At 59.1% G+C, this 115,343-nt stretch carries 96 protein-coding genes, 1 pseudogene and 1 riboswitch (1 of these 98 running past the window's edge); of the genes and pseudogenes, 61 read left to right on the forward strand and 36 right to left on the reverse strand.

Translation table 11 applies throughout. The features are described from left to right. Window positions 1-257: 257 nt before the first annotated feature. From ACTJKV_RS19205 to ACTJKV_RS19220, 4 genes are all read left to right on the forward strand, one after another. A complete protein-coding gene (locus tag ACTJKV_RS19205) occupies window positions 258-1,208 on the forward strand; it encodes an ornithine cyclodeaminase family protein (protein WP_274103605.1) in 951 nt (316 codons plus the stop codon). A gap of 4 nt (window positions 1,209-1,212) precedes the next feature. Next, on the forward strand, window positions 1,213-3,699 hold the full coding sequence (gene hrpB / locus ACTJKV_RS19210; RefSeq protein ID WP_274103604.1) for an ATP-dependent helicase HrpB: 2,487 nt from the start codon (window positions 1,213-1,215) through the stop codon (window positions 3,697-3,699). A gap of 18 nt (window positions 3,700-3,717) precedes the next feature. After that, window positions 3,718-5,025, forward strand: a complete 1,308-nt coding sequence (locus tag ACTJKV_RS19215; RefSeq protein ID WP_274103603.1) for an ActS/PrrB/RegB family redox-sensitive histidine kinase — start codon at window positions 3,718-3,720, stop codon at window positions 5,023-5,025. Between the two features lie 96 nt (window positions 5,026-5,121). After that, window positions 5,122-5,706, forward strand: coding sequence for an ActR/PrrA/RegA family redox response regulator transcription factor (locus tag ACTJKV_RS19220; protein ID WP_062444645.1), 585 nt, complete (start codon window positions 5,122-5,124; stop codon window positions 5,704-5,706). Between the two features lie 15 nt (window positions 5,707-5,721). On the opposite strand, the gene ACTJKV_RS19225 is transcribed toward ACTJKV_RS19220, so the two are convergent. Beyond that, on the reverse strand, window positions 5,722-6,207 hold the full coding sequence (locus ACTJKV_RS19225; protein WP_112359117.1) for an MmcB family DNA repair protein: 486 nt from the start codon (window positions 6,205-6,207) through the stop codon (window positions 5,722-5,724). A 182-nt stretch (window positions 6,208-6,389) separates the two neighbouring features. Here ACTJKV_RS19225 and ACTJKV_RS19230 point away from each other — a divergent pair, with 182 nt between their 5' ends. Beyond that, window positions 6,390-7,076: a L,D-transpeptidase gene (locus tag ACTJKV_RS19230; protein ID WP_062424793.1), complete on the forward strand. Its 687-nt coding sequence runs from the start codon at window positions 6,390-6,392 to the stop codon at window positions 7,074-7,076. 112 nt (window positions 7,077-7,188) lie between these two features. On the opposite strand, the gene ACTJKV_RS19235 is transcribed toward ACTJKV_RS19230, so the two are convergent. The 4 genes from ACTJKV_RS19235 to hslV form a co-directional block, all read right to left on the reverse strand. Next, complete coding sequence (locus ACTJKV_RS19235) at window positions 7,189-9,357, reverse strand: malate synthase G (protein WP_274103601.1); 2,169 nt, start codon at window positions 9,355-9,357, stop codon at window positions 7,189-7,191. Window positions 9,358-9,475: 118 nt separating this feature from the next. Next, window positions 9,476-10,429, reverse strand: a complete 954-nt coding sequence (locus ACTJKV_RS19240; protein ID WP_274103600.1) for a DUF1402 family protein — start codon at window positions 10,427-10,429, stop codon at window positions 9,476-9,478. Window positions 10,430-10,602: 173 nt separating this feature from the next. Then, window positions 10,603-11,910, reverse strand: a complete 1,308-nt coding sequence (gene hslU / locus ACTJKV_RS19245; RefSeq protein ID WP_062444636.1) for an ATP-dependent protease ATPase subunit HslU — start codon at window positions 11,908-11,910, stop codon at window positions 10,603-10,605. A 78-nt stretch (window positions 11,911-11,988) separates the two neighbouring features. After that, on the reverse strand, window positions 11,989-12,513 hold the full coding sequence (gene hslV, locus ACTJKV_RS19250) for an ATP-dependent protease subunit HslV (RefSeq protein ID WP_062444634.1): 525 nt from the start codon (window positions 12,511-12,513) through the stop codon (window positions 11,989-11,991). 213 nt (window positions 12,514-12,726) lie between these two features. Between hslV and hisB the strand changes: the two genes are divergently transcribed. From hisB to coaA, 7 genes are all read left to right on the forward strand, one after another. Further along, on the forward strand, window positions 12,727-13,323 hold the full coding sequence (hisB, locus tag ACTJKV_RS19255; RefSeq protein ID WP_274103597.1) for an imidazoleglycerol-phosphate dehydratase HisB: 597 nt from the start codon (window positions 12,727-12,729) through the stop codon (window positions 13,321-13,323). 61 nt (window positions 13,324-13,384) lie between these two features. Beyond that, window positions 13,385-13,873: a DUF2628 domain-containing protein gene (locus ACTJKV_RS19260; protein WP_111848748.1), complete on the forward strand. Its 489-nt coding sequence runs from the start codon at window positions 13,385-13,387 to the stop codon at window positions 13,871-13,873. 1 nt (window position 13,874) lies between these two features. Next, window positions 13,875-14,525 (forward strand): imidazole glycerol phosphate synthase subunit HisH, encoded by a 651-nt coding sequence (gene hisH / locus ACTJKV_RS19265; RefSeq protein ID WP_440599346.1) that lies wholly within the window; start codon window positions 13,875-13,877, stop codon window positions 14,523-14,525. 1 nt (window position 14,526) lies between these two features. Next, on the forward strand, window positions 14,527-15,261 hold the full coding sequence (hisA, locus tag ACTJKV_RS19270; protein ID WP_062424659.1) for a 1-(5-phosphoribosyl)-5-[(5-phosphoribosylamino)methylideneamino]imidazole-4-carboxamide isomerase: 735 nt from the start codon (window positions 14,527-14,529) through the stop codon (window positions 15,259-15,261). Further along, entirely contained in the window at window positions 15,258-16,034 is a 777-nt protein-coding gene (hisF, locus tag ACTJKV_RS19275) for an imidazole glycerol phosphate synthase subunit HisF (RefSeq protein ID WP_274103591.1), read from the forward strand. The genes hisA and hisF overlap by 4 nt, the downstream gene beginning before the upstream one ends. Before the next feature lie 20 nt (window positions 16,035-16,054). Next, window positions 16,055-16,378, forward strand: a complete 324-nt coding sequence (locus ACTJKV_RS19280; protein WP_274103590.1) for a phosphoribosyl-ATP diphosphatase — start codon at window positions 16,055-16,057, stop codon at window positions 16,376-16,378. A 5-nt stretch (window positions 16,379-16,383) separates the two neighbouring features. Next, the gene (gene coaA, locus ACTJKV_RS19285) at window positions 16,384-17,376 is read left to right on the forward strand and encodes a type I pantothenate kinase (protein WP_274103631.1); all 993 of its coding nucleotides are present in this window, start codon (window positions 16,384-16,386) and stop codon (window positions 17,374-17,376) included. Window positions 17,377-17,416: 40 nt separating this feature from the next. Here the strand turns inward: coaA and arfB are convergent, their stop codons facing one another. Together arfB and ACTJKV_RS19295 are read right to left on the reverse strand one after the other, a co-directional pair. Further along, a complete protein-coding gene (gene arfB, locus ACTJKV_RS19290; RefSeq protein WP_440599347.1) occupies window positions 17,417-17,851 on the reverse strand; it encodes an alternative ribosome rescue aminoacyl-tRNA hydrolase ArfB in 435 nt (144 codons plus the stop codon). A gap of 206 nt (window positions 17,852-18,057) precedes the next feature. Beyond that, entirely contained in the window at window positions 18,058-19,668 is a 1,611-nt protein-coding gene (locus ACTJKV_RS19295) for a phosphoenolpyruvate carboxykinase (protein WP_062444623.1), read from the reverse strand. Window positions 19,669-20,008: 340 nt separating this feature from the next. Here ACTJKV_RS19295 and chvI point away from each other — a divergent pair, with 340 nt between their 5' ends. From chvI to trxA, 12 genes are all read left to right on the forward strand, one after another. Continuing rightward, the gene (chvI, locus tag ACTJKV_RS19300; RefSeq protein WP_062444621.1) at window positions 20,009-20,734 is read left to right on the forward strand and encodes a two-component system response regulator ChvI; all 726 of its coding nucleotides are present in this window, start codon (window positions 20,009-20,011) and stop codon (window positions 20,732-20,734) included. Window positions 20,735-20,776: 42 nt separating this feature from the next. Continuing rightward, window positions 20,777-22,567, forward strand: coding sequence for a sensor histidine kinase (locus ACTJKV_RS19305; RefSeq protein WP_062444619.1), 1,791 nt, complete (start codon window positions 20,777-20,779; stop codon window positions 22,565-22,567). Further along, on the forward strand, window positions 22,557-23,021 hold the full coding sequence (locus ACTJKV_RS19310) for an HPr kinase/phosphorylase (RefSeq protein WP_274103579.1): 465 nt from the start codon (window positions 22,557-22,559) through the stop codon (window positions 23,019-23,021). The genes ACTJKV_RS19305 and ACTJKV_RS19310 overlap by 11 nt, the downstream gene beginning before the upstream one ends. Window positions 23,022-23,167: 146 nt before the next feature. Continuing rightward, complete coding sequence (locus ACTJKV_RS19315) at window positions 23,168-23,569, forward strand: PTS sugar transporter subunit IIA (RefSeq protein ID WP_062424667.1); 402 nt, start codon at window positions 23,168-23,170, stop codon at window positions 23,567-23,569. Window positions 23,570-23,583: 14 nt separating this feature from the next. Further along, window positions 23,584-23,859 carry an HPr family phosphocarrier protein gene (locus ACTJKV_RS19320; RefSeq protein WP_062424668.1) on the forward strand — a complete coding sequence of 92 codons (276 nt, stop codon included), beginning with the start codon at window positions 23,584-23,586 and terminating at the stop codon, window positions 23,857-23,859. A gap of 130 nt (window positions 23,860-23,989) precedes the next feature. Beyond that, window positions 23,990-25,390 carry an adenosylhomocysteinase gene (gene ahcY / locus ACTJKV_RS19325; RefSeq protein ID WP_112519304.1) on the forward strand — a complete coding sequence of 467 codons (1,401 nt, stop codon included), beginning with the start codon at window positions 23,990-23,992 and terminating at the stop codon, window positions 25,388-25,390. A gap of 309 nt (window positions 25,391-25,699) precedes the next feature. Beyond that, window positions 25,700-28,180, forward strand: coding sequence for a sensor histidine kinase (locus tag ACTJKV_RS19330; protein ID WP_274103630.1), 2,481 nt, complete (start codon window positions 25,700-25,702; stop codon window positions 28,178-28,180). Next, entirely contained in the window at window positions 28,177-29,694 is a 1,518-nt protein-coding gene (gene tsaE, locus ACTJKV_RS19335) for a tRNA (adenosine(37)-N6)-threonylcarbamoyltransferase complex ATPase subunit type 1 TsaE (protein ID WP_274103575.1), read from the forward strand. The genes ACTJKV_RS19330 and tsaE overlap by 4 nt, the downstream gene beginning before the upstream one ends. 10 nt (window positions 29,695-29,704) lie before the next feature. Beyond that, window positions 29,705-30,424, forward strand: coding sequence for a nucleotidyltransferase family protein (locus tag ACTJKV_RS19340; RefSeq protein WP_274103573.1), 720 nt, complete (start codon window positions 29,705-29,707; stop codon window positions 30,422-30,424). Between the two features lie 122 nt (window positions 30,425-30,546). Continuing rightward, window positions 30,547-33,726 (forward strand): double-strand break repair protein AddB, encoded by a 3,180-nt coding sequence (gene addB, locus ACTJKV_RS19345; protein WP_274103628.1) that lies wholly within the window; start codon window positions 30,547-30,549, stop codon window positions 33,724-33,726. Further along, a complete protein-coding gene (addA, locus tag ACTJKV_RS19350; protein ID WP_274103571.1) occupies window positions 33,716-37,294 on the forward strand; it encodes a double-strand break repair helicase AddA in 3,579 nt (1,192 codons plus the stop codon). Before addB ends, addA begins: the two co-directional genes overlap by 11 nt. Before the next feature lie 75 nt (window positions 37,295-37,369). After that, window positions 37,370-37,690, forward strand: coding sequence for a thioredoxin (gene trxA / locus ACTJKV_RS19355; RefSeq protein WP_062424674.1), 321 nt, complete (start codon window positions 37,370-37,372; stop codon window positions 37,688-37,690). An 82-nt stretch (window positions 37,691-37,772) separates the two neighbouring features. Here the strand turns inward: trxA and ACTJKV_RS19360 are convergent, their stop codons facing one another. The 8 genes from ACTJKV_RS19360 to ACTJKV_RS19395 form a co-directional block, all read right to left on the reverse strand. Continuing rightward, entirely contained in the window at window positions 37,773-39,116 is a 1,344-nt protein-coding gene (locus ACTJKV_RS19360; RefSeq protein WP_274103626.1) for a bifunctional folylpolyglutamate synthase/dihydrofolate synthase, read from the reverse strand. 37 nt (window positions 39,117-39,153) lie between these two features. Next, window positions 39,154-40,047 (reverse strand): acetyl-CoA carboxylase, carboxyltransferase subunit beta, encoded by an 894-nt coding sequence (gene accD, locus ACTJKV_RS19365; protein ID WP_274103568.1) that lies wholly within the window; start codon window positions 40,045-40,047, stop codon window positions 39,154-39,156. Between the two features lie 165 nt (window positions 40,048-40,212). Beyond that, a complete protein-coding gene (trpA, locus tag ACTJKV_RS19370) occupies window positions 40,213-41,040 on the reverse strand; it encodes a tryptophan synthase subunit alpha (RefSeq protein ID WP_274103566.1) in 828 nt (275 codons plus the stop codon). Between the two features lies 1 nt (window position 41,041). Next, window positions 41,042-42,262: a tryptophan synthase subunit beta gene (gene trpB, locus ACTJKV_RS19375; protein ID WP_130978436.1), complete on the reverse strand. Its 1,221-nt coding sequence runs from the start codon at window positions 42,260-42,262 to the stop codon at window positions 41,042-41,044. Window positions 42,263-42,273: 11 nt separating this feature from the next. Further along, entirely contained in the window at window positions 42,274-42,933 is a 660-nt protein-coding gene (locus ACTJKV_RS19380; protein ID WP_113178235.1) for a phosphoribosylanthranilate isomerase, read from the reverse strand. Window positions 42,934-43,035: 102 nt separating this feature from the next. Further along, the gene (locus ACTJKV_RS19385) at window positions 43,036-43,803 is read right to left on the reverse strand and encodes a M48 family metallopeptidase (RefSeq protein WP_113273208.1); all 768 of its coding nucleotides are present in this window, start codon (window positions 43,801-43,803) and stop codon (window positions 43,036-43,038) included. 44 nt (window positions 43,804-43,847) lie between these two features. Further along, window positions 43,848-45,083 (reverse strand): polyhydroxyalkanoate depolymerase, encoded by a 1,236-nt coding sequence (locus ACTJKV_RS19390; RefSeq protein WP_440599348.1) that lies wholly within the window; start codon window positions 45,081-45,083, stop codon window positions 43,848-43,850. 165 nt (window positions 45,084-45,248) lie between these two features. After that, a complete protein-coding gene (locus tag ACTJKV_RS19395) occupies window positions 45,249-46,091 on the reverse strand; it encodes a fumarylacetoacetate hydrolase family protein (protein WP_111848723.1) in 843 nt (280 codons plus the stop codon). A 132-nt stretch (window positions 46,092-46,223) separates the two neighbouring features. Here ACTJKV_RS19395 and ACTJKV_RS19400 point away from each other — a divergent pair, with 132 nt between their 5' ends. Further along, complete coding sequence (locus ACTJKV_RS19400; RefSeq protein WP_440599349.1) at window positions 46,224-46,823, forward strand: nitroreductase family protein; 600 nt, start codon at window positions 46,224-46,226, stop codon at window positions 46,821-46,823. A 24-nt stretch (window positions 46,824-46,847) separates the two neighbouring features. Here ACTJKV_RS19400 and ACTJKV_RS19405 read toward each other — a convergent pair. The 6 genes and pseudogenes from ACTJKV_RS19405 to ACTJKV_RS19430 form a co-directional block, all read right to left on the reverse strand. After that, window positions 46,848-46,886, reverse strand: a pseudogene (locus ACTJKV_RS19405) (hypothetical protein). Between the two features lie 215 nt (window positions 46,887-47,101). Further along, window positions 47,102-49,537 (reverse strand): DNA topoisomerase (ATP-hydrolyzing) subunit B, encoded by a 2,436-nt coding sequence (gyrB, locus tag ACTJKV_RS19410; protein ID WP_440599350.1) that lies wholly within the window; start codon window positions 49,535-49,537, stop codon window positions 47,102-47,104. Window positions 49,538-49,697: 160 nt separating this feature from the next. After that, window positions 49,698-50,063 carry a helix-turn-helix domain-containing protein gene (locus ACTJKV_RS19415; RefSeq protein WP_062424683.1) on the reverse strand — a complete coding sequence of 122 codons (366 nt, stop codon included), beginning with the start codon at window positions 50,061-50,063 and terminating at the stop codon, window positions 49,698-49,700. After that, the gene (locus ACTJKV_RS19420) at window positions 50,060-50,635 is read right to left on the reverse strand and encodes a Smr/MutS family protein (RefSeq protein ID WP_440599385.1); all 576 of its coding nucleotides are present in this window, start codon (window positions 50,633-50,635) and stop codon (window positions 50,060-50,062) included. The genes ACTJKV_RS19415 and ACTJKV_RS19420 overlap by 4 nt, the downstream gene beginning before the upstream one ends. Continuing rightward, window positions 50,635-51,750: a murein transglycosylase A gene (mltA, locus tag ACTJKV_RS19425; RefSeq protein ID WP_440599351.1), complete on the reverse strand. Its 1,116-nt coding sequence runs from the start codon at window positions 51,748-51,750 to the stop codon at window positions 50,635-50,637. The genes ACTJKV_RS19420 and mltA overlap by 1 nt, the downstream gene beginning before the upstream one ends. Next, window positions 51,747-52,439, reverse strand: a complete 693-nt coding sequence (locus ACTJKV_RS19430) for a Tim44/TimA family putative adaptor protein (protein ID WP_062424686.1) — start codon at window positions 52,437-52,439, stop codon at window positions 51,747-51,749. The genes mltA and ACTJKV_RS19430 overlap by 4 nt, the downstream gene beginning before the upstream one ends. Window positions 52,440-52,580: 141 nt before the next feature. On the opposite strand from ACTJKV_RS19430, the gene ACTJKV_RS19435 reads away from it, so the two are divergent. Both ACTJKV_RS19435 and secB read left to right on the forward strand, forming a co-directional pair. Then, window positions 52,581-53,090 carry an FxsA family protein gene (locus ACTJKV_RS19435; RefSeq protein ID WP_062424687.1) on the forward strand — a complete coding sequence of 170 codons (510 nt, stop codon included), beginning with the start codon at window positions 52,581-52,583 and terminating at the stop codon, window positions 53,088-53,090. Window positions 53,091-53,174: 84 nt separating this feature from the next. After that, complete coding sequence (gene secB / locus ACTJKV_RS19440; RefSeq protein WP_062424798.1) at window positions 53,175-53,657, forward strand: protein-export chaperone SecB; 483 nt, start codon at window positions 53,175-53,177, stop codon at window positions 53,655-53,657. Between the two features lie 82 nt (window positions 53,658-53,739). On the opposite strand, the gene dnaQ is transcribed toward secB, so the two are convergent. From dnaQ to ACTJKV_RS19465, 5 genes are all read right to left on the reverse strand, one after another. Next, window positions 53,740-54,444 (reverse strand): DNA polymerase III subunit epsilon, encoded by a 705-nt coding sequence (gene dnaQ, locus ACTJKV_RS19445; protein WP_062424688.1) that lies wholly within the window; start codon window positions 54,442-54,444, stop codon window positions 53,740-53,742. Window positions 54,445-54,507: 63 nt separating this feature from the next. Continuing rightward, on the reverse strand, window positions 54,508-55,098 hold the full coding sequence (gene coaE, locus ACTJKV_RS19450) for a dephospho-CoA kinase (protein ID WP_440599352.1): 591 nt from the start codon (window positions 55,096-55,098) through the stop codon (window positions 54,508-54,510). Continuing rightward, entirely contained in the window at window positions 55,095-55,955 is an 861-nt protein-coding gene (locus ACTJKV_RS19455) for a shikimate dehydrogenase (protein ID WP_440599353.1), read from the reverse strand. Before ACTJKV_RS19455 ends, coaE begins: the two co-directional genes overlap by 4 nt. Then, window positions 55,948-56,547, reverse strand: coding sequence for a Maf-like protein (locus ACTJKV_RS19460; RefSeq protein ID WP_440599354.1), 600 nt, complete (start codon window positions 56,545-56,547; stop codon window positions 55,948-55,950). The genes ACTJKV_RS19455 and ACTJKV_RS19460 overlap by 8 nt, the downstream gene beginning before the upstream one ends. A gap of 135 nt (window positions 56,548-56,682) precedes the next feature. Beyond that, a complete protein-coding gene (locus ACTJKV_RS19465) occupies window positions 56,683-57,504 on the reverse strand; it encodes a pyruvate, water dikinase regulatory protein (protein ID WP_062424692.1) in 822 nt (273 codons plus the stop codon). Between the two features lie 408 nt (window positions 57,505-57,912). Here ACTJKV_RS19465 and hemE point away from each other — a divergent pair, with 408 nt between their 5' ends. The 8 genes from hemE (at window position 57,913) to ACTJKV_RS19505 (ending at window position 66,824) form a co-directional block, all read left to right on the forward strand. Further along, window positions 57,913-58,947, forward strand: coding sequence for a uroporphyrinogen decarboxylase (gene hemE / locus ACTJKV_RS19470; RefSeq protein ID WP_440599355.1), 1,035 nt, complete (start codon window positions 57,913-57,915; stop codon window positions 58,945-58,947). After that, on the forward strand, window positions 58,944-59,489 hold the full coding sequence (gene hemJ / locus ACTJKV_RS19475; RefSeq protein WP_112359139.1) for a protoporphyrinogen oxidase HemJ: 546 nt from the start codon (window positions 58,944-58,946) through the stop codon (window positions 59,487-59,489). Before hemE ends, hemJ begins: the two co-directional genes overlap by 4 nt. A 184-nt stretch (window positions 59,490-59,673) precedes the next feature. Further along, on the forward strand, window positions 59,674-60,939 hold the full coding sequence (gene rho / locus ACTJKV_RS19480; RefSeq protein WP_111848702.1) for a transcription termination factor Rho: 1,266 nt from the start codon (window positions 59,674-59,676) through the stop codon (window positions 60,937-60,939). A 267-nt stretch (window positions 60,940-61,206) separates the two neighbouring features. Continuing rightward, a complete protein-coding gene (gene mnmE / locus ACTJKV_RS19485) occupies window positions 61,207-62,532 on the forward strand; it encodes a tRNA uridine-5-carboxymethylaminomethyl(34) synthesis GTPase MnmE (RefSeq protein ID WP_274103544.1) in 1,326 nt (441 codons plus the stop codon). A 50-nt stretch (window positions 62,533-62,582) separates the two neighbouring features. Further along, window positions 62,583-64,460, forward strand: a complete 1,878-nt coding sequence (gene mnmG, locus ACTJKV_RS19490; RefSeq protein WP_440599356.1) for a tRNA uridine-5-carboxymethylaminomethyl(34) synthesis enzyme MnmG — start codon at window positions 62,583-62,585, stop codon at window positions 64,458-64,460. Between the two features lie 11 nt (window positions 64,461-64,471). After that, window positions 64,472-65,089, forward strand: a complete 618-nt coding sequence (rsmG, locus tag ACTJKV_RS19495) for a 16S rRNA (guanine(527)-N(7))-methyltransferase RsmG (protein ID WP_274103542.1) — start codon at window positions 64,472-64,474, stop codon at window positions 65,087-65,089. Between the two features lie 24 nt (window positions 65,090-65,113). Next, window positions 65,114-65,905 (forward strand): ParA family protein, encoded by a 792-nt coding sequence (locus tag ACTJKV_RS19500; protein WP_274103541.1) that lies wholly within the window; start codon window positions 65,114-65,116, stop codon window positions 65,903-65,905. 37 nt (window positions 65,906-65,942) lie between these two features. Beyond that, on the forward strand, window positions 65,943-66,824 hold the full coding sequence (locus ACTJKV_RS19505) for a ParB/RepB/Spo0J family partition protein (RefSeq protein WP_062424700.1): 882 nt from the start codon (window positions 65,943-65,945) through the stop codon (window positions 66,822-66,824). 427 nt (window positions 66,825-67,251) lie between these two features. On the opposite strand, the gene ACTJKV_RS19510 is transcribed toward ACTJKV_RS19505, so the two are convergent. Next, window positions 67,252-67,452 (reverse strand): DUF1674 domain-containing protein, encoded by a 201-nt coding sequence (locus tag ACTJKV_RS19510; RefSeq protein ID WP_112519321.1) that lies wholly within the window; start codon window positions 67,450-67,452, stop codon window positions 67,252-67,254. 117 nt (window positions 67,453-67,569) lie between these two features. Between ACTJKV_RS19510 and htpX the strand changes: the two genes are divergently transcribed. The 4 genes from htpX (at window position 67,570) to purH (ending at window position 73,636) form a co-directional block, all read left to right on the forward strand. Further along, window positions 67,570-68,529 (forward strand): zinc metalloprotease HtpX, encoded by a 960-nt coding sequence (htpX, locus tag ACTJKV_RS19515; protein WP_274103540.1) that lies wholly within the window; start codon window positions 67,570-67,572, stop codon window positions 68,527-68,529. Then, window positions 68,526-69,911, forward strand: a complete 1,386-nt coding sequence (locus tag ACTJKV_RS19520; protein WP_274103539.1) for an RsmB/NOP family class I SAM-dependent RNA methyltransferase — start codon at window positions 68,526-68,528, stop codon at window positions 69,909-69,911. Before htpX ends, ACTJKV_RS19520 begins: the two co-directional genes overlap by 4 nt. A gap of 294 nt (window positions 69,912-70,205) precedes the next feature. After that, the gene (locus ACTJKV_RS19525; RefSeq protein WP_440599357.1) at window positions 70,206-71,885 is read left to right on the forward strand and encodes a heparinase II/III family protein; all 1,680 of its coding nucleotides are present in this window, start codon (window positions 70,206-70,208) and stop codon (window positions 71,883-71,885) included. Window positions 71,886-72,019: 134 nt separating this feature from the next. Then, window positions 72,020-73,636, forward strand: a complete 1,617-nt coding sequence (gene purH, locus ACTJKV_RS19530) for a bifunctional phosphoribosylaminoimidazolecarboxamide formyltransferase/IMP cyclohydrolase (protein ID WP_274103538.1) — start codon at window positions 72,020-72,022, stop codon at window positions 73,634-73,636. A 78-nt stretch (window positions 73,637-73,714) separates the two neighbouring features. Here purH and ACTJKV_RS19535 read toward each other — a convergent pair whose 3' ends face one another. Further along, window positions 73,715-75,247 carry a UxaA family hydrolase gene (locus tag ACTJKV_RS19535; protein ID WP_274103536.1) on the reverse strand — a complete coding sequence of 511 codons (1,533 nt, stop codon included), beginning with the start codon at window positions 75,245-75,247 and terminating at the stop codon, window positions 73,715-73,717. 45 nt (window positions 75,248-75,292) lie between these two features. Then, on the reverse strand, window positions 75,293-75,985 hold the full coding sequence (locus ACTJKV_RS19540; protein ID WP_062597465.1) for a FadR/GntR family transcriptional regulator: 693 nt from the start codon (window positions 75,983-75,985) through the stop codon (window positions 75,293-75,295). A gap of 258 nt (window positions 75,986-76,243) precedes the next feature. On the opposite strand from ACTJKV_RS19540, the gene ACTJKV_RS19545 reads away from it, so the two are divergent. From ACTJKV_RS19545 to ACTJKV_RS19575, 7 genes are all read left to right on the forward strand, one after another. Continuing rightward, window positions 76,244-77,809 (forward strand): sugar ABC transporter ATP-binding protein, encoded by a 1,566-nt coding sequence (locus ACTJKV_RS19545; protein WP_274103534.1) that lies wholly within the window; start codon window positions 76,244-76,246, stop codon window positions 77,807-77,809. Window positions 77,810-77,817: 8 nt separating this feature from the next. Further along, window positions 77,818-78,840, forward strand: a complete 1,023-nt coding sequence (locus tag ACTJKV_RS19550) for an ABC transporter permease (protein WP_062424708.1) — start codon at window positions 77,818-77,820, stop codon at window positions 78,838-78,840. A 99-nt stretch (window positions 78,841-78,939) separates the two neighbouring features. Next, entirely contained in the window at window positions 78,940-79,881 is a 942-nt protein-coding gene (locus ACTJKV_RS19555; protein ID WP_062424800.1) for an ABC transporter substrate-binding protein, read from the forward strand. A 125-nt stretch (window positions 79,882-80,006) separates the two neighbouring features. Further along, complete coding sequence (locus tag ACTJKV_RS19560; RefSeq protein ID WP_274103533.1) at window positions 80,007-81,020, forward strand: aldo/keto reductase; 1,014 nt, start codon at window positions 80,007-80,009, stop codon at window positions 81,018-81,020. Between the two features lie 4 nt (window positions 81,021-81,024). Continuing rightward, entirely contained in the window at window positions 81,025-81,846 is an 822-nt protein-coding gene (locus ACTJKV_RS19565) for an amidohydrolase family protein (RefSeq protein WP_274103532.1), read from the forward strand. Window positions 81,847-81,849: 3 nt separating this feature from the next. Continuing rightward, the gene (locus tag ACTJKV_RS19570; RefSeq protein WP_274103531.1) at window positions 81,850-82,860 is read left to right on the forward strand and encodes a zinc-binding alcohol dehydrogenase family protein; all 1,011 of its coding nucleotides are present in this window, start codon (window positions 81,850-81,852) and stop codon (window positions 82,858-82,860) included. Window positions 82,861-82,912: 52 nt separating this feature from the next. Continuing rightward, window positions 82,913-84,190 carry an L-fuconate dehydratase gene (locus tag ACTJKV_RS19575; protein ID WP_274103530.1) on the forward strand — a complete coding sequence of 426 codons (1,278 nt, stop codon included), beginning with the start codon at window positions 82,913-82,915 and terminating at the stop codon, window positions 84,188-84,190. 77 nt (window positions 84,191-84,267) lie between these two features. On the opposite strand, the gene cobD is transcribed toward ACTJKV_RS19575, so the two are convergent. Beyond that, window positions 84,268-85,296: a threonine-phosphate decarboxylase CobD gene (cobD, locus tag ACTJKV_RS19580; protein ID WP_274103529.1), complete on the reverse strand. Its 1,029-nt coding sequence runs from the start codon at window positions 85,294-85,296 to the stop codon at window positions 84,268-84,270. On the opposite strand from cobD, the gene cbiB reads away from it, so the two are divergent. After that, entirely contained in the window at window positions 85,295-86,260 is a 966-nt protein-coding gene (cbiB, locus tag ACTJKV_RS19585) for an adenosylcobinamide-phosphate synthase CbiB (RefSeq protein WP_274103528.1), read from the forward strand. The genes cobD and cbiB overlap by 2 nt on opposite strands. Here the strand turns inward: cbiB and ACTJKV_RS19590 are convergent. Together ACTJKV_RS19590 and cobO are read right to left on the reverse strand one after the other, a co-directional pair. Continuing rightward, a complete protein-coding gene (locus tag ACTJKV_RS19590) occupies window positions 86,247-87,704 on the reverse strand; it encodes a cobyric acid synthase (protein ID WP_274103526.1) in 1,458 nt (485 codons plus the stop codon). The two genes, cbiB and ACTJKV_RS19590, sit on opposite strands and share 14 nt — an antisense overlap. Before the next feature lie 3 nt (window positions 87,705-87,707). After that, the gene (cobO, locus tag ACTJKV_RS19595; protein ID WP_274103525.1) at window positions 87,708-88,325 is read right to left on the reverse strand and encodes a cob(I)yrinic acid a,c-diamide adenosyltransferase; all 618 of its coding nucleotides are present in this window, start codon (window positions 88,323-88,325) and stop codon (window positions 87,708-87,710) included. A 123-nt stretch (window positions 88,326-88,448) separates the two neighbouring features. Continuing rightward, a riboswitch (cobalamin riboswitch) is annotated at window positions 88,449-88,661 on the forward strand. Window positions 88,662-88,778: 117 nt separating this feature from the next. On the opposite strand from cobO, the gene ACTJKV_RS19600 reads away from it, so the two are divergent. From ACTJKV_RS19600 to ACTJKV_RS19630, 7 genes are read left to right on the forward strand one after another with little or no spacing between them, the layout of a single operon-like run. Beyond that, a complete protein-coding gene (locus ACTJKV_RS19600; protein WP_274103524.1) occupies window positions 88,779-89,204 on the forward strand; it encodes a DUF1636 family protein in 426 nt (141 codons plus the stop codon). After that, a complete protein-coding gene (gene cobW / locus ACTJKV_RS19605; protein ID WP_274103620.1) occupies window positions 89,198-90,235 on the forward strand; it encodes a cobalamin biosynthesis protein CobW in 1,038 nt (345 codons plus the stop codon). The genes ACTJKV_RS19600 and cobW overlap by 7 nt, the downstream gene beginning before the upstream one ends. A 6-nt stretch (window positions 90,236-90,241) precedes the next feature. Further along, window positions 90,242-93,601: a cobaltochelatase subunit CobN gene (cobN, locus tag ACTJKV_RS19610; RefSeq protein WP_274103522.1), complete on the forward strand. Its 3,360-nt coding sequence runs from the start codon at window positions 90,242-90,244 to the stop codon at window positions 93,599-93,601. Continuing rightward, window positions 93,598-94,971 (forward strand): precorrin-3B synthase, encoded by a 1,374-nt coding sequence (gene cobG / locus ACTJKV_RS19615; protein ID WP_274103521.1) that lies wholly within the window; start codon window positions 93,598-93,600, stop codon window positions 94,969-94,971. The genes cobN and cobG overlap by 4 nt, the downstream gene beginning before the upstream one ends. Next, on the forward strand, window positions 94,968-95,600 hold the full coding sequence (locus ACTJKV_RS19620; protein ID WP_440599358.1) for a precorrin-8X methylmutase: 633 nt from the start codon (window positions 94,968-94,970) through the stop codon (window positions 95,598-95,600). The genes cobG and ACTJKV_RS19620 overlap by 4 nt, the downstream gene beginning before the upstream one ends. Further along, on the forward strand, window positions 95,597-96,376 hold the full coding sequence (locus ACTJKV_RS19625; RefSeq protein WP_274103517.1) for a precorrin-2 C(20)-methyltransferase: 780 nt from the start codon (window positions 95,597-95,599) through the stop codon (window positions 96,374-96,376). The genes ACTJKV_RS19620 and ACTJKV_RS19625 overlap by 4 nt, the downstream gene beginning before the upstream one ends. Next, window positions 96,373-97,146 (forward strand): precorrin-3B C(17)-methyltransferase, encoded by a 774-nt coding sequence (locus ACTJKV_RS19630; RefSeq protein WP_274103515.1) that lies wholly within the window; start codon window positions 96,373-96,375, stop codon window positions 97,144-97,146. Before ACTJKV_RS19625 ends, ACTJKV_RS19630 begins: the two co-directional genes overlap by 4 nt. On the opposite strand, the gene ACTJKV_RS19635 is transcribed toward ACTJKV_RS19630, so the two are convergent. Further along, window positions 97,113-97,892, reverse strand: a complete 780-nt coding sequence (locus ACTJKV_RS19635; protein WP_274103513.1) for a cobalt-precorrin-6A reductase — start codon at window positions 97,890-97,892, stop codon at window positions 97,113-97,115. The two genes, ACTJKV_RS19630 and ACTJKV_RS19635, sit on opposite strands and share 34 nt — an antisense overlap. On the opposite strand from ACTJKV_RS19635, the gene cbiE reads away from it, so the two are divergent. Genes cbiE through cobM form a run of 3 tightly spaced genes read left to right on the forward strand, consistent with a single transcriptional unit; the run spans window position 97,891 to window position 100,291 of the window. Beyond that, window positions 97,891-99,156, forward strand: coding sequence for a precorrin-6y C5,15-methyltransferase (decarboxylating) subunit CbiE (gene cbiE / locus ACTJKV_RS19640; RefSeq protein ID WP_274103512.1), 1,266 nt, complete (start codon window positions 97,891-97,893; stop codon window positions 99,154-99,156). The two genes, ACTJKV_RS19635 and cbiE, sit on opposite strands and share 2 nt — an antisense overlap. Next, window positions 99,153-99,530 (forward strand): cobalamin biosynthesis protein, encoded by a 378-nt coding sequence (locus tag ACTJKV_RS19645; protein ID WP_274103511.1) that lies wholly within the window; start codon window positions 99,153-99,155, stop codon window positions 99,528-99,530. Before cbiE ends, ACTJKV_RS19645 begins: the two co-directional genes overlap by 4 nt. Next, the gene (gene cobM, locus ACTJKV_RS19650; protein WP_274103510.1) at window positions 99,527-100,291 is read left to right on the forward strand and encodes a precorrin-4 C(11)-methyltransferase; all 765 of its coding nucleotides are present in this window, start codon (window positions 99,527-99,529) and stop codon (window positions 100,289-100,291) included. The genes ACTJKV_RS19645 and cobM overlap by 4 nt, the downstream gene beginning before the upstream one ends. A 2-nt stretch (window positions 100,292-100,293) precedes the next feature. Here cobM and ACTJKV_RS19655 read toward each other — a convergent pair whose 3' ends face one another. Beyond that, on the reverse strand, window positions 100,294-101,433 hold the full coding sequence (locus ACTJKV_RS19655; RefSeq protein WP_113267566.1) for a M20 aminoacylase family protein: 1,140 nt from the start codon (window positions 101,431-101,433) through the stop codon (window positions 100,294-100,296). Window positions 101,434-102,025: 592 nt separating this feature from the next. On the opposite strand from ACTJKV_RS19655, the gene ACTJKV_RS19660 reads away from it, so the two are divergent. Then, window positions 102,026-110,518 carry a GH36-type glycosyl hydrolase domain-containing protein gene (locus ACTJKV_RS19660; protein ID WP_440599359.1) on the forward strand — a complete coding sequence of 2,831 codons (8,493 nt, stop codon included), beginning with the start codon at window positions 102,026-102,028 and terminating at the stop codon, window positions 110,516-110,518. A gap of 269 nt (window positions 110,519-110,787) precedes the next feature. On the opposite strand, the gene ACTJKV_RS19665 is transcribed toward ACTJKV_RS19660, so the two are convergent. After that, the gene (locus tag ACTJKV_RS19665) at window positions 110,788-110,973 is read right to left on the reverse strand and encodes a hypothetical protein (RefSeq protein WP_440599360.1); all 186 of its coding nucleotides are present in this window, start codon (window positions 110,971-110,973) and stop codon (window positions 110,788-110,790) included. Window positions 110,974-111,074: 101 nt separating this feature from the next. Next, the gene (locus ACTJKV_RS19670) at window positions 111,075-111,734 is read right to left on the reverse strand and encodes a YggS family pyridoxal phosphate-dependent enzyme (protein ID WP_274103507.1); all 660 of its coding nucleotides are present in this window, start codon (window positions 111,732-111,734) and stop codon (window positions 111,075-111,077) included. A 300-nt stretch (window positions 111,735-112,034) separates the two neighbouring features. On the opposite strand from ACTJKV_RS19670, the gene leuS reads away from it, so the two are divergent. The 3 genes in view from leuS to holA are tightly spaced (at most 9 nt apart) and all read left to right on the forward strand, a layout consistent with a single transcriptional unit that may run on beyond the window. Continuing rightward, a complete protein-coding gene (gene leuS / locus ACTJKV_RS19675) occupies window positions 112,035-114,665 on the forward strand; it encodes a leucine--tRNA ligase (RefSeq protein ID WP_274103506.1) in 2,631 nt (876 codons plus the stop codon). Further along, on the forward strand, window positions 114,658-115,203 hold the full coding sequence (locus tag ACTJKV_RS19680) for a hypothetical protein (protein WP_440599386.1): 546 nt from the start codon (window positions 114,658-114,660) through the stop codon (window positions 115,201-115,203). Before leuS ends, ACTJKV_RS19680 begins: the two co-directional genes overlap by 8 nt. A gap of 9 nt (window positions 115,204-115,212) precedes the next feature. Continuing rightward, window positions 115,213-115,343, forward strand: partial view of a DNA polymerase III subunit delta gene (gene holA, locus ACTJKV_RS19685; protein WP_274103503.1) — the 5' portion only. Its footprint extends 907 nt past the window's final position; the window shows 131 of its 1,038 coding nt (coding positions 1-131); its start codon is at window positions 115,213-115,215; its stop codon lies off the right edge, out of view.

A 115,343-nucleotide genomic window follows, 5' to 3' on the forward strand; every position in this document is an offset into this window, starting at 1 on the left:
GTCGCCAGCAGCGCCGCCGCCCTCGTCAGTGAGCGGACTTATAAGAGACACACCCCAAACAAGTCAACAGAGGTTTTTCATAAATCTGTCGTTTTCTCGTAAGTGACAGTAATTATTGGGTTTTTTTGAGGTCACACTTCTGGCAGCATCTCAGACCCTGACATCAAGCGTGTTTTACAGCTCTGCAAATCGCCCATCTCTTCAATGATGCGCTCACCATGCTAAGCTCGACGCATAAGAGAAGAAGGGAAAAGTCGATGCTGGTTCTGAATGAAGACGAAACGCGCAACGCACTGGCGTGGCCACAGCTTATCGAAGCGATCGAAACGATGTTTCGCACCGGTTGCGAGATGCCCGTTCGGCATCATCATGATGTCGCTGTGCCAGGTGAGAGGAATGCCACGCTTCTGATGATGCCCGCCTGGGTGCCTGGCTCCTATATGGGCGTGAAGATCCTTTCCGTCTTCCCGGATAACAGTACACGTGCCCTGCCTGCGATCTTTGGAACCTATCTTCTCTCTTCCGGCAAGACTGGGGAAATGCTGGCGGCAGTCGAAGGCGGCGAGTTAACGGCGCGCCGGACTGCGGCAACCTCCGCTGTCGCAGCAAAATACCTCGCGCGGCCTGATGCGTCGTCCATGCTGATGGTTGGCACCGGGCGCCTGTCGCTCAACCTGATGCAGGCCCATTCTACGGTGCGAAACATTTCCACCTTCCATATATGGGGGCGGAATATGGCTTCCGCGGAGAAGGCAGCCGCTGAAGCCCGGCAGATGGGGCTCAATGCTTTTGCCTGCGCCGATCTGGAAGTCGGCGCACGGGACGCCGATATCATTTCATGCGCCACGCTCTCCAACGAGCCATTGATCCGAGGCGCTTGGCTCAAGCCGGGCGCGCATCTCGATCTCGTTGGCGCCTTCAAGCCTTCCATGCGCGAGAGCGACGATGCGGCCGTGCAGTTGGCAAGCGTTTATGTCGACACCTTCGATGGCGCTCTTAAAGAAGGGGGCGATATCGTGCAGCCGCTTGAGGCCGGTCTGCTTCAGCGAGAGGATATCAAGGCAGAGCTTGCCGATCTCGTTTCAGGGCGTCAAAAGGGCCGAGACAACGATAACGAGATCACGCTGTTCAAATCGGTCGGTGCGGCGCTGGAAGATCTGGCTGGCGCAATCCTTGCCTATGAAAGCGTGACACGACGGACCAACTGACGTCATGACGAGTACGATCAAAACGGCAATCCAGGATTCAAGCAATCTCCCGGTCACGAATGTGCTGGCTGCGTTGGGCCAAGACCTTGCCCGCGCGAAGAAAGCCGTCCTCTGCGCCCCGCCAGGGGCTGGCAAGACGACCCTGGTGCCGCTTTATCTGCTCGACCAGGAGTGGCTGGGGGACGGCAAGATCATTCTTCTGGAGCCTCGACGACTGGCGGCGCGAGCGGCGGCAAGCCGCATGGCGTCACTCCTGAAAGAGGATGTCGGTGGCACCGTGGGTTATCGCATGCGTCTCGACAATCGCGTTTCTGCCAGAACGCGAATCGAAGTTGTGACCGAAGGCGTGTTCGCGCGGATGGTTCTGGATGATCCTGAGCTTCGCGGCGCGTCCGTCGTCATCTTCGACGAGTTTCACGAGCGCTCGCTTGATGGCGACTTTGGCCTCGCATTGGCGCTGGATGTGCAGGCAGGCCTTCGCGATGATCTGCATTTGCTGGTGATGTCCGCCACGCTGGATTCCGAACGGATCAGTGCACTGCTCGATCAGGCGCCTGTCATCACCAGTCTCGGCCGGAGCTTTCCGGTCGATATACGCTACGAAGACAGGGCCGGACAGGAGCGGGTCGAAGACAAGGTGGCGCGGGCGATCATCGAGGCGCATGCCGCAGAGGCCGGATCGATCCTTGCCTTTCTTCCGGGGCAAGCGGAGATCAAGCGCACCGCTGAGAGATTGGAGGGCCGATTCGATCCGAATACGCAGGTGATCCCGCTTTATGGAAACCTCTCGCAGAAAGAACAGGACGCAGCGATCAAGCCACCGGAAAGCGGTCGGCGCAAGATCGTGCTGGCAACCTCGATTGCGGAGACCTCGATCACCATCGACGGTGTGCGGATTGTCATCGATAGCGGGCTCCAACGCCTGCCCGTCTTCGAGCCCTCGACCGGCATCAGCCGGCTTGAGACAGTAAAGGTCTCTCGCGCGTCTGCTGACCAGCGTGCTGGCCGCGCGGGGCGAACGGAGCCGGGTATTGCCATCCGTCTGTGGCACGCGGGACAGACAGCGGCGCTGCCAGCGTTTACGCCGCCGCAGATTCTTTCCAGCGACCTTTCCGGTTTCGCGCTCGATCTCGCCCATTGGGGTGTCAGCGATCCGGCGTCCCTCAAATTTCTCGATCAGCCGCCGGCGTCTACGTTGAAAGAGGCTAATGCGCTGCTGCAAGGGCTTGGCGCTCTCGACCGGTCTGGCGCGATGACCGCACGCGGAAAGCTGATGCGCGAGATGGCCCTGCCGCCGCGCCTCGCAGCCATGGTCCTGGCGGCAGAAGAGCTTGGCTGTGGCCATGAGGCTTCGCTGCTTGCCGTGCTTCTGACAGAACAGGGGCTTGGCGGTAACGATATCGATCTTGAAGAGCGGCTTCGCCGGTTCAAGGGCGAGAAGACGGAGCGCGCAGCCGCTGCCAAAGGACTGGCAAAACGGCTCCTTTCCTCCCTTCCAGGCAAAAGGGACGGATCGGAAGCAGCTCTGACGGCCGGGCAGCTTCTGTTGCATGCCTTTCCGGATCGCATCGCATTCCAGCGTGGTGGGCGCGGTCGATATGTGATGGCGAATGGACGTGGTGGCGAGGTGGAAGAGACGCAGCGACTGGCGGCCGAAAAGATGCTGGTGGTCGCCGACATCGTCGGCCGCGCCGCACGACCGAGGATTCTGGCGGCCGCTTCGATCGCCATGCGGGATGTGGACGCATTTCTGCCAGAGGCGGTCGTCAAGGAAGACCAGCTTTTCTTCGACAAGCAAAGCGGACAGGTCCGGGCAAGACGCGTCTCGCGTATCGGCGCCATTATTCTCGATGAAACGCCACTTGCACGCCCGACGGGAGAGAAGGCGGCGCAAGCGCTTGCCAGCGGCATCCGCGAATATGGGCTTGGCATTGTGCCCTTTTCTAAAGAGGCACAGCAGTTGCGCCATCGCCTCGGCTTTCTTAACCGCAGTGTCGGTGCGCCATGGCCGGATATGAATGACGCGGCGCTGATTGACCGGCTGGACGAGTGGTTTGTGCCCTTTCAGCATGACGCCAAGACGATCCATGAGATCAATAGCGGCAACATCATCGATGGGCTGCGCTCGCTGGTTCCGCACGAGGAACTTCGCCAGCTTGGCAAATTGCTTCCCACCCATTTCGAAGCGCCGACCGGACAAAAGCACTCGATCCACTATGAGGGCGAGGAGCCGACGCTGACCATCCGCGTGCAGGAGCTCTTCGGCTTGAAGGATCACCCGAGTGTGGCAGGCGGCAAATTGCCACTATTGCTGGAATTGACCTCGCCTGCCCACAGGCCGATACAGACCACGCGGGATTTGCCAGGGTTCTGGGCGGGCTCCTGGAAGGACGTGCGCGCGGATATGCGCGGGCGTTATCCACGCCATCCCTGGCCGGAAGATCCGGCATCCGCGCAAGCCACACATCGCGCCAAGCCGCGCGGCACATGAGATGATAACGAGGCACCAATGGCAAAGCCGCCTGTAGAAACGACACGGTTCGGCCGCGCCAGCCGCCAGATCAGGCTGCAGACCATTGTCTGGCTGCGCTGGCTTGCCGTGGCCGGGCAGAGCGCCACGCTTCTGATCGTTGCGTTTGGCCTTGGCTTTCCCCTGCCACTGCTCACCTGCGCGCTTCTTATCGCGGCCCTTGCAACTGCCAACCTCTTTCTATCGGCTCGGTTTCCGGCGACCTATCGTCTGGAGCCGTGGGAGGCGACGCTGCTGCTTGCTTTCGACCTGCTGCAATTGACGGCGCTGATCTATATTACCGGCGGCCTGTCCAATCCGTTCGCGCCCCTAATCTGCGTTCAGGTCATCATTGCCTTTGCCTCGCAGCCGTTGAAACATTCTCTCGTCTTGTTGTTCTTCGCGCTGGCTTGCGCAACAGCGATTGCTTTTTCGCCGTTTCCTGTTCCCTGGTATCCAGGCGAAGAATTGCCGATCCAGCTCATCATCCATATCGGCATCTGGTGCTCGATCGTTGCGATGATGTTGTTTGCCGCCTTCTATGCCTATCGCGTCTCGCATGAAGCCAATCAGCTTGCCGATGCGCTTGCTGCGACCGAACTGGTGCTGGAGCGGGAAAAGCACCTGTCGCAACTGGATGGTCTCGCTGCAGCCGCAGCCCATGAATTGGGCACGCCGCTTGCGACAATCAGCGTGGTCGCCAAGGAGATGCAGCGCGAGCTTGGAAAGGACGAGCGCTTCAGCGAGGATGTCGCGCTTCTACGCAGCCAAAGCGAGCGATGCCGCGATATTCTGCGCCGGCTGACATCGCTTTCTGCCGAAGGCGAAGAACATATTCGCCGGCTTCCGCTCTCCTCTTTGATCGAGGAAGTGATGGCACCGCACCGGGAATTCGGCGTGAAACTCAAGCTGGTGGAAAAGTCCGGACGGGCAGACGAACCGGTCGGGGCGCGCAATGCCGGAATTCTCTACGGGCTTGGGAATCTACTGGAAAACGCCGTCGACTACGCCAAGGATATGGTGACCGTCACCGTGGCGCATGATCAGCAGCAGGTGATGGTGACGATCGAGGATGATGGCGACGGCTATTCGCCGGATATTCTCTCACGCATCGGCGATCCTTATGTGACCAAAAGGCATAATGATGCGACGGCTGGAGGACTCGGACTTGGTCTCTTCATTGCCAAGACGTTGCTGGAACGATCCGGGGCTTCACTGACATTCGAAAATCGTGGACCAAATGCCGCAGGTGCGAGGGTGACCGTCATCTGGCCGCGATCGGTCATGGAAGATAATAAGAGCCGGTGATCTGAAGTCTCTTAGGAAAGCCTCACGCTTGTGGCGCTTGTGGCGCATGAGGGATATGATCGCCGAAAGATAACAGAATGACCGAAGGAAACGACCATGGCTGATGACGGACAGAAGCACGAAGAAGAGGCGATGACGGCTTCGGATGCGATCGGTCCGGACAAGTCACTGCTGGTCGTCGATGATGACGGTCCCTTCCTGCGCCGTCTGGCGCGTGCCATGGAGGCGCGTGGCTTTGTGGTGGACACCGCCGAATCGGTGAGTGAAGGCATCGAGAAATCGAAGAGCGCGCCGCCAAAATATGCGGTGGTGGACCTGCGGCTCGGCGACGGCAATGGATTGGAAGTGATCGAGGCCATTCGCCAGCATCGCGATGACACGCAAATCGTCGTGCTGACCGGCTACGGAAATATTGCGACCGCCGTCACTGCCGTAAAGCTTGGTGCGCTCGACTATCTGGCAAAACCAGCGGATGCCGACGATGTCTTCAACGCACTGACACAGCGTGAAGGCGACCGGATGGAAGTGCCGGAAAACCCGATGTCCGCCGACCGGGTGCGTTGGGAGCACATTCAGCGCGTCTATGAAATGTGCGAGCGAAACGTCTCGGAGACGGCACGGCGGCTGAACATGCACCGCCGCACGCTGCAGCGCATTCTGGCCAAGCGCGCGCCCAAATAAGCAACGGGCTACGGATCAGTCCGAGTAGCTGGTGCCGGTGGACCATTCCGCCATCATCAGGCGGCGCGCCGCCGTCCTGGAGAAATCCAGCATCAGAGATTTGCGTGTGGCCGGCGCCAGCTTATGTTCCGGCGCCTCGCGCACCATATGGGCGCCATATCCATCTGAGAGAAAAAGGCCGCACTCTTCGGGAAAGATCTCGAGCGGGACGCCAGCGTGGGTGGCGAAGAACAGCCGGTCGCAGTGCAGCCTGTAGTCAGGCCATTTGCGGTCCACCCTGAAATCCTCGATCGAGGATTTGATCTCGATGATCCAGATTTCCCCTTTGACCGACAGGCTGATGAGATCCGCACGCCGGCCGCTGGATAGCGCCAGCTCTGGCAGAACGGAGTGCCGCATCTCGTTCAGCAATACCTGCACGCCCCGGCGCACAAGCATGGCTTTCTCAGATTGGCGACCGTCGATTAACGGGTTGTTATTGGTAAAGGAAAGAATAGTCATGGACGGATTCTGGAAAAGGCCCCCGAAATTGTTGCAAAAAGACCATGAAGCAGCATATTCGCACAAGCGGTAATCTTGCTGCGGTGCGATGGCTTGCAAAGCATGGATTAATCGAAAATAACCCGATGATCCAATATCGCTTCATGCACCGCTTATATAAGCGAATTTTCCGCGAGAACACCATGCGCATTCGCACTTCATTGACTGCACTCGGCCTGTCGTCCATCCTTGCGCTGACCGGCTGCGCGTCCACAACGACTGAAACCTCTTCCGCCCGCCCGCTCGCTGCTCCGGTTGTCGTCGAGACCGCCCAGATCTTCGGCGATGAAGTTTACGGCGCGACAACGGACGCTGGTTACGCCCTGCCCGCCATTCCGATCAACCGCGTTGACAAGAAGTTTCATCGCCAGATCGTGAACTATGAAACCGCTGAAAAGCCGGGCACGGTGATCGTCAACACCCGCGAGCGCTTCCTTTATTACATCCTGCCCGGCGGCAAGGCCGTGCGTTACGGCATCGGCGTCGGCAAGCAGGGTTTTGCCTGGGCTGGTGAAGCCTATGTGGCCTGGAAGCAGGAATGGCCAACCTGGCATCCGCCGAAAGAAATGGCGGCACGCAAGCCTGAAGTAGCCAGATATGTCGAAAACGGCATGGGTCCCGGCATCAGCAATCCGCTCGGTGCGCGCGCCATGTATCTCTTTAACGAACAGGGCCAGGATACGCTGTTCCGTATCCACGGTTCGCCTGAATGGGCCTCGATCGGAACCGCCGCCTCTTCCGGCTGCATTCGCATGATCAACCAGGACGTGATCGATCTCTACAGCCGCATCCGTCCAGGCCGCAGCTCTAAGGTTATCGTGATCCAGTAATTTCCGGATCCAGAGTATTCAAAAAGCCGCCGTGGATTCCCGGCGGCTTTTTTTGTTTCCGGTCTGAGATGCTTGCCGATCAGCGTGCATCCCAAACGCGGAGAGGATACTCTCAGGCGCGTTGTTTCGCCTTCAATTCAAGACGGCGACGGTGAAGGACTGGCTCGGTATAGCCGTTCGGCTGCGCCCTGCCCTTCAACACCAGTTCCACCGCCGCCTGGAACGCAACCGAATCGTCGAAGTTGCCAGCCATGGGCGTATAGGCCGCATCGCCGGCATTCTGCTGATCGACGATAGCGGCCATGCGCTTCATGGTCTCGACGATCTGCTCCTCCGAGACCACGCCATGGCGCAGCCAGTTTGCCATGTGCTGGGCGGAGATGCGCAGCGTGGCGCGGTCTTCCATCAGGCCGATATTGTTGATGTCCGGCACCTTGGAGCAACCGACACCCTGATCGACCCAGCGCACGACATAGCCCAGAATACCCTGAGCGTTGTTATCCAGCTCGCGCTGGATTTCCTCAGGCGTCCAGTTGGGGCGAACCGCGACGGGGACAGATAGAATATCGCCGAGCTTGGCACGACCGCGGCTCTTCAACCCTTCCTGCACCTGGGCGACATCGACCTTGTGGTAATGCGTCGCATGCAGCGTTGCGGCCGTTGGCGAGGGCACCCAGGCCGTGTTGGCACCCGCCATGGGGTGGGCGATCTTTTGCTCCAGCATGGCAGCCATCAGGTCGGGCATGGCCCACATGCCCTTGCCGATCTGCGCATGACCGGACAGGCCGCATTCAAGACCGATATCGACATTCCAGTTTTCATACGCCGCAATCCAGGCGGCCTGCTTCATGTCTCCCTTGCGGATCATCGGCCCCGCTTCCATCGAGGTATGGATTTCGTCGCCGGTGCGATCGAGGAAGCCGGTATTGATGAAGACGACGCGGTCCTTCGCAGCGCGAATGCATTCCTTGAGGTTGACGGTCGTGCGGCGCTCCTCATCCATGATGCCCATTTTCATGGTGTTGGGGCGCATGCCGACAAGCTGTTCGACGCGGGTGAAGATCTCAGCTGCGAAGGCGACTTCTTCCGGGCCGTGCATCTTGGGCTTCACGACATACATCGATCCGGCGCGCGAGTTCTGGTGGCGACCGATCGGGCCGACATCGTAAAGTGCAATCAGACCGGTGATGACCGCATCCATGATCCCTTCCGGAACTTCCTGGCCATTGCGGTCGAGGATAGCGGGGTTCGTCATCAGGTGACCGACATTGCGCACCAGCATCAGCGAGCGGCCGGGAAGCGTCAGAGCCGTTCCATTGCGCGCGGTATAATTTCGGTCGGGGTTCAAACGACGGGTAAAGGTTTCCCCGCCCTTGGAGACCTCCTCGGTCAAATCACCGCGCATCAGGCCAAGCCAGTTACGATAGACGACCAGCTTGTCCTCCGCATCCACGGCCGCGACGGAATCCTCGCAGTCCATGATTGTCGTCAGCGCCGATTCGAGGATTACATCGGAGATGCCGGCGCGATCAGCCTTGCCGATGGCAGTGGTGGGATCGACGACGATTTCGATATGGATGCCGTTGGTTTTCAGCAAAACAGCAGATGGTTTCGATGCATCGCCATCGAAGCCGGCGAAATGCGCCTGATCGGCAGGGGTTGTCGAACTGCCGTCCAGGTCAATGACCAAGGCACCGTCAACCACGCGCAAACCGCTGACATCCGCCCATTTGCCGCTGGCAAGCGGTACGGAGCCGTCGAGGAATGATCTTGCCCATGCGATGACTTTTTCGCCCCGACGGGGATTGTAGCCCCGGCCCTTTTCGGCGCCGTCGTCTTCAGCAATCGCATCCGTGCCGTAAAGCGCATCGTAAAGCGAGCCCCAGCGGGCATTGGCGGCGTTCAGCGCGTAGCGCGCATTCATCACCGGTACGACGAGCTGCGGCCCGGCAAGTTCGGCAATCTCCGGATCGACGTTCTGGGTGTTGACCTTGAAGGCCGCGCCTTCCGGAACGATGTAGCCGATCTCGCGCAGATAGGCCTCGTAGGCTGCGAGGTCGGATGGCGCGCCGTTCTGGCGATACCAATCATCGAGCTTTTCCTGGAAGGCGTCGCGCTTGGCGAGAAGCTCTTTGTTCTTCGGCGCAAGATCGTGAACGATCGCGGAGAAACCGTCGAAGAAGGTGTCGGCGTTCAGCCCCGTCTCGGGCAGAACCTCATCCTTCAAAAACTGGTAAAGCGTCTCGTCGAATGACAGTCCGTTATGCTCGATGCGGCTCACAACATATCTCCCTATGATCATTGTCCATAGAGTGGAGGCTGTACCCAGCCTCCGTCAACCGTCGCTGCGCATCAAAGATTTTTTCCGTTCAGGAAATAATCTCAAAAACCTGTTCCAGTTAGAGAAGCTTCTGCAGCTCTGGCAGCTTCTCATTGACCAGCCAGCCGTAATAATTCTCTTCCGGCCAGACCCTACCGCCGCTTTGGCGGTTCTTCTGCGCCAGTGCGGCAGCCCGCTGCTGTGAGCCGCCGAGATTGTAGAGCGTTGATGTCAGGCCAGGATTTTTGGAAATATCCATGTCGGCGATCGACTTGTAGTCATCGATGGATTTGCGGATCGCAGCGGCCATATAGGCGAGCGAGTGGTCGGGATCCATGATGGCCGTGTAGACGGCAGAGGCATCGTTCTCGTCCAGCTTCTCATAGCCAGAGGTGCGCTCCACCGTATCCGACAGCATGAGCGCCGTCAGCGGATTGATCTGTCCCAATCCGAATGTCTGGCCGGCATAGAAGGGCTGAAAGAACACGGCGCTGAAGCGGTTATCGGGATAGCTGACGCCATCGACCGTCTTGCCGCGGAAGCTCGCCTCCCAGACATCTTCGCGACAATTCCACAGGCTGTAGGAATCGTTTTTCGACTGGCATTTGGCAAATTGCGAATGCGTCAAAAACTGCGCAATCGTCTCATCCTTATAGCCGAAGCGGAAGCTGTTCCCCGCGTAGGACGCTGCCTTCACATAGTATGACTGGAGGCGATCATAGGCATCGACATTGTAGGTATGTTCGCCAACGATCGCGCCGATCATGTGGATCGGATCGATGCCATAGCGGCTTGCCGTCGATTTGATCTTGGAGATTAGCTGCTTGTCGCTGGAAAGAAGCTCGTAGACCTTCTGGTATTTTCGCTCGTAGGTGGAGTTCGAGCCCTTGGTACGGCGCGCCGAGGCACCCGGAACACCCGGTTGTTCCGCGTTGCGGTTACCAGGCGGCACGAGCGTCGCGGCCTCAGCATAGGACGGGAGAACAGTGCCAATGGCCAGAAGCGTGGCCAATGCCAGGAGAGTTTTGCGCACGAGCGGATGCCTTTTCTCTTGCCGGCTCTCTTGCCGGAATAATCCAGAGGATCGACTTTCGACATTCATTAACGAAAAGCGATGCCACATGTCGAGAGAAGGCCGGTAAAATAAGAGTGCGGCAAGATTTGCCGCACTCCCTCTGATTTTTGAAACTTATTCTCGGGTCTGCCTTAAAGAATGTAGCGCGACAGATCCGTGTCGGCGGCGATATCGCCCACATGTTCCTTGACATAGGCGTCATCGATCTTGACCGACGAGCCACCGCGATCGGGCGCGTTGAAGGAGATTTCATCCAGAACACGCTCCATGACCGTTTGCAGACGGCGCGCACCAATGTTTTCGACCGATGAGTTGAGATGGACCGCCACATCGGCCAATGCATCGATGGCGTCGTCGGTGAAATCCAGATCGAGTTCTTCGGTTGCCATCAGCGCCTTGTACTGGCGGATCAGGCTCGCTTCGGTCTCGGTCAGAATGCGGCGGAAGTCTTCCTTCGTCAGCGGCTTCAGCTCCACGCGGATAGGCAAGCGGCCCTGAAGTTCAGGCAGAAGATCGGAGGGCTTTGCCACATGGAAGGCACCGGACGCGATGAAGAGGATGTGATCCGTCTTTACCGGTCCATACTTTGTCGAGACTGTGGTGCCTTCGACCAGCGGCAGGAGATCGCGCTGCACGCCTTCGCGAGAGACACCGGCACCCATGCCACCATCGCGGGCGGCGATCTTGTCGATTTCGTCAAGGAAGACGATGCCATCATTTTCGACCGATTTGACCGCTTCGCGCTGGATCTGCTCATTGTCCAGAAGCTTGTCGGACTCGTCGCGAATCAGTTCGGCATAGGATTTCTCCACCGAGGTGCGGACCTTTTTGGTGCGCCCGCCCATGGCCTTGCCGAACATTTCAGACAGGTTGAGCACGCCGATATTGGCGCCCGGCATCCCGGGGATCTCGAAGCCGGGCATGCCGGAGCCGGTATCGGCGACCTCGATATCGATTTCCTTCTTGTCGAGCTCGCCATCGCGCAGCTTCTTGCGGAAGCTGTCACGGGTGGCGGGCGACGCGGTCTGCCCGACGAGTGCGTCAAGAACGCGCTCCTCGGCGCTGGCATGGGCCTTGGCCTGGACCTCGGCACGCATCTTTTCGCGCACAAGGCCGATACCGATCTCGACCAGATCGCGGATGATCTGTTCGACATCCCGGCCGACATAGCCGACTTCGGTGAATTTCGTCGCTTCTACCTTGATGAAGGGCGCACCGGCGAGCTTTGCCAGGCGTCTTGAAATTTCGGTCTTGCCGACACCGGTCGGTCCGATCATCAGAATGTTCTTCGGCATCACTTCGTCGCGCAGGCTCTCATCGAGCTGCTGGCGGCGCCAGCGGTTACGAAGCGCAATGGCGACCGCGCGCTTGGCATCGTGCTGACCGATAATGTAGCGGTCTAGTTCCGAGACGATCTCTCGGGGAGAAAAAGTGGTCATTTCGATCCTTTCGGCTTCCTGTTGCGGCCAGCCATGACGGCCCGGCCCGCAGGAACCATGGGTTGGTGATCCGTACGCTTATTCAGCGTCCAACGTTTCAATAACGAGATTGTGGTTGGTGTAGACGCAGATATCAGCGGCGATATCGAGTGCCTGACGGGCGACCTCTTCGGCCGACTTATCCGAATCCATCAAGGCACGTGCCGCGGCAAAGGCGTAGTTGCCGCCGGAGCCGATGGCGATTGCGCCATGTTCGGGTTCCAGGACATCGCCATTGCCGGTGATGGCAAGGGTGATCGACTTGTCGGCGACGAGCATCATGGCTTCGAGATTGCGCAGATATTTGTCTGTGCGCCAATCCTTGGCGAGTTCGACCGCAGCGCGCATCAGCTGGCCTTGATATTGTTCCAGCTTCTTTTCCAGCCGGTCGAGAAGGGTAAAGGCGTCTGCCGTGGCACCGGCAAAACCGGCGATCACTTCGCCCTTGCCGATGCGACGCACCTTGCGGGCGTTGCCCTTCATCACGGTCTGGCCAAGGCTGACCTGTCCGTCGCCGGCCATGACGACCTTGCCGCCCTTTCTCACTGTAATGATTGTTGTCATAAAGCACCTGTCTGCCCATCCGGGCCTTGCATCTGAAGCTTCCGAACCGCTGATCGGCTGCGGTCCTTTTCGCAAATTATGTAAGTCCCGTTTTGCCGATTGCAATCTTGCTTAACCGTAGCACTCAGGCGGCACTGACAAGACGATGGAATGACTGGATATTTGAGGTGCAGGCTGGTAAGGAACGGCCAGATTGTCCAAGGAGCAGCCGCAATGGCAGAGCGCACAGCCGAGATTTCCCGCAAGACCAACGAGACCTCCGTCTCGGTCCGCGTGAATGTCGATGGAACGGGTACGGCGAAAATTTCGACAGGCGTCGGCTTTTTCGATCATATGCTGGACCAGCTGAGCCGCCATTCGCTGATCGACATGGAGATCGACGTGAAGGGCGACCTTCACATTGACGATCACCACACGGTCGAAGACACCGGTATTGCCATCGGCCAGGCGATTGCCAAAGCCTTGGGCGACCGCAAGGGCATCACGCGTTATGCCTCGCTCGACCTTGCCATGGACGAGACGATGACGAAGGCTGCCGTCGATATCTCCGGCCGCCCCTTCCTGGTCTGGAACGTGCAGTTCTCCGCACCGAAGATCGGTACATTCGATACGGAACTGGTGCGCGAATTCTTCCAGGCGCTGGCGCAGAATGCCGGGATCACGCTGCATATTCTCAACCATTACGGCGCCAACAACCATCATATCGCCGAGACGTGCTTCAAGGCGGTTGCGCGCGCATTGCGCAGCGCCACCGAAATCGATCCCAGGCAGGCAGGTCGCATTCCTTCAACGAAGGGCATGCTGGCCTGATCCGGTGAAACATGAAGAGCAACCGACACCGGTGCTGCTCTGAACGTCGTCAGGAACGCCAATGACATCTTATCTGGTTCTGGAAGCACCGGGCGGACCCGACAGGGATCACCGCACCACTCGCTTCATCGCGGACAGATTTTCGTGGCTTGCTCTTTTGTTTCCGTGGCTCTGGTTTGCCATCCATCGCATGTGGTGGATTGCCGTCTCCGTCGTCATTCTGCAGGTCGCCGCCGGTCAGGTGTCGAGGCTCGATGGCCTCGGCGTAGTGGGCCTCCTATTCACCATCACCGCAGGGTTGATAGCCGGCTTCGAAGGTCGCAACCTGCTTCAGCGTCATTTGATTGCCAAGGGCTGGACGCTGAAGGACGTGATCGTGGCACGTGATCTTTCGACGGCGGAACAGATGTATTTTTCGAACCTGCCCGAACAGGACGATGCGCATATGACGGTGTCGCAGCCTGAGTGGAAGACCCGTGATCGGGTGGGCGGCTTCATGACGAACGATCCCGCGGGCTCGTTTCAATTCGATTTGAACGGAAGGCGCTGATATGCGTGTGGCAATTATCGATTATGGCTCCGGCAACCTTCGATCTGCGACCAAGGCGTTCGAGCGCGCGGCGCGGGAAGCCGGCATCGACGCTACAATCGACCTGACCGACAAGCCTGAAAGCGTGGCGTCCGCAGACCGTATCGTGCTGCCAGGTGTCGGCGCATATGCCGATTGCCGCGCCGGATTGGGTGCGGTGACGGGCATGCATGAAGCGCTAATCGATGTGGTGGAGAAGAAGGGTCATCCCTTCCTCGGCGTCTGCGTGGGCATGCAGCTCATGTCCTCTCGCGGCCTTGAAAAGACAGTGACCGAGGGGCTCAGCTGGATCGAAGGCGATGTGGTGGAGATGACGCCATCTGACCCGGCTCTCAAAATTCCGCAGATCGGCTGGAATACGCTGGAGCTGCACCGCCCTCACCCGCTCCTCGATGGCATTAAGACCGGACCTGACGGCTTGCACGCCTATTTCGTCCATTCCTACCATCTGGCAGCGAAGCACCGGAATGACGTGATCGCCACCACCAATTACGGTGGCGCGATGACCGCCTTCGTTGGGCGCGACAACATGGCTGGCGCTCAGTTCCATCCGGAAAAGAGCCAGACACTTGGTCTTGCCCTCATTTCGAATTTCCTCCGCTGGAAGCCCTGACATGATCCTTTTTCCCGCAATCGACCTCAAGGACGGCCAGTGCGTTCGCCTGAAACTCGGCGATATGGAGCAGGCCACCGTTTACAACACCGATCCCGGCGCGCAGGCCAAGGCCTTTGAGGACCAGGGCTTCGAGTGGCTGCATGTGGTGGATTTGAACGGCGCCTTTGCCGGCCAGACCGTCAATGGCGAGGCGGTCGACGCCATTTTGAAATCCACCAGGAACCCGGTGCAGCTCGGCGGCGGTATCCGCACGCTGGAGCATATCGAGGCCTGGCTGAGCCGCGGTCTCGCGCGCGTCATCCTCGGCACCGTTGCGGTGCGTGATCCGGTTCTGGTTCTGGAAGCCTGCAAGCGCTTCCCCGGCCAGGTTGCCGTGGGAATCGATGCCAAGGGCGGCAAGGTTGCGGTGGAAGGCTGGGCGGAAGCCTCCGAACTTGGCGTGATCGAGCTTGCCAAGCGATTTGAAGGGGCAGGCGTTGCCGCGATCATCTACACCGATATCGACCGTGACGGCATTCTGGCCGGGATCAACTGGGCCTCGACACTCGAGCTTGCCAATGCGGTGTCCATTCCGGTGATCGCATCCGGTGGGCTTGCCTCCATCGACGATATCAAGCGCATGCTTGAGCCGGATGCGGCAAAGCTGGAAGGCGCCATTTCCGGGCGCGCGCTCTATGACGGACGTATCGATCCGGCAGAGGCACTGGCGCTGATCAAGGAGGCACGGGCATGACACTCAAAGCACGCATTATCCCCTGCCTTGACGTCAAAGACGGTCGCGTCGTCAAGGGCGTGAACTTCGTCGATCTGATCGATGCCGGCGATCCGGTCGAGGCGGCGAAAGCCTATGATGCGGCCGGTGCCGATGAGCTTTGCTTTCTCGACATCACCGCCTCTTCCGACAATCGCGAAACGATTTTCGATGTGGTGTCACGCACCGCCGATCACTGCTTCATGCCGGTGACAGTGGGGGGCGGCGTTCGTGCCGTGTCGGATATTCGCAAGCTTCTGCTTTGCGGTGCCGACAAAGTGTCGATCAATTCGGCAGCGGTCAAAGACCCGGATTTCGTCGCCCAGGCGGCGGACAAGTTCGGCAATCAGTGCATCGTTGTCTCCATCGATGCCAAGAAGGTGTCGGCCAACGACGAAGCCGATCGCTGGGAAATCTTTACCCATGGCGGACGCCAGCCGACAGGCATCGATGCGGTGGAATTTGCCGTGAAGATGGTCGAGCGTGGCGCCGGCGAATTGCTGATCACCTCCATGGATCGCGACGGCACGAAGAGCGGCTATGACATCGCGCTGACCCGCACCATTGCCGATCAGGTCCGTGTTCCGGTGATCGCTTCCGGCGGTGTCGGAAATCTGGATGATCTGGTGGAGGGCGTGAAGGAAGGCCATGCGACGGCTGTTCTGGCAGCGTCGATCTTCCACTTCGGCACCTATACGATCGGGCAAGCCAAGGCCTATATGGCCGATCATGGCATTGCCATGCGTCTCGACTGATCTTTGAAAGGACAAGCAGCATGAGCGGGTTTTCCCTTTCCGATCTCGAGCGCATCGTTGCCGAACGCGCCAGTGCCTCGTCTGATCAATCCTGGACGGCCAAGCTGTTTGCCGCCGGGCAAGCCAAGGCGGCCAAGAAGCTCGGCGAAGAGGCGGTCGAAACGGTGATCGCGGCGATCTCGCAGGATCGCAAGAACCTGACGGACGAGGCAGCCGATCTGCTTTATCATCTTCTCGTGGTCCTCAAGATCGCCGATATCCCTCTCTCCGATGTCTTTGCGGAGTTGGAGAGACGGACAGGTCAGTCCGGATTGCAGGAAAAGGCATCAAGGCCTCAATCATGACGACGATGGCACGCAGGGGGGAGCAAGGCATGCCAACGACGCTCGATCATTTCAGGCCGGATGAATACTCGCCCTATCACTTCTTCAGTTCGGAGGAGTGGTCGAAGTTTCGCGCCGATACGCCCCTGACGCTGTCTGCCGACGAGGTGAAACGCCTCCGATCGCTTGATGACCCGATCGATCTCGACGAGGTTCGGCGGATCTACCTGTCGCTCTCGCGACTGCTCTCGTCCCATGTGGAAGCGTCGCAACTGCTCTTCGAGCAGCGCAACCGCTTCCTCAACATGGAGCACGTCAACAAGACGCCCTTCGTCATCGGCATTGCGGGCTCTGTGGCGGTCGGAAAATCCACCACGGCGCGTATTCTGAAAGAGCTTCTGGCGCGCTGGCCTTCCAGCCCGAAGGTCGACCTGATCACCACGGACGGGTTTCTCTACCCGAACGAGGTTTTGCGGCGTGAGAACCTTATGGAGCGTAAGGGCTTTCCGGAAAGCTACGACATCGGCGCGCTTCTACGCTTCCTTTCCGCCATCAAGGCGGGCCAGCCGAACGTCCAGGCGCCCCGCTACTCGCACCTGGTCTACGACGTCCTGCCCAGCGAGTTCACCAATGTCGATCGGCCCGACATCCTGATTTTCGAAGGCATCAACGTGCTGCAGGCGCGCAACCTGCCAGCCGGCGGGCGCATCGTGCCGATGGTGTCTGACTTCTTCGATTTTTCGATCTATATCGATGCGGACGAGACGATCATCCACAATTGGTACGTCAACCGTTTCATGAACCTGCGCAAGACGGCCTTCCAAGACCCGACATCCTACTTCAATCGGTATGCGTCGATTTCGGAAACTGCGGCGCTCGCGATCGCAGAAGGACTTTGGGAGAATATCAACCTCAAGAACCTGCGCGAAAATATCGTGCCGACGAGACCGCGTGCCGATCTCATCCTGAGAAAAGGCCAGAACCATCTGATCGATATGGTGGCGCTAAGGAAGCTCTAAGTCTGGAGAATGCACCGAGAGTGTTTCTCGGCCAAAGCTTTTAATCCTGTCCCGGCTTGCCACGCATCTTCTTGATATCCGAGCGGCCTGATTTTGCTTTCAGTCGCCGCTCAACAGAGCCTTTTGTCGGCTTTGTGGCCTTGCGCGGCGGCGGCGGCGGCTCGGCTGCCTTGAGGATCAGTTCCGTCAGACGCTCCCGCGCATCTTCCCGGTTCCGCTCCTGGGTGCGGAACTGGCTTGCCTCGATCATCAACACGCCTTCTTTCGAGACGCGCCGCCCACCAAGCTTGACCAGATTGGTTTTGATCCGATCCGAGAGCGACGGAGAAGCCGTGATGTTGAAGAAGAGTTGAACTGCGGTGGAGACCTTGTTGACATTCTGTCCGCCCGGCCCGCCAGCCAGCACGAATTGCTCCGTCAGTTCCCATCCGGCAATCGTTATTCTGCTGCTGATGTAAAGGGGCGCGCTTGCCATGTCATTCTCCGGCAGGCGTGATGCCACAGATGCGGTGGAATGAAAACAGTTGAGAACGCATCAAGCGCCGGAATGAACTGATAGAGCGCCGTGCGTCGTTTTAGACGCACAAGGGACGCTCTATCTTCATTAAATCTAGGATCGTGCTTTTTCGAACAAAAAACCCGGCGCGAGGCCGGGTTTCGTATTGTGAAGAGATCGACCGCTTATTCGGCGGCAGCCAGGAGGCCTGGAGCCGCGTCACGGACGGTGCTGTCGACGTGGTCTTCGAACTTGGTGAAGTTCGTGACGAACATGTTGACCAGCTTCTTGGCTTGCGCGTCGTAGGCAGCGCCATCGGCCCAGGTCGAGCGTGGGTCGAGGATGCTGTTGTCGATGCCTTCGAGCGAAGTCGGTACGGCAAAGCCGAAATTCGCGTCGGTGCGGAACTGGGCGTTCTTCAGCTCGCCGGTCAGTGCAGCGGTCAGAAGCGCGCGGGTAGCCTTGATAGGCATGCGCTTGCCAATGCCATAGGCACCGCCGGTCCAGCCGGTGTTGACCAGCCAGCAATCCACACCATGCTGCGCAATCAGATCACGCAGCAGGTTGCCGTATTCCGTCGGATGACGCGGCATGAAGGGAGCTCCGAAGCAGGTCGAGAAGGTGGCTTCCGGCTCGGTCACGCCCTTTTCCGTGCCGGCGACCTTGGCGGTGTAGCCGGAGAGGAAGTGGTACATGGCCTGTTCCGGCGTCAGACGCGCGATCGGCGGCAGCACGCCGAAGGCGTCTGCGGTCAGCATGATGATCGTCTTCGGATGACCGGCAAGGCCGGTCTTCGAGGCGTTGGGAATGAAGTGCAGCGGGTAAGCGCTACGCGTATTTTCCGTCAGCGAATTGTCGTTGAAATCCGGAACGCGGTTTTCATCGAGAACGACGTTTTCCAGAACCGTGCCGAAGCGACGGGTTGCCGCGTAGATTTCAGGCTCAGCTTCCGCCGACAACTTGATCGCCTTGGCGTAGCAGCCGCCTTCGAAATTGAAGATGCCGTCTTCGCCCCAGCCATGCTCATCGTCGCCGATCAGCGTACGGGCCGGATCGGCAGACAGCGTGGTCTTGCCGGTGCCGGACAGGCCGAAGAAGACAGCGGCATCACCATCCGGGCCGACATTGGCCGAGCAGTGCATCGGCATGACGCCCTTGGCAGGCAGCAGGTAGTTGAGAACGGTGAAGACCGACTTCTTGTTCTCGCCGGCATAGGACGTGCCACCGATGAGGACGATACCCTTGGTCAGGTCGCAGGCGATCACCGTTTCGGTGCGCACGCCGTGACGAGCAGGATCAGCCTTGAAGCTTGGCAGGTTGATGATGGTGAGCTTCTGCTTAAATGAAGCAAGCTTCTCGCGCGCCGGGCGGATCAGCAGGTTACGGATGAAGAGGCCGTGCCAGGCGAGCTCGGTCACGACGCGGGTCGGAAGCGCATTTTCTTCATCGGCACCGCCGACGAGGTCCTGAACGTAGAGCGTCTTGCCGGCGGCATGTGCGAGCATATCCTTGTGCAGGATTTCGAAATGCTCAGGCGACAGCGGCTTGTTGTTGTCCCACCAGATCGCATTTTCCGTGTGGGCATCGCGCACCACGAATTTGTCCTTCGGAGAACGGCCGGTGTGCTGACCGGTCACGGCGCGCAGAGCGCCATCAACGGTAATGTCCGCCTCGCCGTTGCGGATCGATTCTTCGTACAACTCACTCTCGATGAGGTTGTAATGTACAACAGCGGCTCCGCCCAGACCGAGTGCAGCCACTCCGTTTTCTGGATTGTGTACTCCGAGTTCTTTCATGGCGCGTTCCCTTTTTCTGAATGCGAGCCGTTCAAATTTTCAGTGAAGCTAACGGCAACAAACAGGATTGGCAAGATGCCGCACGAAAAATATTCAACAATTTCAATATATTAATCGATTTAAAAGATTTTATTCCTTTTTAAATCGGTTTAGCCACGCTGCAAATCCGGACTCTTAGTCTCTGCTGGAATATCCTGCTGCAAAGCTCTCCGATCGTGGGGCTTGGTCTTTGCCACAATTTGTTCCACCTTTATACTCATGAGACGTGTTCGCGGCGCACAACCTAGGCTGGGGTGAATGTCGGGAGCATAGATTGCAAATGACGATGGAGACCAATTTAATGCAGACGATTGCGCTTGTAGACGACGACCGTAATATCCTGACATCGGTGTCGATCGCGCTCGAAGCGGAAGGCTATAAGGTCGAAACGTATACCGACGGCGCCTCCGCCCTTGACGGGCTAATTGCACGCCCGCCGCAGCTGGCGATCTTCGATATCAAGATGCCGCGCATGGACGGCATGGAACTGTTGCGTCGCCTTCGGCAGAAGTCGGACCTTCCCGTCATCTTCCTCACCTCCAAGGATGAGGAAATCGACGAGCTGTTCGGCCTGAAGATGGGCGCCGACGATTTCATCACCAAGCCTTTTTCGCAGCGCCTTCTGGTGGAGCGCGTCAAGGCGATCCTGCGCCGCGCCAGCAGCCGTGAAGCAGCGGCGACCGGCGCAAGCCCCATGAAGATCGCTGCCGATCAGGCCGCCAGAACGCTGGAACGCGGACAGCTTGCCATGGACCAGGAACGCCACACCTGCACCTGGAAGGGCGAGCCGGTGACACTGACCGTCACCGAATTCCTGATCCTGCACTCGCTGGCACAGCGCCCAGGCGTCGTCAAAAGCCGCGATGCGCTGATGGATGCCGCCTATGACGAGCAGGTCTATGTCGACGACCGCACCATCGACAGCCACATCAAGCGCCTGCGCAAGAAGTTCAAGCTGGTCGACAACGACTTCGACATGATTGAAACGCTTTACGGTGTGGGCTATCGCTTCCGCGAAGCGGCGTGAGGCCGAGAAATGACGCCGCGTAAGCGGGGCTGAGGAACGTACGTGCTGAACAAAACGCAGGATAGCGCATCGGACACATCCGATGCCGACGATCGTGAGAGCGGTCGGCGGCACCGGATTCATCCGCTGACGATCGTCCGGCGTATCTTCGGCAATGCCGTCTTTTCCAGCCTGACGCGCCGTATTCTCTTCTTCAACGTCGCGGCGACGGTGGTTCTGGTCGGTGGTATTCTCTACCTCAACCAGTTTCGCGAAGGCCTGATCGATGCGCGCGTCGAAAGCCTGCTGACGCAGGGCGAAATCATCGCCGGTGCGATCTCCGCCTCGGCTTCGGTCGATACCAATTCGATCACCATCAATCCGGAAAAGCTGCTGGAGTTGCAAGCGGGTCAGAGCATCACGCCGGTACCGAATGATGAGGACCTGAGCTTCCCGATCAATCCGGAGCGTGTCGCCCCGGTCCTTCGCCGCCTGATTTCCCCGACCCGCACCCGAGCCCGTCTCTTCGATGCGGATGCGAACCTGCTTCTCGATTCCCGGCATCTCTATTCACGCGGGCAAGTTCTGCGCTACGACCTGCCGCCGGTGACCCCTGAAACCCAGACCTGGGGCGAATGGTTTGCCAGCCTGTTCAACCGCATGCTGCAGCCAAGCAGCCTGCCGCTTTATAAGGAAACGCCGGGCGGCGACGGATCGATCTACCCGGAAGTGATGAATGCGCTGACGGGTGTTCGCGGGGCGGTCGTGCGCGTCACGGAAAAGGGTGAGCTGATCGTTTCGGTGGCCGTTCCGGTGCAACGCTTCCGCGCGGTGCTTGGCGTTCTGCTGCTATCGACACAGGCCGGCGATATCGACAAAATCGTCCATGCGGAACGTCTGGCGATCATGCGCGTCTTCGGCATTGCGACGCTGGTCAATATCGTTCTGTCGCTGCTTCTTTCCTCCACCATTGCCACACCGCTTCGCCGTCTCTCGGCTGCCGCGATCCGCGTGCGCCGTGGCGCCAAGGCGCGTGAGGAAATTCCGGACTTCTCCGCGCGTCAGGACGAGATCGGCAACCTCTCAATTGCACTTCGCGAAATGACCAACGCCCTTTACGACCGGATCGACGCGATCGAGAGCTTTGCGGCCGATGTCAGCCACGAGTTGAAGAACCCGTTGACCTCGCTGCGCAGCGCGGTGGAAACGCTGCCGCGTGCCAAGACGGAAGAATCAAAGCAGCGCCTTACCGAAATCATCTTCCACGATGTTCGCCGTCTCGATCGCCTGATCAGCGACATTTCCGATGCTTCGCGTCTCGACGCGGAACTGGCGCGCGCCGATTCCTCGCCCGTCGATCTTGAGGTCTTGCTGAATGGTCTTGTCGAAATCTCGCGACAGATTTCCAGCAAGAAGAAGACGGTCACGATCGATTATGTGGCCGACCACAAGCCTGGCGTAAAGACCAGCTATGTCGTTAACGGCCACGATCTCCGGCTTGGCCAGATCGTCACCAACCTGATCGAAAACGCCCGCTCCTTCGTTTCGCAGGATGGCGGGCGCATCTTCGTGCACCTGCTGCGGCACAAGGATCGCTGCCTGGTCCGCGTCGAGGACAATGGTCCCGGCATCCAGGCTGAAGATATCGACCGTATTTTTGAGCGCTTCTACACCGACCGCCCGGCCAGCGAAGGTTTCGGCCAGAATTCCGGTCTTGGCCTCTCGATCAGCCGCCAGATTGCCGAGGCGCATGGCGGTACGCTGAAGGCGGAAAACATCATCGACAAATATGGTGTGATCTCCGGCGCCCGCTTCACCCTGTCGCTTCCTGCCGCCCCGACGCATGAGCGCTGACCGCATCAACTACCATGCAACTGCAATCGTCATTGACGAAACGGGCATGTTGTTCGTTGGGCCCTCCGGCAGCGGCAAAAGCGAGCTTGCCTTCAGCTTCCTGACAGAAGCACAGCGTTGCGGCTTGCCGGCGGCGCTCGTGGCGGACGATCAGGTTCTGATGTCGTCTCAAGATGGACGCGTTCTTGTCGAACGGCCGGAGAGCATCGCCGGGCTTCTGGAACTGCGCGGCAGCGGCATCGTCGAACTTCAGAGCATCAAATCGGCAACGATCGACTATGCCGTAACGCCTGTTGCACACCCGCAGTCCCCTCGCCTCCCGCCGAAGAATGAATGGCTGGATTTGCCGACCGGCAACAGGCTACCGCTCATCCGGATTCCGCTTTCCAGCATCACGCCCTATGGAAAATTTGCTGCACTTGCTCAAAATCTGTTCAAAGCCAAGGGAAAGTGAACAAAAATCCCCTGTTTGGGGGCTTGCGCTTCCCATTTTCCTCATCAAGATGTCGTCCCACCGATGGACAGGTTTGCGGCATTGCGATAGGGCGGCACACCAGACGCAAGTCCAGGTGGCAAAGTGCGTGTGTAAGGGAGCATTTCATGATCGGACTAGTGCTTGTCACTCATGGCAAGCTGGCTGAGGAATTTCGTCACGCGGTAGAGCATGTGGTCGGTCCTCAGAAGTTGATCGAGACCGTATCGATTGGTCCCGAGGACGACATGGATCAGCGTCGGCAGGATATCATCGATGCCGTGACACGCGCCAATGACGGCAATGGCGTCATCATCCTCACAGACATGTTTGGCGGAACGCCGTCCAACCTCGCCATCTCGGTGATGAGCAGCGGCACCGTTGAAGTGATTGCCGGCGTCAATCTACCCATGTTGATCAAGCTTGCCGGTATTCGCAGCGAAGACAACATGGACAAGGCTCTGCAGGAGTCTTCCGATGCCGGTCGCAAATATATCAACGTCGCCAGCCGCGTTCTCAGCGGCAAATAAGAAGAACACGCATCATGTCCTCACTGTCGAAGGAACTGCTGATCGTCAACAAGCGCGGCCTGCACGCGCGCGCCTCTGCAAAATTCGTGCAGATGGTGGAAAAGTTCGACGCAGCCATCAGCGTTTCGAAGGACGGTATGACGGTCGGCGGCACCTCGATCATGGGTCTGATGATGCTGGCGGCAAGCCCCGGATGCACGGTTTTTGTCGAAGCAAGCGGCAATCAGGCGGAAGAAGCGCTTGCAGCACTCGAGGCGCTGGTTGCGGATCGGTTCGGCGAAGAACTTTGATAACCATCATATAAAGACATAAAGACTTCTTTATATGATTATTGCCAGATCGGCGATTGCCTGTTAGAACCGCAGCCTGAATTGCAAGGCAGCGGCACGGGTCCCTGCCATTTTTGAGCAGGAGATCTTTATGAGCGCTGACAAAGACTACATCGTCGCGGATATCAACCTTGCCGACTACGGCCGCAAGGAACTGGACATTGCCGAAACCGAAATGCCGGGCCTGATGGCCTGCCGCAGCGAATTCGGTCAGAGCAAGCCGCTGAAGGGCGCTCGTATCTCCGGTTCGCTCCACATGACGATCCAGACAGCCGTTCTGATCGAAACCCTGAAGGAACTCGGCGCCGACATCCGTTGGGCGTCCTGCAACATCTTCTCGACGCAGGATCACGCTGCTGCAGCCATCGCGGCCGCCGGCATTCCGGTCTTCGCCGTCAAGGGTGAGAGCCTGACCGAATATTGGGAATATACCGACAAGATCTTCCAGTGGACCGATGGTGGTCTCTCCAACATGATCCTGGATGACGGTGGCGACGCCACCATGTACATCCTGCTCGGTGCACGCGCCGAAGCTGGCGAAGACGTTCTGTCGAACCCAGGCTCGGAAGAAGAAGAAATTCTTGTCGCACAGATCAAGAAGCGCCTTCAGGCTTCGCCAGGCTGGTTCACCAAGCAGCGTGACGCGATCAAGGGCGTGACCGAAGAAACCACGACAGGCGTTCATCGTCTCTATGACCTCAGCAAGAAGGGTCTTCTCCCCTTCCCGGCAATCAACGTCAATGACAGCGTCACCAAGTCGAAGTTCGACAACAAGTATGGCTGCAAGGAATCGCTGGTTGACGGTATCCGTCGCGCCACCGACGTGATGATGGCCGGCAAGGTTGCCGTCGTCTGCGGCTACGGCGATGTCGGCAAGGGTTCTGCTGCTTCGCTTCAGGGCGCTGGCGCCCGCGTCAAGGTCACCGAAATCGATCCGATCTGCGCGCTTCAGGCCGCCATGGACGGTTTCGAAGTCGTTCGCCTCGAAGACGTCGTGTCTTCGGCAGACATCTTCATCACCACCACCGGCAACAAGGACGTCATCCGCATCGAGCATATGCGCGAGATGAAGGACATGGCGATCGTCGGCAATATCGGTCACTTCGACAACGAAATTCAGGTCGCTTCGCTGAAGAACCTGAAGTGGACCAACATCAAGCCGCAGGTCGACATGATCGAGTTCGCCAAGGGCAACCGCATGATCCTTCTGTCGGAAGGCCGCCTGCTGAACCTCGGCAATGCGACCGGTCACCCTTCCTTCGTCATGTCGGCCTCGTTCACCAACCAGGTGCTCGGCCAGATTGAACTCTTCACCAAGCAGGGCGAGTACAAGAACGACGTTTACGTGCTGCCGAAGCACCTCGATGAAAAGGTCGCGCGCCTTCACCTTGAGAAGCTCGGCGTAAAGCTGACCGAACTTTCCGACACGCAGGCAGATTATATCGGCGTCTCGAAGACGGGTCCGTTCAAGGCAGAACACTACAGATATTGATTTCATAGTTAATATCAACATCAAATACACCACATCTAGGCATCGCGGACTTGACAAAGTCCGCGATTTCTTTTTAGGCGCCGCCCTTCCCGGAAATTTGCTGAGACGGTATTGTCTGAAGACTTGATTCGTGTGGGCGGATGCCCGTGCGAAAATGGGATGTCTTGTCGAAGATGCGGCACATAGGACGGAGACAGACCGGGGATGTCGGTAAAAAAAGCGAACTCGCGCCAGCGGGCGAAAAAGAACGTGGAGACGGGCAGCGACGAGGCGCCCGTTCTTGAACGATTGCGCGGCTCTCTGACCACCATGGCAGGCGCCCTGCGCCGAAAGTTCTGCGCGGTCTCCGCGTTGATGGCTGGAACGACACTCAGCGGCTTTGCCACCGTTGCCGAGGCTCAGGATGGTGCGCTCCTCCAACGAAGTGCACGCCTGTTCTCGTCCAGCGAGACCATCGCCTATTCGATCTTCATCGGCGTCGTCTCCGCGACCCTGTTTTCCATCGTCTGGCTGGTGCGCCAGCGCGGGAACATCGAAGCCGAGGTCAATGAATACCGCACGGCGCTGTCCGAAGCGCAGAACAAGATTTCCAAATACGAGGCGCTGATTTCCGACAAGTCGCGCCGGATCGTCATCTGGGAAGATACCGGCGAACGTCCTGAATTCGTCGGACAGTTGCCGCCCGAAACCGGCGTGCCGGCTGCCGATTCCGACTTTCTGGCCTTTGGCCGCTGGCTGCGCCCTACGTCGGCAGCACCGCTGGAGAAGGCAATCGAGCTGCTGCGCAGCCGGGCGCAGAGTTTCGATCTGACGATCGAAACGCAGCGCGGAGAAGTCATCGAGGTTCAGGGACGCGTGTCCGGCGGTAAGGCATTCGCCCGTTTCATTGCCTTGAACAATATGCGTGCCGAATTGGCGGAGTTGAGAGTGGAGCGCGAGCGCCTGCTTTCCTCCATGTCCACCTTCCAGGAGCTTCTCGATTCGATCGAGCAGCCAGCCTGGCGCCGAAACAACGAAGGCGCGCTCATCTGGGTGAATCATGCCTATGCGATTGCCGTCGATGCGACGACGCCGCAGCAGGCCGTCAACGAACAGCGCGAATTGCTGAACACGGTGACACGGCAGAAGATCCGGGCCACGGCCACGCCGGAATCGCCCTATCATGACCGGATCTCCACAGTGGTTTCCGGCAACCGCACCTTCTTCGATGTGGTCGATATCAAGACGCCAAATGGCTCTGCCGGCATCGCGATCGACGCGTCCGATGCTGAAACCATCCGTGAAGAGTTGAAACGCACGCTCAAAAGCCACGCGGAGACGCTCGATCATCTGGGAACGCCCGTCGCCATCTTCGACGGCGAGCAGCGCCTGCAGTTCTACAATCAGGCCTTCGCCCGCCTATGGGGCCTCGACCTTGTCTTCCTGGAATCGAAGCCCGGCAATTCCGAGCTTCTCGATCGTCTGCGCAGTGCCGGAAAGCTGCCGGAGCAACTCAGTTGGAAGAGCTGGAAAGAGACGGCACTCTCCGTCTATCGCGCGCTGGATACCAAGACCGATCTCTGGCACCTGCCGAACGGGCAGACGCTGCGTGTGATTGCCACCGCGCATCCGCAAGGCGGCGCGACCTGGGTGTTCGAGAACCTGACCGAACAGGTCGATCTTCAGATGCGTTACAACACGCTGGTCAAGGTTCAGGGCGAGACCATCGATCACCTGGCAGAAGGCGTTGCCGTGTTCGGCGCCGACGGTCGTATTCGCTTGTCGAACCCGGCGTTCCGCGCGCTCTGGGCGATCACGGCGGAAGAGGCCGAAGCCGGCAAGCACATTCGCTCCATCGAAGCGGTCTGCGCGCAATCCTACGAGAAGCCGGATGGCTGGCGTGCTTTTGCGCAATTCATCACCAGTTTCGACGACGAGCGTCCTTCCAAGCAAGGAACGCTGGAACTTCTTTCCGGTCTCGTGCTCGATTATGCCGTCATCCCACTGCCCGACGCGCAGACCATGCTGACCTTCGTCAACATGACCGACAGTGTGCGCGCCGAACGGGCGCTCAAGGAAAAGAACGAGGCGCTGCGCAAGGCAGACGAACTGAAGAACGACTTCGTCCAGCACGTGTCTTACGAACTGCGTTCGCCGCTCACCAATATCATCGGCTTTACCGATCTTCTGAAGACGCCCGGTATGGGCGAACTGAACGATCGTCAGGCCGAGTATCTCGACCATATTTCGACCTCGTCGTCGGTGCTGCTGACGATCGTCAACGACATTCTCGATCTGGCAACCGTCGATGCCGGCATCATGCATCTGAATTACGCCGAGAACGATCTGAATGAGCTTCTCGACGATGTGGCGGTGCAGATCACCGATCGTCTGCAGGAAAGCGGCGTTTCGCTCGAGATCGTTGCGCCTGCGCATCTTGGTTCCATCGTTGCCGATCACCAGCGGCTGAAGCAGATCCTGCTGAAGCTTCTGACCAATGCGGTCAACTTCTCGCCGGAAGGTTCGGCGATCCGCCTGACCTGCCAGAGAAGCGAAGGCGATTTCGTCTTTTCGGTTGCAGATCAAGGCCCCGGCATTCCCGAAGACATGCTGAAGACGGTCTTCGACCGCTTCTCCACACGCGGCCAGGGCGGTCGACGCACGGGCGCTGGCCTCGGCCTCTCCATCGTTGAGAGCTTCGTCAGCCTGCATCAGGGCACCGTTACGCTCGACAGCCGCCCCGGTGAAGGCACGGTAGTGACCTGCCGCATTCCTTCGCATGACCAGCCGCAGTCCATTGCTGCCGAATGAGTGACGAGACGCTTTCCCTCTCGCTCTTCCTTGCAAATGAGGCCGAGACGATCCGGCTTGGCGAGGAGTTGGCACTTGCCGTCAAGCCGGGCGATGCCATTGCGCTGGTGGGCGATCTTGGGGCTGGGAAATCGACCCTGGCGCGGGCTTTGATCCGGGCAATCGCCGACGATGCCGAGCTCGAAGTACCGAGCCCGACATTTACCATCGTCCAATCCTACGCGCTTCGCTTTCCCGTCGCGCATCTCGATCTTTATCGTCTCTCCGACGTGTCGGAGCTGGATGAACTCGGGATCGACGAGATGCTGTCCGACGGCGTGTGCCTGATCGAGTGGCCGGAGATGGCAAGCGAGGTGCTGCCTAAAGCATCGACCATCCTGTTGCGCCTCACACAAGAGGGAGACGGTCGGCGTGCTGTGATCGAGGCATCCCGGCGTCACCTAGAGCGGCTTGAACGGGTTTTCGCCATTCGCCGCTTTCTGGAGCGGAATGGTAAGACAGGCGCGATTCGGCGCTATTTCAGTGGTGATGCTGCCTATCGCACCTATGAGCTGGTGCGCGATGACGACAGCCAATATCTGTTGATGGACTGGCAGCCACAGCCGCCCGGCCCCGCTCTTCACAATGGCAAATCCTATTCGGAGATCGTGCACCTTGCACGTACCGTCGAGCCGTTCGTTGCTCTTGATCTCCATCTCCGAAGCGAAGGCTTTGCGCTGCCGGAAATCCTGGCGCGCGACATGGATGAAGGCATCCTACTTTTGAGCGATATGGGACGCGCAGGCGTTCTGGATGCCAATAGGGCGCCCATTGAGGAGCGCTATATCGAGAGTGCTGCCTGTCTGGCGGCGCTGCACGAAAAGCCGATGCCCGCAACGATCGGCCTGCCGGATGGTGGGCGCTATGAGATTCCGCGCTTCGATGCCGATGCAATGAAGGTCGAGACCTCGTTGCTGCTGGACTGGTATCTGCCGCACATGCATGACGGCAAGCCGACCGACGACGCCAAGCGGCAGGATTTTTTCGCCGTCTGGGATCAGTTGATCGCCAAGCTTGCCGATGTGGAAACCGGGCTTGTCTTGCGCGACTTCCACTCGCCGAACATCATCTGGCAGCAGGACAAACCAGCGCCGCAGCAGGTGGGCATCATCGACTTCCAGGATGCGATGATCGGCCCAACGGCCTATGATCTGGCGTCTTTGGTGCAGGATGCGCGGGTGACAATCCCGCCTGAACTGCAGGCGCGAATGATGGAGCGGTATTTCGATATCCGCCGAAAGAACCCTGCCTTCGATGAAGAGGTATTTCTCAAAGCCTTCGCCATCATGGCGGCACAACGCAATTGCAAGCTGGTCGGCGCCTGGGTTCGCCTTTTGAAGCGCGATGGCAAGCCGGGCTATATGAAGCATATGCCGCGCACCTTCACCTATATGCGCGCTGCGCTGGAACATCCCGACCTTGCGCCGCTGCGGGACTGGTTTGCGCGGGCGGGCATAGACCTCAACTCTCAGTAAAGCGTTTCCCATGACGATCAGACAAGCGATGGTTCTGGCAGCAGGTCTCGGCACTCGAATGCGCCCGATCACCGACACGATCCCCAAGCCGCTGGTCAAAATCGCTGGCAAGCCGATGATCGATTATGTGCTCGATCTTCTGGTGGCGGCGGGCGTCGAAACCGTGTCGATCAACGTCCATCATCATGCGGATCAGATGATCGCGCATCTTGAAGGCCGCAAGGATCTTGAGGTCCTGATTTCCGATGAGCGGGCCGAGCTCTTGAATTCCGGTGGCGGTCTCGCCAAGGGTTTGAAGCTGCTGGCGCCAGGACCTGTGCTGGTGATGAATGCCGATCTGTTCTGGGTCGGGGAAACATCCGGCCGTCCCACCAATCTGCAGAAACTCGCGGAGGGTTTCGATCCTGCGCGCATGGATATGGCGATGCTTTGCGTCGATATGGACCGCACCACCGGACATAACGGCAAAAAGGATTTCAATTTTGCAGAGGATGGGCGCCTGACCCGGTATCAGGAGGGCGAGCCACGTCCGGTGGTTTACGCTGGCGCGATCGCCATGGATTCGCGCCTGCTTGAGGATGCACCGGCTGATGCCTTCAATCTCAACATCTATTTCGACCGCGCCATTGCGAAAAAACGGCTTTATGGCGTGATGCTCGACGGTCAATGGATTACCGTCGGCACACCGGATGCTATAGAGGATGCGGAGCGAACCATTGCTTCCGTTTAGAGCGCTGTGCGTCCCTCAGGACGCACAAAGGACGTTCTAACGCTTTGAATCGACGCATCGTGCTTTCCGAAAATCGATCCGGTTTTCGGGCGGATGTTGTCATCCTTGAGAAGGTCGAACCATTGGCGCATGCCAAACGCATCCTGACCATTGCGCCGGGAACACCCTTTCTAAAGACACTGGCGCAAAGCCTCTGTGCCGGGACGCTCGCGAGCGGCTTCTCGTACGACCCTGCCGATCCGCTATCGCTTGCGCGCGTGACGATCTACGTGCCGACGCGCCGTTCGGCCCGCGTGCTGCGTTCCGAATTTGTCGACCTTCTGGGTGGGCGGTCCGCCATTCTCCCGGTTATCCGCCCCCTTGGCGAAACGGATGACGATAGCGGCTATTTCGATATAGAGACGCCGGCCACCATCGATCTTGCACCACCGATTTCCAGCACGGCGCGGCTGGTGGAACTCGCGCGGCTGATCCTTGCCTGGCGAAACAGCTTGCCGGACGCAATCCGCGCCATCCATTCCGATTCACCCCTTGTCGCACCTGCCAGCCCGGCGGATGCGATCTGGCTTGCACGTGCCCTCTCCGAAGTCATCGATGCGATGGATACGGAAGACAAGGATTGGGAGGCGCTCTCCGAGCTGGATACGGCCGATCATGCGCAGTGGTGGCAGCTGACCGCGAAGTTTCTGGAGATCGCCAGTATTTATTGGCCCGCCCGCCTTGCCGAACTCAACCGGTCTTCCGCCGGCCGCCACCGCAACGCTATCCTTCGCGCAGAGGCGGACCGGCTGACGAAGATCGCGAGCACGGATCCGATCATCGTTGCAGGCTCCACCGGCTCCATTCCGGCTGCCGCCGATCTGATTGCTGCTGTCGCCTCTTTGCCGCACGGCACCGTCGTGCTTCCCGGTCTTGACCTCGATATGCCGGAAGATCAGTGGCAGGCGATCAATGAGGCACCGGATGACGCGGCAAGCCGCACCCATTCGCAATACGGGCTGTTCACCCTGTTGCAGAAGCTCGGCGTCTTGCGTCACGATGTAGAGCGGATCGGTGACCTTGATCGCGATCTGCAGGACCGGGCCGCCGTTTTTTCCACCGCACTTGCGCCTGTTCGGGCGACCGCGGAATGGAACGAGTGGCGCGCGGACAAGTCGCCGGCCTTCTTCGAAAGCGCCTTTTCCGCCGCCTCGATGATAGAGGCGGCCAATGAGCGCGAGGAGGCAACCGCAATTGCCATCGCGCTCAGGCTGGCGCTTGAAAAGCCCGGTCAGAATGGCCCATCGCAGGCAGCCCTCATCACGCCGGATCGCGGACTTGGCCGAAGGGTGGCAACCGAGCTTGCCCGCTTCGGCATCGAGGCGGACGATTCCGCAGGTACGCCGCTGTCTGCGACGCCGCAGGCAGGTCTTTTACAGCTGGCTATGGAAGCGATCCTGCGCCCAGGTGATCCGGTCGCGGTGATCTCCTTGTTGAAGCATCCGCTTTGCCGCTTTGGCTTGAGCGAACTACAGATGAAGAAGGCTGTTGCAGCGCTTGAGCTTCTGGCGTTGCGCGGCGGGCGCGAGGAAACGACACTTGGCAACCTCGATGCGCTTCTGGCGCATCAGATGACACTTCATGCGGGCGACCGCCATCCGCCACATTGGCGCACGGCGCTTTCCGATGATGCACCGCTCGCGGCCGAAGATCTGGCGAGACGGATTACAGCGGCGATCGAACCGCTGGAGCAGGCTTTCGTTCACCGCGATCCACTCCGCGGTCGCCTCACCTCCCGCCTGACGCTGGCGGAGTGGGCGGAGCGTTCCGGCCGCGTTATCGAAGCGATGTGTCTGGATGATGCGGGCGATCTGGCGAGCCTTTGGTCCGGCGAGGCGGGAGAAAAGCTGTCCAGTCTTTTTGCCGAACTGATGGAATGCGGCAGCGCGCTAGAGGCGGATGGTCCACAATGGATCGATATCGTCGCGGCCTTCATCGCGGGCGAATCGATCAAGCCACGGGCCATGCGCCACCCACGCGTCTTCATTTTCGGCGCTTTGGAAGCACGTCTGCAGAGCGTCGATACCGTCATTATCGGTGGTTTGAACGAAGGGGTGTGGCCGGGACAAACGGCCAACAACCCCTTCCTGTCGCGCAGCATGAAGACATCGATCGGGCTTGAGCCGCCGGAACGCCGCATCGGGCAGTTGGCGCATGATTTCGAGATGGCGAACGGCACGCGTCACATCATCTACAGCCGCGCACTGCGCCAGGGTTCGACGCCTGCCGTGGCTTCGCGCTGGCTGCAAAGACTGCTGGCACTGGGCGGGGAAGATTTTGCCGAGGAGCTGAAGCGACGTGGCGAATCCTACCGCCATTGGGCAATGATGCTGGATGACAGCGAGACGCAGGATCCAGCACGACGCCCTGCCCCAACCCCGCCTGCCGATCTCCAGCCGAAGAGCTATTCCTTCAGCGAAGTCGGACGGCTGCGCCGTGATCCCTATGCCATCTATGCGCGGCGCATTCTGAAGCTCGATCCGCTGGACGAGTTCAACCGCGATCCAGGCGCTGCCGACCGAGGGACGCTCTATCACCGCATCATCGAACTCTACTCCCGTGAGGAGCACGTTCCCGGCACGCCGGCGTCCGAAGACGCGATGATGCGTGTATTGAACGCATGTTTTGACGAAGAAAATCTGCCAGCACATATCGATATCGTCTGGCGACCGCGCTTCGTTGCGGTGGCGCGCGAGTTTCTCGCCTGGGAGAAAGATCGCCGTCCCGTGGTGCGCCGCTCTTATGTGGAGGCCCGCGCCGGACAGGAGATTCCAGAGGCGGGTATCCGGCTGACGGGCGTGGCCGACAGGATCGACATCAAGACCAATGGCAAGGCGGATATCGTCGATTACAAGACGGGGCTCTCCCCGACTGTGAAACAGGCCCGCTCCCTGCTCGATCCGCAACTGGCGCTGGAAGCGGCCGCCCTGATGCGTGGCGCGTTCCGAGACGCCGGGACGCCAACACCGGAGGATCTGATCTATGTGCGCCTGCGACCAGGAGAAAGGTTCACTGGGAGCGATATCGTCAACAACGAGAACGCAAAGGCCACGGCCAAGACCGTGCCTAAGAGCGCTGTAGAACTTGCGAACGATTCCATCGACCAATTGACGAAATTCATCAAGGCGCTGCGCGAGGGCAAGAACGGCTTCGTGTCGCGGCTGATCCCGGAAGAACAGCAATCCTATGGCGGCGAGTACGATCATCTGGCGCGCGTTTCCGAATGGTCCACCGCAGAACCGGGAGATGGCGATGGCGAATGATCTTTTCGAATACGCCGCCGAGCAGGCTCAAGATCACGGCCCGGAGCGCGACGAGCCAGGCGCCTGGATCGACTGGACAACACGCCAGCAGACCCGCGCCTCCGATCCGACTAGCTCGGCATGGGTGTCGGCCAATGCGGGTTCGGGCAAGACGCATGTCTTGACGCAGCGGGTGATCCGTCTGCTGCTGGCCGGTTGCCGTCCCTCGGCCATTCTGTGCCTGACCTATACAAAGGCGGCGGCCTCAGAAATGTCGAGCCGCGTCTTCGATCGCCTCGCGGATTGGGCCACTCTCTCCGACACCGCCTTGAAAGACCGTATCGCGACAATTGAAGGGCGTGTCCCGGACGCGATCAAGCTGAAGGAGGCACGCCGTCTGTTCGCCAAGGCGCTGGAAACGCCGGGCGGGCTGAAAATCCAGACGATCCATGCCTTCTGCGAAGCACTGCTGCACCAGTTTCCGCTGGAAGCAAATGTCGCCGGCCACTTCTCGGTTCTCGATGATCGTGCCGCCAGCAGTCTCCTGGCGGAAGCACGCCGCAGCCTGCTGACCGCCGTTTCGCTCGAGCAGGACACGCCGCTGGCTCAGGCGCTCGCCTATGTGCTCGATCTCGCGGACGAGACCGGGCTGGAAGCGCTGCTGAGCGCCATCGTTGCCAACCGCAATCCTCTGCGCGGCTTTCTCGAAGACGCCTCCCGCACCGGTGGAATCGACGCGGCGCTTCGACGCCACGCTCGCATCAGCGCCAATGAAACACTTGAGACGGCAGCGGCCGCCTATTGGCCACTCCCGGGTCTCTCCGGCCTGTCGCTCGACACCTATCTGACGCTGTCCGATGAGGTCGGGGGCGCACGGACGCACGAAGTGTCCTACGCGTTGCGGGAAGCGGCGCGAGAAAGCGATCCGTACAAGCGAATCGCCTTTCTCGAAAGCGCGTTGCTGACCCAGAAGGGCGAGCGGAAGTCCGATGCCTACGTCATCAACAAGGCGATGCAGACGGCAGCACCCAGTCTCCTAGACGATCTGACGCTGGCGCGCACCCACGTGGTTGCCTGCCGCGACCGGTATCGGACGCTGCGCATGCTGGAGGCGACCAGACATGCCTTGACCCTGGCAGACCGGCTGATCGGCGACTTCGAGGATTTGAAGAAGCAGCGCAGCCAGCTCGATTTCGAGGACCTGATCGAGCGCGCGGCCACGCTTCTCAACCGCGATACGGCGGGCGCCTGGGTGCATTACAAGCTGGACCAGGGTATCGACCATATTCTCGTCGATGAGGCGCAGGATACCAGCCCGGTGCAGTGGTCGATCATCCAGTCGCTGGCAGCAGATTTCTTCCATGGCGAGACCGCGCGCGCTGGTCAACGCACGCTGTTTGCCGTGGGTGACGAGAAGCAGTCGATCTATTCCTTTCAGGGAGCAAGGCCGGAGCGGTTTTCGCAGGAGCGTGAGGAAACGGCGCGGCGGGTGACTGCCGTCCAGCAGATCTTTCATCCCGTTCGTCTGCCGCTTTCCTTCCGTTCCACGGCGGATGTGCTGGCTGCAGTGGATCAGGTCTTCTCTTTGCCCGAGAATGCCGCAGGCCTCAGCGCCGACAACGAACCCGTCGAGCATCGCTCCAACCGCCTTAGTCAAGCTGGGACGGTAGAGGTATGGGACATGATCGCCGCTGAGCCGGTCGACGATGAAGAAGACTGGACGGCACCCTTCGATGCGTTGCGTGAAAGCGCCCCGCCCGCCATCGTCGCACGCCGGATCGCGGCGCGCATCGCAGCGATGATCGGCACGGAAACGGTGATCGAGAAAGGCGTCGAACGTTTTATCGAGGCTGGCGATATTCTGGTATTGGTGCGCAAGCGCCACGCCTTCGTCAACGCGCTGACGCGCGAGTTGAAGCAGCGAAAGAACATTCCCGTTGCCGGTGCCGACCGCTTGCGGCTGACCGACCACATCGCCATTCAGGATCTGCTGGCACTTGGCCGCTTCGTGCTTTTGCCGCAGGACGATCTGTCGCTTTCGGCATTGCTCAAAAGCCCGCTCTTCAATCATGATGAAGACGATATTTTCGACCTTGCAGCCAAGCGTCCGGAGAAGACAAGCGTCTGGGACTATCTCCAGCAGCGCGCGCAAGAAGATGGAAGCCGCTTTGCCGAGACGCTTGAAACCCTCTCGTCCCTGATTGCGCTCTCCCGTAGCGCGACGATTCACGATTTCTACGCGGCGGTGATGACCATCTATCAAGGTCGCAAGCGCTTTCTTGCACGCCTTGGCAACGAAGCGAGCGACGTTCTGGATGAGTTTTTGTCCTTCGCGCTCGATCACGAAAAGACCGGCCTTCCCGGCCTGCAATCCTTCATCTCCGTGCTGGAAACGGACGCCCCGGAGATCAAGCGCGAGCAGGACAAGGAGCGCGGCGAAGTCCGTATCATGACGGTTCACGCCTCCAAGGGTCTTGAGGCACCCGTGGTGTTTCTCGTCGATGGCGGCTCCAAGGCCTTCATTCCAAGCCATGTGCCGCGGTTGCGCTTTGTCGAAACCAAGGATGCCGCATTCCCCGTGTGGCTACCGGGAAAGAACTTCGATAACGCATTGATCGACCAGGACGATGGCCGCTTGAAGGACGCCGCAGAGCAGGAATATCGCCGTCTCCTCTATGTGGCCATGACGCGGGCTGCCGACCATCTGATCGTGTGTGGCTACCGCGGGCCGAAGGAAAATCCGGATTGCTGGCACCAGATGATCAAGCGGGCGCTGGTCGCGGATGAAGCGCGATGCGTTACTCATCAGTTCCAAGCAGGCGGCGAAGCCTGGGACGGTCTGTTGTGGCGGATGAATGCTCATGAGCCAAAAGCGATACCCCAGAGCGAGACCTCGTCGAGTGCTGCGCCAGAAGCATTTCCCGCCTCGCTGATGCAACCACTGCCACCGGTACCTGCCCTTCCCCGGCCGCTCAGCCCGTCCGGCGCGGGAACGATCATCGATGATGGTGCAGATGACCTGGTCGTGTCCTCCCCGCTCTTTACCAAACCGGAGATAGCTTCCGGCCTTGCACTGCAACGCGGACGTCTTGTGCACCGGATGCTGCAGACGCTGCCGGACTATCCCGAGGATCAGCGGGAAGATGCCGCTCGTCGCTATGCGGAGCGTGCTGCGCGCTACTGGTCGGAATTGGAACGCGAGAGATTGATCAGCACCACGCTCGCCGTTCTTTCCGAACCGGCCATCCAGCCCGCTTTCTCCGCCAATAGCCGGGCGGAGGTTTCGATCATGGGAACGTTGTGCGTGGGCAGGCAGGATTTTGCCGTTGCCGGCCGGATCGACCGCTTGGCGGTGAACGGGGAACGCGTCATTCTGGTGGATTACAAGACGAACCGGATACCTCCGGCCAATGAGAACACCATTCCCTTCGCCCATATCGCACAGCTTGCGATCTATCGCGAGATTCTGAAGCCGCTCTACCCGGACAAGGCTTTCACCTGCGCGCTCGTCTATACGGAGAACGCGTCCTTCGTGACGCTCACGGACGAAGCGCTGTTACAAGCCCTTGCCGCAATCTCGACAAAGTGAGATACCGGACATTGAAAATGCCCATCCCCCGCATCACATGAATGCCGAACAGATTCACTGAAAGGAGAGCCAATTATGGCTACCGTGAAAGTCGATACCTCCAACTTCCAGTCTGAAGTTCTCGAATCCGCTGAGCCAGTCGTCGTAGACTTCTGGGCCGAGTGGTGCGGCCCGTGCAAGATGATTGCCCCGAGCCTCGAAGAGATCGCTACGGAACTTTCTGGCAAGGTGAAGGTCGCAAAGCTGAACATCGACGAAAACCCTGAGCTTGCCGCTCAGTTCGGCGTTCGCTCCATCCCGACGCTCGCCATGTTCAAGGGCGGCGAAGTGGCCGATATCAAGGTCGGTGCTGCTCCCAAGACCGCACTCTCCGCGTGGATTTCCAGCGCCGCCTGATCGTTTGCGAATGCAAGATTAAAAGAAAGCCCGGTTCTGCCGGGCTTTTTTCTTGGTCGTCGGTTGCGTGATGCCTTCGCGATTATTGTGGCGGTGTGCCATTCAGCGCCAGCGCATTCCCGGCGAGATAGAGCGATCCGCCGATCAGGATGCGTGGTGCGGGCTTCGCCGGGTCGAGGCGCTTTGCCAATTCCTCCAAAGCCTCTTCGATCGAGGCTGTCGGCGCTGCCGTCAGGCCAGCGTCGAAGACAGCATGGGCCAGAACAACAGGGTCGATCGCTGCATCCGACCCGTGGATCGGTACGGTGAAGACATATTCGGCGATACCGGCGAAGGCCTTGAAGTAGCCGACCTGATCCTTGGTGTTGATCATGCCCGCAATCAGCACCAGCGGCCGAGCGCTCTTCTCCTCGAAACCGGCCATGGCTTCAGCAATAACCTCGCCAGCACCTGGATTATGACCGCCATCGATCCAGATTTCGCTGCCCATTGGCGCGAGATCGAAGATGCGACCCCGGGTGACGCGTTGGAGGCGGCCCGGCCACTCGACCGAGGTCATGGCCTTTTCGATCATGCGATCGGTGACGCTGAAACCGGCAGCCTTGACGGCGCGAATGGCAGCCGCCGCATTGCCCAGCTGATGGCGGCCAGGAAGGCGCGGCAGTGGCGCATCGACCAGGCTGAACTCGTCCTGATAGACCATGCGGCCATGTTCTTCATGGGCGGAGAAATCCTGACCATAGATGGCAGTCGGGCATTTCAGACGCTCAGCGGTGGCGATCAGCACATCGAGTGCTGCGTCGTATTCCTGGTAGCCAATCACGACCGGCGAACCGGTCTTCATGATGCCTGCCTTTTCCGCCGCGATCAGTTCGACACGATCGCCGAGATATGCCTGATGGTCGAGCGAGATCGGCATGATGACCGAGACGGCCGGATTGGAGATGACATTGGTCGCGTCGAAGCGACCGCCAAGACCCACTTCCAGAACGACCACATCGGCAGGCTGTTCGGCAAAGAGCACGAAGGTGACGGCGGTCAGGATTTCGAAAACGGTGATATACTGGCCGTCATTGGCGGCCTCCACTCGGGCCAAGGCATCGGCAAGCATGGCATCGTCCACGAGTCGACCGGGAGCGCCGGCAACGCCGATACGGTAGCGCTCATTCCAGTTTACCAGATGGGGCGAGGTGTGGACGTGAACGGCCAGGCCTGCGGCTTCCAGAAGCGCACGGCTGAAGGCCGTGACAGAGCCCTTGCCATTGGTGCCTGCCACATGGATGACGGGCGGCAGGCGCTTATGCGGATTGCCAAGCTTTTCGAGGAGGCGGGTGATCCTGTCCAGCGACAGATCGAAGCCCTTGGGATGAAGCTGCATCAATCTTTCGATGATGCGTTCCGCCTCGCTCATGTCAGGCTTCGTCATATCCGTCATCCACCCCTCCGGAGCGTGTTTGAATGCGTCAGGCCGTGGCAGCGATAGGCAGAATATCCTTGGAGGTGCTGGCCGGTGCCTTCGTCATGATCTTCAGGAGGTTGGCAAGTTTATCCGGGATAGCGTGGCGATCGATAACCATGTCCACCATGCCGTGATCCAGGAGATATTCCGATGTCTGGAATCCCTCGGGAAGCTTTTCGCGGATCGTCTGTTCGATGACGCGCTTGCCGGCGAAGCAGATTTCAGCGCCGGGCTCGGCAATATGGACATCACCCAGCATGGCGTAGGATGCCGTGACACCGCCCGTCGTCGGGTTGGTGAGAACCACGATATAGGGCATGCCTGCTTCTTTCAGCATGTTGACGGCAACCGTGGTGCGCGGAAGCTGCATCAGCGACAGGATGCCTTCCTGCATGCGCGCGCCGCCAGAGGCCGGGAACATGACGAGCGGGCAGCGCTCGGAAATGGCGCGCTCGAAAGCCTTGACGATCGCCTCGCCGGCGGCAATGCCAAGCGAGCCGCCCATGAACTGGAACTCATGCACGACGGCGACGATCTTCAGGCCCTGAAGCTTGCCGACGCCGGCCAGGATCGTGTCTTCCTGTTCGGTCTTGGCGCGGCTGTCGCGCAGACGATCGGAGTACTTTTTGGAATCGCGGAACTTCAGCGGATCCTGCGCCACTTTCGGCTGCGGCAGAGCCTCATAGGCACCGTCGTCGAACAGGTCGGCAAGGCGTGCCTTTGCGGGCATTTTCATATGGAAGCCGGACGCGGGAATGACCCACTTGTTTTCTTCGAGATCCTTGTGGAAGACCATTTCGCCGGTTTCCGGGCACTTGATCCAGAGATTTTCCGGGGTATCCCGGCGGCCCAGCATGGAATTGATCCGCGGGCGTACGTAATTGGTAATCCAGTTCACGTTCTTTACTCCTGACTGTCCGCGCTGAACCGACGATCCTTCGGCAGCAGTTGAGCGGAATGGCGACGCATCGCTGCGGTTTCAACCAAATTCCGCTCGTCTTCCTTTACATTCAAAATCAGCATGGCGATTTCAAGTCGGTCACGACCTGAGATCGCCTCGATGTCATGCGCGCGACGCACGCACGCCTGTCGAGAGGCCCTTTACCAGCGTTGTCACCGCCGGCACAGTGTCATTCGTCGCCTTGCCATCCTTGGTGAGGCTGAGAGCGATCTGGTTGACGATGGCCGAACCGACCACGACACCATCGGCAACCGCACCGATTGCGTTTGCGTGATCGGCCGTCTTGACGCCGAAGCCAACGCAGACGGGCAAATCGGTATGCGCCTTGATCCGCTCGACTGCACCGGAAATCGTCGACGGATCGGGCAAAGCCGAACCGGTGATCCCGTTCATCGAGACGTAATAGACGAAGCCGGACGTGTTTCGCAGAACGGTCGGGAGACGCTTTTCATCGGTTGTGGGCGTCGCCAGACGGATGAAGTTGATGTCCTTCTGAACAGCCGGGATGCACAATTCGTCATCCATTTCCGGCGGCAGATCGACCACGATCAGTCCGTCGATGCCGGCTGAGAGCGCGTCGTCCAGGAACTTGTCGACGCCGTAAATGTAGATCGGATTGTAGTAACCCATCAACACGATCGGCGTTTCATCATCCTGCTTGCGGAATTCGCGTGCGAGATCGAGCGTGGTCGCCAGCGTCTGACCACCTTTCAGCGCCCGCTGTCCTGCCATCTGGATTGCCGGGCCGTCGGCCATCGGATCGGAGAACGGCATGCCAAGCTCGATGACATCGGCACCGGCGTCCGGCAATGCCTTCATGATGCCGAGCGAGGTTTCGAAATCAGGATCGCCGCCCATGAAATAGGTTACGAGGGCCGGACGATTTTGCGCACGCAGATCGGCAAAGCGCTTGTCCATACGTGCAGTCATATCAGAGTCCCATTCCCAGAATTTTACCGACCGTGAAAATATCCTTGTCGCCGCGACCGCAGAGATTCATCAGGATGATCTCGTCCTTGCTCATCTTCGGCGCGCGCTTGATGACTTCGGCCAGCGCATGGCTCGGCTCAAGCGCCGGAATGATGCCTTCGGTGCGCGTCAGCATCTGGAAGGCGTCGAGCGCTTCGTTGTCCATGATCGGCACATATTCGACGCGACCGGCATCCTTCAGCCAGGAGTGCTCAGGGCCAATTCCCGGATAATCGAGACCGGCGGAGATGGAATGACCTTCCTTGATCTGGCCGTCACTATCTTGAAGGAGGTAGGTGCGGTTGCCATGCAGGACGCCCGGCGAACCGGCTGTCAGCGAGGCGCAGTGCTCTTCGCCATCAAGACCCTTGCCGCCCGCCTCGACGCCAACGATCTTGACGCTGGCATCATCCAGGAACGGATGGAACAGGCCGATGGCGTTGGAGCCACCGCCTACGGCTGCGACCAGCATATCCGGCAAACGGCCTTCGAGTGCCAGCAATTGCTCGCGCGCTTCCTTGCCGATAACCGACTGGAACTCGCGCACCATTTCCGGATAGGGGTGGGGGCCAGCCGCAGTGCCGATCATGTAGTAGGTGTCGTCCACATTGGTGACCCAGTCACGCAGTGCCTCGTTCATCGCGTCCTTCAGCGTGCCGTGGCCAGCTGTCACCGGCTTTACTTCGGCACCAAGGAGCTTCATGCGGAACACGTTGGGGGCCTGACGCTCCACATCGGTCGCGCCCATGTAGACCACGCAAGGAATGCCAAAGCGTGCGGCAACCGTCGCGGATGCAACACCGTGCTGACCGGCACCGGTTTCGGCAATGATGCGGGTCTTGCCCATGCGCTTGGCGAGAAGGATCTGGCCAAGGCAGTTGTTGATCTTGTGCGAACCGGTGTGGTTCAACTCATCACGCTTAAAATAGATCTTCGCGCCGCCGAGTTCAGCCGTCAGGCGCTCGGCGAAATAGATCGGGCTTGGACGGCCGGTATAGTGAGTGTTGAGGTGTTCGAGCTCCGCCTTGAACTCCGGATCGTCCTTGGCCTTTTCCCACTCGGCCTGCAGGTCGAGGATCAAAGGCATCAGCGTCTCGGCAACGAAGCGGCCTCCGTAGATACCGAAGCGTCCGTCCTCATCGGGACCGGCGCGAAACGAGTTGGGTTTCAGCGTTTCGTTCACTTTCAAACTCCCTAAAGCCTTGCCGATCGAACCGCATCGAAGAATGCGTCGATCCTGGCCAAATCCTTTACACCCGGCGCGCTTTCCACACCCGAGGATACATCCAGTCCACCTGCCCCGGTTTTTGCCAGAGCCTCAGCGACGTTATCGGCGTTCAGCCCCCCGGAAAGCATGTAATTTACGCCTTCGTCAAGAGAATGCAGAACGCTCCAGTCAAAGGAGACGCCATTGCCTCCAGGCAGTTCAGATCCCGCCGGTGCCTTGGCATCGAAAAGAAAACTGTCCGCGATCCCGATATAGGGATCGATCTTGGCGAGATCATCAGCGTCACGAATAGAAAAAGCCTTCATCACCGGCAGGCCATAGAGTGCCTTGACGCTCAGCACGCGCTCCGGGCTCTCGCTGCCATGGAGCTGGAGGATATCGGGTTTCAGCAGATCGATGATCTCGTCCAGCTCGTCATTATCGGCATTGACGGTGACGGCAACGATCTTGACGCTGCCGCGAACCGCGTCTGCCAGCTTGCCGGCAATATCCGGTTCGATGTTGCGCGGGCTCTTCTCGAAGAAGATGAAACCGATATGCGTTGCCCCGCGCCGAACCGCACGTTCGACGGCTTCCGGCGTTTTCAGCCCGCAAATCTTGATGTCCGGAGTCCTGGCGCTTTTCATGACTGGGACGTGACATGAAATGGCGTGTGAGTCGAGCCAAAATGCGGGCAAAGAGGGTCGGCTAAAACATGTTTCACGTGAATCCAAACCTGCAATCCCGGCTTACTCGAAGTCGATGGCATGCAGTTGAGAGCCATTCTGCTTCAGCCAGGCCTTGGCCTTGTCCATCTCCGGGCAGAGCTTCTTGCAGAGCGCCCAGAATTTCGGCCCGTGGTTCATTTCTTTCAGATGTGCCACTTCGTGCGCCGCAAGATAATCGATCACGCTTTCCGGCGCCATGACAATGCGCCAGGAGAAACTTAAGTTGCCCTCATGTGAACAGGAGCCCCAGCGGCTACGCGTATCCTTCATCGAGATCGAGCGCACTGGCCTTCCGACTGTCTTGGAATGGATTGCCACCAGTCGCTCAAGATCGGCGCGGGCTTCCTTTTTCAGAAAGGTCGCGACGCGACGGCCTGTGTGTTCAGGTAATCCGCTGACCTTCAGCACAGGCTGACCGTCCTCATCCCGGGCGATCTGGGTTACGCCGCGCATCGAGCCTGTGTGCCGGATCGTATGGAGCGTGCCACGGATGGAGATGGACGCACCGTCGCTCATTCCCGTCGGCGCAGAAAACTTGGCAAACTTGGTTTCAAGCCATCCCTGATGACGATCGAGAAACATATCGACCTGCGCATGGTGGAGGCCATAGGGGATCGTCAGCTTCAACGCTTTGCCACCCGGTTCGATGCGCAGCGTGATGCGTGTCGCCCGCTGGTTCTCCTTGATGGTGATCGGTACATGCCGACCGCCGACCTCTACCGTGCGCTGGGTCAGCGTCGGTTTGCGGGACGAGGTCGATTTCGGGGACTTTCGAAGCAGCGAAAACATGACGCCGTCATAGCGCTTTCCGCCTTCAAAAGCCATCCGCTCCTTTATTGCTGGCGTTGATGCTCCTGGAAGAACGCCACCATTTGCGGAACGATCTCGTTGCGGAAGCGTGAGCCGTTGAAGACGCCATAGTGACCGACATCCGGCTGCATGTAATGGCGCCGTTTTTCCTGTGGCAGGTTCAGGCAAAGGTCATGCGCCGCCTTGGTTTGGCCGATACCGGAAATGTCGTCATTCTCCCCTTCCACGGTGAAGAGCGCGACATTGCGGATGGCAGCCGGATCGACCGCCCTGCCCCTGTGCATCATCGTGCCCTTCGGAAGAGCATGCTCGATGAAGACGGTCTCGACCGTCTGGAGGTAGAATTCGGCGGTGAGGTCCATGACGGCGAGATATTCGTCGTAGAACTCCCGATGCTTTTCAGCAGAATCGCCGTCGTTCTTCACAAGGTTGAGATAGAAATCCTTATGCGCACTCATGTGCCGGTCGAGGTTCATGGACATGAAGCCAGAGAGTTGCAGGAAGCCCGGATAGACGGAACGCCCGAAGCCGGGCTGCGGCCACGGAACCGGCATGACGACACTGTCGCGGAGCCAGTCGATCGGCTTGGCTTTTGCCAACTCGTTGACGCCCGTTGGGTTGATACGCGTATCTATTGGTCCACCCATCAGCGTCATGGAAGCAGGCGCGAAGCGGTCTTGATCCGCCTCCATCAACGCCACGGCCGCCAGAACCGGAACCGATGGCTGGCAGACGGCGACCACATGGGTCCCCTCCCCCAGATGATGCAGCATTTCGACGACGTAGGAGATGTAGTCATCTAGATCGAAGCGGCCTTCGGTCAGCGGAACGGTGCGGGCATCGATCCAGTCGGTGATATAGATATCCGCGTGAGGCAGAAGCGCGCCCACCGTACCGCGCAGAAGCGTGGCATAATGACCGGACATGGGTGCCACCAGCACGATCTTCGGATCGGCTGGTCGTTCTTCCGGAAGCGATCGGTTGAAGTGGATCAGGCGGCAGAACGGTTTCGTCCAGACAACCTCTTCCACGACATCGACAGCCTTGCCATCGATGTCTGTGCTTGAGATGCCAAACTCAGGCTTGCCGTAGCGACGCGTCAAACGCTCGAAGACCTCGAAACCTGCATCGAGGCTGCGGCCGAATGCCGTGTTGGACAAGGGATTGAGAGGATTGTTGCACGCCTGGCGCATCAGGTCGGCACCGGCCCGCAGGGGTGCCATGGCCGCATGGTTCATTTCGTAAAGATGGTAGAACACGAATAAACGCCTCCCGTCGTCATCGTCGTCTTTTGTGACAGTCTAGCATCTTTTCGCAGTTGCACAAAATAACGTGCGGATAGCGATCGTGGCCGAGGTTTGTGGCTCAGCTTTGGGGTTTATCCCTGCCCTCACCCATGAGGACAGGGATAAACGTATTCGGATTTAAATGTCAGCGACGAAGGTCTGCTTCTGAGAGCCCAGACCTTCAATGCCAAGCTCGACCACATCGCCGGCTTTCAGGAAGCGCTGTGGCTTCATGCCGAGACCGACACCCGGAGGCGTGCCGGTGGAGATGACATCGCCTGGATGCAGAGACATGAACTGGCTGAGATAGGACACGACATTGGCAACACCATAGACCATGGTCTTGCTGGAGCCGTTCTGCATGGTCTCACCATTGACCTTCAGCCACATGCCGAGGTTCTGCGGATCGGCAATCTCATCCTTCGTGACGAGCCATGGGCCGATCGGACCGAAGGTGTCGCAGGATTTGCCCTTGGTCCATTGGCCCTGGCGCTCCGTCTGGAAGGCACGCTCGGACACGTCATGCGAGACGCAGTAGCCCGCGACATAGTCCAGCGCGTCGGCTTCCGAAACATATTTTGCCGTCTTGCCGATAACGACGCCGAGTTCAACTTCCCAGTCGGTCTTTTCAGAGCCTCGTGGAATAACGACATTGTCGTTCGGTCCGACGATGGCTGACGTTGCCTTCATGAAGATGACAGGCTCGGACGGTACGGCTGCGCCCGTCTCTGCGGCATGGTCCGAGAAGTTCAGGCCGATGCAGATGAACTTGCCGGTTCCGGCAACGCAAGCGCCAATACGGTCTTCGGTCAGAACCGGAAGCGTGGAAAGATCCAGCGCCGCGATCTTCTTCAGGCCTTCCGGCGAAATCGCGTCGCCGCCAATGTCCTTCACATGTGCAGAGAGATCGCGGATTTTACCTTCCGCGTCGAGAATGGCGGGCTTTTCGTGGCCGGGTTGACCGACGCGCATCAGTTTCATGGATCTCTCCCAGTTGTCAGACAAGATGATGCATATATGAACGAACTATTTATCCTTGTCACCCCTTGACCATGAAGAGGCCTAAAAAATACGATCATGTCAGCCTTTCTCCTCTGTTGATAAGGACAGATCATGACGACCAGCAATTCTCGTGACACAGATCATCCCGTCGATCCTCTTTTTCTGGATCGCTGGTCGCCGCGCGCCTATGACGGAAACCCAATGCCGAAGGGTGACGTGCTGACGATCCTGGATGCCGCGCGTTGGGCACCATCGGCTTCCAACCAGCAGCCCTGGCGCTTCGTCTATGGGCTGAATGGAACTCAAGAGTGGGACGGATTTATCGGCCTGCTGATGGAGGGAAATCAGCGCTGGGCCAAGAATGCGTCTGCCCTGATCGTCATCCTGTCGCGCACCTACAATCTCCGCGACGGTGAAAAGAAACCAGCGACGACACATTCGTTCGACGCAGGCGCCGCTTGGTTTGCTCTGGCCATGCAGGCACATAAGCTCGGCTACCATGCCCACGGTATGGCCGGCATCTTCAAGGACAAGATCGTCGAGCAACTGGATGTCCCGGAAGGCTATGTCGTGGAAGCCGTGGTCGCGATCGGCAAGATTGCCCATAAGAGCACGCTTCCCGATGACCTCGCAGAACGCGAAGTCCCGAGCAAGAGGCTTCCGTTGTCGGAGATCGCGTTCGAAGGCAAGTTCACGGGCAAGGCGGACTGACGCCCTGTCAACACATGTGCGGGGTTAGCCGGGTTCTCCCGCGCGCTCCCGCTTCATTCTCAAACCTAAGCGCCGTGCTTTCGATGGGACGCACGGCGCTTCACCCTTTTGGATCGACGCATCGTGCTTTCCGAAAATTGAGGCCTATTTTCGGGGCCGATGCTTTAGCAAGTGCGGTCAATTAGCTTTCCCATGGTAACAAAAAACCCGGCATCAAAGCCGGGTTTCTTAACAAACTGTTTCACGTGAATCGTGCAGCAACACGATCCACAGCAAAATCAGATATCGAGGTTCGCGACGCTCAGCGCGTTTTCCTGAATGAAATCGCGTCGCGGCTCCACTTCGTCTCCCATCAATCGGGAGAACAGTCCGTCTGCGTCGGTCGCATCAGGAACCTTGACCTGGAGCAGCGAGCGGACATTGGCGTCCAGCGTCGTTTCCCACAGCTGCTCGGCGTTCATTTCACCGAGACCCTTGTAGCGCTGCATCGACAGCCCCTTGCGTCCTGCGGCAAAGATGGCCTCAAGGAGCGCGCGCGGGCCGGAGATTTGCAGACTTCCTTCCTTGCGTTGCAGAACGGGGACGGTCGCATAAACGTCGCGGCTGCGGGCCGCCAACTGATCGATATGGCGAGCATCTGCAGAACCGAGAAGGCCCATGTCGATTGTGGAGAGTTCCTTGACGCCACGAACCATGCGCTGGAAACGCAGGCCGCCGTCGGCCAGGACCTCGCCGGACCAACCACGCTCGGTTTCTTCTGCAATCATGTCCAGACGGCGGGAGACTTCCGCGACCGTGGCTCCCGCCTGGCTCGCGTCAGCTGACAATTCCGGATTGAGCGCACCGGCAATCGCCGCCTGTTCCACGACCGAACGATTGTAACGGGAGTGCAGGCCGTCGATCAGAGAGCGCATGCGAACGGCGTCCGCAATGACTTCCCGCAAATCTTCGCCGACGCGCACTTCGCCCGAGCCAAGGGTCAGCGACGCTTCCTCGATACCCATGGAAATGAGGTAATCTTCCAGCGCCTTTTCGTCCTTCAGATACTGGACCGACTTGCCGCGCGTCACCTTATAGAGCGGCGGCTGGGCGATATAGAGATGACCTCGCTCGATCAGTTCCGGCATCTGGCGGAAGAAGAAGGTCAGAAGCAGGGTGCGAATATGGGCGCCGTCCACGTCAGCATCGGTCATGATGATGATCTTGTGGTAGCGCAGCTTGTCCGCGTTGAATTCGTCCTTGCCGATCGAGGTGCCCAGCGCTGTGATCAGCGTGCCGATTTCCTGGCTGGAGAGCATCTTGTCGAAACGCGCACGTTCCACGTTGAGGATCTTGCCACGCAGCGGCAGGATGGCCTGCGTTTCACGCGAGCGGCCCTGTTTGGCAGAACCACCAGCGGAGTCACCCTCGACGAGGAAGAGCTCGGATTTTGCCGGATCGCGCTCGGAGCAATCCGCAAGCTTGCCGGGCAGCGAGGCAATATCGAGTGCACCCTTGCGGCGTGTCAGTTCACGTGCCTTACGAGCGGCCTCGCGGGCAACGGCGGCTTCCACCACCTTGCCGACAAGGATCTTCGCTTCGGTCGGATGCTCTTCAAACCAGGTGCTGAGCGCTTCATTGACGAGGTTTTCGACGACCGGGCGCACTTCCGACGAAACAAGCTTGTCCTTGGTCTGCGAGGAGAACTTCGGGTCCGGCACCTTGACCGACAGAACGGCGGTCAGGCCCTCGCGGCAGTCTTCGCCCTGCAGCGAGACCTTTTCCCTTTTGGTGATGCCGGAGCTGTCAGCATAGGAAGTGACCTGACGCGTCAGCGCGCCACGGAAGCCCGCCATATGCGTGCCGCCATCGCGCTGAGGAATGTTGTTGGTAAAGCAGAGCACGTTTTCGTGGTAGCTGTCGTTCCACCACATGGCGACTTCCACCGTGATGCCGTCCTTCTCGCCGCGAATGGCGACAGGCTTATCCACCAGCGGCTTCTTGGCGCGGTCGAGATAGCGGACGAACGCTTCAAGACCGCCATCATAGACCATCTCTTCCTGCTTGATGTCGGAGTGGCGCTTGTCGGTGAGCAGAATGCGAACGCCGGAATTGAGGAAGGCGAGTTCGCGCAGGCGATGTTCGAGCGTGGCGTAGTTATACTCAGTCATGGTGAAGGTGTCGGTGCTTGCCAGGAAGGTGACTTCCGTGCCGGAGCGGCCTTCATACTCGCCGATCACTTCCAGCGGCTTATCCGCAACGCCATGGGTGAATGTGATTTCATGCACCCTGCCGTTGCGGCGGATGCGAAGCTTCAGCCAGACGGACAGAGCGTTGACGACCGAGACGCCGACACCGTGCAGACCGCCGGACACCTTGTAGGAATTCTGGTCGAACTTACCGCCAGCATGGAGCTGCGTCATGATCACTTCGGCAGCGGAGACGCCTTCGCCGGTATGAATGTCGGTCGGGATGCCGCGGCCATTATCCGTGACAGTGACGGAGCCATCGGCGTTCAAGGTGACGGTGACGAGATCGGCATGACCCGCCAAAGCTTCGTCGATGGCGTTGTCGACCACTTCGTAGACCATGTGGTGAAGGCCGGATCCGTCGTCAGTATCCCCGATATACATGCCGGGGCGTTTGCGCACAGCATCAAGGCCCTTGAGAACCTTGATCGAATCGGCTCCATATTCCGTATTCACGCTGGTTTCGCTCGACGGTGTTTCAGTCATAAGCATTCTTTCCAATGGGCGCTGCCAAAGCGTACCTCTTTTCGGGCGCGCAATCGCAGCGAATCACTTTCAATCCGGTTGACCGACTATAGGAATTCCGCCCCGATATCCAAAGTCTGCGCCCCTCAAACCCTCGATAAAGCAGGGGATAGCGCGACTTTCAGTCACAAGAACGGCCTTTTTGCAGCACGGCTGACAATTCGTCTATCACAGTCGGAGCCAGCTTGCGAATATCGCGCGCAAGAGTGTTGGCAAAAGCCGTATATTCCGGGGGAAGACCAACAGTATCGATGATGACGCGCGGTGCGGACGTACCGGCCAGGCGGAACAATTCGTCGGCATCATCCCAGATGATATTGAAGTAGCCGGAAATCCGCTGCAACAGATCGAAGCTGGGCGTGCCCCTCTTCCCGTGTTCCAGGGCAGAGAGATAGGCAGGCGAAACGCCGATTGCGCGTGCCATCTCCTTCTGGGTCACACCCTTCTGCTCTCGCAGCCGCCGGACCGCCTCGGCAAAAGGTGTCACGTCTTGTCTCCGCGTCTGCGCGACAGCCGCACGTAGAGCGCGCCGTCCCCGCCATGGTTCATGGACGCATCTTCATAGGAGGAGATGAGGTGGCGGTATTCAGGCTTCGAGAACCACATCGGCACCGCACGCTTCAATGCACCGTCACTCCCCATGGATCGACCCTTGCCGGTGATCACCAGAACATGGCGCAGGCCCCGCTCATGGGCCCGAACGAGAAAGTCCAGCAAGACGGCATGCGCTTCGCTCTGGAACATGCCGTGAAGATCGATCCGTGCCTCCAGGGCCAGGCGACCGCGGGTCAGCTTACGCTTGACCGGTTTTTCCAACGGGTGATGAACCCTGTCTTTTTTCGCAGTGGGCGCGGAAAGATCGGGCACCGGCTCGACGATCATTTGCGGAAATGGTGGTATGGGCTTGGCGGCGGGAACGGGAGGCAGCGCAACCGGCTCCCCTTCGACATCCTCTAAGGTCAGCAATTCTTCCATACGGCCGGAAATGGGTCGCGCCGTCCGGGCGACCTTTCCCCAGAGAACACGCTCCTCCTTGCCGAGTTTGCGCCCACCCTTCATCACGAATACCTTTCCGCAGCCTCTTTCGGAATGAGTATAGTGAAATCCGCCGGGTTGCGCACGGTGCCTGCAAGTTCGCCTGCCTCGTCGCCTGAGCCGGTGAAGATGTCGCCGCGCGCCGGTCCGACGATCGCAGAGCCCGTATCCAGCGCCAACATCAAGCGTGCAAAGGGTTTTCCGTCATCGAGATGGGTGAGGCTCTGCGACTGAATGAAAAAGGGAAAGCCGAAGGTATGGATCAGCCGATCGACGGCCAGAGATCGTCCTGCCACCAATGGCACCTTGGCCGCGGCGATCGGACCAAGATCCAGCCCCTCCACCGCTGCCTCGCGGAAGAAAATGTAGGAGCGGTTGTGCCAGAGCACCTCGTCCACCTGGTCGGGATGATCCTGAAGCCATTGGCGAATGGTCTGCATCGAGATGGTAGCCGGATCGAGCTCCCCGCGATCCAGCAACAGGCGTCCAATCGGGGAGAAGCGATGTCCCGCCTTGGCGGAATAGGTGATGCGCTTTAACGACCCATCGGTAAAGCGCAGCCTTGCGGCACCTTGGACATGAACAAAGAACAGATCGACCTTGGATTTTGCGTAAGCAATTTCGAGACCTCGTCCCTCGAGATAGCCCTGATCGATAGCGCGGCGATCCGGATATTCGGAGATCTGGCCGTCCTTTTCCAACGCAAACGCGTAGTAAGGATCGATGTGTGATGGGCGATTGTCGTCGTCGAGATCGATCAGGTCGTCCGGCCGATTGTAGATCGGGTATTTCCAGACGTCATCGCGAGTAGCGGAGACCTCAAGTTCAGGCTCGTAAAAAGCCGTGACGAAGCCGCGCTTGTCATCCGGCAACGTAATTCTGAAGGGGACGCAATTTTTCTCGAAAAAGCGCCTCGCTTGCTCCGGCTCGCTGACCGTTACGCCCTTCGCCTTTTCCAGCAGCGCCGACAGGTCCTCCGCGGTGAGGCCGAGGCTTGCGGTGCGATAGGGTTTGCCCTTGTTGAGATGGGCCGCAATATCGCCCATTGCTGCAAAAAGGGCTGAAGGGTCATCCTGCCCCCAGCCCTCCAGTTCATTATACGACACCTGTTTCAGGTGAAAATCAGCGCCCGTGGTCATGCTTCGGATTCGGTTGCGATCAGCTTCCAGTTCGGATCGCGCGAGCGGATATCGCGGGAGAAGGTCCAGATGTCATCGACCTCCGAGACGTTTTCGGCGTCGCCATCCACCAGTTTGCCATCCTTGTCATAGGTTGCGGAAATCAACTGGCTGATGATGCGAAGCGTGATCTGCTCTTCCGAGTCACGCACCGCTGCCTGGGTCATCTCGATTCTCTCGATGCCGACAAAGGTGGATTTCACCACTTCGCCGCGCTTTTCACGCTCGGTAATCGCAGCGTCAAAACCGTCATAGACGTCCTTGGAGAGAAGGTTCTTCAAGGTATCCCGGTCGCCATCGGCAAAAGCCATGACGATCATCTCGTAAGCCATCCGGGCGCCGTTGAGGAATTCCTTCGGCTGGAAGGATGGGTCGGTTTCGACAAGCTGGCGAAGCGAGTCATTCAGCGCCGTGCCCGGTGCTGCAACCGCGTCCACCGCAGCAAAGCGATTTTCGTCGGTCTCGCCGCGCTTCGGCAAGGTAACGACCTTGTTATCGTCAACCGGCACTTTCGCGGCCTCACGGGCGCTAAACGGATCGAAAGGCGGCTTTTCGTTGCCGGTGCGGCGGCCGAGGACACTGCGCAGTTGGAGAAAGATCAGCACCGCTGCCACAAGGAAAAACAATGTTATGAAGTCACTTGAGCCCATCTTTTACCGAAACCACCATTTAAATCCAATGTTGAACCATCATATAGTCTGCATCCGATCAATCTTCAAATAAGCAGATTCAATCGGCGGTTCCCTAAGATTGGTTTTCTGCCAACGATATAACACGCAAGGCTTGATAAAATGCGTTTCTCACTGCTGCCGGTCATCGTCCTTCTGATGCCGATTCTGGAAATTGCTGGCTTCATCGTGGTCGGAAAGGCAATCGGCCTGTGGCCAACCCTTGCGCTGATCATCCTGACCTCGATGCTGGGCCTGATCATTCTGCGCAATGGCGGCCTTGGCATGGTGCGCAATCTGCAAAATGCCGGCCGCACGGGTGAGCAGCCAGCCGAGGCCCTTGTCAATGGCGGCATGCGCGTCATTGCAGGCATCCTGCTTTTCGTTCCTGGCTTCATCACCGACATTATCGGGCTCCTGCTGCTCGTGCCGACGGTGCGCAGTTTCTTCTGGAAGGTCTTCAAACCGAACATTATTGTTGCGGATTTTGCCAGCACCGGCTTTCGCAGCAATCCGCGCGGTCCGGCATCATCCAAGGTCGTCGATCTCGACGAAGAGGATTTTCACCGCGACGGGCCAAACAACTCCCCCTGGTCGCCGGATCGCAACGACCGCGATCTACCAAGACCCTAAGCCGGCAAGCCGGGTCCTGAGGGTTGTAAGCCTCCGGCCCAGATGATAGACGGCTTTCACGGCATTCACTTTGCGAGGCATATCATGACCACTGAAAATGGTGCACAGAACGGCGCAGCGCCGTCTCTCAATATTCTGACCCAGTACACAAAGGATCTTTCGTTCGAAAATCCGGGTGCACCGCGTTCGCTTCAGGCTCGTGATGGCGCGCCTGCTATCAACATCAACGTCAACGTCAATGCGAACCCGATTTCCGGTTCCGATTTCGACGTGGTGCTGACGCTGAATGCAGAAGCCAAGGACGGCGATAAGGTTCTTTTCGTTGCCGAACTGACCTATGGCGGCGTTTTCCGTATCACCGGCTTCCCGCAGGAACACATGCTGCCGGTTCTCTTCATCGAGTGCCCACGCCTTCTCTTCCCCTTCGCGCGCCAGATCATTGCCGACGTAACCCGCAATGGCGGCTTCCCTCCGCTGATGATCGACCCGATCGATTTCGCGCAGATGTTCACGCAGCGCGTTGCCGAAGAACAGGCCCGCTCTCAGGTTCAAGCCGTTCCGAACTGATCGGATCGTAGCCAGCCAATAAAAAACCCGGGTTCAGCAGACCCGGGTTTTTTATTGTCTTGAGAAACGGCGCGCGACGATGTCACTGCGACTGCCGATACTTGTTCCAGATCGCCTTGTCGCCCATCGACTGGACAAGCTTTTCATGCGCGGCCAAGGCCTGGACATCCAGCCGCGGCGGCAAGGATCGCTCGCGCTGCATCGGCGCCATGGGCTGATCGTCCACCTGCATCGAGGCCTGCGTCTTCGAGGCGGAGCCGAAACCGAGCGCCGTCTGACGGCCGCCGATCATTTCGATATAGACTTCCGCCAGAAGTTCGGAGTCGAGGAGCGCTCCGTGCTTGTCGCGGCGGGAATTGTCGACACCGTAGCGGCGGCAAAGCGCGTCGAGAGAATTGGGACCCATCGGATGCTTCCGTCGCGCTAGCGCCAGCGTATCCGTTACCCATTCCGGCGATACAGACTCGATTCCGAGGCGCGCAAATTCCGCATTGATGAAGCCCATGTCGAAGGTCGCGTTGTGCGCCACCCAGCGGGCGCCTTCGAAGAATGCGCGGATTTCGTCGACCACCTCTGCAAATTTCGGCTTGTCCTGCAGAAACTCATCGGTGATGCCATGCACTGCAAGCGCGTCCGGATGCACCTTGCGATCTTCCGGGTTGATGTAGATGTGAATGCTTCTCCCGGTCGGGAAATGATTCATCAGTTCGATGCCACCAATTTCGATGATGCGGTCGAACTTGGATTCCAGACCTGTGGTTTCCGTATCGAAAATGATTTCGCGCATCGAAATGCTACCCTTCTGATCTGAATGTGAAAGCGTCCAAGCACTGAGGTGTCTTCGGCTTTATCAGCTTGTTCGTTTTTGCAGCGCGTCAAGCACAGCGCGAACCTGGGTTCGTGCGTCTTCGATACCACGCCCGTTATCAATGAGGAAATCGGCTTTCTTGCGCTTTTCCCCATCGGGCATCTGCCGTGCAAGGATCATCTGGAATTTCTCTTCCGTCATACCCGGGCGAGATAAAACCCGTTGCCGCTGGATCTCTGCCGCGCAACTGACGACCACGACGGCATCGACGCGGGCCTCCGCTTTCGTCTCGAAAAGCAGAGGAATATCGAGAAGCGCAAATCTCTCGCCGTTCCCCCTTTGCGCTTCTACGAAAGCGTCTTGCTTTGCGCGCACCAGTGGATGGACGATGTTCTCCAACGCAGGAAACTGAGCCGGATTCTCGCGCAGGATCGTACTGAGGCGATCGCGGTCAACAGTACCGTCCTTGACCGCGTCCGGAAAAATATTGGCGATCGGACCGACCGCTTCGTTTTGATAAAGATCGTGCACCACCGCGTCGGAATCGCAGACCGGCACGCCCTCCTCCGCAAAGAGTTTTGCAGTGGTGGTCTTTCCCATCCCGATAGATCCGGTGAGACCGATGACGATCATGCGTAGCGTTCCATATCGGTAATAATCAACGAGCGGAGGTCTTCGGTCACGCCTGGCTTTCTACCAAACCACTTTTCAAAACCCGGACGTGCCTGGTGAAGCAACATGCCCAGACCATCGACCGTCGCAAAACCCTGCTGTTCTGCCATCTCCAGGATTGGCGTTTTGAGTGGCACATAGACGATGTCCGTGACAACGGCGTTGGCGTTGAGAGGTGAAAAGTCAATGAAGGGCGCCTCTGTGCCATCCATGCCAAGCGACGTGGTGTTGACGAAAAGTCCGCAGCCATTCGAGACTTCAAAAAGCGCATCCATGGAGTGCGGGTGGACAGTTTGCCCAAATCGGTAAGCAAGCTCTTGCGCTCGTTCAACAGTGCGATTGACAACATGGATTTCGGCGATTCCTCGATTGCGAAGGGCCTGGATTACGGCGCGGCTCGCGCCGCCTGCCCCGAGAACCACGGCCTTGTCCGTGGTGTCCCAGCCCCTATGCCGATCGTCAAGGTTGGACACAAAACCAAAGCCATCGGTGTTGGTCGCATGGATCAGTCCCTCCTCGACCCAAATCGTGTTGGCAGCGCCTAACTCATCGGCGAGTTCATCCGGCCTGTCGGCCAGTCGGTAGGCGGATTCCTTGTGAGGAATGGTGACGTTGCCCCCCACATAGGTCCTGTCCGACCGCTTCAACGATTCCAGAAAGGACGGAAAATTCTGGGGCGATTGCTCTACTGCCTCATAGAGCCCATCGATCTGAAATAGCTTGATCCAGAAGTTATGGATCAGGGGTGAGCGCGAATGCTTGACCGGGAAACCGGTCACGAACGCTTTTTTGGTCAATGTTTCACGTGAATCAGCCATCGATCAGTTTCAGCTCCCTCAATTGCGCCAGCAGCGGAAGGAGCGGCAGTCCCAGCACCGTGAAGTAGTCGCCTTCTATGGAATTAAATAGCTGGATTCCCTCCCCCTCTAGCTGGTAGGCGCCGACGCTGGAAAGCACCTGCGAGCCTACCTTCTCCAAGTAGCGCGACACGTAATCAGCGGAAAGATCGCGCACCGTCATCTTCGCGATACTGACGGCAGACCACAAAACCTCATCGTCTTTTGCGATTGCAATTCCGCAGTTCAGTCTGTGCGTCTTTCCAGACAGCGAAAGAAGATTGGAATGCGCTTCGGCCATGTCTTTGGCCTTGTGGTAGATCCTGGCACCAAGCGACATCGTTTGATCGGAGCCGATCACGAAAGCGTCCGGGTGTAAGCGGCTCACAGCGATCGCTTTGGCTTTTGCCAATTCCAGCGCGATTGTCTCAGGCGTGGCACCTTCCGCTTCCAATCTGGCATCAATGGCGCGCTCATCAATCTCTGCAGGAATGCTGGAAAAAATTAGACCGGCATTGCGCATCAGCATCTGGCGCGAGGCGCTGGCTGAGGCAAGGATCAGTTCGGATGTCATGGCTGTCTCCGATGAATATCGAGAATCGGATTACAGCATCGGCTCGGAAATCGGAATCGATTTTCGGAAAAGCACGATGCTTGGATTCAAAATGTGAGACGCGTCCTTGCAGCGCCCAAATCGACGCTCCGCGAGCTATCGTGTCTTTTGGCGCAGAGCAAGGATCGCTGCCGCCGTCTCTTCGATCGAGCGCCGCGTCACGTCGATGAGGGGCCAGTTGTTGCGGGCACAGAGCGCGCGCGCATATTTCAGCTCCTCCATGATCGTCGCTCGGTCGATATATTGTCCCCTGTCGAAACCACCTGTCGCGCCGAGCTCTCGGTTTTCACGGATCTGCGATATCCGATCGGACGTCGCCACCAGCCCGACGATCAAAGGCTTCGTGGCCTTATAGATGCTATCGGGCAAAGGCACGTTCGGAACAACGGGAATATTGGCGGTCTTGATGCCGCGGTTCGCCAGATAGATGCTCGTTGGTGTCTTGGACGTTCGGCTGATGCCGATGATGACGATATCTGCTTCGTCATAATGTTCCGGCATCTGACCATCATCATGGTCCATGGCGAAGTTCAAAGCCTCGATGCGCGCAAAATAATCGGCATTCAAGGCATGCTGCGCCCCGACCCTTCGCCGCGAGGTGGCGCCGAGATAGGTCTGAAAGATGCCGATGATCGGCTCAAGCACGTTGACGCACGGGACGCCAAGCGCGTGGCACTGGATTTCGAGAAACGAGGAAAGCTGCTGATCGACGATGGTGTAGAGCACGATTCCCGGCTGGCGATCGATCTCCTCCACGACGGCCTGCAACTGCTTTTGATTGCGGATCATCGGATAAACATGCTCGATCGGCATGGAGGCATGAAACTGTGCCGAGACAGCCCGACCGGCCGACATCAGAGTCTCTCCGGTTGAGTCCGATATCAGGTGCAGATGGAAGAAGTTTTTTTTATTCTCCACGCTGTTTTCTTCTCCCTGTTGATAAAGCTGGACAGATCCGGGACGGCGTTGGCGGCGAGCCCGGCCTGGCGGAAAACTGCCGACTTATCCACACTTGCCGGTTTTGTGTAGCAAGCTGAAGGGCCTCTGTGAATTGCTGGGAGAAGGGAAAATTGCTCTTGCTTCATTCCTGCCTTATCCACAGGATCGGCACTCCAATGGCGACATTCAAGCTATTGAAACTATTTCGATAAATCGACTTTTCCAAAATTAGTGCGAAAAAGCGTTCCGTTTTATCCACATCGGATGAGGTGATGGGTGAGCTGCGGCATATCAGCTTAAGAGTTTTTAATCCTTGCTACTCACCGACTCTAAGAAATAGAAAATCTTTTAAATCTCTTTGTTTTTATTTTTAGAAAGTTGGGCGAGATGATCGACCGCAGTGTCATGAGGGTTTTGAACGGCGAGACGTTGAACCCTCCTCCGATTTGGCTTATGAGACAGGCTGGTCGATACCTCCCGGAGTACAGAGAAACGCGCAAGGTCGCAGGAAGTTTCTTGGATCTCTGTTACAATCCGGATCTTGCAACCGAAGTCACACTTCAGCCAATCCGTCGTTTTGGTCTGGATGCCGCGATCCTCTTTTCCGATATCCTGGTGATCCCGGATGCTTTGAAACGGAATGTCTTCTTCTCCGAAGGCAAGGGACCGCAGATGGACCCGATCAATGCTTCCGAGATTGACGCACTTGATCCGTCGAATGTCATCGCTCATCTCGAGCCTGTGTTCCAAACCGTGAGGAAGCTTCGCGCCGAATTGCCGCAACAGACGACGCTTCTCGGTTTCTGTGGTGCGCCGTGGACGGTTGCAACCTACATGATTGCTGGCCACGGCACCCCGGACCAGGCCCCTGCGCGCCTCTTCGGCTACCAGCATCCGCAGGCGATGGAAAAGCTCCTATCCTTCCTGGCGGAGGTCTCTGCGGATTATCTCGTTGCGCAGCTGAATGCCGGCGCGAACGCTGTGCAGATTTTCGATTCCTGGGCTGGGGTTCTAGGCGAGAAAGAGTTTGAAGAATACGCGGTGAAGCCCGTCGCCCGCATCATCCAGTCCGTGCGGGCGCGCCGTCCTGATGCCCGGATCATCGCGTTTGCCAAGGGCGCTGGCATTTTGCTGAAGGATTACCGTCAGAAGACCGGTGCCGATGCGATCGGTCTCGACTGGAGCGTGCCGCTCTCCTTTGCCCGCGATTTGCAGAAGGAAGGCCCGGTCCAGGGTAATCTCGATCCGATGCTGATGATTGCCGGCGGCAAACCCCTGGAAGACGGCATCGATGCGATCCTGCAGGCGCTCGGGAACGGCCCTTTGATTTTCAATCTCGGCCACGGCATCACGCCACAGGCCGATCCTGAGAATGTCACACGGCTGGTGGCGCATGTGCGTTCCCATGGAGCCGCAAGATGAGCGAAGAGAGGCAGACGTCAACCACAGCCGGCCGCAAGACCTATCTTCGCGCAGGCGTGGCGCTCGCCGTCTTCGTCGGCTTCATCGCGCTGGTCCTGCACGTCGATCCTGCGGATGCCTATCTCTGGATCAAGGCGCTGCACATCATCGCGGTCATTTCCTGGATGGCGGGTCTGCTCTATCTGCCGCGGCTGTTCATCTACCACACGGATGCGCCGGTCGGCTCCGTACAGTCGGAAACCTTCAAGGTCATGGAGCAGCGGCTCATACGCTTGATCATGAACCCGGCAATGATGATCACTTGGGTGCTGGGGCTTTACCTTGCCTGGTCCGTTTACGGTTTCAGTGGCGGCTGGCTGCATGCCAAGATCGCGCTGGTCATTGCGCTGACTGTGACCCATGTCTATTTCAGCCGCAGCGCAAGAGCCTTCGGTCGCGACGAGAACAGGCGCCCTGCCCGTCACTGGCGGTTGATGAATGAGGTGCCCACGGTATTGATGATCGTAATAGTCATACTTGTGGTTGTGAAACCGTTCGGATAACTTATGATCACGATAAATTTCCCGGAATTGGTGCTTTGCTCTTGCGGCGGCGGGCATGAAACGCTATTTTCAGCCCACTCATCTCTCGGCATGTGAATTATTCAGATGGCTGCGGTTGCACCTCAGAAGCTGATTCGCGAACACGCCACTCCCCCACATATTGTTAAAGACGGTCTTTCTCTTCATGGCTGAAATGAAGCTACAGGAACTCAAAAGCAAATCTCCGACCGATTTGCTGACGTTTGCCGAATCCTTGGAAGTTGAAAATGCGAGCACCATGCGTAAGCAGGAGCTCATGTTCGCTATTCTCAAGATGCTGGCAAGCCAGGATGTCGAGATCATCGGGGAAGGCGTTGTCGAAGTTCTTCAGGATGGCTTCGGTTTTCTGCGCTCTGCAAACGCAAACTACCTGCCAGGCCCGGATGATATCTACATCTCACCCTCCCAGATCCGCCGTTTCTCGCTGAAGACTGGCGACACGGTCGAGGGGCCCATTCGCGGACCGAAGGAAGGCGAGCGCTATTTCGCTCTGCTGAAGGTCAACACGATCAATTTCGACGATCCTGAAAAGATCCGACATAAGGTTCACTTCGATAACCTGACGCCGCTCTATCCGAATGAGCGCTTCAAGATGGAACTTGATGTTCCAACATCGAAGGACCTCTCCGCGCGCGTCATCGATCTCGTCGCTCCGCTCGGCAAGGGCCAGCGCGGATTGATCGTTGCGCCGCCGAGAACCGGTAAGACAGTTCTTCTGCAGAACATTGCTCATTCGATCACGGCGAACCATCCGGAATGCTACCTCATCGTTCTCCTGATCGATGAGCGTCCAGAAGAAGTGACCGACATGCAGCGCTCGGTGAAGGGCGAAGTCGTGTCCTCGACCTTCGACGAGCCGGCAGTTCGCCACGTTCAGGTGGCCGAAATGGTCATCGAAAAGGCCAAGCGCCTGGTCGAGCATGGTCGTGACGTCGTCATTCTGCTCGACTCGATTACGCGCCTTGGCCGCGCCTACAACACGGTCGTCCCCTCCTCCGGTAAGGTTTTGACCGGTGGTGTCGACGCCAACGCTCTGCAGCGCCCCAAGCGCTTCTTCGGTGCCGCCCGTAACATCGAAGAAGGTGGTTCGCTGACGATCATCGCAACGGCTCTGATCGATACCGGCAGCCGCATGGATGAAGTCATCTTCGAAGAGTTCAAGGGCACCGGTAACTCGGAAATTGTGCTTGACCGCAAGGTTGCCGATAAGCGCATCTTCCCTGCCATGGATATCCTCAAGTCTGGTACGCGTAAGGAAGACTTGCTGGTTCCGCGTCAGGATCTCCAGAAGATTTTCGTGCTGCGACGCATCCTGGCACCGATGGGAACCACCGATGCCATCGAGTTCCTCATTGACAAGCTCAAGCAGACGAAGACCAATGGCGACTTCTTCGAGTCGATGAATACATAATCCGTTTAGCCGGATTCCGACTTGAAGCATTTTACAAGGTTTCCAATCCGCTCATACGCGTCAGGTTCTTGCGTTATCGGAAAACCGCTGCACAGTTTTCTGCGGACCATGCTTTCGACCTTCGGCTGCGCTCCTTAAACAGAGCGCGGCCATTTTCATTAGAGCGGGTTCGATCACCTCGATTGCCGCCTCGCTTCAGCCCTTCGTTTGTAGCGTGCGTCCTTAAAACCGCTAAACAGGTCGCATGACGAGCTTTGGAAAAGTTTCATGCCGCAGTCCAGCGATACGATCTATGCCCTCTCCAGTGGCTCTCTACCGGCCGGCGTCGCCGTTATCCGGATCAGCGGACCCAACGCGATTGAGGCGCTTCGAAGTCTCATAGGCGATCACGTTCCAGCACCCCGTAACGCAGCTCTCAAAACGATTCGTGACCGAAACAGCGACATCATTGATCAGGCCCTCGTGCTCCAATTTCCAGCGCCGAACTCTTTCACGGGCGAAGATTGCGTCGAACTCCAGGTCCATGGAAGTCGAGCGGTGGTGTCGGCGATCTTCAATCTCCTTGACCAACGGCAGGGTGTGCGTCAGGCAGAAGCAGGAGAATTCTCCCGCCGGGCATTCGACAATGGCAAGATGGATCTCGTGGAAGCTGAAGGCCTTGCGGACCTTTTGCAGGCTGAGACAGAAATGCAGCGGCGCTTGGCCGTGGAGCAGAGCAGCGGTCATCTCTCCGGCCTCTATGACGGCTGGGCGTCGCAGCTCACCCGCTGCCGGGCATTGATCGAAGCGGAACTCGATTTCGCCGATGAGGACGATGTGCCGGATTCGGTAGCCGTTCAGGTGTGGGCTAAGGTTGGGGAGCTCGAGAAAGACCTCGCAAGCCACTTGGCGCATGGATCAGGCTCTGAAATCATCCGAGATGGTTTTAAAGTTGCCTTGGTGGGTGCGCCGAATGTCGGCAAGTCCAGTCTGATGAATGCGCTGAGCGGGCGTGATGTGGCGATTGTCACCGATGTCGCGGGTACCACACGAGACGTTCTCAGCGTTGATCTCGATATCAATGGGTATCTTGTGACGCTCTTTGACACGGCGGGGCTGCGTGATGCGACGGATGTGGTCGAGAGGGAAGGTATTCGACGGGCACAGATGACGGCGCAGTCCGTTGATTTGGTTCTACACCTCCACGATATCGATTCGCCCCCGCAACAATTGGAGATACAGAATAACTTCGAGGCAATTTCGGTGATCACGAAGGCGGACCTTCTTCCGCAATCGGCCAACATAGAAGACGGGATTCTCATCTCTGCAAAGACGGGCTACGGCCTGGAGTCGCTAAAGGCCGCCATCAGCGACCGGATCAAGCAGCGAGTTGGAGCCGCTACCACCCTCATACCCGCACGCTCGCGACACAAAAAACGACTTGAAGAGACGCTGGAGTATGTTAGGGAAGCGCTGAAATCAGAAGGTATGGAATTGGCGATCCGTTCCGAATATCTTCGTCTTGCCGCTACGTCGCTAGGACGGATCACCGGCAGGGTTGACGTCGAAGATTTGCTTGGCGTCATATTTTCCGAATTTTGCATCGGTAAATGATTCACGTGAAACAATGGGTGTGACACACTCGGTTCAAGGCTGGAAGTTCGATGGTTTATGATGTCGTTGTCATCGGTGGTGGCCATGCAGGCAGCGAAGCAGCGGCGTCAGCTGCGCGTTACGGCGCACGCACCGCGCTCCTTACCCATAAGCGTGAGACGATCGGCGTCATGTCCTGTAATCCTGCAATCGGCGGGTTGGGCAAAGGCCATCTCGTGCGAGAGATCGACGCACTTGATGGTCTGATGGGCCGCGTGGCCGACGCTGGCGGCATCCAGTTCCGGATGCTGAACCGCAAGAAAGGGCCTGCTGTCCGTGGGCCAAGAACGCAAGCCGATCGCCGCCTTTACCGCGAAGCGATGCAAAGAGAAATTTCCGACATCGTAAACCTCGACATTATCGAGGGAGACGCTTTCGATATCGATATCATAAATGGTGAGATCACAGCGGTTGTTCTAGCAGACGGTCGTCATGTCGCTTGCCGTGCCGTCGTCCTTACAACCGGTACATTCCTTCGCGGTCTCATTCATATCGGTTCCGAAAAGATTCCAGCGGGCCGTGTTGGTGAAAACCCCTCGATGGGACTTTCTGAAACCCTTCTACGCGCGGGTCTTACGCTCGGACGGCTCAAGACGGGTACCCCTGCCCGGCTCGACGGTCGAACGATCGATTGGGCTGGCCTGGACAAGCAAGGTCCGGACGAGGATCCCGTCCCCTTTTCGTTCATGACGGATCGCATCACCAATCCTCAGATTGATTGTGGCGTAACGCGCACGACGCCTGAGAGCCATAAGATCATTCATGATAATATTCACCTCTCAGCTATGTATTCCGGTCAGATCGAGGGTGTGGGTCCGCGATATTGTCCGTCGATTGAGGATAAGATCGTTCGCTTCGGAGAGCGCGATGGACATCAAATCTTCTTGGAGCCGGAAGGTATTGACGATCACACCGTCTACCCGAATGGCATATCCACGTCGCTGCCGGCGCATGTGCAGGAGGCTTTCATTCATTCCATTCCGGGGCTTGAGACCGTAAATATTCTCCAGCCTGGCTACGCGATAGAATATGATTATGTCGACCCAAGAGAACTCAAGCCCTCTCTCGAGTGCCGGAAGATTCCTGGCCTGTTTCTAGCCGGTCAGATCAACGGAACGACAGGCTACGAGGAAGCCGGCGCTCAGGGGCTAGTTGCCGGTCTTAACGCGGCGCGCCTGGCTGCTGGAGTCAATGCGCATATTTTTAGTCGGACCGATTCCTATATCGGGGTCATGATCGATGACCTGACGTCCAAGGGCGTGACCGAGCCCTACCGCATGTTCACCTCGCGCGCTGAGTATCGACTCTCGCTGCGTGTCGATAATGCCGATCTCAGATTGACGCCTCTCGGGCTGAAAACGGGGATCGTCGGATCGGAGCGCGGGAGGAAGTTCTCTGAGTATCTCGATGCGCTCGATCATGGCAGGTCGTTGCTTAAGGACCTTGCGATCACCCCAACTCAAGCAGCAAAGCAAGGGCTTAAGCTCAATCAGGATGGCCAGCGTCGCAGTGCTTACGAGTTGCTTGCGTACCCCGACATGTCGCTTGAAGCCTTGAAACCAATTTGGCCAGTTCTGGGTGAACTTGCTCCGCGCGTTGCCGAAGTTCTGGAGATTGAGGCAAGTTACGCGGTTTATATGCAGCGCCAAAGCGCTGATATTATCGACATCAAGCGCGACGAAGACCGACAGATACCAGAAGATTTCGATTTCGGCAGCTTGTCCGGCCTTTCCAACGAACTGAAGCAGAAGCTTCTCGCAGCGAAGCCAATCAACATCGCCCAGGCCGGGCGAGTCGATGGAATGACGCCTGCGGCGATCTCACTGATCCTTGCTTTGGTGAAAAAAGGGACTTATACGCGAACAGAGAAAACCCGCATACATCCCTGACGAGTCCCATTATGACGTTAAACGGCCAAAGTGTTTCACGTGAAACACAGGAGCGGCTCGAACATTTCGTTGAGCTTTTCAAGAAGTGGAACGCGACGACTAATCTCGTTGCTCCTTCAACGTTGAAAGACCTGTGGTCTCGGCACGTTGCTGATAGTGCCCAAATCTTCCAATTGGCGCCTAAGCCTCAAACCTGGGTCGATCTTGGCAGCGGCGGTGGATTTCCAGGTGTGATCACCGCAATTTTTCTTGCGGAGCATCAAGATGGCTGGGTGCATCTTGTCGAAAGCAATCACAAGAAGGCTGCCTTTCTGCGTGTCGCTTTGTCTGAAACGGGTGCTCGCGGGACAGTTCACCCCCTCCGGATTGAATCAGCACCGGAGGACATTGGTCTATGTGATGCCGTATCGGCACGCGCTCTCGCAGACTTGGACCTTCTCCTTTCTTATATCCATCCTTGGGCTCAGAAAAACGATCTTCTAAAAGCCTATCTCAATAAAGGCCGGGATTATGAGGCCGAGGTGACGAAAGCCCGTGGTCGATGGTCGTTTGATCTGCTAAAACATCGAAGTGCAGTCGATGAAGACTCGGTCGTTCTCGAGATTCACAACTTGTCGACAAAGCGCTGATTTTTGAAAGCCAGGTGCTTCACCATGTCTGATAAGAACCGGATCATTACGATAGCAAACCAGAAGGGTGGTGTGGGTAAGACCACCACCGCGATCAATCTGGCAACCGCACTTGCCGCCATTGGCGAGCGTGTTCTGGTGGTGGATCTCGATCCGCAGGGCAATGCCAGCACCGGTCTTGGTATTGATCGCAGAGAGAGAAAGCTATCGTCCTACGACCTGCTCGTCGGTGCAAACAGCGTCGCTGAAGTGGCCGTGCGAACCGCCGTTCCAAACCTCGATATTATTCCGTCGACGATGGATCTTCTTGGCTTCGAAATGGAAGTTGCGAATGCGGCGAACCGCGTTTTCCTGCTTCGTAATGCGTTGCGTAGCCCGGACGCGATGGCTTATTCCTACATTTTGCTGGACTGCCCCCCGTCTTTCAATCTGCTGACTATGAACGCCATGGCGACCGCCCATTCGGTGCTAGTGCCGCTGCAATGCGAGTTTTTTGCACTCGAAGGCCTTAGCCAGCTGCTCGACACGGTCAACCAGATTCGCGGTACTGTGAACCCTGGTCTCGATATCCAAGGTATCGTGCTGACGATGTTCGATGCGCGCAACAATCTTGCGCAGCAGGTCGTCAACGACGTTCGCACTCATCTCGGTGACAAGGTTTACCATACGCTCATTCCGCGAAATGTTCGTGTGTCGGAAGCGCCATCCTATGGTAAGCCAGCCATCCTGTATGATTTGAAGTGCGCCGGCAGCCAGGCCTATTTGCAGCTCGCCTCAGAGGTTATTCAGAGAGAACGGCTGCGCAGGGCTGCCTGAGGCGCTACTGAACTGCAAGATTGATATGGAGTATAGTATGAGTGATGATCTCTCCAAGCGCCGCCTTGGTCGCGGTCTTGCAGCCTTGATCGGCGAGATGGATCAGCCCTTGCCTGTGGGCGAGCCTCAGCGGGCAATCAGTGCCGACCGAACGGTGCCGATCGAGTTTATCGCTCGCAGCCCACGCAATCCGCGTCGTCATTTTGATGAAAGCGAACTCCAGGATCTCGCAGCCTCCATTCGGCAGCACGGGATCGTGCAGCCTGTCGTGGTGCGCACAGTCGAGCAGAACCGCTTTGAAATTATTGCCGGCGAACGTCGTTGGCGCGCAGCGCAGCTCGCCGGCTTTACCGAAGTTCCGGTTATCGTCCGTGATGTCGATGATCGCACTGCGCTCGAACTCGCGATTGTCGAGAACGTTCAGCGTTCCGATCTCAATCCACTCGAAGAAGCGCTGGGCTATGAGCAGCTGATTGCCGAGCATGGTTATACGCAAAACGATCTTGGCGAGATTATCGGCAAAAGCCGTAGCCATGTAGCCAACAGCCTGCGCCTGTTAAAGCTGCCTGATCCTGTCCGCGACATGCTGTCGGAAGGCTCTCTTTCGGCCGGCCACGCAAGGGCTCTCGTATCCACGTCTGATCCGACAACGCTGGCAAAGACGATCGTGTCAAAAGGCCTTTCGGTGCGCGATGCCGAGCGCATTGCCCAGAATGATATCCGATCCCAGCTCGATCCCGTGCATGCGCGCAAGCCGGAGAAAGATTCCGACACGGTCGCGCTGGAGCGGACGCTGTCGGACGCCCTTGGCCTCGACGTAGCGATCAGCCACAAGGGCAATGGTGGACAGGTGCGGATCAACTACAAGACGCTTGAGCAGCTCGAAGCCGTTTGCCGTCTTCTGGAGCAGCGTGGTTAACGACGTAGCGCTACTCCCTAAGCTATTGATATTTATTATTTTTCTATAGGTCGCCTTCATTGGGCGACTTACTTATACGCCAATGAGGGGTGGCTGAGTGTATCAGCACGCCAGATCCTACCTCCAGGCCAGTGATGAGCGTCAATGCCGGTCCTCCCCGGTCCCATTGAACCGATATGACTCGGCTTAAACGCCTTGGCTCGAGGAACTCCCTCGTACAGCGATATGCGTCGGGCCCTCTCTTGTGCGTTTCCAAACAGCGAATGCAAGGGGCCCTGTGCCCAAAGAAAGGGCGACGCATTAGCCTGAAACAGTGTAGCGCAGGCTACGCTTCGATATCGCACATCCGTATCGGTCAACGAATGCTATGCCGTGTCTGCTGTTACGGCGGTATCTGACGAGAGGCGGCTCTTTCGAAAACAACGTCTCAGAAATCGATCGCGCGGCCATTGATCTCGTAATCGCCAAAGCGGACCGGTTCGGCGCCGCCGCGGCCACCGGTCTCAGGTGGAAGCTTGAGCTGCTCTGCGTTGCGGCGCCGTTCTTCCGCTTCCTTCAATGCGCGTTGGGCTGCAGGCGAGAGGACTTTGCTGTTCGTGTTCGCATTATCGTTATCGGCGTTCTGCATGGGCTGCACCCTCGTCACGGCATATTGAAAAGCAATTCCTCATAACCAGATTATAGAAAACTGTCCGCTTTGATAAGTCTTTGCGGGTCTTTTCATCGCTTTTGACGGAGATGCTGGATGAATCTGATGCGTACGGCCATGCTATTGGCCTTCATGACGGCCCTGTTCATGGGCGTCGGATTTTTGATCGGCGGCAAGGGCGGCATGATGATCGCCCTGGTGATTGCGGCGGGGATGAACCTGTTCTCCTATTGGAACTCTGACAAGATGGTGCTCTCCGCCTATCGCGCCCAGGAAGTGGATGAGCGCAATGCGCCGGAGCTCTTTCACATGATCCGGGATTTGTCCCAGAATGCCGGACTGCCAATGCCGAGGGTCTATGTCTATGACAACCCCCAGCCGAATGCATTTGCGACGGGTCGCAATCCGGAGAATGCAGCGGTGGCTGCGTCCACCGGGCTTATGGAAATGCTGACGCCGCAGGAAGTCGCCGGCGTCATGGCGCATGAGCTGGCGCATATCCAGAACCGCGATACGTTGACGATGACGATCACCGCAACGCTTGCCGGTGCCATCTCCATGCTGGGCAACTTTGCCTTCTTCTTCGGCGGCAATCGGGAGAACAACCATCCGCTCGGCTTCATCGGCGTTCTGCTTGCGATGATCGTTGCGCCTCTCGCCGCCATGCTGGTGCAAATGGCGATCAGCCGCACGCGAGAATACTCTGCCGACCGTCGTGGCGCGGAGATCTGCGACAATCCGCTGTGGCTTGCCTCCGCCCTGCAGAAGATTGCCGGTGCTGCTCAGCACATCCATAACAATGATGCAGAGCGCAATCCGGCGACGGCGCACATGTTCATCATCAATCCCTTGTCTGGGGAGCGGATGGACAATCTGTTCTCCACGCACCCCAATACGGAAAACCGTATCGCGGCGCTTCATGAGATGTCGCAAGGCTTCGGCCAACCATCGACGTATGAGCCAACAAGTGCTAAGGCCGTGCGCAAATCACGCTCTGTCCCGACGACTGGTCCCGGGCGTGGCACTGACACGTCTCACAAAGGTCCCTGGTCTTGACATCACCCAACGCCCCTGCCCGGCCAAAATTCAAAAAGACAAAGCCAGCGTCTTCGGATGCTGGCGGGCCAGGCGGGGAATGGAAACCGGGCCTTTCCGCCCGCATGGCGGCGGCTAAGATCATCTCCGCCGTTATCGACAAGAAGACGTCACTCGATGGAATGATGGATGCCGAGCACGGAAACCCGGCCTATCGTTCTCTCAATCTCGCCGATCGGGCACTGGTGCGAGCCATCGTCAACAGTGCGCTCCGTCACCTGCCAAGGATTGAAACCGCCATCTCGATGATGTTGGACGGACCGCTGCCACAAGGCGCGCGATCCCTGCATCATGTTCTGGTCGTTGCGGTCGCGCAGATGCTCTATCTTGACGTCCCTGATCACTCCGCCGTCGATCTGGCCGTGGAACAGGCGCACCGCGATCCACGCAACAAGCGCTTCGTCAAGTTGGTGAATGCTGTCTTGCGCCGGCTCGGTCGCGAAAAGGGTGCGGTCACGGCTGCTATCGAGGCCGTGCCGGTTCTTCCGGACTGGTTCTACAACAGGCTGGTGAAATCCTACGGTGAGGAGGCCGCCTCGCGCATCGCCGCCTCGCAGCTTCTTCCCTCATCGATCGACGTGACGGTGAAGTCTGATCCGGACCATTGGGCCAAGGAACTGAATGGAACCGTGTTGCCCAATGGCAGTGTGCGTCTGGGTTCTTTCGAAGGACAGGTTTCAGCGCTTCCCGGTTTCGCCGAAGGGGAATGGTGGGTTCAGGACTTTTCGGCCAGCATGCCCGTGCGCCTTATGGGAGATTTGAAGGGTAAGCGCGTTGCCGATCTCTGCGCGGCACCCGGCGGCAAGACCGCCCAGCTTGTCTTGGCTGGCGCCAAGGTGACGGCACTCGATCAGTCCAGCAACCGCCTGAAGCGACTGCGCTCAAACCTCGAGCGACTTGGATTCGAAGCCGAAACGATCGAAGCCAACATGCTCAAATATCAACCGGACGAACTGTTCGATACCGTCCTTCTCGATGCGCCGTGTTCCTCCACCGGCACGATGCGCAAGCATCCCGATGTCAGCTGGACGAAGGACGAGAAGGACATCGCCAAACTGGCCACTCTCCAAGAGCAGATGCTGCGTCAGGCGCTGACCCTCGTCAAAGATGGCGGGATGATCGTCTTCTCCAACTGCTCCCTCGATCCTTCAGAGGGAGAGGAGATGGTGGCGCGTGTCTTGGCATCCGACAGCAACCTCGAACGTGTTCCCGTCGACGCGAAAGATCTGCCGGGTATGGAGATTGCCATCAACGCCAACGGCGATCTGCGCACGACGCCTGACATGTTCGGCGGTGTTGATGGCTTCTACGCGACGGTTCTGCGTAAACGTTCGCCCGCCTGAGGCACTAACGCATGTCGCGCAAAGTGCGCGGAGGTCTGGCTATAACGACAGGCGACAAGGCCCTAAAGCCCAAGAGCGAGTCTGAAAGATCGCGACGGGCTTTCGAAGCGTCTCATCAGCCCCCTCTGATGTTTTTTCCAGCCTCCTGATGAAGGAATGGGCGTGCGATCTGCGCTTCGAGCTCCATTCGTTTACAAAATATGAAGTTTTTTGTGAAATTTTATCGCTCTTCTTCAATAACGCTTTATATGCGTCGTCCCTAAAGCTAACTCCGCGAGGCAGGATTACAGACGTTTGGCGAGCTCCCTGAACAATCGCGTCAGCCTTGCGGGTTACTTCCTCCGCACGGTCAAGCGCCACGTCATGATTGCGGTCGCACCCTTGCGACTACAATTGTGGCGGCTCTCCAGCAGAGCTCCAAGCGCGCTTGTGGCAGCGCCAACGGATCTGCGCGCGGTCGATCCTTATGTCGCGCAGGAGCTTGTGCAGGGGCGGCTGTTCCTGGCGGGAAAGATCTTGGAAACCGGGGGCGTTTCCCCCTTTTTGCTGGACCCACCCTCTTCTGCATTTGAAGAGCGGCTGCATGCATTCGGCTGGCTGCGCCATGTCCGCGCCAGCAGATCGGAAGAGGCTGGAAACCGCGCCCGCCTGCATGTTGCCGAATGGATGAGCCTGCATGGGCGAACGATCCGTGGCACAGCATGGTCACCTGAACTTTCAGCACAGAGATTAACCTCCTGGCTATCCCACTCGCCGGTCATCCTGCAGAAGGCGGATGCCAATTTCTACCGGCGTTTTCTAAGATGCATCGGCCTGCATGTCGGCTATCTCGGTCTCATTGCCAAATATGTGCCGGATGGTGAAGTTCGTCTGAAAGTCCGTATCGCGCTTGCCATGGCGTCCATCTCCATGCCGAACAGCGCGTCAAAGATCGCCCGGCAGGGAAGAAAGCTCGACCAGGAGATGGAGCGGCAAATCCTGCCCGATGGTGGGCATGTCTCGCGCAATCCGCGCGTCATGCTGGAGCTGTTGCTGGATCTCCTGCCGCTTCGTCAAAGTTACATCAATCTCGGTCATGACGTGCCGGCGGGGCTTGTGCCTGCCATCGACCGCATGTTCCCTGCGATCCGCTTCTTCCGTCACCAGGATGGCGATCTGGCCTTGTTCAACGGCACCACGGCAACGCTTGCCAACGAGCTTGCATCCGTTCTGCGCTATGATGAGACGTCCGGACGTCCGTCGCGCTCGCTCCCTGATATTTCCTATCATCGGCTCGCCGTCGGCGATACGATCCTCATCGTCGATACGGGCAAGCCTGCCTCCATCGAATTGTCGCGCAGCGCCCATTGTGGCTGCTTGTCCTTTGAGCTCTCTTCGGGCCGTTACCGCTTCATCGTCAATTCCGGCTTTCCGCAATATGCCTCAGCCGCCTTCAAGCGGGTAAGCCGCACCACCGCCGCCCATTCCACGCTCACCATCGCCGATCGCTCATCGGCCCGGATTTCGCATTCCCGTTTCCTCGGCCCCGTTATCGTCTCCGGCATCAGCGAGACGGAGGTAGACCGCCGGATTGATGAGAAGCGCGCGGATATCCTGACCGCTTCTCATGATGGTTATGGAAGCCTCGGTTACGTGCACCAGCGCGAGTTGGAGTTGAACGAAGCGGGAACCAAGATCAGGGGCCGAGACTGGATCAAGGTCGATGAGAAGCGTCAACCGGAGCCAGCCGAGGCCGTTTGCCGTTTTCATGTTCATCCGTTGATCGAGCTGTCGCAGGAAGACGAGGAAACGGTGCTTATGCAGGCACCGGATGGCACCGCTTGGGCCTTTTCAGCGCCCGCACGCCAAGTCACGATTGCCGAAGACGTGTTCATGGCAGATGTATCCGGCATCCGGCCGTCGCTGCAGATCGAAGTCGCCTTTGAGCTTCCGGCAACCACGGAAATCCGCTGGCTTCTCGAACAGAGAAGCTGATCGCTCTTTGAAGGTTGTGCTGCCGATAAAGCGGCACGCTCTGTTTATTAATCTGCCAAGCTGTGCTAACGCGGCGACAACCGCCGGGGTGCGCTTTCTCCGGCTCATCCTCCACCGTTTACGGAGTTACCACGATGGCCGTCGTTTCCAAGAAAATCCCTGCACCCGACAAAGTTCGTATCCGCACCGCGCTTCTGTCCGTCTCCGACAAGACTGACATTATCGAGCTTGCGGGTGCGCTGGTGAAGCTCGGCGTAAAACTTCTGTCGACCGGCGGCACATCGAAGGCGATTGCCGACGCGGGACTTCCGGTGACGGACGTCTCCGACATCACCAAGTTTCCGGAAATCATGGATGGCCGGGTTAAAACCCTGCACCCCAATGTTCATGGCGGGCTTCTTGCCATTCGTGACGATGCCGAACACCAAGAGGCGATGCGCGCTCACGGCATCGAAGCCATCGATCTTTCGGTCATCAATCTTTACCCGTTCGAAGAGGTTCGCGCCAAGGGCGGTGACTATCCGACGACGGTTGAGAACATCGATATTGGCGGTCCGGCGATGATCCGCGCTTCGGCCAAGAACCATGCCTATGTGACCGTGGTCACCGATCCGACTGACTACCCGGAACTGCTGGAAGCGTTGCAGGCCGATGACGGACAGACATCCTACGCTCTGCGCCAGCGCTTTGCCGCGAAGGCCTATGCACGTACCGCGGCCTACGACGCCGTCATCTCCAACTGGTTCGCAGAAGCTCTCGCAATAGAGACGCCGCATTACCGCGCCATCGGCGGCACGCTGAAGGAAAAGATGCGCTATGGCGAAAACCCGCACCAGAGCGCTGGCTTCTATCTGACAGGCGAGAAGCGCCCGGGCGTTGCGACAGCCACGCTGCTGCAGGGCAAGCAGCTTTCCTACAACAACATCAACGACACGGATGCGGCCTATGAACTGGTCGCCGAGTTCCTGCCTGAGAATGCGCCGGCCGTTGCCATCATCAAGCATGCCAACCCGTGCGGTGTCGCAACGGGTGCCACATTGCTGGAGGCTTACAAGCGCGCCCTTGCCTGCGATCCCGTCTCTGCCTTTGGCGGTGTCATCGCCCTGAACCAGACGCTGGACGCGGAAACGGCAGAAGAGATCATCCAGCTTTTCACCGAAGTCATCATCGCGCCGGACGTTACGGAAGAGGCAAAGGCGATCGTTGCGCGCAAGCCCAACCTCCGTCTTCTCTCCGCCGGTGGTCTGCCTGACCCACGCGCGGCTGGCATCACTGCCAAGACGGTGTCGGGTGGCCTACTGGTCCAGAGCCGTGACAATGGCATGGTGGAAGACCTCGATCTGAAGGTCGTCACCAAGCGTGCACCGACGGCGCAGGAACTCGAAGACATGAAGTTTGCCTTCAAGATTGCCAAGCACGTGAAGTCGAATGCCGTGATCTATGCCAAGGACGGACAGACGGCCGGTATCGGCGCTGGTCAGATGAGCCGCGTGGACTCCGCTCGCATCGCTGCGCAGAAGGCAGAAGATGCTGCCAAGGCCATGGGCGTAGTAGAGCCTCTCACCAAGGGCTCGGCCGTTGCGTCGGAAGCCTTTTATCCCTTTGCCGATGGCCTTCTGGCCGCTATTGCCGCTGGTGCAACGGCTGTTATCCAGCCTGGTGGCTCCATGCGCGACCAAGAAGTAATCGACGCAGCCGATGCCCATAATGTGACGATGGTCTTCACCGGCATGCGCCACTTCCGCCACTAAAAAATATCGCGAAAAAAGCAGAAGGCCCGGAGAGCGATCCCCGGGCCTAATTTTATGTCCGATGTTTCATGTGAAACGTCAGGTCACGGCACCGACCTGCCATGGCACGAATTCGTTGTCGCCGTAGTCGTAGATTTCACTGACGGTCTGCTCGCCCGAGGCCACTGCAATGATGTGATCGAAGATGCGCTGTCCGGCTTCCTCAATGGTCTCTTTGCCGGTGACGATATCGCCGCAGTTGATATCCATGTCCTCCTTCATGTGTTCGTACATTTCGGAGTTGGTGGCGATCTTGATGCAGGGTGATGGCTTGAAGCCGGACACCGAGCCGCGTCCGGTGGTAAAACAGATGACATTGCAGCCGCCTGCTACTTGGCCCGTGACCGCAACGGGGTCATAGCCGGGGGTATCCATGAAGACGAAGCCGGGTTCGGTGACCGTTTCGGCAAACTCGTAGACGGCCTTCAGCGGCATGGAGCCGCCCTTGGCAACGGCGCCGAGTGATTTCTCCAGAATGGTGGTCAGGCCACCCAGCTTGTTGCCGTGGGACGGGTTGTTGTTCAGCTCGTCGCCATTGCGGGCGGTGTAATCCCGCCACCAGTCGATGCGCTGCAGCAGCTTCTCGGCGACCGCCGGCGTGACGGCGCGGCGGGTCAGGAGGTGTTCTGCACCGTAGATTTCCGGTGTTTCAGCCAGAACAGTGGTGCCGCCGTTCCGAACGATGAGGTCCGAAGCGTAGCCGAGAGCCGGGTTCGCCGAAATCCCCGAATAGCCATCCGAACCACCGCATTCGAGCGCCAGCTTCAGTTTCGACAGCGGCTGTTCGGTGCGCTTTGCCGCGTTGACGATGGGCAGCATCTCCTTGATGTTGGCGATGGCTGCTTCGATCGTCTTGCGCGTGCCGCCATGCTGCTGGATCGTCATGGTCCGCAGGCGGTCGCCCTCTTCCATCTTGTAGTGTTCGAGGATCGGCGCGATCTGGTTCGTCTCACAGCCAAGGCCGATCAGCAGGATGCCGCCGAAATTCGGATGTCGGGCGTAGCCCTGGATGGTGCGGATCAGCAGGCGGTAGCCTTCGGACTTGGTGTTGAGCGCGCAGCCCGTTCCATGGGTCAGCGCCACGACGCCATCGACATTGTCAAAACCGACAAGGCCGCCTTCTTTGTTGAAATAGTCGGCTATGTAACGCGACACGGTCGCCGAACAGTTCACCGAGGCAATGACGCCGATATAGTTGCGCGTGCCGGCACCGCCCGTTCCACGATCGTACCCCATGAAGGTCCGGCGTTCAGCTTCTGGCAGCATGCCCTTTTCTTCGATGTCGACGCTGAACTGGTGTGAATGCTCCGATGGGACCATGGCAAGGTTGTGCAGGTGGACGTGGCGCCCTGCCTCGATGTCCTGCGTGGCGACGCCAATCACCTGACCATATTTGATTACTTCTTCGCCGGACTTGATCGGCTTCAGGGCCACCTTGTGCCCGCGCCCGATCAGATCAAGTGCCTTCAGGTCTCCGCGCCCGATATCCGTGTCTTTGGGAATGGGCCGACGGGCAACTGCAACATTGTCCTTGGTGTTCAGCAGAATTGTAGCTTCGGTATTCTCAGTCACTCTTTTCCTCCTCCCGACAGATTGTCTGCCGAGGCATGTCTTGAATTACGTATCGATCCAGCGCCGTCGTGAGCTTTCCAAGTGAATGCGCATGGCAGCCTGTGCCAGCAGCGGATCGCGGCTTTCCAGCGCGGCCAGAATGGCCTCGTGTTCCTGCAGCGCATAGGTCCACGTGCCGCGGTCCTCGAACCTCACCCGCAACTGGGTCGAGATCGGGCTGTGCCTGTCATCGAAGAGATCTCCGACCAAGCGCGCGAGGACCGTGTTTCCTGATTGTTCGGCGATGGTCGCGTGAAACTTTCTATCCTGATCGAGAGGTTTGCGACCTGCTTCGATCTCCTTCCTCATCTCATCGAGCGTTCCTCGCAGCGTCACGAGAGCGGCTTCGTCGATGCGGCTCGCCGCCAGAACGATGGTCGCACCTTCCAGTGTCGAGCGCGCCTGCATGAGTTCAGAAGGGCTATCGCCAAGAGACCGAGTGCTTGCCTGTCGGGCCGCTGTCTCCGTAGACACATAAACGCCGGAGCCCATGCGGATTTCGACGCTTCCGTCGATTTCGAGCGCAATCAGCGCTTCACGCAGGGACGGGCGGGAGACACCGAGCTTCTGGGCCAGATCCCGCTCGGAAGGCAGTCGTGTTCCAGGCTGAAACTCTCCACCGTCGATCAGGTCGCGGATCTGATCGGCGACTTGCTGGTAAAGGCGTCTCGGCTCCAGGATTTTGGCCTGACCATTCATCTGCGGTCCACGGGTGTTCTGAGAAAGGTTGAGATTTGGCCTTACCGTATCCCTTACGGGGGGCATTGGCAAAGATATATTTTATCTCGTTGAAAATATTAAATATTATTTGAATCCAGGAGTTTCCGTTTCTCCGAGATTGCTATACGTGCGAACAAAAAATCACAAATTGGCTTGACCACCAAAAAAATGCGGCCTAACCATTGCCGCCATTGAAGCGCTCTGCGGGAGAACGGAGCGGCTATTGGGAGGTAGCGGATGTCGCAAGGCGCATCGTCCATTTCGAGCCATGATGACACACGGCATGACGCACTTCAGGCGTCCGGTGCGCTTTTGCGCCTCGATGACATCTGCAAGGAATTCCCTGGCGTCAAGGCTCTGAGCGATGTGCGTTTCGACCTGCGCTCCGGCGAAGTTCACGCCGTCTGCGGCGAGAACGGCGCTGGCAAGTCTACGCTGATGAAGATCATCAGCGGCGTCTATCAGCCGACCAGCGGCACGATCCTGCATAAGGGCCAGAAGGTCCAGTACGCCTCGCCGCTCGAATCGGAAGCCGCCGGCATCGCCATCATCCACCAGGAACTCAATCTCGTTCCGCATTTGAGCGTTGCCGAAAACATCTATCTTGCGCGCGAACCGAGAAAAGGTTTCCTAGTCGATCGCAAGAAACTGCGTGCCGACGCCAAACGCTGTCTCGATCGCCTCGGCGTCGATATTCATCCGGATACGCTGGTGCGCGGACTTTCCGTGGCGCAGTGCCAGATGGTGGAAATCGCCAAGGCGCTTTCGCTCGATGCCGAAGTGCTGATCATGGATGAGCCGACTTCGTCGCTGACCGAGCAGGAAACGCGCCTGCTGTTCAAGGTCATCCGCGACCTGAAGGCATCCGGTGTCGGCATCGTCTACATTTCCCACCGTCTGGATGAGATGGCCGAGATCGTCGACCGCGTCACCGTGCTTCGCGATGGACGCTATATCTCGACAGACGATTTCAAGTCGATCACGGTCGATGACATCGTGACCCGCATGGTGGGCCGCTCGCTGGAGGAAAAGTTCCCCGAGCGCACGTCGAAGCCAACGAATGAGGTCATCTTCTCCGTCAAGGGCCTGACGCGCGCCGGCGTTTTCAACGATGTCAATTTCGAATTGCGCCGTGGCGAAATCCTTGGATTTGCCGGCCTGATGGGGGCCGGTCGTACCGAAGTGGCCCGCGCGATTTTCGGAGCGGATGCCTTCGATGCGGGTAGCATCACGTTCGAAGGCCGCGATCTGACGATCAAGTCGCCGCAGGATGCCATCGAACAGGGGCTTGCCTACCTTTCCGAAGACCGCAAGAGCGACGGCCTGGCGGTCAAGATGTCGGTTGCTGCCAATACCTCGCTTGCCAATATGGACGAGGTCTCCAACCGCTTCGGTCTGATCGACTTCAAGAAGCACGACGAGGTCGCAAAGCATTATGTCGATCTCTTGAATGTTCGCACGCCCTCGATCAAGCAGACGGTTCGCCTTCTGTCCGGCGGCAACCAGCAGAAGATCATCATCGGCAAGTGGCTGTTCCGCCAGTCGCGCATCCTGTTCTTCGATGAGCCAACGCGTGGCATCGATGTCGGTGCGAAATTCGCCATCTACAAGATCATGGATGAACTCGCAGCACGCGGCATTGGCGTCATCCTCATCAGCTCGGAACTGCCCGAAGTGTTGGGGCTGACGGATCGTATCGCGGTGTTCCACGAGGGAACTATTACCGGCGTGCTGGAAACGGCCAAGACCAATCAAGAAGAAATCATGCGCTATGCCTCCGGCTATAGCCGCAAGGCGCAATGAGGTAAGACATGTCGAAATCACCAGAACCCGTTAAGACCCCCTCGCTCAGCGACAGACAGAAGGACATCATCCAGAAGTTTGCCGCACTCGGCAGCCTCGTGGTGCTGGCCATTGTGTTTTCGGCCACCAGCAGCGCCTTCTTCAGCGTTAACAACGCCATGACGATCGCTCTGCAGGTCACGTCGATCGCGCTTTTGGGTATTGGTGCAACCTGCGTCATCATCACCGGCGGCATCGACTTGTCCGTTGGTTCGGTTCTGGCATTGGCAGGCGTTGTCGCAGCACTGGCGGTGAAGGAACTCGGCATGCCGGTTCCGGTCGGCATGTTCCTCGGCATTCTGACGGGTTCGCTCTGCGGTCTGATCAACGGCTTCCTTGTCACACGCTTCAAGCTGCCGCCTTTCATCGCAACGCTTGGCATGATGTTGATTGCCCGTGGCGTGGCGCTGCAGATCACCGGTGCTCGTGCTGTCTCTGGTCTCGGCGAATCCTTTGGCGAACTTGGCAACGGCGCCCTCTTCCGCATCGTCAATATCGGTGACGATGGGTTCCCGAATGTGGTCTTCCCGGGCATTCCCTACCCCGTCATCCTGATGGTCGTCATTGCTCTTGCTGTGGCCTTCATGCTGAACCGCTCGGTTCTCGGACGCCACATCTATGCGGTCGGCTCCAATGCCGAAGCGGCTCGCCTCTCCGGCGTCAATGTCGCCCGCGTCACCAATTTCACCTACGTTCTTTCCGGCACGCTTGCTGGTCTGACGGGCTGCGTACTGATGTCGCGCCTTGTCACCGCACAGCCGAACGAAGGTGTCATGTACGAACTTGATGCCATCGCCAGCGCCGTCATCGGCGGTACCTCGCTGATCGGCGGCGTCGGAACGATTTCAGGGACAGCAATCGGTGCGTTCGTCATCGGTATCCTGCGCAACGGTCTCAACATGAACGGGGTCTCTGCCTTTACGCAGCAGATCATCATCGGCCTCGTCATCTTGATGACAGTCTGGATCGACCAGTTGCGCAATCGCCGCTGATTGCACTGCTAAGCGTCTGAAAAGGGTGCGGACCCTATCCGCGGGACAGCCGGTGTCGAGAAGAGGAGCTCTCCCTTCGCCGGTACAATGGAGGAAGACATGAAGAAACTGACCACTGTTCTTTTGACATCCGTGATTGCGCTTTGGAGCGTCTCCGCGGTTCAGGCCGGCGAAATCGCCGTCATCGTCAAGACCGTCAACTCGACATTCTGGCAGAACGTCCAGAAGGGCGCCGACGCTGCGATGAAGAACGCCAAGGGTGAAACGATGACCTTCCAGGGTCCGGCGTCCGAATCCGCCATTGCCGACCAGGTGAACATGGTTGAAAACGCGGTCAACCGTAAGGTGGACGGCATCGTGCTTGCACCTTCCGATCCGGACGCTCTTCTGCCAGCCGTCAAGAAGGCATGGGAAGCGCGCATTCCGGTCGTTCTGATCGACTCGCAGCTGGCCAAGGGTGGCGAGCAGTACTACCAGTCGTTCCTGGCGACCGACAACAAGAAGGCCGGTGAGCTTGCCGCCGAAGAAATGATCAAGAAAGTCGGCAAGGAAGGCAAGATCGCCGTCATGTCGTACGTTGCCGGTGCTGGTTCTGAAATCGGTCGCGTCGGTGGCTTCGTCGACTACATCAAGGCGAATTCCAAGCTCCAGATCGTTGGCCCTTACTACTCTCAGTCCCAGATGGCGACCGCTCTGAACCAGACCACCGATGTTCTGGCCGCCAACCCTGATCTGAAGGGCATCTTTGGCGCCAACGAGCCGACCGCAATCGGTGTTGGCCGCGCGCTTGCTCAGTCCGGCAAGGCTGGCAAGGTCGTTGCCATCGGCTTCGACGGTAACGAAGATCTCCAGAACTTCGTCAAGGACGGCACGCTGTCTGCGATCGTCGTACAGGGTTCCTACCAGATGGGCGAAAAGGGCGTTGAAACCGTCGAAAAGCTCATCAAGAAGGAAAAGGTCGAGAAGTTCGTCGATACCGGTGTCGTCGTCGTCACCAAGGAAAACATCGACAAGCCGGAAGCCAAGAACGTTCTGTACTAACAACGTCTTCTGCCACGCCTGAGCTGGTCTTGGGCGTGACAGGAACTTCCTTTGAGAAGACCAAAGCAGATGGTTGCATCGTGTGCGGCCATCTCCACCAAACGATAAATGTGAAAGTGCCCGCCATGAAGGTCTCCGATAAACGCAAACTGCCCCATAGAGATGTCGAAGTGACCATCATGGGCCTCGGCTGTGCGCAGATGGGCAACCTCTATCGCCTCACGCCTTATGAGGAATCCAAGGGCGCTTTCGACAAGGCCTGGGACAGCGGCATGCGTTATTTCGATACCGCGCCCTTCTACGGCTATACCCGCTCCGAGCGTCGTCTCGGCACGATGGTGACGGAGCATGACCGCAGTGAATATACGCTCAGCACCAAGGTCGGCCGTGTCATGGTGCCGGATGAAACCGTCGGACCGGAAGAAGATACCTATGTCGCACCGCTCCCTTTCCGGCCGGTCTACGACTATTCCTACGACGCCATAATGCGCTCCTTCGAGGCGAGCCAGCAGCGTCTCGGCGTCCTCAAGCCCGACATTCTCTATATCCACGACATCGGCCCTTACACCCACGGCGACAAGCACCAGCATTATTGGGATCAGTTGACGACGGGCGGTGGATTCAAGGCTCTTGGCAAGCTGCGCGACGAAGGCTCGACGAAAGCCGTCGGTCTTGGCGTCAACGAGTGGGAAGTGGTTCGCGATGCCATGGAGGTGTTCGACATCGACGCCGCCATGCTCGCCGGTCGTTATACGCTGCTCGAGCAGCAGAGCCTGAGCTTCATGAATGCCTGCGCCGAAAAGGGTGTCGGCATTGTCATTGCTGGTGCCTTCAATTCCGGCATTCTGGCCGGTAATCGCAAGTTCAATTACAAGGACGCACCGGCCGAGCTTCTGGCACGGGTTGATGCACTGCATGATGTCTGCGAGGAGATGGGTGTATCGCTTCAGGCGGCCGCACTGCAGTTCCCGCTCGCTCATCCCGCCTCGGTGACCGTCGTCTCCGGCGCGCGCAATGCTGAGCAGTTGACCTCCAACATCGCCTGGTTCGAGCAGGACATTCCGGATGCGTTCTGGGCCGAGTTGCACCGCCGCGGTCTGATCGCCGAAGGTTCACCCGTCCCAGGGGCAAAGGGCTGACGCCATGCTCATCGATGCACATCAGCATTTCTGGCTGCTGAAAGACCGGCAGGGCCAGTGGCCGCCAGCGTCGCTTGAGGCGATCTACCGGGACTTCCTGCCCGCAGATCTCCAGCCCTTGCTGGAGAAGGCGGGTGTGTCCGGTACGGTGCTGGTGCAGACGATGGAAAGCGCTGCCGACACGGATTTCATGCTAACGCTTGCCGATGACAACAGCTTCATCAAGGGTGTTGTCGGTTGGGTGGATATGAAGGCTGCGGATGCGCCGCAGGACATCGCCCGACTTGCCTCTCACCGCGCGCTGAAAGGCGTGCGTCCGATGTTGCAGGATATTGCCGACGTTCAGTGGATCGACGATCCGGCACTTGACCCTGCTGTCGAAGCGCTGGTCGAGAAGGGCCTTGTTTTCGATGCGCTCGTTCTTCCGCCGCATCTGACCCATCTGCTACGTTTTGCCAGCCGTCACCCGGCATTGAAAATCGTCATCGATCATGGCGCGAAGCCCAAGATCGCGACAGGCCATTATGTCGAATGGCGCAGAGACATGGACGTTCTTGCCGCCCTGCCCAACGTTTACTGCAAACTCTCCGGTCTTCTGGTGGAGCGCGGCGATCAGAAGCCAGAAGCGGTTCGGCCCTATGCTGAAACGATCCTCGAGCTGTTTGGCCCTGAGCGGGTGATTTTTGGCAGCGACTGGCCGGTGATCCGGCTGGCTGGCGATTATCAGGGCTGGCTGGATTTTTGCCGCGATGTGGTTCCGCAAGAGCACCACGCCAAGGTTTTCGGCGGAAACGCCATCGATTTTTATTCTCTTTCGGACAGGTGATTCATGCTGGCGATCTTTTGCGACAAACCCGGTCTCCTCGTTTCCAAGGAACTGCCGAAGCCGCCGCGTGCGGAGAATGAAGTTCTTGTCCGGATTCGTCGTATCGGCGTGTGCGGCACGGATCTGCACATCTTCACCGGTAACCAGCCCTACCTCTCCTATCCGCGTATCATGGGCCATGAACTGTCCGGTACGGTCGAGGAAGCGCCTGAGGGAAGCAGCCTTTCGACCGGCGATATCGTCACCATCATACCCTACATGTCCTGCGGCCATTGCAGTGCCTGCCTGAAGGGCAAGAGCAATTGCTGCCGTAACATCGGCGTGCTCGGCGTGCATCGCGATGGCGGCATGGTGGAGTATCTGAGCGTGCCGCAGCAATTCGTGCTGAAGGCGGAAGGTCTCTCCCTCGATCAGGCCGCCATGACGGAGTTCCTGGCAATCGGCGCGCATGCGGTGCGTCGCGGTGCGGTCGAAAAGGACCAGCATGTGCTGATCGTCGGCGCCGGTCCGATCGGCATGGCCGTTGCCGTCTTTGCCGTGATGAATGGTGCGACGGTGACGATGATCGACAGCCGCGAAGACCGGCTATCCTTCTGCCGCGATCATCTCGGCGTCTCCAATATCGTGCAGCTCGGCGAAGGCGACAAGGATCGTCTGAGCGAGATCACCGAAGGCAATTTCTTCGATGTCGTCTTCGACGCCACGGGCAATCCGAAGGCCATGGAGCACGGCTTTTCCTTTGTCGGCCATGGCGGGGCCTATGTCCTCGTCTCCATCGTCGCCAGCGATATCAGCTTCAATGACCCGGAATTCCACAAGCGCGAGACGACATTGCTTGGTAGCCGCAATGCCACGCCGGAAGATTTCGAGCGGGTGCTGCAAGCCCTGCGTGACGGTCGCGTGCCGGACGCTCTCATCACCCACCGCATGACGCTCGCCGAAGTGCCAGCCAACTTCGCCGGCTTGACCGACCCACGCGCCGGCGTCATCAAAGGCATGGTGGAAGTGGCCTGAACGACCGACGAGCCTCTCATATTCAATGACCCCTGACCGCGAGTAAACGGCCATGACCAAGATTACCGACCTGCGCGTTTTCGATCTGCGCTTCCCCACCTCACAGAGCCTTGACGGCTCGGATGCGATGAATCCGGATCCGGATTACTCCGCGGCCTACGTCATTCTCGATACGGATGAGCCTTCGCTGAAGGGGCACGGACTGACCTTCACCATTGGTCGCGGTAACGACATCTGCTGCATGGCGATCAAGGCGATGCGTCATCTGGTTGTTGGAACCGATCTCGCCACCGTCATCGAGAACCCCGGCAAATATTGGCGCCACCTGACGAGCGACAGCCAGCTGCGCTGGATCGGTCCAGACAAGGGCGCCATGCATCTGGCCACCGGTGCAGTCGTCAACGCCGTCTGGGATCTGCTTGCGAAGCAGGCTGGCAAGCCGGTGTGGCAGTTCGTTGCCGATATGAGCGCCGAAGAGATCGCCGATATCGTCGACTATCGCTATCTGACCGATGTTCTGACGCGCGATGATGCGCTCGCCATCCTGAAGAAGGCGGAAGCCGGAAAGAAGGAGCGCGTCGATATCCTGAAAGCCGAGGGTTACGCCTGCTATACCACTTCGGCCGGTTGGCTCGGTTACAGCGACGAGAAGCTGCGTCGCCTTTGCCATGAGGCGATCGATGCCGGCTTCAACCACGTAAAGATGAAGGTCGGCCGTGATCTGGAGGACGATATTCGTCGCCTCACCATTGCCCGTGAGGTCATCGGTCCTGATCGCTATCTGATGATCGATGCCAACCAGGTCTGGGAAGTCGATCAGGCCATCGAGTGGGTCAACAAGCTTGCCTTCTGCAAGCCCTTCTTCATCGAAGAGCCGACAAGCCCGGACGATATTGCCGGTCACCGCAAGATCCGCCAGGCCATCGGCTCTGTGAAGGTCGCGACCGGCGAAATGTGCCAGAACCGCATCATGTTCAAGCAGTTCATCGCCGAAGGCGCGATCGACGTCGTGCAGATCGACAGCTGCCGCATGGGTGGTCTGAACGAAGTTCTGGCCGTTCTGCTGATCGCCGCGAAATACAATCTGCCCGTCTGGCCGCACGCCGGTGGCGTGGGTCTGTGCGAATATGTGCAGCACCTGTCGATGATCGACTATCTGGTCGTCTCCGGTACCAAGGAAGGGCGCGTGATCGAGTATGTTGATCACCTGCACGAGCACTTCTTTGAGCCATGCGATATCCAGAACGCCGCTTACATGCCGCCAAAGATGGCTGGCTTCTCTATCGAGATGAAGCCGGAGTCGATTGAGGCTTATACCTTCAAAGGCTGAGGTTCCGATTTCTCCTCCCGGACCCCATTATGCTCGGGCTCGTCCCGAGCATTTTTTTAACCAGAGACAGGAGCGATTCAAAGCTCTGAAAGAGCAGCTTGGAGCCTGTCCCACTCCGCTTCCTTACCGGGAAGACCAAAGCGCATATCGTTCGGACGCTCATCGAAGATGCGGACGAGAATGCCTTTATTGGCAAGCTGGGCGAACAGGGCGGCTGCCCGTGCATCACGCACGAGACGAAAAAGGCTGGTGCCGCCCACAACGGTCAGACCTGCGCTCGTCAATATTGCATCGAGGCGCGTGACTTCTTTCCTTAGCCGGAGTCGCATGGCGTCACGCCAGCCATTGTCCGCCAGCGCTTCCGCCGCCACATGCAGCGCCGGGCCTGAGACGGCCCACGGCCCCAGGCGCTGCTCCAGCCGTGCGGCAATCTCCGGATGTGCAACGGCAAAGCCGAGGCGTAACCCCGCCATTCCGTAGAATTTTCCAAAGGATCGCAGGACGATCAGCCCATCGATCCCCGTGGCGTCGGCCAAGCTTGCACCATAGCCGGTTTCGATAAAGGCCTCATCGATCACCAGCAGGCCGCTTTTGCGGCTCATCTCGGAGGCAAGAGCTGAGAGCTCGCTCCGCCCCACGACCCGACCATCCGGGTTGTTCGGATTGATGACGACGGCGTAGTCGAAGTCTGAGAGGTCTGAGAAATTGGACACCTCCGCAACGTCGAGGTCCGCCATTCGCGCCGTTCTGGCATGTTCCGCGTAAGCGGGTGTGAGAACCGCTGCTCGTTTTGCACCTCGTTGCAGGGCGAGTTCTGCCAGCAACGGCATCAGCATCTGCGTTCCAGGTGCAGCGACAATATGCGCCGCAGAGGGCGCGCCGAAGGCTGCGGCGGCAACTTCCTTCAAGCGGTTCAATGCGGAAGGTTCGGGCAGGCGGGCAAAGGCGCTGGCAGGAATGGCAGAATGCGGATAGGAATGCGGATTGATCCCCGTGGAAAGGTCGATCCAGGGTTCCGGCGCCAGCGGAAAAGACGCCCGCGCCCGCCCCAGATCGCCACCATGACGGATCGCAGCCTGCATAGTCACCGGTCCCGTATCGCCCATGTTCTTTGCTCTCGCTTTCCTGTCGCTTCTGATCGAACGCCTTGTCGGCTATCCCGACTGGCTGTTTCGCCGCATCGGTCATCCGGTCACATGGATTGGTTCGCTTATCGCGCTGCTTGACAGAAAATGGAACCGGGAACAGGGATCATTTTCCAATCGTGAAGCCAAAGGCGTGCTGGCGCTTGTGGTCTTTCTCGGCGTCACCGTCTCCATCGCGCTCGCTTTGCAGAATGTCCTTCTGGTTCTTCCGCTGGGCTTGTTGCTGGTCGCCGTCGTCGGTGCTTCGCTTCCAGCACAAAAAAGCCTGGAGCAACATGTCGAGGCGGTCGCCACTGCGCTGGAAAGCGAAGGTCTCGAAGGCGGCAGGAGAGCCGTGTCGATGATCGTTGGCCGCGATCCTGATCAGCTGGATGAGGCGGCGGTGTGCCGGGCGGCCATCGAAAGCCTGGCGGAGAATTTTTCCGATGGCATTGTGGCACCATCCTTCTGGCTCGGTCTGCTCGGGCTGCCGGGCGGTGCTGGCTACAAGGCCATCAATACGGCTGACAGCATGATCGGCCACCGCACGCCGCGCCATGAGGCCTTCGGCTGGGCTTCAGCGCGGCTGGACGATTTGGTGAACCTTCCCGCCTCGCGCCTGACGGCTTGTTTGTTCATCCTCGCTGCCGTCTTCGTCAAGGGCGCCTCACCGCAAGGTGCCCTGCGTGCAGTCGCGCGCGATGCGAAGCACCATCGTTCGCCCAATGCCGGCTGGCCGGAATCGGCGCTGGCGGGTGCGCTTGGTTTTGCGCTTGCCGGGCCGCGTTCCTATGGCGGACAGATGATGCAGGCGCGCTTCATGGGCGAAGGGGGACGACGGAATTTGACCGCTGCCGATATTCGCCAGGCGCTGAAACTTGCGCGGGTCGCCGATGCGCTGTTGATCGGGCTCTTCGGCTTTTTGGCGTTGGTTACCGTGCTATAGACAGCAGCGCGTCGAGATCGAGGTGGCGCTCCATATGGTCCGCCAACCGATCCAGAACGGCATCCACCTGCGCTTCGTAATTCAGGGAAGATGATTGCCCGCCAAGCCTTTGCAGCCAGGCGCTGCGCTGTCCGTCATCGGCAAACAGACCATGGACGTAGGTGCCGAAAACGCGACCGTCCGCTGAGATTGCACCATCGACGTGATTGCCGATCGTGGCAAAGGGACGATTGCAGTCATCGCCCTTCGTCACACCCACATGCATCTCATAGCCGGAAAATGCCTGACCATCGAAGCTGCGCCCTTCGACCGAGACCAGCCTCTTGTCTCCCGTCAGCACCGTTTCGACATTCAGCAAGCCAAGCCCATCAACGGTAGAAGGCGGACCTTCCATGCCGTCCGGGTCCGATAAGACACGTCCAAGCATCTGATAGCCGCCGCAAAGACCAAGCACGGCACCACCACGGCGAAGATGCGCGTGGATGTCGATATCGAAACCGGCCTGCTTCAGGACAGAGAGATCGGCAATCGTCGATTTCGATCCGCAGAGCAGGATGAGGGCGCAATCGCCGGGAATGGCTGTCCCGGGACGCACGCGCACCAGTTCGACATCCGGCTCCATATCGAGTGGATCGAGATCGTCGAAGTTCGAGATATGTGGGAGGATCGGCACGGCGATGCGGATTTTCGCATCGGGCTTCGATTGGCCGTTGCCGGTCAAACCCAGCGCATCTTCGGCAGGCAGACGGGCCGCCTCGGCAAAATGTGGCAGGAGGCCGATGGAGCTCCAGCCAGTATGCTGGGCAATAATGCGCATGCCTTCATCGAACAGCGAAGGATCGCCGCGAAAACGGTTGACGATGAAGCCCTCGATCATCGAGGCGTCGTCCGCATCCACCACCGTCTTCGTGCCGACGAGGCTGGCAATAACCCCTCCCCGGTCGATATCGCCGATCAGGATCACGGGAACATCGGCTGCGCGGGCAAATCCCATATTGGCAATGTCGTTGGCGCGCAGATTGACTTCCGATGCGCTGCCGGCGCCTTCGACCAGCACCAGATCAGCGTGGGTCTTCAGGTGCTCGAAGCTTTCCAGCACCCGGGGCATCAGCCCGGCCTTCATCTGTTGATAGTCGGCTGCTTTCGCATTGCCGAGAATTTTCCCCTGAACCACGACCTGCGCACCTGTTTCGCTCTGAGGCTTCAAGAGAACCGGGTTCATGTGCACTGACAGCGGCACGCCAGCGGCGCGCGCTTGCAGAGCTTGCGCCCTTCCAATCTCACCGCCATCGGCTGTGACCGCCGCGTTATTTGACATGTTCTGCGGCTTGAAGGGCAAGACCGAAAGTCCGCGCCGGGTAAAGGCGCGCGCCAGACCCGCCACCATCAGCGACTTGCCGACATCCGAGCCGGTTCCCTGAAACATGATGGATCTGGCGGCCATGGATCAGTACTCGATGCCGGATTGGGCTTTGACGCCCGCCTTGAAGTGATGCTTCACCAGCGTCATCTCCGTCACCATGTCGGCCGCTTCGATCATGAGAGGCTTGGCATTGCGGCCGGTAACGATGACGTGGAGATCGGGGCGGCGGCTCTGCAAGGTGGCGACGACCTCTGTCAGATCGAGATAGTCATAGCGCAGCGCAATGTTCAGCTCGTCCAGCACCAGAAGACCAATCGTGTCGTCGGCCATCAGCATTTTGGCTTCGTCCCAGGCTTTGGTAGCCGCGGCGACGTCGCGCTTCAGATCCTGCGTGTCCCACGTGAAACCTTCGCCCATGGTGCGCCATTCCACCCGGTCGCCGAAAATCGTCAGCGCCTGCTGCTCGCCGGTCGACCACGCACCCTTGATGAACTGAACGATGCCAACCCGTCTGCCCGTGCCGAGCATCCGAAGCGCAAGGCCGAAGGCGGCCGTCGACTTGCCCTTGCCGGGACCGGTATTGACCATCAGCAGACCCTTCTCGATGGTCTTTTCGGCCACTTCCGCATCCTGCACGCTCTTGCGGTTCACCATCTTTTCGCGGTGGCGGGCGGCCTCGCTGTCGCTGATCTCGCGTGTCATGATGTCCCACGTCCTTCCGAGCCGTTTTTTTAAAGCGGCGACTATAGTCAAAACGCCCTCCTCCGCAATGGAGCCTATGAGAGGCGTGACAATGCTTGCATTGACCAAGGCGCGGCTTGCCCGTAAAGGTAAGGCACTGACGGTCTTTTTCCGGCAACGGGAAAAGCTAAGAGGGAACACGGTTCCGCCCGCTCTTTGGGTCAATCCGTGGCTGCCCCCGCAACTGTAAGCGGCGAGCCCGCACCGTAAAGCCACTGGATTTCGATCCGGGAAGGCGGTGCTAGGGCGCTCGTTCAAGCCGCAAGCCAGGAGACCTGCCGTTTCAGAACAAAACGTCTGCCGGGCGGGGTGCTCCGGTCAGTCGGTCTCGCCGAGTTTCGGTTTGCGCTGTCTCGCATTCCGTCTTCGGCATTCGCACCCCTTGCATGTTTGAATGGCGGAAGCGGATACGATTTGGATATTACCTCAACATCGTCACGGACCGAAGGATCAACCGATACGCGCGAAGCGTCAGGCCTGGTCGTTTATGTCTGCCGCAGTTGCCGCGACGAGGCGGAGCCGAATGCGGAGCCCCGTCCTGGTGCGCTTCTCGCGCAAGCGGCGATTGCGCTTGGCACTGATGCAAATGTCGAGGTGCGCAGCGTCAATTGTCTTGCCAATTGCAAGCGTGGCGCCAGCGCTGCAATACGCACAGCCGACGGCTGGTCCTATGTGTTTGGCGGGCTGACGCCTGAAAACGCCGTGGATCTGATCACCGGTGCGCGCCTGCTTTCCACGTCCACCGATGGCCTGATGCCCTGGCGCGGCCGTCCCGATAGTTTGAAGCGCGGCATGGTCGCGCGTATCCCCCCTTTGAATTTCGTCGAGGAGACATCATGACCACGCTAGAGCGCGTTCCCTGCACCATCGTCACCGGCTTTCTGGGCGCCGGCAAAACCACGCTGCTGCGCGGCCTTCTTGAAAAGCTCGATGGCAAGCGACTGGCGATCATCGTCAACGAGTTCGGCGATGTCGGTATCGATGGTGAAATCCTCAAAGGCTGCGGCATCGAAAGCTGCCCGGAAGAAAATATCGTCGAGCTTGCCAATGGCTGTATCTGCTGCACGGTCGCCGATGATTTTCAGCCGGCCATCGAACAGATCCTGAGCCGCCAGCCCAGGGTCGAACATATCCTGATCGAAACCTCCGGCCTCGCACTGCCGAAACCCCTCGTCCAGGCCTTCCAATGGCCGGCGATCAAGAGCCGCGTCACCGTCGATGCCGTCATTGCGGTGGCCGATGGCGCAGCGCTCGCAGAAGGCATGGTGTCGCATGACATGGATGCGCTGGCCGCCCAGCGCGCGAATGACGAAGCGCTCGATCATGACGATCCAGTCGAAGAAGTCTTCGAAGACCAGATCGCCTGCGCCGACCTGATCGTGCTGACCAAGGGCGATCTTCTCGATGCGGATGGTCTGGAGCGCGCAAAGGCACACATCACGGAGCACCTGCCAAAGGCTGCGAAGATCGTTGTCGCATCGCATGGCCAGATCGATCCTGCGGTTTTGATCGGTCTTGGGCTTGCGGTCGAGAACGATATCGAAAACCGGCATACCCACCATGATGACGAAGAAGACCACGATCACGACGAGTTCGACAGCTTCGTCGTCGAGCTTGGCGCCGTGTCCGATCCTGAGGCGCTGGCTCAGCGTATCGCCCAGACGGCGGCATCCGAGAATGTCCTGCGCATCAAAGGCTTTGTCGAAGTCTCCTACAAGCCGATGCGTCTGCAGGTTCAGGCCGTCGGCTCGCGCGTAAACCACTATTTCGATCGCCCTTGGGCTGCAGGCGAAGTGCGCCGGTCGGCGCTTGTCGTGATTGGCGAGAAGGGCCTCAACCGCGAGAAGATCGAACAGATGCTCGCTGCCTGACGCATCATGCATATTCTCGCCACCACATCCTCGTCGCTGGAAGACCTGATCGAGCCGGTTGATCTCAACCAGCCCCAGGCGGATGTGGTGGTGCTGTCTTTCTCGTCCAGCGACCTTGCAGGTCTGCAGCGCGCCTGGCCGGAGGATTCAGGCGTTTCGCTCAGCGTCGCCAATCTTTCCGAGCTGCGACATCCCATGTCCGTCGACCTCTGGATGGAAAAGACGGCGGAGCATGCCAAGCTGATCCTTATCCGGATTCTGGGAGGGGCGGATCGCTGGCGCTACGGCGTCGATCAGTTGGCGATGATGGCACGCAGGCGCGGCATCAAGCTCCTGCTTCTGCCCGGTGAGTGCAGCGAGCGCGACGAAAAGCTCGAGGCGCAATCCACGATCGACCAGGCGTGGCTCGCTTCGATCCTCTCCTTCTTCCGCGAAGGCGGCCCGCAGAATATGCGCTGCCTTTCGGAAGGTCTTGCCGCTTTTGCTAAAACCGATGTCTGGCCTGGCGTCACGCCGGAACCGCTGCCGAAATCCGGCTTCTATCTCCCGGGTCTTGGCGCCGTCCATGTGGATAACGCCCTCGCGGCTTTTGTCCCCGAAGCTCCAAGACTTCCCATTCTTTTCTACCGCTCCATGCTTCTGGCTGCCGATGTTGCGCCGATTGATGCGCTCTTCGAGGCGCTGAAATCCCGCGGTTTCGCGCCTCTGCCGATCTTTGTCAGCGGCCTGAAGGATGGCGAAGCGATCCGATTTCTGGAAGACGCGCTCGCATCGATCAGACCCGCTGCCATCGTCGCAGCCACTGCCTTTGCCAGCCAGACGGATCAGGACGGCAAGAGCCTGTTCGACCGGCTGGGCGTGCCGGTGTTCCAGGTGATAATGGCCACGACCCGGCGTGATGGCTGGGCCGAAAACATGCGGGGCCTCAATCCATCTGACCTCGCCATGCATGTGGTCTTGCCGGAACTCGATGGACGTATTCTCGCGGGTGCGATCTCCTTCAAACAGGCCGATCCTGCCGGGCGCCAGGGGATGATCAACGCCCCAGAGGCAGACCGGGTCGAGCAGGTTGCTCGTCGTATTGCGGCCTTCCTTCGGTTGACGCAGACTGCGACCGAGGAAAGACGTCTCGTCATCCTCATGCCGGATTACCCCGGTGCCGCACCCGGTCGCACGGGCTATGCCGTGGGCCTCGACGTACCGCAAAGCGTGCTGGAGATGCTGCGCGATATGCAGGATTTGGGTTACGCGGTCGGCGATATTCCGGCCACCGCACGTGAGCTTCTGGATCGGATTGAGACGGAGAGCGCCGCTCTTCCTCTCATCCGATACCGAACCTATTTCGACGCGCTTCCTGATGAGGCGCGCGCTGGGGTGGCTTCGGCCTGGGGCGATGCCGCTGACGACGAAGCTGTCGTCGATCAGGCCTTTCGCTTCCGCGCCGCCCGCTTCGGTTCCGTTGTCGTCGCGCTTGCTCCGGACCGTGGGCGCCAAGCCGACAGGCGGGTCGATTATCACGATCCAGCCTTGCCGCCGCGCCATGCGCTTGCGGCGTTTGGTGCGTGGATGCAGCAGGACTTCGATGCGCACGCCATCATCCATGTGGGCGCTCACGGCACGCTTGAATGGCTGCCGGGCAAGACGGTCGCGCTGTCGGAAACCTGTTTCCCGGAAATCGTCACCGGTCCGCTGCCGGTCATCTACCCCTTCATCGTGTCCAATCCAGGTGAGGCTGCTGTCGCCAAACGACGGATCGCTGCCGTGACGATCGGGCACATTCCGCCCGTACTGGTTGCCGCCGGTCTCTCGCCGGAGCAGGCGGCGCTTGAACAGCTGGTCGACGAATATGCTCAGGCCGATGGGCTTGATCGTCGTCGCCGCGACCGTCTGGCAAAGCTGATCGTCGAGAAGGCTTTCGAGACGGGGCTCGCCGCCGATGCCGGTATCGGCGCGGAGGCAGATGCGGATTCGGCTCTGACACGGATCGATGCCTTCTTGTGCGACCTGAAGGATTTCGCCATCAAGGACGGCCAGCATGTCTTCGGGCGCTGTGCGAGTGATGAGCCGGATTCTCTGAGGCGCGAAAGCGCTGCCCAAGAAAAGGCGGCGCTGCTGGCGGCGCTGGATGGTCATCATATTGTGCCGGGCCCATCCGGTGCACCCGCACGCGGACGACTGGATGTGCTGCCGACCGGGCGCAATCTCTATGCCGCCGATCCGCGCACCATGCCGACACCGACGGCCTTCGAGCTTGGAAAAGCTGCAGGCGAAGAGGTGCTGCGTCATCATCTGCAAAGCCATGGCGACTGGCCGCGGCATCTGGTTTTCGATCTCTGGGGCTCCGCATCGCTGCGCAATGGCGGCGAAGATGTCGGCCAGGCACTGCATCTGATGGGTGCGCGTCCGATCTACGATCAGGCGACCGGCCGGGTGAACGGCATTGAAGTTTTGCCGCCAGCCAAGCTCGGACGCCCGCGGGTGGACGTGACCTTCCGCATTTCGGGCCTGTTCCGCGATATGTTCCCGCCTCTGATTGCCCTTCTCGATGCGGCGGCAAGGACGATTGCTTCACGCGAAGAGTCGCCCGGCGACAATCCTCTGGCTGAGGAAACGACCTCTCTCGGTCGTATCCCAGCACGCATTTTCGGCTCGGCTCCCGGTACCTATGGCGCTGGCATCGAAGAGGCCTTGGCAAGCGGCGATTGGGACGAGCGGGAAGAGTTGGGCCAAGCCTATCTGGACGCGGCCAGCCACGCCTTTGGCGGGGCAGATGGCTTGTCGATCCTTTCCGATTCAGGCTTTGCTGCCCAAGTCGAACGCGCTGAACTTCTGGTTCATACCGGTGACGATCCGGGTCGCGATCTTCTGGACGGTTCATCCGACGTCGCCTTCATCGGTGGCTTTACCGCCGCCAAGGCAAAGCTTGGACAGGCGGCGGACGTGGTGGCGCTGGATACGACGGATCCCGCCCGGCCGCGTGCGCGCTCCATCGCCCAGGCAATCACCCGCGTTGTGCGAGCCCGTGCCGTCAATCCGCACTTCATCGCCGGACAGATGCGCCATGGTCCGCGCGGCGCGGCCGAATTTGCAGAAACTGTCGACCGGCTGATCGGCTTTGCCGAAACCACACAAGCTGTTTCCTCGTCGCTGATCGAAGCGCTCTACGATGCCTATTTCGGCAATGAAGAGGTGCGCGATTTCATTTTGCGGGAAAACCCCAAGGCTGCGGAGCTGATGGCACAACGCTTCCTGTCTGCACGCCGCCGCAACCTTTGGCACAGCCGTCGCAACGCCGTGGATGCGGAACTGGAAATGCTGATCGCTCCGCGGTCCTCCGAGGACTCGTCCAGGAGGGTTACGGCATGAACCCGCTCGCCCCGGTCCAGCCCTTTTCTCGCAGAGGCGTCTGCCCTGCCCTCTCCGCCCCGATGCAGACGGGCGATGGACTGTTGTCGCGCGTGGCCTTTACCGCTTCGCTGTCGCCAAGCGATCTCGACCGTCTCGGCGATCTCGCCCGCCGACACGGCAACGGGCTTCTGGATGTGACCGCTCGCGGCAGCCTTCAATTTCGCGGATTGACGGCTGACAGCGCTGTTGAACTGGAGCACGATGTTCTGGCGCTGCAGCTGCCATTGCGGCAGGGGCTTGCTGTGGAAGCCTCACCGCTTGCTGGGATGGACGATAGCGAAGTCGCCAATCCTGCGCCGATTCTTGAACTCATCAGCCACAAGGCCAGGGTGCTTGATCTCGATACGAAGCTGGCCGCGAAGATGTCGGTCATCCTCGATGGCGGTGGTGTGGCTCCGATGGGTGGGCTGCTTGCCGATATCAGGCTCAAAGCGGTCCAGCGGGACGGAGGCGTCCTCTGGCTGCTGATGCTGGGTGGCACGGAAGAGAAGGCCCTGCTCGCAGGAGCCTTGCGGATAGAAGATGCCGCGGATTGCGTGATCGATCTCCTCAGTCATCTGGCGGAGCGAGGACCGGATGCGCGTGGGCGCGATCTGGATATTGCGGCTGTGCGTGGTGTATGCGGCGATCGTCTCATGCACGTTGCATCAGACGTCCGCGCGCCAACGCATGACGTCGGGGTGCCGAAGCAAACCGATCAGCGCAGACTGTGGGCGCTCAATGATCGCCTCTGCGTCGCCGTTATCGCCCCGGCTTTCGGGCAGATAAGTTCGGAAGCGCTGTCTGCGCTGTGCAAGATTGCAGTCGATCTCGGCGTTCAGTCCATCCGGCCGGGTCCGGCGCGCGGGCTCTACGCGCTTGGGCATCACCACGCGTGCGCGGCCCTTATGGATTATGCCAAGACGGCGGGTCTCATTATCAGCGACAATGACCCTCGGACCACCATCGCTGTGTGCGCCGGCGCGCCATCCTGCGCATCGGCTTATGCCCCGGTTCGAGCCCTCGCAGAGTTCGCAGCCAAAGAGTGCGGCACGATGCTCGACGGCTCCTTCACCTTGCATCTTTCCGGTTGCGGCAAGGGCTGTGCCCATCCCGCCCCCGCGCTCCTTGCCTTTTTCGGCACGTCGGAAGGTTTTTCCTTCGGCTATCAGGCCAAGGCTTCAGCCCTTCCCGATGCGCAGCTGACCATCGATCACCAAAAGGCCGGGCTTTCCAGGCTTGCCCGCCTTTATGAAAAAGAACATAAGCCCGGAGAAAATGCCCGTGCTCTCCTTGTCCGCCTCGGCAAGGACAGGATTGTCACGGTGCTCCGACAGGACGAGACATGACGACTTACGACTATATCCGCAATGGCGATGCGATCTATGAGCGCTCCTTTGCCATCATCCGTGAGGAAGCGGATCTTAACGCCTACACGCCCGAACAGGCGGATATTGCCATTCGCATGATCCATGCCTGCGGACAGGTGGAAGCAGCGCGGCACTTTCGCTTTTCCGAGAATTTCGTTTCCGCCGCGCGTGGGGCGCTCGCAGCGGGAAAGCCCATTTTATGTGACGCGGAAATGGTTGCGCATGGCGTCACGCGGGCGCGTCTGGCGTCTGGCAATGCCGTGATCTGCACGCTGCGCGATCCGCGTACGCCGGAGTTGGCGAAATCCATCGGCAACACCCGTTCCGCGGCGGCCCTCGATCTCTGGGCCGATCACCTTGACGGCGCTTTGGTTGCCATCGGCAATGCGCCGACAGCGCTGTTTTATCTTTTGGAAATGCTGGAGAAGGGTGCGCCGCGCCCGGCAGCCATCATCGGCATGCCGGTCGGTTTCGTCGGGGCGATGGAATCCAAGGACGCGCTGGAAGAAAGCACGCTCGGCATTCCCTACGTCATCGTCAAAGGCCGCATGGGCGGCTCTGCGATGACGGCTGCTGCCGTCAACGCCGTTGCGAGGGCGGGCCTATGAGCGCTGCCCTTTACGATCCGGCACCTGAAAAGGCATTGAAGGGCAAGGTCATCGGTGTCGGCACCGGCCCCGGCGATCCCGAACTTCTGACGCTGAAGGCCGTGCGTGCTATCGAAACGGCAGACGTACTCGCCTTCTTCTGCAAGCGCGGCAGCAAGGGCAATGGCCGCGGCATCGTCGAAAGCTTCATCCGGCCCGGCACGCTGGAAATGCCGCTCGTCTATCCGGTCACGGTAGAAAGCGACAAGAACGGCGACGACTATCGCGGCGCGATCGCCGCCTTCTTCGATCAGTCGGCACGCGACATCGCCGTCCATCTGGATGCGGGTCGCACCGTTGCGGTTCTGTCGGAAGGCGATCCGCTCTTTTACGGTTCCTATATGCATCTGCATCTGCGGCTTGCGCCCAACTATCCGGCGGAAGTCGTTGCGGGCATCACCGCCATGTCCGGTTGCTGGTCGATGATCGGACTGCCGCTCGTGCAGGGAGACGACATCCTGAGCGTCCTTCCCGGCACACTTGGCGAGGATGCGCTTTTCGAGCGGCTTTCCGGCACGGATGGCGCTGTCATCATGAAGGTCGGTCGCAACCTGCCGAAGATTCGCCGGGCACTCGAAAAGGCTGGCAAGCTCGAAGGCGCGCTCTACGTCGAACGCGGCACCATGGCCAATGGCCACGCTATTCGATTGATCGAGCGCGATGAATCGCCTGCCCCCTATTTCTCTCTGGTTCTGGTGCCTGGCTGGAAGGATCGCCCGGCGGGAGAGATTGCGTGAGCCCGTCCTCCACCGGACGTCTGACGGTCGTCGGCCTCGGGCCCGGGAATCTCTTACAGATCACGCCGGAGGCACTGGCGGCTGTAGACGCGGCAGAGGATTTCTTCGGCTATATTCCCTATCTCGACAGGCTGTCGCTGCGTCCAGACCAACGGCGTCACGCATCGGATAATCGCGAGGAAATCTCACGCGCCGAAGCAGCGCTGACGTTGGCTGCAGCGGGTGGAAAAGTCTGCGTTGTCTCAGGCGGAGATCCAGGCGTTTTCGCCATGGCGGCCGCGGTCTGCGAGGCGATTGAGAACGGCCCTGCGGAATGGCGCGACATCGACTTTTCGGTCGTGCCCGGCGTCACCGCCATGCTGGCTGTCGCGGCAAGGGCGGGCGCCCCCCTCGGTCACGATTTCTGTGCCATTTCGCTCTCCGACAATCTGAAACCATGGTCGCTGATCGAAAAGCGGTTGGTGGCCGCGGCCGAAGCCGGTTTCGTCATGGCCTTCTACAATCCCGTCAGCAAGGCAAGACCGCATCAATTGGCGACGGCCTTCGATGTGCTGCGGGCGCACCTGCCGGGCTCCGTGCCTGTCATCTTCGGTCGCGCGGCCGGTCGTGCGGATGAGCGCATGCGGGTCGTGCCTTTGGCCGAAGCGCAGAGCGATATGGCCGACATGTCGACCTGTATCATCGTTGGATCGGTCGAAACGCGCATCATCGAGCGCGAAGGCCAGCCGTCGCTGGTTTATTCGCCGCGCTTTTCCAAGAGGGAAAGCTGATGGCGGATTGCGGACAGCGCAGTCTCGATATCCGGCACCACGACGCTCACCCCATTGGCCTCTTGGCGAGCGGGACGGTCGATCATGATCACAGGAATTCCAAGCGTGCGGGCAGCTTCGATTTTCGCGTGGGCCGCAGTACCGCCGGAGTTTTTCGAGACGATCACCTCGATCCCGTTACCCTTCAACATGTCGATCTCATCGGCAAGCGGAAAGGGTCCACGCGCCGTGATGTAGCGCGCATTCGCAACCTTAAGCGGCGGTTCTACCGGATCGACGCTGCGGATCAGATAGCGGTGCTGGGGCGCGGTTTCAAAGGGCAGGAGCTCCTGTCGGCCAAGCGCCAGAAAAGCGTTTGTGCTGACGGGACCCAGCGCAATCACCGCTTCCTCGACGTTTTCGACGTTCAGCCAGCGGTCACCCTCCCGCGCCACCCAAGCCGGGCGCGACAGTCTGACAAGAGCGACGCCTGCTATGCCAGCAGCCCTCACAGCATTGGCGGAAATGCGCGCCGCATAAGGGTGCGTCGCATCCACCAGCAGATCGAAACCTTCCTCGGCAATATAGCGCGCCAGGCCCTCAGCGCCGCCAAAGCCCCCGACGCGCATCGGGACGGGCTGCTTGACCGGGTCCTTCGTGCGGCCCGCCATGGACAGCAGAATTCGGTAGCCGGAGTCGTTGGCAAGCTTTCCAGCCAGGATGCGGGCATCCGCCGTGCCGCCGAGAATCAGGATGGAGCGTGTCATGGTTCGTGAATATGCCGGAACACCTGCCACTGCCAGCAAAAAACCTGCGCCATGGCTCTCCATCGTCGGTATCGGGGAGGATGGTCTTGCCGGGCTGGCTGAAAACGCTCGTCGCGCGATCGCGGCGGCCGAGGTCGTCTTCGGCGGCAAACGCCATCTCGAGCTTGCCTGCGATGCCATCACGGGCGAAGCGCGGCCTTGGCTCGTGCCCTTCGATGTCGGCATGGCCGAAGTCGTCGCCCTCTCTGGCCGGAAGGTCTGCGTCCTGGCGTCCGGCGATCCTTTCTTCCACGGTGTCGGCGTTACCCTGTTGCGGCTGGTCGATCCGGTAGAGGTGATTACCTACCCTGCTCCCTCCTCCATCTCGCTTGCCGCATCGCGTCTAGGCTGGGCTTTGCAGGATACCGCCTGCATTTCCCTGCATGGACGTTCCATTGACCTCATCCGACCGCATCTTCATGCTGGCGCGAAGATCATCGCGCTGACATCCGATGCCAGCGCCCCGGCGCTGATTGCCACCCTTCTCAAGGAGGCAGGTTTTGGCAGGTCGATCTTCCATCTGCTCGAAGCACTTGGCGGCACCCGCGAGAACGCCCGCACGACGACGGCACAAGGTTTTGCCTTTGCGGATGTCGATCCGCTCAATGTGGTCGCTATCGACGTCGTTGCGGATGAATCGGCACGAATCCTTCCCTTCGCCAGCGGGCTGGACGACGCGCTGTTCGAACATGATGGGCAAATGACCAAGCGTGAAATCCGCGCCGTCACGCTGTCGTCGCTTGCGCCTCGCCATGGTGAGCTGCTGTGGGATATCGGCACTGGCTCGGGCTCGATCGGCATCGAATGGATGCTCTCGCACCCGTCGCTGCGGGCCATCGGCATCGAGCAGAACACGGAGCGGGCAGAGCGCGCCATGCGCAATGCCGAAGCCTTTGGCGTGCCTGGTCTGGATGTAGTGATCGGCACGGCACCTGACGCTTTCGAAGGCCTGCCAACCCCCGACGCCATATTCATCGGCGGCGGCGGCAGCGAGGCCGGAGTTTTAGAGGGCGCAATCAGCGCCTTGAAGTCGGGCGGGCGGCTGGTTGCTAATGCCGTAACGCTGGAAATGGAGGCCATGCTGCTCTCCGCTCAGGCGCGATTAGGCGGGTCTCTGATCCGGCTTGAGGTGGCGCGCGCGTCCCCTGTCGGGCAGATGCAGGGCTGGCGTGCGGCGATGCCCGTCACACAGTGGGCTTGGGTCAAACCGAAGGATGTGCCGTGATCGTCGCTGGCGTCGGGTGCCGCAAGGGTGTGAGCCCCGAGGCGGTAATGGCTGCGCTTGGGCAGGCATCTGCCGAGCACAAGGTCTCATTCGCCTTCATGGCCACGGCGCCCTTCAAGGCCGATGAGCCAGCCTTGCTGGAAGCTGCGACCCGGCTTGGAATGGCTTTCGTCGTGGTGGCGCAGGCCGATTTCGACGCTGCCGCCGCTCGGACGCTGACCCGATCCGCATTGAGTTCGAAACATGCCGGCTCGCCGAGCGTCAGCGAGGCATCGGCGCTCGCCGCGCTTGGTGAAGCGTCGAGACTGATCGCCCCGCGTATGGTGATAGGCGATATTACCGTGGCCTTTGCCACGTCAGGAGACAAGATATGACGGTTCACTTCATTGGCGCTGGCCCCGGTGCCGCAGATCTCATCACGCTGCGCGGACGCGATCTGATCGCTGCTTCGCCCGTCTGCCTCTATGCCGGTTCGCTGGTGCCAAAAGCGCTGCTCGACTATTGCCCGGAAGGTGCGCGCATCGTCGATACGGCAGCCTTGTCGCTGGACGAAATCGAGGCGGAGTTCGTTGCCGCCGCGCGAGACGGCAAAGACGTGGCGCGGTTGCATTCCGGCGACCTTTCCGTCTGGAGCGCCATGGGCGAACAGATCCGCCGTCTGGAACGGCTGGGGCTCGACTACACCGTCACACCCGGCGTGCCATCCTTTGCCGCCGCGGCCGCCACGTTGAAGAGAGAACTGACAGTGCCGGAGGTGGCGCAGAGCCTGGTGCTCACACGCATTTCCGGTCGGGCGTCGAAAATGCCGGAGAGCGAAAACCTCAAGGCATTCGGCGCGACCGGTGCAACGCTTGCCATTCATCTTGCGATCCACGCCATCGGTCAGGTGGTGGAGGAATTGACGCCGCTTTACGGTGCCGATTGCCCGGTCGCCATCGTCGTGCGCGCCTCCTGGCCGGAAGAGCGCGTCATCTCCGGTACGCTGTCCGACATCGTCTCCCGCCTCGCGGAAGAGCCGGTCGAGCGCACTGCGATGATATTCGTCGGCAAGGGTCTTGCCTCGTCCGATTTTCGCGAAAGCGCGCTCTACAGCACCGACTACGTTCGGCGGTTCCGAACACCCACGGCCGAGTAGTCTCAGCGCGCCTTCAGAAAATCTTCTGCAAGCTCCACCCAGAAGGCGGTGCCGATCGGGATGATGTCGTCATTGAAGTCGAATTTTGGGTGGTGCAGCGGCGGGTCGTTGTCGGTGCGCTTGGTGCCGAGGAAGAAATAAGAGCCAGGACGCTTTTCCAGCATATAGGCGAAGTCTTCCGCTCCCATGGTCGGGCGCTCCATTTCCAGAACCTTGTCGGCACCGGCAAAGCGCGTTGCGAGCGCTCGAATGTAATCGGTTTCCGTCTTGTGGTTGACTGTCGGGCTGTAGCCGCGCTCATACTCCAGTGTCACGCTCATGCCGTAGCTGGCCGCCTGCCCTTCGGCGATCATACGAATGCGCTTTTCCAATTCGTCGCGGGCTTCCGGATCGAAGGAACGGATGGTGAGCAGCATTTCCGCCGTCTCGGGGATGACATTGCTCGCCTTGCCGCCGTGAAAGGCGCCGACGGTGACCACCGCCGGCATCAGCGGATGCACGTTGCGCGACACAACCGTTTGCAACGCCATGATGATGCTGGCGCCGGCAACGATCGGGTCCGAGGCGCTTTGCGGCTCCGCCCCATGGCCGCCATAACCGTTGACGGTGATCTTGCACTCATCCACTGCCGCCATGACCGGGCCGTCGCGCAGAACGAAATGGCCGAAGGGCTGGCTCGGGTCGTTGTGCAGGGCAAAGACCGCATCACAGGGGAAGCGGTCGAACAGGCCATCCTCGATCATGATACGCGCCCCACCGAAATTCTCTTCCGCCGGCTGGAAGATCAGATGGATCGTGCCGTCGAAATTGCGGCGCTCGGCAATGATCTTTGCGGCACCCAGCAGCATCGCCGTGTGGCCGTCATGGCCGCAGGCATGCATCATGCCGGGCGTTTCGCTTGCATAATCCGCGCCGGTTTCCTCGTCGATCGGCAGGGCATCGATGTCGGCGCGAATGCCGACGCTGCGGTTGCTCGTGCCGTTGCGCAAGGTCGCGACGACACCAGTGCCTGCCAAGCCCCTTGTTACCTCATAACCCATCTCCGCCAGGCGTCCTGCAACGAAGTCGGAGGTCTTGAATTCGGACAGGCCGATCTCCGGATTGCGATGCAGATAGCGGCGGATTTCAACCACCTCTTCCATGACGTTCGACGAAGAGGACAAGGTGACGGGGTGTAGGGTCATGCTGTGCTGTTCCGTAGCTTTGTCGCAGCAGACGAGCTGCCGGAGACGTTCTTCAAGCAGCATGGATAGCAATATCGCGCGCTCTTGATAAGGCCACGTCGTCGTCCGTCAGGATTTGTCTTCTTGCGCAGCGATGAAACAGATGGCATGGAACTGAAAATGCCTTGAAACATTCAAAACCTTCTGGTCACATCAGTTCAGGAAGACGAATGCCAAGCAGGTATGGGGAGATTTCAGGGAAGGCAGGGACAATTTCGCGCGGAGGAGTTTGCGAAATGTCCGGCACCGGCGCGAGGCGCACTCGCGTGACGATCCATTCTCGAGAAACTATTGATATTATATACTGAAATACGCACGCCCCGATTTCACCATGTCGGGCGGTAAGATTTGTCCTCGCTACCGTGTGCTGGTTCGCGGTGGTTCAGCAAAGGTTCAGGATCAGCGCGAAATAAAGCTTGCCACATTGTTTCACTCTCGATGAGAACTCTGAAACAGTTAAGGGTTAAAGACTAGCCTAAAGCACTTCACTCAGGGTCCAGAATACGAGCCGATGTCATTTCATATAACGCCGCCCGCCGCCGCCCGTGATTCCGAAACCAAGCAGATCGATCACAACGACTCGATCCGGTCCGTCTATTTCAATATAGACGAGCTGAAAGCTTGCGGATCGGACCTGTCTCAATCGGGCTCCCCTGCCCTCCCAGGCTTTATGGAATTCGACTTCTTCGCGCGCCACCGCGAAAACGAGAAGGAGATTCTGCGCGTCTATCGCACCACAGCGGTGGATTCGGAAAATGGCCTGACGATTACGCCGGCTGCGGAATGGCTGCTCGACAACCATTATGTGATTGAAGAGGCGATCCAGGAAGTTCGCCGCGACTTTCCGAAGAAATTCTATCGCCAGCTACCGACGATGCGGGTCGGCAATGCCGAGATCCCGCGTGCGCTGGCGCTGGCCTGGCTCTACGTCGCCCATACGCACAGCACGGTCTCGCGCGAAAGCCTGACTGCGCTTGTCGAAGGTTTCCAGACCCACAAGACATTGCAGATCGGTGAAATCTGGGCGCTGCCGTCCTTCCTGCGCTTCGTGCTGATCGAGAACCTGCGCCGCATCTCCATTCGTGTGGAGCGCTCGCGTCGCATGCGTCACAAGGCCAATGAGGTGGTGGACGAGATCATCCGCCTCAACGATGCCGAGCCATCGGCGGAATTCCTCAAGCAGATCGACCCTCTGGTGGACGATCCGACATTCGCGACCCAGTTCCTCTATCGCCTGAAGAATGGTTCGCAGACCTCGAACTTCGCCCTGAATTGGCTCGAGGAACGCCTCCACAGCGTCGGCACCGACGCCGAAAATGTGATGATGGCGGAGCATAATCGCCTGGCATCCGGTAATGTGACGATGGGCAACATCGTCAGGAGCCTGCGCGAGATCGACGATACCGAATGGTCCGTCTGGTTCGAAGATGTCAGCCATATCGACAAGGTTCTGCGTGAGCAGACCGATTACGAAACGCTCGATTTCGGCTCGCGCAACACCTACCGCAACAATGTGGAACTCCTGGCGCGCCGCTCTCCCAAAACCGAAGTCGAAGTGGCCCAGCTTGCCGTCGACATGGTGGCGGAAGCTGCCAATTCCACGGATGCCTATCCGCATCAGCCGAATGTCGGCGCCTTCCTCGTCGGTCAGCGCCGCAAGGAGCTGGAGCAGCGCATCGGCTATAACCCGTTGTTTGCACAGCGTGTGGTGCGCACCATGCGCCGTTTCAATTGGCTTGCCGTGGCCGTCCCGGTTCTGGTCCTGACGGCGATTGCCATGCTGGCGGTCGGCTGGTTCCTGGCTGAAGCCGGCATGCCCTGGTATGTGGTCAGCGCATTCCTGCTGATGTTCGCGCTTCCGGCGTCCGAAGGTGCCACGGGCCTCTTCAATACGCTTGTGACCTTCTTCGTCAAACCGTTCCGCCTTGTCGGTTACGAATTCAAGAACGGCATTCCCGAAGATGCCCGCACGCTGGTTGCCGTACCATGCATGATCACCAGCCGCGACGCGGTTGACGAAATGATCCGCAATCTGGAAGTCCACTATCTCGCCAACCCGCATGGCGAAATTTACTTCTCGCTGATCAGCGACTGGCGCGACGCGCAGCAGGAGCAGACCACCGAGGATGTGGAGCTTCTGGAATATGCCAAGCGCGAAGTGGCGACGCTGTCTGCGCGCTACGCCTTTGACGGCAAGACCCGCTTCTTCCTGCTTCACCGCCGCCGCATCTACAATCCGTCCGAAGGCTGCTGGATGGGCTGGGAGCGCAAGCGCGGCAAGCTGCATGAGCTGAACCTGCTGCTTCGTGGCGACAAGGACACGACCTTCCTCAATGGCGCCAATACCGTGCCGAAGGACGTCAAATACGTCATGACGCTCGATGCCGATACGCGCCTGATGCGCGACGCGGTCACCAAGCTCGTCGGCAAGATGCACCACCCGATCAACCGCCCGGTCCATGATCCGGAAACCGGCCGCGTAATCCATGGCTATGGTCTGTTGCAGCCGCGCGTAACCCCTTCTCTGACGACGGGCAAGGATGCGTCGGTGTTCCAGCGCGTCTTTTCGATCAGCCGTGGTATCGACCCTTATGTCTTCACCGTTTCGGATGTCTATCAGGACCTGACTGCAGAAGGCTCGTTCACCGGTAAGGGCCTTTACGACGTTGACGCCTTCGAAAAGGCGCTCAAGGGTCGGATCGATGAAAATGCCGTTCTGTCGCACGACCTTCTCGAAGGCTCGTTCGCACGTTGCGCCCTCGTAACCGACGTCGAACTCGTCGAAGACTTCCCGACCCGCTACGAGGTCGAAGTCTCGCGTCAGCATCGCTGGGCGCGTGGCGACTGGCAGCTGCTTCCCTACATTCTCGATCCGGCGCGCGGCGTGACCGCGCTTGGCCGCTGGAAGATGATCGACAACCTGCGTCGCTCGTTGACTCCGATTGCATGGTTCGTTGCCTCCGTTCTCGGCTGGTACTTCATGGACCCGTTCGGCGCGTTGATCTGGCAGATCCTGCTGATCTTCTCGCTCTTCGTTGCGCCGACGATCTCACTGCTCTCCGGGCTCGTTCCGCGTTCGACAGATATAGTGCCACAAGCGCATTTCCATACGATCTGGTCGGAAATCCGCGCCACCAATGCGCAGGTCGCTCTTCGCATCGTCTTCATTGCCGATGGCGCCTGCATGATGGCGGATGCCATCGCGCGTTCGCTCTATCGCCTCTTCGTCAGCCGCAAGCTGATGCTGGAATGGCGCACGGCTGCCAGCATTCAGTCCAGTGCGCAGGGCAGCGTCTTCGATTATTACAAGCAGATGTGGCATGCGCCGGTCGTGGCCCTGCTTGGCCTGCTCTTTGCAGCGCTTCCCGGCGATAACGCCTTCCTCGTCGGCATTCCGTTCGCGCTTCTGTGGGTCTTTTCGCCTGTCGTCGCCTGGTATGTCAGCCAGTCGGCGGAAACCGAAGACCGGATGTTCGTCTCCGAGCATGTGTCCAGCGAGTTCAGAAAGATCGCGCGTCGCACGTGGCGTTACTACGAGATGTTCGTCAACAAGGACGAAAACTATCTGCCGCCGGACAATTTCCAGGAAACACCGACGCCGGTCGTTGCCAGCCGTACGTCGCCAACCAATATCGGCGTCTATCTGCTGTCGACGATTTCTGCCCGACAGTTCGGCTGGATCAGCTTCTCCGACACGATCGAGCGTCTGGAAAAGACCATCGAGACGGTCGAGAAGATGGAGAAGTATCGCGGTCATCTCTACAACTGGTACCACACCGATACGCTTCAGACGCTTGGTCCCCGCTACGTCTCTGCCGTGGATAGCGGTAACCTTGCCGGGCATCTGATCGCGATTTCGTCTGCCTGCCGCCAGTGGGCGGAGGCACCGTCTGCACATCTTCAGGGTAATCTCGATGGTATCGGCGATGTCGCTGGCATTGTCCGCGAAAGCCTGAAGGAGCTGCCTGACGATCGCAAGAATCTGCGTCCGCTGCATCGTCGTCTGGAAGAGCGCATCATCGGCTTCTCCAACGCGCTCGCCTCCGTCAAGCGCGAGCATGAGTTTGCCTCCATCCGCGTCATCAACCTCGCTGTCCTAGCGCGCGATATCCAGAAGCTTGCCGCCAATCTCGATCTGGAAGTGAAGTCCGAGCAGAGCGCGGAAATGACGCGCTGGGCACAGATGCTGGTGGATTGCTGCGAAGCGCATATTTCCGATAGCGCCTTCGATCACTCGACCATCGATTCGCTTCGCGAACGGCTCGCTTCGCTTCGTGATCGCAGCCGCGATCTCGCCTTCTCCATGGATTTCGGCTTCCTCTATCGCAAGGATCGTCGTCTGCTTTCCATCGGTTACCGCGTGGAAAGCCAGGAGCTGGACGAAGCCTGCTACGACTTGCTTGCTTCCGAATGCCGACTGACCTCGCTCTTTGCCATTGCCAAGGGCGATCTGCCGACGGAGCACTGGTATCGTCTCGGCCGTCAGGTCGTGCCGATCGGCGCACAGGGCGCGCTGGTCTCCTGGTCCGGTTCGATGTTCGAATATCTGATGCCGCCGCTCGTCATGCAGGAGCGTCAGGGCGGTATTCTCAACCAGACCAACAATCTGATCGTTCGCGAACAGATCAATCACGGTCGTCGCCTCGGCACGCCGTGGGGTATCTCGGAAGCGGCCTTCAATGCCCGCGACCATAACATGAACTACCAGTACACCAACTTCGGTGTACCGACGCTCGGCCTCAAGCGTGGTCTTGGTCAGAACGCGGTCATTGCGCCTTATGCCTCGATCCTGGCGGCGCAGTACGACCCGGATGCGGCGCTCGAGAACCTCGAAAAGCTGCGCAAACTTGGCGCGCTTGGTCGCTACGGCTTCCATGATGCTGTCGACTTCACGCCAACCCGCGTGCCGGATGGCAAGGTCTGCGCTGTCGTCTACAACTACTATGCCCACCACCATGGCATGTCGATTGCGGCTGTCGCCAACGTCGCCTTCGACGGTTTCCTGCGTGAACTCTTCCACGCAGATCCGGTGATCGAAGCGGCCGAACTTCTGCTGCAGGAAAAGGCACCGCGCGAAGTGCCGGTGATGAGCGCCAAGTATGAGCCGGAAACACCCGGCAAGGAACAGGCCGATCTGCTGCGGGCCGAAATCCGCACCGTCACCGATCCCGCCATCCGCGACCGCGACGTGGTGTTCCTGTCGAATGGTCATTACTCGACGATGCTGACGGCAACCGGTGCCGGTTATTCCAAGTGGAATGGCCAGGCGGTGTCCCGCTGGAAGGCCGATCCGACGGAAGACCGTTGGGGCACGTTCCTGTTCCTGCGCGATACTACGACCGGACAATGGTGGAGTGCGACAGCCGAACCACGTGTCGCCGAAGGCGAGACGACCAAGACTGTCTTCATGGACGACCGTGCGGAATTCCACAAAACCGTGGGCGATCTGCAGAGCGTCGTGGAGTGCATCGTCGCCACCGAGCATGATGCCGAAGGCCGTCGCATCACGCTTCTGAACGTTGGTACGGAAGATCGCTTCATCGAAGTGACCTCCTATCTCGAGCCGGTCATCGGCAAGGAAGATGACGACAACGCTCATCCGCTCTTCTCACGCATGTTCGTGCAGACGGAGATCGGCAAGCGTGGGGACGTCATCCGCGCATGGCGCAACAAGCGCTCGCCAAGCGAACCCGGCACCATCATCGCCCATCTGGCGGCAGACAATGCCGGCTCGTCGCGTGCGACCGAATACGAGACCGATCGTGCCAAGTTCATCGGTCGCGGCCGCACTCTTGCGGAAGCGGCAGCCTTCGATCAGGGTGCCTCGCTCTCCAATTCGGATGGCTTCACGCTTGATCCAATCCTGTCGCTGCGCCGCGTCGTTCGCGTGCCTGCGGGCAAGAAGGTCAGCGTGATCTTCTGGACGATCGCGGCCCCTGGCCGTGAGGATGTCGACAAGGCGATCGATCGTTACCGCCATCCGGATGCCTTTGCCCATGAACTCGTTCATGCGTGGACGCGCACCCAGGTGCAGATGCGCCATGTGGGCGTTACCTCGCAGCAGGCAGCAGCCTTCCAGCATCTCGGCCGTTATCTCGTCTATCCGGACATGCATCTGCGTGCCGATGCCGAGACGCTCAAGACCGGGCTTGCCTCGCAGCGTTCGCTCTGGTCGCTGGCCATCTCCGGTGACTTCCCGATCTTTGCGCTGCGCATCAATGACGACATGGACATGGATATCGTCCGTGAGGCGCTGAGCGCGCACGAATATCTGCGCTCTCGTGGCGTGATCTTCGATCTCGTCATCGTCAATGAACGCGCAGCATCCTATGCGCAGGACATGCAGCATGCGCTGGATCACATTTCCGAAGCGCAGCGCCGTATCAACCCGGCAGATGGCGGTCGCCCGCATGTCTTCTCGGTGCGCCGCGACCTGATGGATGAGGAAACCTGGGCCGCCCTTCTTGCGGCCTCGCGCATCGTGCTGCACGTCCGCAACGGCAAGATCGTCGATCAGGTCAACCGCGCCGTGTCGCTGTTTGCCGCCAATCGTGGACCGGATAGCGCCAATACGGCTCTCGCCCGCGTGCCCGCGCCGGCCTATCCGGTTGCCGATCCCGTCGAGGACACCAACGATCTCGATTTCTGGAACGGTTTTGGTGGCTTTACCAAGGATGGCCGCGAATATGTCGTCCGGCTCAATCGTGGCCAGGCGACGCCGCATCCGTGGATCAACGTCATCTCCAACGAGAAATTCGGCTTCCATATCTCGGCGGAAGGCGCCGGCTTTACCTGGAGCCGCAATTCGCGCGACTACCAGTTGACGCCATGGACGAATGACCCGGTCACCAACCGCCCAGGCGAAGCGATCTATGTCGCCGATGCCGAAAGCGGAAAGATTCACTCGCCATTCGCTGCCATCGGTCGCAATTCGGAAGCCGTCTTCGAAGCCCGTCACGGCCTCGGCTACTCCACCTTCCGCAGCGTGGATGATGGTCTCGACATCGAAGTGACGCAGACGGTGGACCGCGAGAAACCGGTGAAGCTCTCGCGCCTGACCATCCGCAACGTCGGTACGCAGAACCGCCGCCTGAAGACCTATGGTTATGTCGAATGGGTGCTGGGCAACAATGCCCAGAAGTCTGCGCCGTTCATTCTCAGCAGTCTTGATGAGGACACCGGGGCGCTCTTTGCCTCCAATCCGTATAGCATCGACTATAATGAGAGAACGTCGTTCCTGTCGCTTGATGGGCCATCGACCAGCTTCACCACCAGCAAACGGGAATTCATCGGCCGCTTCGGCACGATCCATGCCCCGCAGGCGGTGGTCACGGGCGCTGCTCTTTCCGGCGGCACGGAGCTCGATGGCGCGCCTTGCGCGGCATTGATGCAGGAAGTTCATCTGAAGCCCGGTGAAGAGCGCCACGTGCTCTTCTATCTCGGCGATGCCGATACGGTGGATGAAGCGCGCGCACTGGTGAAGGATATCCGCAGCGCGGATTTCGACACGGTGCTTCAGGCCAACAAGGATTTCTGGAAGGGCTTTACCGGCCAGTTGCAGGTGTCGACGCCTGATGCCGGCTTTAACCACCTCGTCAACACCTGGCTGCCCTATCAGGCCTTTTCCTGCCGCATTCTGGCGCGTACGGCTTTCTACCAGTCGAGCGGTGCCTTCGGCTTCCGGGACCAGTTGCAGGATACGCTTGCCTTCCTGCTCTACCAGCCGGATCTTGCCCGAGCGCAGATCATCCGCGCTGCCGGTCGTCAGTTCGTCGAAGGCGACGTCCAGCATTGGTGGCTGCCGCTGACCGGTGCCGGTGTCCGCACGACGATCTCAGACGACGTGGTGTGGCTTGCCTATGCCACCTACCAGTACCTCGCGACGACTGGCGACAAGGCAATCCTCGAGGAGGATATTCCGTTCCTCAAGGGTGCGGCCCTGATGCCAGGCCAGCACGATGCTTTCTTCCAGCCGGAAACGAGCGAGAAGACCGGAAGTCTCTATGAGCATGTGGCACTGGCGCTTGATCTTGCCATCCATCGCACCGGCGAAAACGGTCTTCCGTTGATGCTCGGCGGTGACTGGAACGACGGCATGAACCTCGTCGGTATCGGTGGCAAGGGCACCAGCGTCTGGTTGGGCTGGTTCCTGGCCGGTACGCTGCGCGACTTCATTGCCATCGCCGAGGAACGCCGCGATCTTGACCGCGTCGAACGCTGGAAGACGCACCGCGACAAGCTGCGCGCGGCACTCGAAACAGCGGGCTGGGACGGCGACTATTACCGTCGTGGCTATTTCGACGACGGCACGCCGCTCGGTTCTTCCTCCAGCGAGGAGTGCCAGATCGATTCGCTCGGCCAGAGCTGGAGCGTGCTTTCCGGCGAAGGCGAGGCCGATCGTTCGCAGCAGGCCATGAATGCGGTGATGAGCAAGCTGGTGGACGAGGATCTCGGCATCATCCGTCTCTTCACCCCGGCTTTCAGCCGCACGCCGCACAATCCCGGCTACATCAAAGGATATCCGCCGGGCGTTCGTGAAAATGGCGGGCAGTACACTCATGCCGCAACGTGGGTGGTGCTGGCGCTTGCCAAGCTCGGACGCAGCGAGGATGCATGGAAGTGCTTCTCGATGCTGAGCCCCGTCAACCATGCGCTCAATCGCGAGGCGTCCGAGACCTACCGTGTCGAGCCCTATGTGGTGACGGCGGATGTCTATGGCGAAAACGCCTATGCCGGCCGCGGCGGCTGGAGCTGGTACACGGGCTCTGCCGGTCTGCTCTACCGTGCGGCGGTCGAGGGCATCCTCGGCATCACCCGTCACGGCGGCAAGCTGCATATCGCGCCTTCGCTGCCGGAAGCCTGGGATGGTTTCTCCGTCCAGGTGACGATCGACGGCACTGCCCGTGACGTCTCGGTCAAACGCACCGCAGGCTCTTCGGACATCGCTGTCACGATCGACGGCAAACCGGTCAAGAGCACAGATCGCGCCATCCCGTTCGACTGAACCGGGTTCCGGACGCTACGAAACGATAAAAGCCACGGCGCGTAACAGTGCCGTGGCTTTTCATTCCATAGGGTGCAGTTTAAAGCGTCCCGCTGTTTTTCAGATTTGCTTTGAAGGTTTTCCAGTGACGCACAGCCGCATCAGCGTTTCAGCGAGAAAGGCGGTGGCTCGCAATGAGCGAAACGCGGGTCGCCTGCACTCGACTGTCGGTCAAGCTGATCAAAAAAGCGGCAAGCAATCAACGTCTTGTCACAGCGATAACCCACGCGTTACGAATCATCCTGCCCGTTTAAAAGGGCATCGAGATCCTGCGGCTTAATGGTGCGTAGCGATCGTTCGATCTCGCGATCGTAACGCCGATCGTTCGGCTCTTGCCGCTTTTGTGCAGGCCTTGCGACCTGTTGGAGATACAGGTCGATCTGCGCAGCTATGTGATCGCGCTTGCTCGGCTTCACGGGCGCCACCTCTGGGTATCGATTGCCTAAAGATGAACGCCCCCCGCGTTTGGGTCAAGGGCGTCCAGAAGGAGGTCAAATCGCAGGAAACGAAGGCCTTGTCAGCGTGCGCCAAACAGGGCCGAGCCGACGCGCACGCTGGTGGCGCCGAATTCGATTGCCGTTTCGAAATCGCCGGACATGCCCATGGAGAGCTTTTCCACGCCGCATTCCCTGGCGAGCTTTGCCAACAGCGCAAAATGCGGACCGGGGTTTTCGTCGGCCGGCGGAATGCACATCAGACCTTCTACGGTCAGCTTAAGCTCATCGCGGCAGAGCTTGACGAAGGCAGCGGTCTCACGCGGATCAAGCCCTGCCTTTTGCGGCTCCAGCCCGGTATTGACCTGCACGTAAAAGCGAAGCGCCTTGCCCTGCTTGCCGCATTCGTCTGCAAGCACGCGGGCGATCTTCTCGCGATCGACGCTTTCGATCACGTCGAACAGTGCCACGGCGTCTGCTGCCTTGTTGGATTGCAGCGGGCCGATCAGATGAAGCTCGATATCCGGCGTCTGCTCCTTCAGCGCAGGCCATTTGCCCTGCGCTTCCTGGACGCGGTTTTCGCCGAAGACGCGCTGGCCGCAGTCGATGACCGGCTGAATGGTGTCACCATCGAAGGTTTTCGAGACTGCAACCAGAGTGACATCGGCGGCCTTTCGGCCTGCCTTTTCGGCTGTGGTGGCGATCCGTTCCTTGATGTCGGCAAGGCGGGCTTCGATATCCATGGGAGGCCTCTGTTCTATCTCAAACGATGATCTGCTCGTCCTACAGCATCGGCCCGAAAATCGGAATCGATTTTCGGAAAGCACGATGCGTAGATAAAAGAAGATAGAGCGTCCTTTGTGCGTCCAATAGGACGCACGGCGCTCTAAAGCGGGTGGCGCTTGATGCCAAGCATGATTGTCACCATTTAAGCGCTGTATTCCAAGTTTGCGCCCCCTAACGCCCTGCAAAACTTGACGCATCGGTCGTTTCATGGTGAAGGTCACCGCGCATTACCCCCTCGATACCCGGATTTCAGAAGTATGGCCATCGAACGTTATAATCCTCGCGACGCCGAGCCGCGCTGGCAGCAGCAATGGAACGAAGACAAGGTCTTCGTCACAGACAATGGCGACAGCCGCGAGAAATATTACGTCCTTGAGATGTTCCCGTACCCATCCGGTCGCATCCATATGGGCCATGTGCGCAACTACGCGATGGGCGATGTGGTTGCCCGCTACAAGCGTGCGCGCGGCTATAACGTGCTGCATCCCATGGGATGGGATGCCTTCGGCATGCCGGCGGAAAACGCCGCCATGCAGAACAAGGTTCACCCCAAGGACTGGACCTACCAGAACATCGCCACCATGCGTGGCCAGTTGAAGTCCATGGGACTGTCGCTGGACTGGAGCCGTGAATTTGCGACCTGCGACGTGGATTATTACCACCGTCAGCAGTCGCTGTTCATCGACTTCATGCAAAAGGGCCTGGTCTATCGCAAGCAGTCCAAGGTCAACTGGGACCCGGTCGACCACACGGTTCTGGCCAATGAGCAGGTGATTGACGGTCGCGGCTGGCGTTCCGGCGCGCTGGTCGAGCAGCGCGAGCTGACGCAATGGTTCTTCCGCATCACGGATTTCAGCCAGGATCTGCTGGACTCGCTGGACGAGTTGGATCAGTGGCCGGAAAAGGTCCGGCTGATGCAGAAGAACTGGATTGGCAAGTCGGAAGGCCTGTCGCTGCGCTGGCAGACAGTGGCCGCAACGGCGCCGGAAGGTTTTGACGACATCACCGTTTACACGACGCGTCCGGACACGCTGTTTGGCGCTTCCTTCCTGGCGATTGCCGCCGATCATCCACTGGCGAGAGCTTTGGCTGAAAAGAATGCCGAGATTGCCGAGTTCTGCGACGAGTGCCGTCGTCAGGGCACGTCTCTGGCTGCGCTGGAAACGGCTGAAAAGCGCGGCATGGATACCGGCGTCAAGGTCGTCCACCCGCTGGATCCGTCCTGGGAACTGCCAGTTTACATCGCCAACTTCGTGCTGATGGATTACGGCACCGGTGCGATCTTCGGTTGCCCTTCGGGCGACCAGCGCGACCTGGATTTTGCCCACAAATACGGCCTGCCGGTCGTTCCGGTCGTCATGCCGGAAGACGGCGATGCGGCAAGCTTCACGGTTGGCGATAGCGCCTATGTCGATGACGGGGTGATGATCAATTCCCGCTTCCTCGACGGCATGAAGACCACGGACGCTTTCGACGCCGTCGTAACGAAGCTGTCGCAGCAGGTTCTGGGCAATGCCCCGCAGGCCGAGCGCAAGGTGAATTTCCGCCTGCGTGACTGGGGCATTTCGCGACAGCGCTATTGGGGCTGCCCGATCCCGGTCATCCACTGCGAAGTCTGCGGCGTCGTTCCCGTTCCGAAGAAGGACCTGCCGGTCAAGCTGCCCGATGACGTCACTTTCGATGTGCCAGGCAATCCGCTTGATCGTCATCCGACCTGGCGTCATGTCGCCTGCCCGCAATGCGGTCACGATGCGCGGCGCGAAACCGACACGATGGATACCTTCGTCGATTCCAGCTGGTACTTCACCCGCTTTACCGCACCCTGGGAAGATCAGCCGACCGATCCAAAGGTCGCCAATCGCTGGCTGCCGGTCGATCAGTATATTGGCGGCATCGAGCACGCGATCCTGCATCTTCTCTATTCGCGCTTCTTTACCCGCGCGATGAAGGAAACCGGCCATGTGGACGTGAAGGAGCCCTTCAAGGGCCTGTTCACCCAGGGCATGGTGGTGCACGAGACCTATCGCCTGGGCGAAGGCCAGAATGGCCAGTGGATCGTGCCCTCCGATATCCGCATAGAGGAAGTGGACGGCAAACGCCGTGCCTACATGCTGGAAAGCGGCGAAGAGGTTGCCATCGGCTCCATCGAGAAGATGTCGAAGTCGAAAAAGAACGTGGTCGATCCCGACGATATCATCGCCTCTTATGGCGCCGATACCGCGCGCTTCTTCGTGCTGTCCGATAGTCCACCGGATCGCGATGTGATCTGGTCGGAAGCCGGTGTCGAAGGCGCACATCGCTTTGTCCAGCGCGTCTGGCGCATCATCGGCGAAGCCGCCGAGGAACTGAAGGCCGTCAATGCAGCACCGGCAACGGCAGGCGAGGGCCTGGCTATGTCCAAGGCCGCTCACAAGACGCTGAAGGCTGTCCAGGACGATCTGGACAAGCTTGCCTTCAACAAGGCGATTGCCCGTATTTACGAACTGGTCAACACGCTGGCCGGCCCGCTGTCTGAGGTTGCCAACGGCAACAAGGACAACGAGGTAAAGGCTGCGGCGCGTGATGCGGTTGAAATCCTCATCCGGATGATTGCGCCGATGACGCCGCATCTGGCGGAGGAATGCTGGAAGGTGCTTGGCAATTCCGGTCTGGTCGCGCAGGCGGCATGGCCGATTTTTGTGCCTGCGCTCGTAGAAGAGAACGAGGTCGTTCTGCCGATCCAGATCAACGGCAAGAAGCGTGGCGAATTGACAATCGCCCGCGATGCGGATCAAGATACCGTCCGCGCCGCCGTGCTGGAACTGGATGCCGTCAAGGCGGCACTCGCCGGTTCAGAGCCGAAGAAGATCATCGTGGTTCCACAAAGGATCGTGAACATTGTTGTTTGATGCCTATTCCAGATGGGGCCGCATAGCAGCCGCAGTGTCTGTCGTCTTTTTGTCCGGTGCGCTTGCAGGCTGCCAGGTTCGCCCGCTCTACAGCGTGGAATCCGGGACGCGTGAGAAGCTCGCCTCCGTCAGTTTCGCATCGGCCAGCGACCGCATCACGCAAGAGGTCCGCAACCACCTGATCTTCCTCGCCTATGGTGGCGAGGGTGCGCCTACCAAAACGGATTACCAGGTCAAGCTGGTGGTCACGTCCAGTGCAAGCTCCACGGAGGTGACCAACGATACGAGCCTGTCGGTCGGCAAAAGCAACTATGACGGTCCTTATCCGGGCCGCGTGACGATGACCGGCCAATATGTGCTGACGCGCATGTCCGATGGTCAGGTGTTGCGGTCTGCCAAGCGCACCGTCACCGCCATGCTCGACCTGCCGCAGCAGGAATTCGCCAAGATCCGTGCGGTCCGCGACGGTGAGAACCGTGCGGCGCGTGAATTGGCAGAGATCATCCGCACGGACATCGCCGCCACGCTCAGCCGATAAGCTGCGATCATGACGGAAATCAAGTCCCATGAATTCGAGCGCTTCGCCGACAATCCGGCGGAGCGTTTTCGCATTTTCGTTCTCTATGGGCCGGATCGGGGGCTGGTCTCGGAACGTGCATCGGTGATTGCTGCAAAGAC

The sequence above is a fragment of the Agrobacterium sp. 22117 genome (genome assembly GCF_052045735.1).
Classification (GTDB): domain Bacteria; phylum Pseudomonadota; class Alphaproteobacteria; order Rhizobiales; family Rhizobiaceae; genus Agrobacterium; species Agrobacterium cavarae.

Bases quoted from the DNA above. Each gene is read 5' to 3' on its own strand.
- ACTJKV_RS19225 (WP_112359117.1), bottom strand. From the start codon at position 6,207: ATGACTATTCTTTCCTTTACCAATAACAACCCGTTAATCGACGGTCGC.
- cbiB (WP_274103528.1), top strand. From the start codon at position 85,295: ATGTTCTTTGCTCTCGCTTTCCTGTCGCTTCTGATCGAACGCCTTGTC.
- ACTJKV_RS19230 (WP_062424793.1), top strand. From the start codon at position 6,390: ATGCGCATTCGCACTTCATTGACTGCACTCGGCCTGTCGTCCATCCTT.
- ACTJKV_RS19575 (WP_274103530.1), top strand. From the start codon at position 82,913: ATGACCAAGATTACCGACCTGCGCGTTTTCGATCTGCGCTTCCCCACC.
- trxA (WP_062424674.1), top strand. From the start codon at position 37,370: ATGGCTACCGTGAAAGTCGATACCTCCAACTTCCAGTCTGAAGTTCTC.
- ACTJKV_RS19670 (WP_274103507.1), bottom strand. From the start codon at position 111,734: ATGGATATCGAAGCCCGCCTTGCCGACATCAAGGAACGGATCGCCACC.
- arfB (WP_440599347.1), bottom strand. From the start codon at position 17,851: ATGGCAAGCGCGCCCCTTTACATCAGCAGCAGAATAACGATTGCCGGA.
- ACTJKV_RS19320 (WP_062424668.1), top strand. From the start codon at position 23,584: ATGTCCTCACTGTCGAAGGAACTGCTGATCGTCAACAAGCGCGGCCTG.
- hslV (WP_062444634.1), bottom strand. From the start codon at position 12,513: ATGACAACAATCATTACAGTGAGAAAGGGCGGCAAGGTCGTCATGGCC.
- secB (WP_062424798.1), top strand. From the start codon at position 53,175: ATGACCACTGAAAATGGTGCACAGAACGGCGCAGCGCCGTCTCTCAAT.
- hisB (WP_274103597.1), top strand. From the start codon at position 12,727: ATGGCAGAGCGCACAGCCGAGATTTCCCGCAAGACCAACGAGACCTCC.
- ACTJKV_RS19280 (WP_274103590.1), top strand. From the start codon at position 16,055: ATGAGCGGGTTTTCCCTTTCCGATCTCGAGCGCATCGTTGCCGAACGC.
- hrpB (WP_274103604.1), top strand. From the start codon at position 1,213: ATGACGAGTACGATCAAAACGGCAATCCAGGATTCAAGCAATCTCCCG.
- hemJ (WP_112359139.1), top strand. From the start codon at position 58,944: ATGAGCGAAGAGAGGCAGACGTCAACCACAGCCGGCCGCAAGACCTAT.
- ACTJKV_RS19360 (WP_274103626.1), bottom strand. From the start codon at position 39,116: ATGACGAAGCCTGACATGAGCGAGGCGGAACGCATCATCGAAAGATTG.
- ahcY (WP_112519304.1), top strand. From the start codon at position 23,990: ATGAGCGCTGACAAAGACTACATCGTCGCGGATATCAACCTTGCCGAC.
- ACTJKV_RS19400 (WP_440599349.1), top strand. From the start codon at position 46,224: ATGACGACCAGCAATTCTCGTGACACAGATCATCCCGTCGATCCTCTT.
- rho (WP_111848702.1), top strand. From the start codon at position 59,674: ATGGCTGAAATGAAGCTACAGGAACTCAAAAGCAAATCTCCGACCGAT.
- htpX (WP_274103540.1), top strand. From the start codon at position 67,570: ATGAATCTGATGCGTACGGCCATGCTATTGGCCTTCATGACGGCCCTG.
- rsmG (WP_274103542.1), top strand. From the start codon at position 64,472: ATGACGTTAAACGGCCAAAGTGTTTCACGTGAAACACAGGAGCGGCTC.
- cobM (WP_274103510.1), top strand. From the start codon at position 99,527: ATGACGGTTCACTTCATTGGCGCTGGCCCCGGTGCCGCAGATCTCATC.
- ACTJKV_RS19540 (WP_062597465.1), bottom strand. From the start codon at position 75,985: ATGAATGGTCAGGCCAAAATCCTGGAGCCGAGACGCCTTTACCAGCAA.
- coaA (WP_274103631.1), top strand. From the start codon at position 16,384: ATGGCACGCAGGGGGGAGCAAGGCATGCCAACGACGCTCGATCATTTC.
- ACTJKV_RS19635 (WP_274103513.1), bottom strand. From the start codon at position 97,892: ATGACACGCTCCATCCTGATTCTCGGCGGCACGGCGGATGCCCGCATC.
- cobO (WP_274103525.1), bottom strand. From the start codon at position 88,325: ATGACACGCGAGATCAGCGACAGCGAGGCCGCCCGCCACCGCGAAAAG.
- coaE (WP_440599352.1), bottom strand. From the start codon at position 55,098: ATGATCGTCATCGGTCTCACCGGATCTATCGGGATGGGAAAGACCACC.
- ACTJKV_RS19570 (WP_274103531.1), top strand. From the start codon at position 81,850: ATGCTGGCGATCTTTTGCGACAAACCCGGTCTCCTCGTTTCCAAGGAA.
- ACTJKV_RS19565 (WP_274103532.1), top strand. From the start codon at position 81,025: ATGCTCATCGATGCACATCAGCATTTCTGGCTGCTGAAAGACCGGCAG.
- ACTJKV_RS19590 (WP_274103526.1), bottom strand. From the start codon at position 87,704: ATGGCCGCCAGATCCATCATGTTTCAGGGAACCGGCTCGGATGTCGGC.
- ACTJKV_RS19545 (WP_274103534.1), top strand. From the start codon at position 76,244: ATGTCGCAAGGCGCATCGTCCATTTCGAGCCATGATGACACACGGCAT.
- ACTJKV_RS19340 (WP_274103573.1), top strand. From the start codon at position 29,705: ATGACGATCAGACAAGCGATGGTTCTGGCAGCAGGTCTCGGCACTCGA.
- ACTJKV_RS19555 (WP_062424800.1), top strand. From the start codon at position 78,940: ATGAAGAAACTGACCACTGTTCTTTTGACATCCGTGATTGCGCTTTGG.
- ACTJKV_RS19315 (WP_062424667.1), top strand. From the start codon at position 23,168: ATGATCGGACTAGTGCTTGTCACTCATGGCAAGCTGGCTGAGGAATTT.
- hisA (WP_062424659.1), top strand. From the start codon at position 14,527: ATGATCCTTTTTCCCGCAATCGACCTCAAGGACGGCCAGTGCGTTCGC.
- cobG (WP_274103521.1), top strand. From the start codon at position 93,598: ATGAACCCGCTCGCCCCGGTCCAGCCCTTTTCTCGCAGAGGCGTCTGC.
- ACTJKV_RS19385 (WP_113273208.1), bottom strand. From the start codon at position 43,803: ATGTTTTCGCTGCTTCGAAAGTCCCCGAAATCGACCTCGTCCCGCAAA.
- ACTJKV_RS19395 (WP_111848723.1), bottom strand. From the start codon at position 46,091: ATGAAACTGATGCGCGTCGGTCAACCCGGCCACGAAAAGCCCGCCATT.
- mltA (WP_440599351.1), bottom strand. From the start codon at position 51,750: ATGACCACGGGCGCTGATTTTCACCTGAAACAGGTGTCGTATAATGAA.
- leuS (WP_274103506.1), top strand. From the start codon at position 112,035: ATGGCCATCGAACGTTATAATCCTCGCGACGCCGAGCCGCGCTGGCAG.
- ACTJKV_RS19660 (WP_440599359.1), top strand. From the start codon at position 102,026: ATGTCATTTCATATAACGCCGCCCGCCGCCGCCCGTGATTCCGAAACC.
- ACTJKV_RS19380 (WP_113178235.1), bottom strand. From the start codon at position 42,933: ATGAAAAGCGCCAGGACTCCGGACATCAAGATTTGCGGGCTGAAAACG.
- mnmE (WP_274103544.1), top strand. From the start codon at position 61,207: ATGCCGCAGTCCAGCGATACGATCTATGCCCTCTCCAGTGGCTCTCTA.
- ACTJKV_RS19620 (WP_440599358.1), top strand. From the start codon at position 94,968: ATGACGACTTACGACTATATCCGCAATGGCGATGCGATCTATGAGCGC.
- cobD (WP_274103529.1), bottom strand. From the start codon at position 85,296: ATGGGCGATACGGGACCGGTGACTATGCAGGCTGCGATCCGTCATGGT.
- cobN (WP_274103522.1), top strand. From the start codon at position 90,242: ATGCATATTCTCGCCACCACATCCTCGTCGCTGGAAGACCTGATCGAG.
- dnaQ (WP_062424688.1), bottom strand. From the start codon at position 54,444: ATGCGCGAAATCATTTTCGATACGGAAACCACAGGTCTGGAATCCAAG.
- ACTJKV_RS19420 (WP_440599385.1), bottom strand. From the start codon at position 50,635: ATGAAGGGTGGGCGCAAACTCGGCAAGGAGGAGCGTGTTCTCTGGGGA.
- ACTJKV_RS19500 (WP_274103541.1), top strand. From the start codon at position 65,114: ATGTCTGATAAGAACCGGATCATTACGATAGCAAACCAGAAGGGTGGT.
- hemE (WP_440599355.1), top strand. From the start codon at position 57,913: ATGATCGACCGCAGTGTCATGAGGGTTTTGAACGGCGAGACGTTGAAC.
- purH (WP_274103538.1), top strand. From the start codon at position 72,020: ATGGCCGTCGTTTCCAAGAAAATCCCTGCACCCGACAAAGTTCGTATC.
- ACTJKV_RS19560 (WP_274103533.1), top strand. From the start codon at position 80,007: ATGAAGGTCTCCGATAAACGCAAACTGCCCCATAGAGATGTCGAAGTG.
- chvI (WP_062444621.1), top strand. From the start codon at position 20,009: ATGCAGACGATTGCGCTTGTAGACGACGACCGTAATATCCTGACATCG.
- hslU (WP_062444636.1), bottom strand. From the start codon at position 11,910: ATGACCACTTTTTCTCCCCGAGAGATCGTCTCGGAACTAGACCGCTAC.
- ACTJKV_RS19460 (WP_440599354.1), bottom strand. From the start codon at position 56,547: ATGACATCCGAACTGATCCTTGCCTCAGCCAGCGCCTCGCGCCAGATG.
- ACTJKV_RS19205 (WP_274103605.1), top strand. From the start codon at position 258: ATGCTGGTTCTGAATGAAGACGAAACGCGCAACGCACTGGCGTGGCCA.
- ACTJKV_RS19295 (WP_062444623.1), bottom strand. From the start codon at position 19,668: ATGAAAGAACTCGGAGTACACAATCCAGAAAACGGAGTGGCTGCACTC.
- ACTJKV_RS19215 (WP_274103603.1), top strand. From the start codon at position 3,718: ATGGCAAAGCCGCCTGTAGAAACGACACGGTTCGGCCGCGCCAGCCGC.
- ACTJKV_RS19220 (WP_062444645.1), top strand. From the start codon at position 5,122: ATGGCTGATGACGGACAGAAGCACGAAGAAGAGGCGATGACGGCTTCG.
- ACTJKV_RS19260 (WP_111848748.1), top strand. From the start codon at position 13,385: ATGACATCTTATCTGGTTCTGGAAGCACCGGGCGGACCCGACAGGGAT.
- addA (WP_274103571.1), top strand. From the start codon at position 33,716: ATGGCGAATGATCTTTTCGAATACGCCGCCGAGCAGGCTCAAGATCAC.
- ACTJKV_RS19455 (WP_440599353.1), bottom strand. From the start codon at position 55,955: ATGGCTGATTCACGTGAAACATTGACCAAAAAAGCGTTCGTGACCGGT.
- ACTJKV_RS19625 (WP_274103517.1), top strand. From the start codon at position 95,597: ATGAGCGCTGCCCTTTACGATCCGGCACCTGAAAAGGCATTGAAGGGC.
- ACTJKV_RS19550 (WP_062424708.1), top strand. From the start codon at position 77,818: ATGTCGAAATCACCAGAACCCGTTAAGACCCCCTCGCTCAGCGACAGA.
- ACTJKV_RS19510 (WP_112519321.1), bottom strand. From the start codon at position 67,452: ATGCAGAACGCCGATAACGATAATGCGAACACGAACAGCAAAGTCCTC.
- ACTJKV_RS19435 (WP_062424687.1), top strand. From the start codon at position 52,581: ATGCGTTTCTCACTGCTGCCGGTCATCGTCCTTCTGATGCCGATTCTG.
- mnmG (WP_440599356.1), top strand. From the start codon at position 62,583: ATGGTTTATGATGTCGTTGTCATCGGTGGTGGCCATGCAGGCAGCGAA.
- tsaE (WP_274103575.1), top strand. From the start codon at position 28,177: ATGAGTGACGAGACGCTTTCCCTCTCGCTCTTCCTTGCAAATGAGGCC.
- trpA (WP_274103566.1), bottom strand. From the start codon at position 41,040: ATGACTGCACGTATGGACAAGCGCTTTGCCGATCTGCGTGCGCAAAAT.
- cbiE (WP_274103512.1), top strand. From the start codon at position 97,891: ATGGTTCGTGAATATGCCGGAACACCTGCCACTGCCAGCAAAAAACCT.
- ACTJKV_RS19655 (WP_113267566.1), bottom strand. From the start codon at position 101,433: ATGGAAGAGGTGGTTGAAATCCGCCGCTATCTGCATCGCAATCCGGAG.
- ACTJKV_RS19505 (WP_062424700.1), top strand. From the start codon at position 65,943: ATGAGTGATGATCTCTCCAAGCGCCGCCTTGGTCGCGGTCTTGCAGCC.
- gyrB (WP_440599350.1), bottom strand. From the start codon at position 49,537: ATGACTGAAACACCGTCGAGCGAAACCAGCGTGAATACGGAATATGGA.
- ACTJKV_RS19310 (WP_274103579.1), top strand. From the start codon at position 22,557: ATGAGCGCTGACCGCATCAACTACCATGCAACTGCAATCGTCATTGAC.
- hisF (WP_274103591.1), top strand. From the start codon at position 15,258: ATGACACTCAAAGCACGCATTATCCCCTGCCTTGACGTCAAAGACGGT.
- ACTJKV_RS19430 (WP_062424686.1), bottom strand. From the start codon at position 52,439: ATGGGCTCAAGTGACTTCATAACATTGTTTTTCCTTGTGGCAGCGGTG.
- ACTJKV_RS19330 (WP_274103630.1), top strand. From the start codon at position 25,700: ATGGCAGGCGCCCTGCGCCGAAAGTTCTGCGCGGTCTCCGCGTTGATG.
- hisH (WP_440599346.1), top strand. From the start codon at position 13,875: ATGCGTGTGGCAATTATCGATTATGGCTCCGGCAACCTTCGATCTGCG.